The sequence below is a fragment of the Antrihabitans stalagmiti genome (assembly GCF_016482825.1).
GTDB classification, from domain to species: domain Bacteria; phylum Actinomycetota; class Actinomycetes; order Mycobacteriales; family Mycobacteriaceae; genus Antrihabitans; species Antrihabitans stalagmiti.
Genome location: NZ_JAEMNV010000007.1, coordinates 1 through 115343, shown reverse-complemented (window position 1 = coordinate 115343; position 115343 = coordinate 1). Strand labels below are relative to the sequence as shown.

At 62.7% G+C, this 115343-nt stretch carries 98 protein-coding genes and 2 pseudogenes (1 of these 100 running past the window's edge); 56 read left to right on the top strand and 44 right to left on the bottom strand.

Features of this window, described 5'->3' with window-relative positions; genetic code table 11:
* Positions 1-223, bottom strand: the 5' portion of a protein-coding gene (locus JGU71_RS20710; RefSeq protein WP_199706197.1) for a zinc-dependent alcohol dehydrogenase family protein. The gene continues 827 nt to the left of window position 1, outside the view; the window shows 223 of its 1050 coding nt (coding positions 1-223); the start codon lies at positions 221-223; its stop codon lies beyond the left edge, outside the window.
* Positions 224-245: 22 nt separating this feature from the next.
* On the bottom strand, positions 246-725 hold the full coding sequence (locus JGU71_RS20705) for a CBS domain-containing protein (protein WP_199706196.1): 480 nt from the start codon (positions 723-725) through the stop codon (positions 246-248).
* Between the two features lie 220 nt (positions 726-945).
* On the opposite strand from JGU71_RS20705, the gene JGU71_RS20700 reads away from it, so the two are divergent.
* On the top strand, positions 946-1860 hold the full coding sequence (locus JGU71_RS20700; protein WP_199706195.1) for a universal stress protein: 915 nt from the start codon (positions 946-948) through the stop codon (positions 1858-1860).
* A 155-nt stretch (positions 1861-2015) separates the two neighbouring features.
* Positions 2016-5543, top strand: a complete 3528-nt coding sequence (locus tag JGU71_RS20695) for a serine/threonine-protein kinase (RefSeq protein WP_199706194.1) — start codon at positions 2016-2018, stop codon at positions 5541-5543.
* A 63-nt stretch (positions 5544-5606) separates the two neighbouring features.
* Here the strand turns inward: JGU71_RS20695 and JGU71_RS20690 are convergent, their stop codons facing one another.
* Positions 5607-6206 (bottom strand): DUF2267 domain-containing protein, encoded by a 600-nt coding sequence (locus tag JGU71_RS20690; protein ID WP_199706193.1) that lies wholly within the window; start codon positions 6204-6206, stop codon positions 5607-5609.
* Between the two features lie 498 nt (positions 6207-6704).
* On the opposite strand from JGU71_RS20690, the gene JGU71_RS20685 reads away from it, so the two are divergent.
* Together JGU71_RS20685 and JGU71_RS20680 are read left to right on the top strand one after the other, a co-directional pair.
* Complete coding sequence (locus JGU71_RS20685) at positions 6705-7451, top strand: universal stress protein (protein ID WP_199706192.1); 747 nt, start codon at positions 6705-6707, stop codon at positions 7449-7451.
* Between the two features lie 20 nt (positions 7452-7471).
* The gene (locus JGU71_RS20680) at positions 7472-8908 is read left to right on the top strand and encodes a wax ester/triacylglycerol synthase domain-containing protein (RefSeq protein WP_199706191.1); all 1437 of its coding nucleotides are present in this window, start codon (positions 7472-7474) and stop codon (positions 8906-8908) included.
* 52 nt (positions 8909-8960) lie between these two features.
* On the opposite strand, the gene JGU71_RS20675 is transcribed toward JGU71_RS20680, so the two are convergent.
* Positions 8961-9602, bottom strand: coding sequence for a CBS domain-containing protein (locus JGU71_RS20675; protein WP_199706190.1), 642 nt, complete (start codon positions 9600-9602; stop codon positions 8961-8963).
* A 248-nt stretch (positions 9603-9850) separates the two neighbouring features.
* Between JGU71_RS20675 and JGU71_RS20670 the strand changes: the two genes are divergently transcribed.
* The 5 genes from JGU71_RS20670 to JGU71_RS20650 all read left to right on the top strand — a co-directional run bounded on the left by JGU71_RS20670 (position 9851) and on the right by JGU71_RS20650 (position 15672).
* The gene (locus tag JGU71_RS20670; RefSeq protein WP_199706189.1) at positions 9851-10696 is read left to right on the top strand and encodes a universal stress protein; all 846 of its coding nucleotides are present in this window, start codon (positions 9851-9853) and stop codon (positions 10694-10696) included.
* Positions 10697-10880: 184 nt separating this feature from the next.
* On the top strand, positions 10881-13172 hold the full coding sequence (gene ppsA, locus JGU71_RS20665) for a phosphoenolpyruvate synthase (protein WP_199706188.1): 2292 nt from the start codon (positions 10881-10883) through the stop codon (positions 13170-13172).
* A gap of 1 nt (position 13173) precedes the next feature.
* Entirely contained in the window at positions 13174-14052 is an 879-nt protein-coding gene (locus tag JGU71_RS20660; protein ID WP_199706187.1) for an alpha/beta fold hydrolase, read from the top strand.
* Positions 14052-15092: a potassium channel family protein gene (locus JGU71_RS20655; protein WP_199706186.1), complete on the top strand. Its 1041-nt coding sequence runs from the start codon at positions 14052-14054 to the stop codon at positions 15090-15092. The genes JGU71_RS20660 and JGU71_RS20655 overlap by 1 nt, the downstream gene beginning before the upstream one ends.
* 31 nt (positions 15093-15123) lie before the next feature.
* Positions 15124-15672, top strand: a complete 549-nt coding sequence (locus JGU71_RS20650; RefSeq protein WP_199706185.1) for a flavodoxin family protein — start codon at positions 15124-15126, stop codon at positions 15670-15672.
* A gap of 39 nt (positions 15673-15711) precedes the next feature.
* Here the strand turns inward: JGU71_RS20650 and JGU71_RS20645 are convergent, their stop codons facing one another.
* From JGU71_RS20645 to JGU71_RS20615, 8 genes are all read right to left on the bottom strand, one after another.
* Entirely contained in the window at positions 15712-15981 is a 270-nt protein-coding gene (locus JGU71_RS20645; RefSeq protein WP_199706184.1) for a metal-sensitive transcriptional regulator, read from the bottom strand.
* A gap of 85 nt (positions 15982-16066) precedes the next feature.
* Positions 16067-16840: a sulfite exporter TauE/SafE family protein gene (locus JGU71_RS20640; RefSeq protein ID WP_199706183.1), complete on the bottom strand. Its 774-nt coding sequence runs from the start codon at positions 16838-16840 to the stop codon at positions 16067-16069.
* A 34-nt stretch (positions 16841-16874) separates the two neighbouring features.
* On the bottom strand, positions 16875-17300 hold the full coding sequence (locus tag JGU71_RS20635) for a DUF302 domain-containing protein (protein ID WP_199706182.1): 426 nt from the start codon (positions 17298-17300) through the stop codon (positions 16875-16877).
* 36 nt (positions 17301-17336) lie between these two features.
* On the bottom strand, positions 17337-17597 hold the full coding sequence (locus JGU71_RS20630; protein ID WP_199706181.1) for a YgaP-like transmembrane domain: 261 nt from the start codon (positions 17595-17597) through the stop codon (positions 17337-17339).
* Between the two features lie 25 nt (positions 17598-17622).
* Positions 17623-19689, bottom strand: coding sequence for an MMPL family transporter (locus JGU71_RS20625; RefSeq protein ID WP_233529868.1), 2067 nt, complete (start codon positions 19687-19689; stop codon positions 17623-17625).
* A 168-nt stretch (positions 19690-19857) separates the two neighbouring features.
* Positions 19858-20025, bottom strand: coding sequence for a DUF8730 family Cys-rich protein (locus JGU71_RS30725; protein WP_504739556.1), 168 nt, complete (start codon positions 20023-20025; stop codon positions 19858-19860).
* A gap of 33 nt (positions 20026-20058) precedes the next feature.
* On the bottom strand, positions 20059-21471 hold the full coding sequence (locus JGU71_RS20620) for an MBL fold metallo-hydrolase (RefSeq protein WP_199706179.1): 1413 nt from the start codon (positions 21469-21471) through the stop codon (positions 20059-20061).
* Positions 21472-21585: 114 nt separating this feature from the next.
* Positions 21586-22788: an NAD(P)/FAD-dependent oxidoreductase gene (locus JGU71_RS20615; protein WP_199706178.1), complete on the bottom strand. Its 1203-nt coding sequence runs from the start codon at positions 22786-22788 to the stop codon at positions 21586-21588.
* Between the two features lie 204 nt (positions 22789-22992).
* Here JGU71_RS20615 and JGU71_RS20610 point away from each other — a divergent pair, with 204 nt between their 5' ends.
* Positions 22993-24684 (top strand): aminotransferase class V-fold PLP-dependent enzyme, encoded by a 1692-nt coding sequence (locus tag JGU71_RS20610; RefSeq protein WP_199706177.1) that lies wholly within the window; start codon positions 22993-22995, stop codon positions 24682-24684.
* Between the two features lie 31 nt (positions 24685-24715).
* Positions 24716-25096 (top strand): carboxymuconolactone decarboxylase family protein, encoded by a 381-nt coding sequence (locus tag JGU71_RS20605; protein ID WP_199706176.1) that lies wholly within the window; start codon positions 24716-24718, stop codon positions 25094-25096.
* Between the two features lie 94 nt (positions 25097-25190).
* Here the strand turns inward: JGU71_RS20605 and arsA are convergent, their stop codons facing one another.
* Positions 25191-26984, bottom strand: coding sequence for an arsenical pump-driving ATPase (gene arsA, locus JGU71_RS20600; RefSeq protein WP_199706175.1), 1794 nt, complete (start codon positions 26982-26984; stop codon positions 25191-25193).
* Between the two features lie 257 nt (positions 26985-27241).
* Here arsA and JGU71_RS20595 point away from each other — a divergent pair, with 257 nt between their 5' ends.
* The 3 genes from JGU71_RS20595 to JGU71_RS20585 all read left to right on the top strand — a co-directional run bounded on the left by JGU71_RS20595 (position 27242) and on the right by JGU71_RS20585 (position 31531).
* Positions 27242-28915 (top strand): cation:proton antiporter, encoded by a 1674-nt coding sequence (locus tag JGU71_RS20595; RefSeq protein ID WP_307829743.1) that lies wholly within the window; start codon positions 27242-27244, stop codon positions 28913-28915.
* A 662-nt stretch (positions 28916-29577) separates the two neighbouring features.
* Complete coding sequence (locus JGU71_RS20590; protein ID WP_199706174.1) at positions 29578-30090, top strand: GNAT family N-acetyltransferase; 513 nt, start codon at positions 29578-29580, stop codon at positions 30088-30090.
* Positions 30083-31531: a bifunctional aminoglycoside phosphotransferase/ATP-binding protein gene (locus JGU71_RS20585; RefSeq protein WP_233529844.1), complete on the top strand. Its 1449-nt coding sequence runs from the start codon at positions 30083-30085 to the stop codon at positions 31529-31531. Before JGU71_RS20590 ends, JGU71_RS20585 begins: the two co-directional genes overlap by 8 nt.
* Positions 31532-31560: 29 nt before the next feature.
* On the opposite strand, the gene JGU71_RS20580 is transcribed toward JGU71_RS20585, so the two are convergent.
* Together JGU71_RS20580 and JGU71_RS20575 are read right to left on the bottom strand one after the other, a co-directional pair.
* A complete protein-coding gene (locus JGU71_RS20580) occupies positions 31561-32196 on the bottom strand; it encodes a response regulator (RefSeq protein ID WP_199706172.1) in 636 nt (211 codons plus the stop codon).
* 43 nt (positions 32197-32239) lie between these two features.
* Positions 32240-34084, bottom strand: a complete 1845-nt coding sequence (locus JGU71_RS20575; RefSeq protein ID WP_199706171.1) for an AMP-dependent synthetase/ligase — start codon at positions 34082-34084, stop codon at positions 32240-32242.
* A 243-nt stretch (positions 34085-34327) separates the two neighbouring features.
* Here JGU71_RS20575 and JGU71_RS20570 point away from each other — a divergent pair, with 243 nt between their 5' ends.
* The 9 genes from JGU71_RS20570 (at position 34328) to JGU71_RS20530 (ending at position 44534) form a co-directional block, all read left to right on the top strand.
* A complete protein-coding gene (locus JGU71_RS20570; RefSeq protein WP_199706170.1) occupies positions 34328-34897 on the top strand; it encodes a flavodoxin domain-containing protein in 570 nt (189 codons plus the stop codon).
* An 86-nt stretch (positions 34898-34983) separates the two neighbouring features.
* Positions 34984-35985, top strand: a complete 1002-nt coding sequence (locus tag JGU71_RS20565) for a zinc-binding alcohol dehydrogenase family protein (RefSeq protein WP_199706499.1) — start codon at positions 34984-34986, stop codon at positions 35983-35985.
* 113 nt (positions 35986-36098) lie between these two features.
* Entirely contained in the window at positions 36099-37580 is a 1482-nt protein-coding gene (locus tag JGU71_RS20560; RefSeq protein WP_199706169.1) for a cytochrome ubiquinol oxidase subunit I, read from the top strand.
* A gap of 9 nt (positions 37581-37589) precedes the next feature.
* Positions 37590-38615 carry a cytochrome d ubiquinol oxidase subunit II gene (gene cydB / locus JGU71_RS20555; protein WP_199706168.1) on the top strand — a complete coding sequence of 342 codons (1026 nt, stop codon included), beginning with the start codon at positions 37590-37592 and terminating at the stop codon, positions 38613-38615.
* Entirely contained in the window at positions 38612-40285 is a 1674-nt protein-coding gene (gene cydD, locus JGU71_RS20550) for a thiol reductant ABC exporter subunit CydD (RefSeq protein WP_199706167.1), read from the top strand. The genes cydB and cydD overlap by 4 nt, the downstream gene beginning before the upstream one ends.
* On the top strand, positions 40278-41993 hold the full coding sequence (gene cydC, locus JGU71_RS20545; protein ID WP_199706166.1) for a thiol reductant ABC exporter subunit CydC: 1716 nt from the start codon (positions 40278-40280) through the stop codon (positions 41991-41993). Before cydD ends, cydC begins: the two co-directional genes overlap by 8 nt.
* A gap of 26 nt (positions 41994-42019) precedes the next feature.
* The gene (locus JGU71_RS20540; protein WP_199706165.1) at positions 42020-43123 is read left to right on the top strand and encodes a 3-oxoacyl-ACP synthase III family protein; all 1104 of its coding nucleotides are present in this window, start codon (positions 42020-42022) and stop codon (positions 43121-43123) included.
* The gene (locus JGU71_RS20535) at positions 43107-43985 is read left to right on the top strand and encodes a 3-oxoacyl-[acyl-carrier-protein] synthase III C-terminal domain-containing protein (protein WP_199706164.1); all 879 of its coding nucleotides are present in this window, start codon (positions 43107-43109) and stop codon (positions 43983-43985) included. The genes JGU71_RS20540 and JGU71_RS20535 overlap by 17 nt, the downstream gene beginning before the upstream one ends.
* A 33-nt stretch (positions 43986-44018) precedes the next feature.
* Positions 44019-44534 carry a P-loop nucleotide/nucleoside kinase family protein gene (locus tag JGU71_RS20530; RefSeq protein ID WP_199706163.1) on the top strand — a complete coding sequence of 172 codons (516 nt, stop codon included), beginning with the start codon at positions 44019-44021 and terminating at the stop codon, positions 44532-44534.
* On the opposite strand, the gene JGU71_RS20525 is transcribed toward JGU71_RS20530, so the two are convergent.
* From JGU71_RS20525 to JGU71_RS20515, 3 genes are all read right to left on the bottom strand, one after another.
* A complete protein-coding gene (locus JGU71_RS20525) occupies positions 44531-45934 on the bottom strand; it encodes a WS/DGAT/MGAT family O-acyltransferase (protein ID WP_199706162.1) in 1404 nt (467 codons plus the stop codon). The two genes, JGU71_RS20530 and JGU71_RS20525, sit on opposite strands and share 4 nt — an antisense overlap.
* Before the next feature lie 109 nt (positions 45935-46043).
* Positions 46044-46283, bottom strand: a complete 240-nt coding sequence (locus tag JGU71_RS20520) for a hypothetical protein (protein ID WP_199706161.1) — start codon at positions 46281-46283, stop codon at positions 46044-46046.
* 13 nt (positions 46284-46296) lie between these two features.
* Positions 46297-47421, bottom strand: coding sequence for an inorganic phosphate transporter (locus JGU71_RS20515; RefSeq protein ID WP_199706160.1), 1125 nt, complete (start codon positions 47419-47421; stop codon positions 46297-46299).
* Between the two features lie 306 nt (positions 47422-47727).
* Here JGU71_RS20515 and JGU71_RS20510 point away from each other — a divergent pair, with 306 nt between their 5' ends.
* A complete protein-coding gene (locus tag JGU71_RS20510) occupies positions 47728-48720 on the top strand; it encodes an Acg family FMN-binding oxidoreductase (RefSeq protein WP_199706159.1) in 993 nt (330 codons plus the stop codon).
* 93 nt (positions 48721-48813) lie between these two features.
* Positions 48814-49386, top strand: coding sequence for a hypothetical protein (locus tag JGU71_RS20505; protein WP_199706158.1), 573 nt, complete (start codon positions 48814-48816; stop codon positions 49384-49386).
* Positions 49387-49415: 29 nt separating this feature from the next.
* Here the strand turns inward: JGU71_RS20505 and JGU71_RS20500 are convergent, their stop codons facing one another.
* The 4 genes from JGU71_RS20500 to JGU71_RS20485 all read right to left on the bottom strand — a co-directional run bounded on the left by JGU71_RS20500 (position 49416) and on the right by JGU71_RS20485 (position 51903).
* On the bottom strand, positions 49416-49667 hold the full coding sequence (locus tag JGU71_RS20500; RefSeq protein WP_199706157.1) for a dsRBD fold-containing protein: 252 nt from the start codon (positions 49665-49667) through the stop codon (positions 49416-49418).
* A gap of 2 nt (positions 49668-49669) precedes the next feature.
* A complete protein-coding gene (locus JGU71_RS20495) occupies positions 49670-50401 on the bottom strand; it encodes a hypothetical protein (protein ID WP_307829742.1) in 732 nt (243 codons plus the stop codon).
* On the bottom strand, positions 50391-51359 hold the full coding sequence (locus JGU71_RS20490) for a 1-phosphofructokinase family hexose kinase (RefSeq protein ID WP_307829741.1): 969 nt from the start codon (positions 51357-51359) through the stop codon (positions 50391-50393). Before JGU71_RS20490 ends, JGU71_RS20495 begins: the two co-directional genes overlap by 11 nt.
* 157 nt (positions 51360-51516) lie before the next feature.
* Positions 51517-51903: a hypothetical protein gene (locus tag JGU71_RS20485; protein WP_199706155.1), complete on the bottom strand. Its 387-nt coding sequence runs from the start codon at positions 51901-51903 to the stop codon at positions 51517-51519.
* A gap of 265 nt (positions 51904-52168) precedes the next feature.
* On the opposite strand from JGU71_RS20485, the gene JGU71_RS20480 reads away from it, so the two are divergent.
* Entirely contained in the window at positions 52169-52750 is a 582-nt protein-coding gene (locus JGU71_RS20480; RefSeq protein WP_233529843.1) for a CBS domain-containing protein, read from the top strand.
* 20 nt (positions 52751-52770) lie between these two features.
* On the opposite strand, the gene JGU71_RS20475 is transcribed toward JGU71_RS20480, so the two are convergent.
* Positions 52771-54501: a GAF domain-containing sensor histidine kinase gene (locus JGU71_RS20475; RefSeq protein ID WP_199706153.1), complete on the bottom strand. Its 1731-nt coding sequence runs from the start codon at positions 54499-54501 to the stop codon at positions 52771-52773.
* Positions 54502-54657: 156 nt separating this feature from the next.
* Here JGU71_RS20475 and JGU71_RS20470 point away from each other — a divergent pair, with 156 nt between their 5' ends.
* Entirely contained in the window at positions 54658-55560 is a 903-nt protein-coding gene (locus tag JGU71_RS20470; protein ID WP_199706152.1) for a universal stress protein, read from the top strand.
* A gap of 4 nt (positions 55561-55564) precedes the next feature.
* On the top strand, positions 55565-56446 hold the full coding sequence (locus JGU71_RS20465) for a universal stress protein (protein ID WP_233529842.1): 882 nt from the start codon (positions 55565-55567) through the stop codon (positions 56444-56446).
* Positions 56447-56509: 63 nt separating this feature from the next.
* Here JGU71_RS20465 and JGU71_RS20460 read toward each other — a convergent pair whose 3' ends face one another.
* From JGU71_RS20460 to JGU71_RS20435, 6 genes are all read right to left on the bottom strand, one after another.
* Complete coding sequence (locus JGU71_RS20460) at positions 56510-59371, bottom strand: alkaline phosphatase D family protein (RefSeq protein WP_199706151.1); 2862 nt, start codon at positions 59369-59371, stop codon at positions 56510-56512.
* Complete coding sequence (locus JGU71_RS20455; protein ID WP_199706150.1) at positions 59368-61683, bottom strand: PEP/pyruvate-binding domain-containing protein; 2316 nt, start codon at positions 61681-61683, stop codon at positions 59368-59370. Before JGU71_RS20455 ends, JGU71_RS20460 begins: the two co-directional genes overlap by 4 nt.
* Entirely contained in the window at positions 61680-61985 is a 306-nt protein-coding gene (locus tag JGU71_RS20450; RefSeq protein WP_199706149.1) for a hypothetical protein, read from the bottom strand. Before JGU71_RS20450 ends, JGU71_RS20455 begins: the two co-directional genes overlap by 4 nt.
* A gap of 3 nt (positions 61986-61988) precedes the next feature.
* Positions 61989-63602 carry an ABC transporter permease gene (locus JGU71_RS20445; protein WP_199706148.1) on the bottom strand — a complete coding sequence of 538 codons (1614 nt, stop codon included), beginning with the start codon at positions 63600-63602 and terminating at the stop codon, positions 61989-61991.
* Positions 63599-64507, bottom strand: a complete 909-nt coding sequence (locus JGU71_RS20440; protein WP_199706147.1) for an ABC transporter ATP-binding protein — start codon at positions 64505-64507, stop codon at positions 63599-63601. The genes JGU71_RS20445 and JGU71_RS20440 overlap by 4 nt, the downstream gene beginning before the upstream one ends.
* 297 nt (positions 64508-64804) lie before the next feature.
* Entirely contained in the window at positions 64805-66565 is a 1761-nt protein-coding gene (locus tag JGU71_RS20435) for a GAF domain-containing sensor histidine kinase (protein ID WP_199706146.1), read from the bottom strand.
* A gap of 371 nt (positions 66566-66936) precedes the next feature.
* Here JGU71_RS20435 and JGU71_RS29970 point away from each other — a divergent pair.
* From JGU71_RS29970 to JGU71_RS20410, 5 genes and pseudogenes are all read left to right on the top strand, one after another.
* Positions 66937-67005, top strand: a pseudogene (locus JGU71_RS29970) (hypothetical protein); the annotation flags it as partial.
* A 367-nt stretch (positions 67006-67372) separates the two neighbouring features.
* Positions 67373-68923 (top strand): adenosylcobalamin-dependent ribonucleoside-diphosphate reductase, encoded by a 1551-nt coding sequence (locus tag JGU71_RS20425; protein WP_199706145.1) that lies wholly within the window; start codon positions 67373-67375, stop codon positions 68921-68923.
* Between the two features lie 99 nt (positions 68924-69022).
* Complete coding sequence (locus tag JGU71_RS20420) at positions 69023-69514, top strand: GyrI-like domain-containing protein (protein ID WP_199706144.1); 492 nt, start codon at positions 69023-69025, stop codon at positions 69512-69514.
* Positions 69515-69770: 256 nt separating this feature from the next.
* The gene (locus tag JGU71_RS20415) at positions 69771-70007 is read left to right on the top strand and encodes a PLD nuclease N-terminal domain-containing protein (RefSeq protein WP_199706143.1); all 237 of its coding nucleotides are present in this window, start codon (positions 69771-69773) and stop codon (positions 70005-70007) included.
* 43 nt (positions 70008-70050) lie between these two features.
* The gene (locus JGU71_RS20410) at positions 70051-70752 is read left to right on the top strand and encodes a VIT1/CCC1 transporter family protein (protein ID WP_199706142.1); all 702 of its coding nucleotides are present in this window, start codon (positions 70051-70053) and stop codon (positions 70750-70752) included.
* Positions 70753-70813: 61 nt separating this feature from the next.
* On the opposite strand, the gene JGU71_RS20405 is transcribed toward JGU71_RS20410, so the two are convergent.
* The 6 genes from JGU71_RS20405 to JGU71_RS20380 form a co-directional block, all read right to left on the bottom strand.
* Entirely contained in the window at positions 70814-71026 is a 213-nt protein-coding gene (locus tag JGU71_RS20405; protein ID WP_199706141.1) for a hypothetical protein, read from the bottom strand.
* A gap of 84 nt (positions 71027-71110) precedes the next feature.
* Positions 71111-72568 carry a DUF4389 domain-containing protein gene (locus tag JGU71_RS20400; protein WP_199706140.1) on the bottom strand — a complete coding sequence of 486 codons (1458 nt, stop codon included), beginning with the start codon at positions 72566-72568 and terminating at the stop codon, positions 71111-71113.
* The gene (locus tag JGU71_RS20395; protein ID WP_199706139.1) at positions 72565-72723 is read right to left on the bottom strand and encodes a hypothetical protein; all 159 of its coding nucleotides are present in this window, start codon (positions 72721-72723) and stop codon (positions 72565-72567) included. Before JGU71_RS20395 ends, JGU71_RS20400 begins: the two co-directional genes overlap by 4 nt.
* 24 nt (positions 72724-72747) lie before the next feature.
* Positions 72748-73590 (bottom strand): slipin family protein, encoded by an 843-nt coding sequence (locus tag JGU71_RS20390; RefSeq protein ID WP_199706138.1) that lies wholly within the window; start codon positions 73588-73590, stop codon positions 72748-72750.
* A 3-nt stretch (positions 73591-73593) separates the two neighbouring features.
* Entirely contained in the window at positions 73594-74370 is a 777-nt protein-coding gene (locus JGU71_RS20385) for a site-2 protease family protein (RefSeq protein WP_199706137.1), read from the bottom strand.
* 38 nt (positions 74371-74408) lie between these two features.
* The gene (locus JGU71_RS20380) at positions 74409-74612 is read right to left on the bottom strand and encodes a hypothetical protein (RefSeq protein ID WP_199706136.1); all 204 of its coding nucleotides are present in this window, start codon (positions 74610-74612) and stop codon (positions 74409-74411) included.
* 304 nt (positions 74613-74916) lie between these two features.
* Between JGU71_RS20380 and JGU71_RS20375 the strand changes: the two genes are divergently transcribed.
* On the top strand, positions 74917-75777 hold the full coding sequence (locus JGU71_RS20375) for a universal stress protein (protein WP_199706135.1): 861 nt from the start codon (positions 74917-74919) through the stop codon (positions 75775-75777).
* Positions 75778-75821: 44 nt separating this feature from the next.
* Here the strand turns inward: JGU71_RS20375 and JGU71_RS20370 are convergent, their stop codons facing one another.
* Positions 75822-77843, bottom strand: a complete 2022-nt coding sequence (locus JGU71_RS20370; protein WP_199706134.1) for an erythromycin esterase family protein — start codon at positions 77841-77843, stop codon at positions 75822-75824.
* A 276-nt stretch (positions 77844-78119) separates the two neighbouring features.
* On the opposite strand from JGU71_RS20370, the gene JGU71_RS20365 reads away from it, so the two are divergent.
* The 6 genes from JGU71_RS20365 (at position 78120) to JGU71_RS20340 (ending at position 87335) form a co-directional block, all read left to right on the top strand.
* Positions 78120-78674: a hypothetical protein gene (locus JGU71_RS20365; protein WP_199706133.1), complete on the top strand. Its 555-nt coding sequence runs from the start codon at positions 78120-78122 to the stop codon at positions 78672-78674.
* A 35-nt stretch (positions 78675-78709) separates the two neighbouring features.
* Entirely contained in the window at positions 78710-79585 is an 876-nt protein-coding gene (locus tag JGU71_RS20360; RefSeq protein WP_307829740.1) for a universal stress protein, read from the top strand.
* Complete coding sequence (locus tag JGU71_RS20355) at positions 79582-80538, top strand: CHAD domain-containing protein (protein ID WP_199706131.1); 957 nt, start codon at positions 79582-79584, stop codon at positions 80536-80538. The genes JGU71_RS20360 and JGU71_RS20355 overlap by 4 nt, the downstream gene beginning before the upstream one ends.
* A complete protein-coding gene (locus JGU71_RS20350; RefSeq protein WP_199706130.1) occupies positions 80535-81089 on the top strand; it encodes a flavodoxin domain-containing protein in 555 nt (184 codons plus the stop codon). The genes JGU71_RS20355 and JGU71_RS20350 overlap by 4 nt, the downstream gene beginning before the upstream one ends.
* A gap of 56 nt (positions 81090-81145) precedes the next feature.
* Positions 81146-82162 (top strand): type I glyceraldehyde-3-phosphate dehydrogenase, encoded by a 1017-nt coding sequence (gap, locus tag JGU71_RS20345; RefSeq protein ID WP_199706129.1) that lies wholly within the window; start codon positions 81146-81148, stop codon positions 82160-82162.
* Positions 82163-82406: 244 nt separating this feature from the next.
* On the top strand, positions 82407-87335 hold the full coding sequence (locus JGU71_RS20340; protein ID WP_199706128.1) for a diguanylate cyclase: 4929 nt from the start codon (positions 82407-82409) through the stop codon (positions 87333-87335).
* A 67-nt stretch (positions 87336-87402) separates the two neighbouring features.
* Here JGU71_RS20340 and JGU71_RS20335 read toward each other — a convergent pair whose 3' ends face one another.
* Complete coding sequence (locus JGU71_RS20335) at positions 87403-88401, bottom strand: NADP-dependent oxidoreductase (protein ID WP_199706127.1); 999 nt, start codon at positions 88399-88401, stop codon at positions 87403-87405.
* Between the two features lie 153 nt (positions 88402-88554).
* Here JGU71_RS20335 and JGU71_RS20330 point away from each other — a divergent pair, with 153 nt between their 5' ends.
* The 6 genes from JGU71_RS20330 to JGU71_RS20305 are packed head-to-tail and all read left to right on the top strand — an operon-like array spanning position 88555 to position 94189.
* Positions 88555-89469 carry an SDR family oxidoreductase gene (locus JGU71_RS20330; protein ID WP_199706126.1) on the top strand — a complete coding sequence of 305 codons (915 nt, stop codon included), beginning with the start codon at positions 88555-88557 and terminating at the stop codon, positions 89467-89469.
* 13 nt (positions 89470-89482) lie between these two features.
* Positions 89483-90460: an enoyl-CoA hydratase/isomerase family protein gene (locus tag JGU71_RS20325; RefSeq protein ID WP_199706125.1), complete on the top strand. Its 978-nt coding sequence runs from the start codon at positions 89483-89485 to the stop codon at positions 90458-90460.
* Positions 90460-91371: an alpha/beta hydrolase gene (locus JGU71_RS20320; RefSeq protein ID WP_233529839.1), complete on the top strand. Its 912-nt coding sequence runs from the start codon at positions 90460-90462 to the stop codon at positions 91369-91371. Before JGU71_RS20325 ends, JGU71_RS20320 begins: the two co-directional genes overlap by 1 nt.
* A 5-nt stretch (positions 91372-91376) precedes the next feature.
* On the top strand, positions 91377-92852 hold the full coding sequence (locus JGU71_RS20315; protein WP_199706124.1) for a class I adenylate-forming enzyme family protein: 1476 nt from the start codon (positions 91377-91379) through the stop codon (positions 92850-92852).
* Positions 92849-93562: a TetR/AcrR family transcriptional regulator gene (locus tag JGU71_RS20310; protein ID WP_233529838.1), complete on the top strand. Its 714-nt coding sequence runs from the start codon at positions 92849-92851 to the stop codon at positions 93560-93562. Before JGU71_RS20315 ends, JGU71_RS20310 begins: the two co-directional genes overlap by 4 nt.
* A gap of 45 nt (positions 93563-93607) precedes the next feature.
* Positions 93608-94189, top strand: a complete 582-nt coding sequence (locus JGU71_RS20305) for a TetR/AcrR family transcriptional regulator (RefSeq protein WP_199706123.1) — start codon at positions 93608-93610, stop codon at positions 94187-94189.
* 24 nt (positions 94190-94213) lie between these two features.
* On the opposite strand, the gene JGU71_RS20300 is transcribed toward JGU71_RS20305, so the two are convergent.
* Complete coding sequence (locus tag JGU71_RS20300; protein ID WP_199706122.1) at positions 94214-95074, bottom strand: alpha/beta fold hydrolase; 861 nt, start codon at positions 95072-95074, stop codon at positions 94214-94216.
* A gap of 146 nt (positions 95075-95220) precedes the next feature.
* Here JGU71_RS20300 and JGU71_RS20295 point away from each other — a divergent pair, with 146 nt between their 5' ends.
* Complete coding sequence (locus JGU71_RS20295) at positions 95221-96087, top strand: alpha/beta fold hydrolase (protein ID WP_199706121.1); 867 nt, start codon at positions 95221-95223, stop codon at positions 96085-96087.
* Positions 96088-96114: 27 nt separating this feature from the next.
* Positions 96115-96951 carry an SDR family oxidoreductase gene (locus JGU71_RS20290; protein WP_199706120.1) on the top strand — a complete coding sequence of 279 codons (837 nt, stop codon included), beginning with the start codon at positions 96115-96117 and terminating at the stop codon, positions 96949-96951.
* Positions 96952-96991: 40 nt separating this feature from the next.
* Here JGU71_RS20290 and JGU71_RS20285 read toward each other — a convergent pair whose 3' ends face one another.
* The 3 genes from JGU71_RS20285 to JGU71_RS30240 form a co-directional block, all read right to left on the bottom strand.
* Positions 96992-97984, bottom strand: coding sequence for an isopenicillin N synthase family dioxygenase (locus JGU71_RS20285; protein WP_199706119.1), 993 nt, complete (start codon positions 97982-97984; stop codon positions 96992-96994).
* Between the two features lie 193 nt (positions 97985-98177).
* Positions 98178-98984, bottom strand: a complete 807-nt coding sequence (locus JGU71_RS20280; RefSeq protein WP_233529836.1) for an alpha/beta fold hydrolase — start codon at positions 98982-98984, stop codon at positions 98178-98180.
* A gap of 4 nt (positions 98985-98988) precedes the next feature.
* On the bottom strand, positions 98989-99111 hold the full coding sequence (locus JGU71_RS30240) for a hypothetical protein (RefSeq protein ID WP_267908447.1): 123 nt from the start codon (positions 99109-99111) through the stop codon (positions 98989-98991).
* A gap of 303 nt (positions 99112-99414) precedes the next feature.
* On the opposite strand from JGU71_RS30240, the gene JGU71_RS20275 reads away from it, so the two are divergent.
* Together JGU71_RS20275 and JGU71_RS20270 are read left to right on the top strand one after the other, a co-directional pair.
* A complete protein-coding gene (locus tag JGU71_RS20275; RefSeq protein WP_199706118.1) occupies positions 99415-100344 on the top strand; it encodes an LLM class F420-dependent oxidoreductase in 930 nt (309 codons plus the stop codon).
* A gap of 47 nt (positions 100345-100391) precedes the next feature.
* Positions 100392-100559, top strand: a complete 168-nt coding sequence (locus JGU71_RS20270) for a hypothetical protein (protein ID WP_199706117.1) — start codon at positions 100392-100394, stop codon at positions 100557-100559.
* A 70-nt stretch (positions 100560-100629) separates the two neighbouring features.
* On the opposite strand, the gene JGU71_RS20265 is transcribed toward JGU71_RS20270, so the two are convergent.
* Positions 100630-100767 (bottom strand): hypothetical protein, encoded by a 138-nt coding sequence (locus JGU71_RS20265; protein WP_199706116.1) that lies wholly within the window; start codon positions 100765-100767, stop codon positions 100630-100632.
* 382 nt (positions 100768-101149) lie between these two features.
* Between JGU71_RS20265 and JGU71_RS20260 the strand changes: the two genes are divergently transcribed.
* From JGU71_RS20260 to JGU71_RS20240, 5 genes are all read left to right on the top strand, one after another.
* The gene (locus JGU71_RS20260) at positions 101150-102304 is read left to right on the top strand and encodes a tyrosine-type recombinase/integrase (RefSeq protein ID WP_199706489.1); all 1155 of its coding nucleotides are present in this window, start codon (positions 101150-101152) and stop codon (positions 102302-102304) included.
* Between the two features lie 385 nt (positions 102305-102689).
* The gene (locus JGU71_RS20255; protein ID WP_199706115.1) at positions 102690-103775 is read left to right on the top strand and encodes an MBL fold metallo-hydrolase; all 1086 of its coding nucleotides are present in this window, start codon (positions 102690-102692) and stop codon (positions 103773-103775) included.
* A gap of 1589 nt (positions 103776-105364) precedes the next feature.
* The gene (locus tag JGU71_RS20250) at positions 105365-107299 is read left to right on the top strand and encodes a CHAT domain-containing protein (protein ID WP_199706114.1); all 1935 of its coding nucleotides are present in this window, start codon (positions 105365-105367) and stop codon (positions 107297-107299) included.
* Between the two features lie 22 nt (positions 107300-107321).
* The gene (locus tag JGU71_RS20245) at positions 107322-108455 is read left to right on the top strand and encodes a T6SS phospholipase effector Tle1-like catalytic domain-containing protein (RefSeq protein WP_307829739.1); all 1134 of its coding nucleotides are present in this window, start codon (positions 107322-107324) and stop codon (positions 108453-108455) included.
* A 629-nt stretch (positions 108456-109084) separates the two neighbouring features.
* Positions 109085-109945, top strand: a complete 861-nt coding sequence (locus tag JGU71_RS20240; RefSeq protein WP_307829738.1) for a sulfite exporter TauE/SafE family protein — start codon at positions 109085-109087, stop codon at positions 109943-109945.
* A gap of 12 nt (positions 109946-109957) precedes the next feature.
* On the opposite strand, the pseudogene istB reads toward JGU71_RS20240, so the two are convergent.
* Positions 109958-110748 (bottom strand): annotated as a pseudogene (gene istB / locus JGU71_RS20235) (IS21-like element helper ATPase IstB).
* Positions 110745-112412 (bottom strand): IS21 family transposase, encoded by a 1668-nt coding sequence (gene istA, locus JGU71_RS20230; RefSeq protein ID WP_199706112.1) that lies wholly within the window; start codon positions 112410-112412, stop codon positions 110745-110747. Before istA ends, istB begins: the two are co-directional and overlap by 4 nt.
* A gap of 710 nt (positions 112413-113122) precedes the next feature.
* Between istA and JGU71_RS20225 the strand changes: the two genes are divergently transcribed.
* Positions 113123-115252 (top strand): NB-ARC domain-containing protein, encoded by a 2130-nt coding sequence (locus JGU71_RS20225; RefSeq protein ID WP_199706111.1) that lies wholly within the window; start codon positions 113123-113125, stop codon positions 115250-115252.
* The last annotated feature ends 91 nt before the right edge of the window (positions 115253-115343 follow it).

The following is a 115343-nucleotide window of genomic DNA, read 5'->3' as shown; positions in this document are numbered from 1 at the left end:
TCTGCACGGCATCGCCGACATCGGTGACCGTGCCGACAGCCTCGTGTCCGAGAATCCTCCCAGGGGTTACCTCCGGTACGTCGCCCTTGAGAATGTGCAGGTCCGTGCCGCAGATGGTGACCGCATCGACACGGACTATCGCGTCTGTTCCCTGCTGGATACGAGGGGCAGGCACCTCTTCCCATGCCTTTTGGCCGGGGCCGTGAAAGACCAATGCGTGCATAGTGTTTCCTCCAATTGTTCGACTACTTCGGGTTCGAGCGTGTGGTGGACCGCGCAACGATGGCGGAAAGGATGTCGCGCCAGGAGACGATGCCGATCGGCCGATGGTGTTCGACAACCGGAACGGCTCGCAGCTGGGCACGCACCATGGTTTCGGTGACTTCCGTCAGAGACGCATCCGGCGCAACCGATATCGGCGGAGCCGCAAAGTCGACCACGCGGCTGCCACGCTCCTCGAGGAGGGCCTTCTCGTCCGAAGGGCCGCGGTCGGCCCAGCTCTGGACGAGGTAGGCCCTGGCAACCGCGTCTTCGGTCACGAGTTTGATCAGGCGTCCGTGTTCGTCGACAGCGGGAACAGTCGTGAATCCGGTCCGGAGCATCGCCTCTGCCGCGTTCAGAACCGACACGTCTCGGCCGACGGTGAGGACCGGAGCGCTCATCAATGTCCGAGCGTCGATGGTGTCGTCCTCCGCAGTGGCGCCGAAGAAGTCGTCGATAGTCATGTCGGGCTCCTGCAGGATCGGTGTCACGACCCATACTCCGCACGCCACGAGGGTGTTGATAGCGGCCAATCGACCCGATACGGGAGCCGAAAGTCACACGGTTCGTCGTACCGGGGACCACGTACCCCGAATCGGGTGACGAACGACAGCGGTAGCCGCGCCCAACCGGCTCGTAGCGTCGATGTACGAATCGTGCCGCGAACCGAACTGAGGACGAACAATGAATTCGCACAAAGAAACTGGTGTGACCGGAAAGTCGCTGTCGACCGCGATCGTCGTGGGCACCGACGGATCTCCCTCGGCCTCGGAAGCGGTGCGGTGGGCCGCGAAGACCGCATCGAGCCGAAATCGTCGCCTGCTCATCGTCCACGGCCTCGGGTTCGGCGTAATGGCAGGCGGCCACGCAAGCCCTTATCTGACGGTTCCCGGCTTCGTCGAAGCTCTGGAGGCAGGGGGACGGGCCGCACTCCGCGAGGCGCGCGACATCGCCCGTGCCGCGACGCCCGAACTCGAGGTCGAGACTTCGTTGTCGGCGTTGAACCCCGCAGAACTGCTCATCGAGTTGTCGAGCGAGGCTCATATGGTCGTCGTCGGTGGATCGACGACGCGCTTCGGATCGATCGGCGTCGCGGTCGCGAGCCATGGGCACTGTCAGGTCGTCGTCGTCCGTGGCGAATGGGACCCGAGGATGCCGGATGCTCCGGTGGTCGTCGGTATCGATGGCAGTCCGGTCAGTGAGCTCGCGATCGGTGCAGCCTTCGAAGAAGCCTCGATGCGGGGCACGTCGTTGCTGGCAGTTCACGCGTGGAGCGACTTCGCTCTCGGCGCGATCGCGGGCCGCCCTGGTGTGATGACCACGGCGGCAGCGTTGGAGGAAGCAGAGAATGTATTGCTTGCCGAGCGGCTCGCGGGGTGGCAAGAGAAGTATCCCGACGTTGCCGTCACACGCAAGGTCTACCTCGACGGTCCTCGTGACCACCTGTCGAGGTTGTCGGCGCAGGCACAACTACTCGTCGTCGGTAGTCGCGGACGCGGCGGAGTTCGTGGGATGCTGCTTGGATCGACCAGCAATGCTCTTGTGCGACACGCACATTGTCCAGTCATGGTTGTTCGTCCACCCAACGGAAGGGGATAGCTTTGCGGCAGCCGCCGTGTTGTTCTTCGCGCCGAGATCGAGCCGGCCGACTCGGGCTGTGAACTGCCGCCATACGATCTCTGCAACTGCGCTTTCGGAACGCACGAGTCCGGTCCCTGGCGGAGTTATGCTGACTTTCTCCTGAGAGGTTTGGCATGAGCGCGCGGGGCAGGGATCCGAAACCGGGCTCGGTAGTAACCGGACCTGAGTCTGTCGCGACCCAGCGCGGCGTCGGACACGGTGGCGGCCCCGACATCTTTGCCGACATCTCCGCCGAACTCGATGCTGCGGATCTCGCGAACGCGGAGGAAATCGGCCGGGGTGGCTTCGGCATCGTCTATCGCTGCGTCCAGCGAGCCCTCGATCGAACGGTGGCAGTCAAGGTGCTCACCGCGGACCTCGACGATGCAAACCGAGAGCGTTTCCTGCGCGAAGAGCACGCGATGGGCCGACTCTCCGGCCATCCCAACATCGTCGACATCTTGTACGTCGACATCACCTCGACCGGGCGGCCCTACATCGTCATGCCCTACCACGCTCGCGGCTGCCTCGATTCGCTCGTTCGGGACGAGGGCCCGCTGCCGTGGACGGAGGCGGTGCGCATCGGCGTCAAGGTCTCGGGTGCGATGGAGTGGGCGCATCGGGCGGGGATACTTCATCGAGATGTGAAGCCCGCCAACATCTTGCTGAATGCATTCGACGAGCCACAGCTCACCGACTTCGGCATTGCGAGAGTCTCGGGCGGATTCGAGACATCGACCAACGTGATTGTCGGTTCGCCGGCTTTCACCGCTCCGGAGATCCTGCGCGGCCAGCTTCCTTCGGCGCAGTCGGACGTCTATGGCCTCGGTGCGACGCTGTTCTGTCTCCTCACCGGGCACGCCGCGTACGAGCGTCGTAGTGGAGAAAAGGTTGTGGCCCAGTTCCTCCGGATAGCGTCGGCGCCGATTCCCGATCTACGCGCACTCGACATCCCCCCGGATGTTGCGGGTGCTGTCGAGGCTGCCATGGCCACGGATCCAGACTACCGGCCGGTGTCGGCCGAAGAATTCGGCCGTTCGCTGCAAACGATCGAGGACCGGCACGGCCTGCTTCGTGACGAAATGAAGTTGCCTGCGACCGCCGGGCGCGTACCCACAACTGTGCCCCGCTCGTCGACCGTGGTTCGCAACCGCGCGATTATCGCCGCCGAACCGGACAGCGCCGAAGCTGATGTCGTTGCAGCGCGAGCCGATTCGCCCGCGCCGCAATGGCTCGAACGTCCGCGTCTTATCGATGCCCTACGCACAGCGGGCGGCAGTCGGATCACTTTCGTCCATGCCCCGGCAGGGTTCGGAAAATCGACGCTTCTTGCTCAGTGGCGGAGGGCGTTGCTCGATGCTGGGAGCCTCGTCGTCGAGCTGACGGTCGATCATCACGACAACGATGTCGTCTGGTTCTTCACGCGCGTCGTCGATGCCATCCGCCGGGTGCAGCCCGATCTCGGAGTCGGGTTGGTCGACCACCTCGAGGCGCGAGAAGGCGACGGTGCCACGTCGGCGTTCGGACAGTTGGTCGACGAGATTCACGCCACTGGAGTGCCTTTGGCTCTGCTTATCGACGACTGGAACAAGATCACCGACGAAGCGACACTCGGCGCCGTGGCCCAGGTACTGCAGCGTGGCTGCCGTCACGTGCGTCTGCTCTTTGCGAGTAGGACGGCGCTGCCGTTTGCGCGGTTGGCGCTCGGCAACGACCTGATCGAGATCGATTCCGAGGCACTGCGTTTCGACCTCAGGGAGGTCGCCGCGTTCTTTCGCGAGTTGCACGGTATCGAGCTCGCCGAGACGGATGTCGCGCAGTTGTGCGAAGCGACGTCGGGATGGCCTGCGGCCGTGAATCTCGTCGCGCTTGCGCTGGGTGGGGGAGGCGAGACAGCCGTCGCTGCGACACCACGATCGACGTCGCGGTCTGCAAGTCGGGCTGCCAAAGCGATTGCGCGGCTAGAGGGAGATCAACTCGCAGTAACCCGGTACCTCGGTGCGAACGTCCTGCACACGTTGCAGCACAGAATGATCGACTTGCTGATGGCGGCATGCATTGCAGAGCGGATCTGTGGTGACCTGGCTGCAGCGATGACGCTCGATCCGGACTCGGAGACCCTGCTCGCAGATGCGGAACGGCGCGGGCTCTTTCTGCACGGTGATCCGGACGATCCCGGTTGGTTTCGCTTCGATCCACTGATCGCGGAATTCTTACGTGAACGGCTCGGCAAGGACCACACGCGTGCCCGTCTACTGCGTGTTCGAGCATCGCGGTGGTTCGCTGCGAACGGCAGGGTTCGTGAGGCAGTTGACCTTTCGCTCGCCGCAGATGATGTGAATGCAGCGATCGACCTTGTCGAATCGCGAGCGATGGACATGGTCGACGATGCCCAGTTGGCAACGCTGCACGCGTTGGTCGCGAAATTGCCGCCTGCGCTTGTCGAGTCGAGCCCGGAGTTGCTTCTCGCGATCACGCGCGCGGATGTATCCCATCGCCGTCCGACGGCACGCCCGATGCTGGAGCGAATCGACAGCGCACTTGCGAGCGGATCCTCCGAAGAACCTGGCCACGAACTGCGACGTCTCGAGGCGGATGTGCTCCGAGCCCTCGATTCGACGACAGTCGACATCACCTCCGGAGTCGAGGATCTCGTTGCGGCGGCGCTTGCTCGTCCTGAGACCGTCCCCGCTTGGGTCGCATCGTCTGCCGCGAACGTCGCGTCTTTCGTAGCTTGGACGCGTTTCGACTTCGACCGGGTGCGCCGGATCCAGGATTGGGCATCCGACTTTCACGACCGGTCCCGCGATCCTCTCGGCCGCGTGTACGGAAACTGTTACGCAGGCATTGTTGCTCGTGAACAACTCGACATCTATTCGGCCGCAGCACAGTTCGGTCGAGCGCTCGAGTTCGCCGAGCACGTGAACGGTCGGCAGTCGCACGGCGCGCGAATCGCGTCGGCGCTGCTCGGCCAGCTCTACTACGACCAGGGCGACCTCGAGACTGCCGAACGCCTACTCGGTGACGCCTACGAATCAGGTGCCGAGATCGGAGGAGTCGACTTCTTGATTCCGATTTTCGTGACGGGAGCGCGAATCATGGCGTTACGGGGTGACCGAGGGGGCGCTGTCGTTCGCCTCGAGGAGGGTGCGGCTGCAGCCGCACGTCTCGCTGTACCCCGTCTCGCCGCGCATGTAGAGGCCGAGCGATCGCGTTGGGGATATGGTGCATCGGATCGGAGGGTCGATGTCGCAAGCGCAACTGTGGACGGCTTTGCAGCAGTTTTCGCCGACGTTGTCGAGGAGGCTGCCGTGCGAGCCGCGCTCGACAGCTCGAGGCACGACCTTCCGTCCGCCTTCATCGCTCGCGCACAAGCTCTGTCGGTGCGCGCCGACGAGCGTGGCTGCGCGTTGAGTCTCGTTCGGTGCCAGTTGCTACTCGCGTGTTGCCTGCATGCAGCGGACAGGGGTGCCGAGGGCAAAGAAGCAATGGTGCCGGCTGTGGCGCGTTGTTCCGATCTCGGCCTCGACAGGGTGGTCCTCGACGCAGGAACCCATGCTGTCGAACTACTTTTGGAGTTGCGTGCAGACCAGGAGAACGGACGCTGGCGGGCTGACTGGCCGACGATCCCGGACACCTTCTTCGCGGAGCTCGTTGGCTGATCAGCCGAGCGAGGCCACACCGACGGACAGCGGATGTCGGTCGAGAAGTCTTCGGGTGCGTGGTTATTGTTTGTCCGAGCGCTCCGGTTCGATCAGGTCCAGCCGATGGGTGAGCACGTCGAAAGCGTGGCCGAGCGCTTGGAGGCGGGTTTCGACCGCGCTCAATCGATCCGTGCTTGGGTGAGGCGGGGCGGCGTCCGCAACGGTCTCGATATCGTCGTCATCGAATTCGTCGACATGTTCTGTCCCCCAAATCGTTTCGACCAACGACGTCGGTAGAACTGCGAAGACCCGATCCAGTTGCCCGGGTGAGAACAGCGCATCCAAAGCATCGGTCACGAATCCGGCGACCACCTGAACTTCGCCGCGGGGGATGCCGGCTGTGCGCGCGAACTGTGCCACGAAGGCCTCGCGGCTGTGCCGAACCGGAACGTGGCTGGGAACCCACCCTTCGAAGAACATGCCGCGCAACAATTCTGGCATCTGGGCGCTGAGGTGTGCTGCGCCGACAATCGAAATACGGTCTCGTACCGTGTGGAACCACGCGCGCAGGCATCGGTAGGCAGCGGTTCGGTCGTCCGTTTCGAGTGCATCGGCGACGGCGTCGAGCCAACGGTTCGCCGTAGCGACAGAAGCGGCAAATGGTTCGTTCTGTTGTGCCACGGAATGCTCCGTCTGTTGTTCGATTTCCAGGTGTGTCCAGCCTCGTTTCCAGACGGGAGTCAGCCAAGGGCACAAGGTCCCAGCCGGACGGGTCGGTCGCCGAATTTTCGTATTCACTTCGGCCCTGGCCCTGATCGATGTGTTGGAAGAATAGTTGGGGCATGGTACTTCTCGTTGTCGGTGCGCTTCTTGTGGCGTCGGTAGCCGTCGTTATCGCGCTGAAGGCGATCCGCACGCGACGGCACGAAAGGCACGTCGCCTACGTGCAACAGCGACGAGACGCAATGCTTCGGCACCCGTCGATGCAAGCACGCAAGATGCAGTGTTCTTCGTTCGCCGCCGAGACCCCGCTGGGGCACGTTCGAGTACAGAGTCCGCGCGGACGTTCCGGATAGCGATGAACATCTTCGACGCGATTGGACGAAACCTGTCGCCGTTGCGGACAAAACCGATCGTTGTTGGGATCGACGGATCGCGGGCAGCACTTCGCAGTGTTGTATGGGCGCAGGGGAGGCTGCGGCGACGGGTTCGTCGCTGCATCTCGTCCACGTCGCCGAACACGCCGCTTCCGAGCGTAATCGTGCGGCGCTCGAGGCAGCCCGCCACGCCGTCCGCGAGCGCAATAGCTCGGTGCGGGTCGACACGGAAATCGTTCGCGGACGATCTAGTTCGATTTTGATCGAACTGTCGACGAGCGCTTCGATGATCGTCGTCGGCTCGGTCGGGATCGGGGCTGTCGCCGAGATGCTGCTTGGGTCGACAGCCACGACGGTTGCCTCCGGCTCGATCTGTCCGGTAGCGATTGTTCGCGGATCGATGCGGTCGGACGCCGACGACTGGGGCCCGGTTGTGGTGGCGATACCTCCTGCGGGTCGTGTCGACGGTGTACTTGCGGCCGCGTTCGACGAGGCCGCCTTGCGAGACGTCGACCTGTCGGTCGTCCGAACAGGAGCAGCGCGGCTGTTCGGATTGCCCAGTCCGACCACAATTACTGCGATCGACGAAGGAGCTGATTCGATGCTCGCAGCGCTACGACGGAAACATCCGAAGGTTCGTGCGCATTCGGTACTGGTCGAAGGCTTTGTTGTTGCCTACCTCCTCCAATCGAGCGACACAGCTCAACTTCTCGTCGTGGGCCGCACGCTCGGTGGCGGAGAAAGACCGGCGCACCTGGACCTGATCTCTCATGCGATGGTGCGTCAAGCGAAGTGCCCTGTGCTTGTCGTCCCGGACAATCGAACATGATGTCCGCGCGCGAATCACATATGACCCAGTCGGATTTCTTCTCCTGGAATATGGAGCAAGATCCGGTCCTGCGCTCCACGATCGTGGCCATCGTCGTACTGGACAAGACACCGGACTGGGATCGTTTCGTCACCATGATGGACAGAGCGACCCGGGTTGTTCCGAACTTCCGGCACAAGCTGGTGCCGGCCCGGTTCGGATGGGCGCCACCGCATTGGGTGGTGGATCCGGATTTCGATCTCTCCTGGCACCTGAGGCACCTCGCGCTGCCCGAGCCGGCCGACCTCGATGCCGTTCTGGAGGTGGCGCGCCGATGCGGGATGGAGGCATTCGACGGTGATCGTCCGTTGTGGCAGTTCACACTTCTGGACTGTCTCGCCTACGGCAAGGCTGCGCTGGTCCTCAAGGTGCACCATTCCCTCACCGACGGCATCGGCGGCATTCGGATCGCGGCCGAGATCGTCGATTTCGCCCGCGAGGGAACCGATCGCGGGCCGCTCCCGGATTCTCCACGGGCGACCTCGATGAATGCGCTCGCCGATACTGTGCAATGGGACTTGGAGACCGGTGCGGAATTGGCGCGAAAGGGCGTTACCGCGATCGTTCCCACCGTGCGCCGGGCGCTCCTCAACCCTTTCCGGACGGTGCAAGCTGCGGCGAGCACAGCAATTGCGGTAGTCCGTTTCGCGCGGCCGATCCCGAACACGTTCTCGCCCGTCATGACCCAACGCAGTCTCCAGCGTCGGTTCGCGGTGATCGACGTTCCGGTCGCGGAATTTCATCAGGCGTCGAGGCGTGCCGGCAGCTCGATCAACGATGCATTCCTTGCCGCTCTACTTCTTGGGTTGTCGAAGTATCACGATCTGCACCACGTCGAGGTCGACCAGTTGCGCGTGACAGTGCCGGTCAATTTGCGCACCGAAGCCGACAGGATCGGCGGCAATCGCATCACGCTCGTCAGGCTAGCGTTACCAGCAAACGTGTCGGACCCCGCCGAACTGATGCATCGAATCAGCAAGCTCATCGACACGCTGCGCCACGATCCTGCGGTTCCGCTGTCCAATGCCATTGCTGGTGCGGTGAACCTGCTTCCGACCAGTTACCTGGCGTCGGTGTTCAAGCACGTCGACTTCATCGCCTCCAACGTTCCGGGTTCACCGGTCCCGATGTATGTCGCCGGCGCAGAGATCGAGCGGTACTACGCCTTCGGGCCAACGCTCGGGACAGCTCTCAACGTGACCCTTATGTCCCACAACGGCACATGTTGCGTGGGAATCAACGCAGACACGGCGTCGGTGCCGGACCTCTCGGTCATGATCGAATGCCTGATGGCCGGATTCCATTCGGTCCTCGCCGTTGGCACCGAGGCGTCGTTCGCAAAGACAGATTTGACGCCATCGTGGGGATCGAGAGGCGTCGTGGGTCCGGGCCGCCCGGAAACAGCGAATCGCCGGTGAACAAGTTGCACACGGCCACCTTCGTTCGTTTCGAAGCCAACGAGATGGCCCGCTACGTCGCAGCGGTGAGCCTGTTCACAACGCCGACAACTCCTGGAACAGCAACGGTCACAGTCGTCAGGACGCTGATAAGCGCGACGCGCTCCACCTGCCCGGTCAGCGTGACAACGCCGTCCTTGACTGTTGCTGCGATGTCGGACGGTGCGCGCGAACCGCAGTGTGCGAGGACCTTCTCTTGCACGTCACGCAAGATCTCGGCATCGGTGCGCGCGAAGACGCCGACGATGTCCTTTCTGCTGATGATGCCGATCAACTTGTGATCGGCGTCGACCACTGGCAACCGTTTGATCCCACGCGTGGCAAGGAGGGCAGCTGCTCTTGCTACCGGAGCCGCTGGACCGATAGTGATCGGCGGTGCGCTCATGGCGTCGCGGGCGGTTTGCGCCGCCGCTTTCCTACGTAGTCGGGTGCGCTGCCAGAAAGTGCCCTCGATCGGATACGGCCCCCGCACTGCTTCCTTCGGCAGGAGATCGGACTCCGAGACGACGCCGACGACGTGCCCGCCACCGTCGACGACAGGAACTCCGCTGACTTCGCCGTTGCGCAAAGCGAACACCACGTCCTTGAACGACGTGTACTCGCGGACGTTCACGACCTCGGTGGTCATCAGGTCGGCGACTGTCTTGTACCTCATTCGCAACTCCTGTGGGACGTCCGCCGGTGCGTCATCAAAGTAGGCCGGCATCGACCGGGCGGGAGGAGTCACAGTGCCGCACGGCCCGGGTCTTTGGTCGACACTTTCGCGCTCACACCCCACTCAGGGCTTCGGTCACAGAGTTTTGTTACCTACGCATCTGCTTGGGTTTCGCGTGGTCTCGTAGCTTCGAAATACCCACTCCCGCAACAGGTTGAACACAGCCGCAGAACCCTCGGAGTCACACCATGGAGCCTTCTCAGTACCCAAAGCCTGTCGTCGTCGGCATCGACGGTTCGAGTGCTGCAATCTACGCCGCGCTGTGGGCAGCAAAGGAAGCTGTCTCGCACGACGCGCCGTTGCAACTTGCGTACGTGATGGCGGACGCGCCTGCGAGTGCCAGGCCGGGTGAGTTCGATTCCGAATTCGACTACGGCATGGATGTTCTCGAATCTGCGCGCGATGCAGTGAGCGCGGCGAACGACTCCGTGAAGATCGACACGAAGCTCCACCGCGGCAATCTGGCGAGAACTTTCATCGATCTCAGTGCGACTGCTGAGTTGGTGGCTGTCGGTTCGTCGGGCATCGGCCATGTCGCCGAGATCTTGCTCGGCTCCACCGCGGGGTCCCTCGCACGCGGGGCGCATTGTCCGGTGGCCATCGTTCGCGGCGAGAACAGCTGTACAGGTCCGCATTCCACCGGTCCGGTGGTGGTGCCCGTGGAATCGGGCCAGTTGGAGGATGCCGCGGTTCACGCTGCTTTTCGCGAGGCGGCATTGCGTTGTGCGGAACTCCTTGTCGTGCACCTGCATCAGCCGCGCCCGTGGGCTGTGCCTCCGAGCACGACGCAGGTCGGGAAACCCATGTGGACCGATCCGGCCGTCGAAAAGTGGCGTGCTGCGTACCCGGGTGTCGATGCGCGTGAGATTGCAGTGACCGGCTATTCGGGGAGCTATCTCGAGCAACTCAGTCGATCGTCGCGGTTGATAGTCGTGGCTCGCCGAGGTGGGTCCGACAAGCCGGCCCATCTCGGGTCCAGCGCACACGCGATGCTCTACCACGCGAAGTGCCCTGTGCTCGTGGTTCCGCGATGAGACGAATTGCGTCTACGACCCGGACTGAAGTTCTTGTTCCCGGTCACCTCGGTGGATCGAAAGTTGTTGTGCAGACCAAGGGTGCGCGAGAGAGCACGAAGTCCCCTCTCGCAGCGACCTGTTGCTCGTCGACGGCCTTCGATCGGCCCTGGCTGGGGACTCTTCGACGAGGCAGGTTGAGGTAATGGAAAACGTGCGAAATGTTGCGGATCTGCGACTGTCCGACGCTGTCGAAGCAGGCGGCAAGGGTGCCAACCTGGGCGAGATGGTCGGTGCCGGTCTTCCGGTGCCACCGGGCTTCGTAATCCTTCGTGGCGGCTATGGCGAATCGATGGCGCTGGGTGGCGTTGCCGACGAGTTGGCGGCGGGTCACCGCGACGCGATCGCAGCGGTCGGCAACGACGACCGGCTCGGTGAGCAATGCCGACGGTTGCGCGGCCTTGTGAACAAGGCTGGCGTGAGCAGCGGTGTTCGTGCTGCCGTTCTCGCGGAGTATGCGAGGTTGGGCACCGATGTCGTTGTGGCGGTGCGATCTTCCGCCACCGGCGAAGACGGAGCTGACGCGTCGTTCGCGGGCATGAATGCGACCTTCACCAATGTGAGCGGGCCCGAGGAGCTGATCGAGTCGGTACAGAAGTGCTGGGCGTCGCTGTTCAGTCCACGGGTGGTCACCTATCGCGCCAGTCGTGGATTCACAGGCGTTCCGGCCATGGCCGTGGTTGTCCAGGCAATGGTTTCGTCGGAACGTTCAGGGGTCGCATTCACCGCGGACCCGAGTACCCATGCCCGTGATGTCGTTGTCGTCGAGGCGGCCTTCGGCCAAGGCGAAGTTGTGGTTTCCGGCTCGGTCGAGCCGGATACCTACGTCGTTGCAAAGGATGGGCCTCGACTGCGCTCCGCGCGCGTCGGCCGCCAAGACTTTGAGATCGTCAGGGGGCCGGACGGCAATGATCTGCAGGTCCGTTTCGACGACGTGCAGGCACGGGCACGCGTGCTTACCGACACCGAAGCCGAAGCGATTGCGCAGTTGGCGATGACCGCAGAGAGGCACTACGGGTGTCCCCAAGACATCGAGTGGGCCATCGCGGGCGGCCGAACGTGGCTCGTCCAAGCGCGTCCTATCACCACGCTCGGTCCGATCGAGCCCGCGTCGAACGCCGTGGCTCATGGCGCGGTGTTGGTCAAAGGGCTGCCTGCTGCGCCGGGTATCGCAAGCGGACGGGTCCGAGTGCTGGCGAAACCAGCCGACGGTCACCTGCTTCGGGACGGGGAGGTCCTGGTGGCGTCGATGACCAATCCGGATTGGTTGCCGACCATCAGGCGCGCCGCCGCTTTGGTGACCGACAACGGTGGAATGACCTGTCACGCCTCGATCGTGGCGCGTGAACTAGGCGTCCCCTGCGTCGTGGGCGCCCGTACCGCCACTACCGAACTCACCGACGGCACCATGGTCACCGTAGACGGTGCCGAAGGCGAGGTGCGCGCAGGAATGCAACAGCCCCGGACAGCCGTTCTGTCCGAGCCTGAACCCGCCGGTATCGCAGCCGTCGAGACGACTGGTACTCGCATCTACGTCAATGTCGCGATGCCGGAAGCCGCGGAAGCAGCGGCCTCGAGCGCGGTCGATGGTGTCGGTCTACTTCGGGCTGAGTTCCTGCTAACGGAGGCGCTAGGCGGAAGGCATCCGAAAGACTTGATCGCGAAAGGCCAACAGGGGATGTTCGTCGACGCGATGGCGACCTCGGTGTCGCGGATCGCACGGGCATTCGGTTCCAGGCCGGTTATATACCGCGCAAAGGACTTTCGTAGCAACGAGTTTCGGGGACTTGTCGGCGGAGCCGACTTCGAGCCGATCGAAAACAACCCGATGATCGGATATCGGGGTTGCTACCGCTATGTCCGCGAACCAGAGCTGTTCGCTCTGGAACTCGAGGCTCTGGCCCGAGTGCGAGAGCAACATCCCAACGTCGCACTGATGATTCCGTTCGTGCGTACGCGCTGGGAACTCGAGGAATGCCTGAAGTTGGTGGATGCCAGTCCGCTGGGGCGCCAACGTGGTCTGCATCGATGGATCATGGCTGAAGTTCCCTCGGTTGTGCACTGGCTGCCGGAGTACATCGGCATGGGAATCGACGGTGTCTCGATCGGCAGCAACGACCTCACCCAACTCGTGCTGGGAGTCGACCGCGACTCGGAGATCTGTTCGGAACTCTTCGATGAATTCGACCCCGCCGTGCTGGACGCAATTTCGCAGATCGTCCACATCGCGCAGCGTGGAGGAATTACCTCTTCACTGTGTGGGCAGGCACCGTCGACACACCCGGAGTTCGCGGAATTCCTTGTGAGGCTCGGGATCACATCGATTTCGGTGAACCCGGATGCGGTGCCGGCTGCGCGCAGAGCGGTCGCTGCGGCCGAACGACGCGTGTTGTTGGAGGCGGCTCGTCGAGCTATGGGCCGAGTAGACGGAGCATAAAATGACAGAGGTTGACACCACCGTTCTGCCGCGATGGCGCGATGTCGTCGTCGGCGGTCACCGAACGAGATACCTCGTCGGTGGACACGGCCCGACGGTCGTATTTCTGCACGGCTGGGGTTTGGCACACTCGACCTACCGCCGCTCGCTGGATCATCTCGCTGCAAACGGGGTGCGCGTCTACGCGCCGGCGATGCCGGGGTTCGGCGGCACACGCGAACTCTCGGATGCCGAGTTCACCTTGGCAGGCTACGCGCGTTGGGTGTCGGATTTCATCCGTGCCGTGGGCATCGAGGAACCGGTGACGATGGTCGGTCATTCGTTCGGTGGTGGCGTAGCTCTTCGGACCGCGCACGACTTTCCTTCGCTGGTGGCGCGTTTGGTCCTCGTCAATTCGATCGGTGGCTCGGCATGGGCCACCGGCGGTGGCGTCGTCAAAGCGATGCGCCAGCGGCCGATCTGGGACTGGGGACTGCACCTACCGGCGGATGTGCTGCCGAATCGCCAGGTCTCACGGGTGCTGCCGGTGATCTTGCGTGACGCGGTGCCCAATCTGATTCGGAACCCACGTGCCGTCTGGCGTGCAGGCACGATCGTTCGAGGCGTGGATCTTACGAACGAACTCGAGGAGTTGAAGGCCCGCCGACTGCCGGTTGTGATCATCTGGAGTAAGCGGGACAACGTGATTCCGGCTGCCGCGACGCAATCTCTTCGGTCCGCTCTCGGTGATCCGCATTGCATAACCGTCGAGGGCAACCACACCTGGTTACTGTCGGATCCGCGTCAGTTCGGCGAAATCATCACCAACGTAGTCGGATTCGAGGCTCCGGACCTGTCCGGACCGACGTTCGGTAGCGGGCCGGTCGGCAAGGTCGGATAGTGAGTTCGATTCGCCGGGCGGCGCGCGCGATTGCTGCATTTCTGGTCGTGGTCGTGATCGGAACGGCAGGTTACGTCATCCTCGGCTTCGGATTGCTCGACGCGCTGTACCAGACCGTTACGACGATCACCACTGTCGGCTTCCGCGAAGTCCACCCACTCGACTCGTCCGGGCAGATCTTTACGATCGTTCTGATTCTGTGCGGGTTCGGAACGGCTTTGTACGCCTTCGGTTTGGTTCTCGAAACGTTGCTCGAAGGGCACCTGCAACAGCACCTGGAAAGGCGCAAAATGGAGCGCGAAATCGGCCGGACGAACGGACACGTGATCGTGTGCGGCTACGGCCGTTCAGGGCGTGCTGCAGCGGACTATGTTGCGTCCGAGGGCCGGCAACTCGTTGTCGTCGACCGTGACCCGGAGCGAGTGCGAATGGCGCCCTACCCCTCCGTGGTAGGCGATGTTACCGACGACGAAGTACTCCTCGCGGCCGGTATCGAACGGGCGCAAGCTCTGATCGCGGCTTTGGACGATGATGCGGACAATGTCTACGTGACGCTGTCGAGTAGGGCTCTGCGGTCGGATCTGGTGATCGTCGCACGCGCTCGCGCGGAGGCCGCGAAAGCGAAACTGCTTCGAGCTGGGGCCGATCGGGCCGTCAACCCGCAATTGAACGGTGGACGTCGAATGGGAGGTTTTGCGCTCTCGCCGCATGTTGCCGAGTTTCTCGACGTTGTGATGCACGACGAAACGCTCGACTACAGAATCGAACAGTTCGAGCTTGGGGAAACTGCACCAGCAGCACGAAAGACTCTGGCGCAGCTAGATATTCAATCCTCGGCGGGCGCCAAGCTGCTCGCGGTGCGATCGGTAGGCGGTCGATTCGTCACCGATCTGTCCGCGGATACCCTCCTCGAACCGCAAACCGTGCTGATCGTTCTGGGAAATGCCGTCCAGTTGGCTGCGGTCAGGCAACTCATGTCAGAGCCCGTCGAAGGCCGAGATGCGACGAAAGGCATTGGAGCAGAGGCACTTCGGCACTGATGGCGGAATGCCGGCGATGGCATGCTCGAGCGTGACGGAGGTAAAGAAGATGCGAGCACTTGTTGTATTCGAGTCCATGTTCGGAAATACGGAGCAGATCGCGCTGGCGGTGGCGGATGGCCTGCAGAGTGCCTACGACGTCGACGTTCTCAACGTCGACGAAGCGCCACCCGCCATCCCCTCCGACATCGATCTCCTTGTCGTTGGAGCGCCGACCCATGCGTTCGGATTGAGCCGACGACAGACTCGATCCGACGCCGCCACCCGAACACAGGGTGAGACGGTCACGAAGTACAAGAGCGTGCGGGACTGGCTGACGTCCACCTCGCGAAGCCAGAACAGGGTTTATGCGGCCGCGTTCGGCACACATGCCGACAAGGCCCGATTGCTCCCGGGGTCGGCAGCGCGTGGCGCTGCAAAGCTGTTGCGCCGGAAAAGGTTCGACACTCTCGTCAAGCCAGCCAATTTCTTCGTCGAGGATGTTCTCGGTCCGCTGCAGTCCGGCGAAGTCTCTCGCGCCAAGATCTGGGGTGCAGAGATTGCAGCGAAGCGCGTCGCGATGGACATGGATCGGTCTTAGGACTCCTGAAATCGGCGGGGGAGCCGGTGCGCATACGCGTCAGGCCAGGGCGAGAAACAGCTTCTCGAGTTCGGCCTCGGTCATGGGTTGCTTGTTGTCCGCTGTGTCGCCTGTCATGCACTCCCGAAGTCCGGTTGCGACGATCTTGAATCCAGCTCTGTCGAGAGCTTTCGATACGGCTGCGAGCTGGGTGACGACGTCTTTGCAGTCCCGACCGTTCTCGATCATGCCGATGACGCCAGCCAGTTGTCCGTGGGCGCGTCGTAGCCGGTTCAGTACCAATGCGATGCTGTCGTCGTCGCCGACCATGGTGTCTCCTCGAATAGTGATCACAGGTACCCGCGATGGTACCCCGGGGGGGCATTGTGCTATGTGTCTCATCGCAGCGTCGGCGCTAGCCGAGAAAGATCGTGTCTACGGCGACGAACGCGGCAACGGCGAAAACCAGGTAGGCGAACCAGCGCTGAAGAGTCGCGCCGTCGACGCGCGAGCTGTACCTGCCCGCGAGCAGGGAGCCTCCGATCGCAGCCCCTGCGAAGGCTACGGTCAACGACCAGTTGGAGCCGAGGCCGTCGAGCTGCGCGCCGAGCCCTGCCGCCGAGTTGGCGACGATTACCACCAACGACGTTCCGATCGCCACGCTAATTTCGATTCCGAGCAGTAGTACCAACGCCGGGACGATGAGGAAGCCGCCACCTACACCGAACAATCCGGTGAGAATTCCGACCCCGAATCCGGTAGGAATCGACCGCGGCGCGCAGCGGAGCCAGTTGATGCCGGAACCGTCGGTGCTGCAGGCGGTTCCAACATCGTCACCGCCGCGGAGCATGCGGATCCCCGCAGCGATCATCACAACGGCGAAACCGAGGAGGACGGCATTGTCGGGGACGTGTCTGCCGATCGTGGAGCCGAGGATCGTTCCCGCGATGCCTGTCACGGCGAAGATCCCGGCCATGCGCCATTCGACGGCGTGGGCTCGAATCTTCGGTAGCGCGCCGGTTGCCGACGCTATGCCGATCACCAGCAACGAGGTTGGAATCGCTTCCGACAGAGGCAAATTCAGCGCGTAGACGAGAGCGGGAACCGCGAGAATCGAGCCGCCGCCACCGAGGAGGCCGAGTAGTGCTCCGATGGCGATACCGACCGAGAAGGCGAGGGCGAGTGTCATGGTCGCCGCGCCGCCGTTCTCGGGTGCAAGACGGTCACATGTTCTCGGTTGTCCGGCCACCGAGAGTGTCGATCGCGGCGCGGAGTCTGGCGGTGGCGTCGTTTGCTACCGCGGCCAGCTCGGGTACACCGGTCACCTCGACCATGATCTGCGGGTTCATTGCTTCGACGATGACCGTTGTCGAGTCGGGCGTCGAGGTGTCCGCGCGCACGACGACGTTGCACGGCAGCAGCAATCCTATTTGCGGCATCACCCCGACGGCGCGATGCGCAAGTGTCGGATTGCAGGCGCCGAGGATGATGTAGCGCTCCATATCCTCGCCCAATTTCGCTTTCAAGGTGGCCTGCATATCGATCTCGGTGAGCACACCGAAACCCTGTTCCGACAGCGCTGCCTTCGTCTTGGCGACCGCTGTCTCGAAATCTGTGTCGTCGAGCTGTGTGCCCAATGCGATGTTCATCTGGCTTCCGTCCTGTTCGTGGGTCGGGGTGATCGGCTACTCGTTGGCGTCGAGAAGACGCAGGCTGCGTACTCCCAGCCGCCGCATCACAAGGCTCGCTGGGCACCACCCTACGGCCGCGTACAGCGCGAGATTCGCTGCAGCAAATGCGCTGAGCAGGCGCCAATACGGCGAGAGAATCTCGCCGAGCAGGAGACCGATGCCGACCACTAGCGCCGCGAGAGCTGGGACGAGTCGCTCGACCGGCCAGCCGCTGAAGCCGGTTGTCAGGGGAGCGCGGTTTGTCCTCGATGTCATGAAATCGCCTTTCTGGGTAGGTACGTCAGTGCCTGAACGAGATCGACGGAAGCGCCTTGGTGAGCCACGCGGGCGACCACCAAGCTCCGTGTCCGGTCAGTCGAAGCAACACGGGTAACAGGACGAGTCGGATCAGCACCGCGTCGAGTAGGACGGCGACGCCGAGGATGATGCCCATTTCCTTCGGAGGCAGGGGATCGGCGAGCGCGAACGTGAAGAACACGGCGACCATGACTGCGGCGGCAAGAAGGATGATCCGACCCGAATGCGCCATACCGTCGACCTGTGCAGTCTTGGGGTCGTCGGAATGCTCGTAGTGTTCTTTCGCGGTCGCGAGCAGAAACACTGTGTAGTCCATCGCGATCGCGAAGATCATCGCGAAGAAGAACACCGGTCCCCAACCGTCGAGGAACCCCTGTGGGGTGAAGCCCAGTAAAGACGCGCCGTGCCCGTCTTGGAAGATCAGTTTGGCGACGCCGAACGCGGCTGCTGTCGACAGCAGGCTGACGACGGTGCCGAGTAGTGCGATCAAGGGTGCTTGGAGGGCGATTAGCAGTAGCAAGAAGCCGAGTATCAAGATGATGCCGATGACGATCGGCAAATAGTCGTTCAATGCTTGCTGAAGATCGAGGTTCTCGGCAGGCGCACCACCGACCAATGCGTTGTCCGGCAGTTGTGATCGCAGGTCGGCGAGAATGGTGCCCATCGATTCGTCGGACGGGTCGACACCCGGAATCGCCTGCAGCAGAGAATATCCGGAGCTGTCACCGGCAGCTTGGGGTGGAGTGACCATTGCGATGCCGTCGACTCGGCCAGCTGCCTCGGCGGTCGTTGCCGCGTCCTCGGTCGCGACGATGATTTGCAATGCGCCTGGTGCGCCTTCGCCGAACTGTGCCTGCACCAATTCGTATCCTTGGCGTACAGGGGCGTTCTCGGGAACGACCGTGATCGAGGGCATGGCAACCTTGAGCCCGAACACGGGCAGCGCGAGTGCGATGAGGATGCCCGCGGAGACGACCGCGAACGGCCATGGGTGCTTGTGGAGCAGTTCACCCCATGCCGCAAACCGTGGCGAGCGGTGCACTTGACGTTTGGCGTGCGGAAGCGATCCGGTGTTGACTTTCGAGCCGAGCTTGCCGAGGACCGCCGGCAACAACGTCATCGTTGCGAGTAGAACGAAGAAGACCGCGAGCATGATGCCGACGGCCATGGTCCGCACAGCTGGTGCGGGCACCAAAAGGACCGCGGACAGGCTGACCAGAACTGTCAGACCGGACAAGATCACCGCTTTGCCTGCCGTATTCATGGTTTCGACGACGGCCGCTCGAGGATCTGCGCGCCGTAGCGCGTCACGGAAGCGGGAGACGATGAAGAGGGCGTAGTCGATGCCGAGTGCGAGCGCGAACATCATGGCGAAGTTCATTGCCCACACCGAGATAGGCGTCACCCCGTTGAGTAGGACGAGGCCGCCCGCTGACGCGACGAGTCCGGCGACGGTGAGCAGCAGTGGCAGTCCTGCGGCGACCAGAGACCCGAACGCGAGGACCATGATAGCCAATGTCACTGGCCACGAAAATAATTCGGCCTTGATCATGGCGTCGTGATTGGCCTTGTTGAAGTCGGACCACAAAGCCGAAGAGCCGGTGGGATAGACCTGCACGCCATCTTTCGACAGCGCGGTCAACTCGCTTTTCAGATCGTCGACCGCTTTGACCATGTCGTCGGTACTCGCGTTGGCTCCGGCGATGACGATGCCGGTGTGGCCGTCGGGGCTTATTGTCATTCCTGGCTGCGGCGGCACGACTGCACCGAATCGCGCGTCGTCGGCAAAGACTGCTGCCACGTCTGTAAATGTTTGCGCCATCTTGGGGTCCGCGACCGTGGCGTCGTCGGAATGGACCACGACTTGAACAGCCGCGGAGGAGTTTCCGCCGAAGTGTTGCTGTGCCAGCTCGCGAACCTGAACCGACTCCGAGCCGTTGGCCTGCCATCCGGCACCTGCCAACGAGGAAAACACCGACGGAGCCGCTGCGCCTAGAACGATCAGCAGGATCAGCCAGATGCCGAACACCCACCGATGCCGGTCGACCATGGCAGACCCCAATCGGCCGAGTGCGCCTGCCGTCGACGAGGTGGACGCTGGTGAACTCGGGGGCTTGCTGCGCGGTGCCGAGACGTTGTCATGCGATCGCATGGTCGCTCCTTGGGTGGGTTGGTTCCGGGAATCGTTCTGCGCCGCCGTTGTCGAAACGGCTGGTCGTCAGCGGCCGAAGAGCGATCGAATGCTGCGTCGGGGCTGCGGGTCGGGAGCGGGTCTGCAGACACATCGATCGGTAACTGCGACCGATCGCATGACGCTGTCCACATGCTGGCCGCATCCACCCCAGGATGTTCGGCCGCAGTCGGAGCAATTGACGGGGTAACACATAGGAACCTCCATGAGGTCGAAGTTGGTTCTCGATCAGTGTGTCATATACCCATGGGGGTATATGACCGACGGCTGGTTTCGACAGCTTCGCTCCGCCCACTCGTTGTAGCCGCCGACGAGGTCGCTCACCTGGTTCATGCCGTGTGCCCGAAGCAACGACACCGCGACACTCGATCGCCATCCACCGGCGCAATGCAGCACAATTGGTCGGTCGGTCGGCAGTTCGACGAGCCGCGAACGAAGTTGCGCCAACGGAATCGGCACAGCTCCCGGAATGGTTCCGGCGTCGCGTTCGGCGGGGTTGCGAATGTCGACGAGGGTCACAGCGTCCGCGGCTTGCAACTCGTCCAACTCGGCGGCCGTGGTTTGCGCCGCGGGCTGTACCAGACCTGCGAGTTCGGGCGGAAACCCCTGGTCGACGTCGATGAAGCCAACTGTCCGATCGGAGCCGATCCGCGCAAGGCGCATCGCGGCATCCTGAGCTTCGCCGGGATAGGTGATCAGGACGATGCGGTCACCAACATCGGCGACCATGCCACCGGTCTCCGCGAAGCGCCCGTCGAAGCCGACGTTGATCGAACCGCGCAGATGTCCGACCGCAAAGTCGTCGGGTGTGCGGGCGTCGAGAACTGTTGTGCCGGAGTCCAGTTCGATGAGAAGCTCGGCGGCGGTCAATTCGGGAATGCGCCGCTGCTGATCGAGTAACGCATGCGTCGTCTTGTTCATCGCGGCGTCGACGGCGAAGTAGTCCGGAACGGCCGGCTGGCCGTCGGTGATGAGAGCGACGAAAGCTTGTTCGGTCATCGGTTGTACCGACGGGTTGGTGCGGCGCTGTTCGCCGATCGTCGACGTCAATTCCGCAGATAGGTTCTTTCCACACGACGACCCAGCGCCGTGCGCCGGCATCACCGTGACGGAATCGGGCAGGTTCAGTAACGTCCGGTGGATCGTGCGATACATCGCTCGGGCCAGGTCGGTGTTGCTGCCGTCGCCGAGGTTCACCAGGTCTGGGCGCCCGACGTCGCCGATGAACAGGGAGTCTCCGGTGAGTACTGCGGTCGGGGGTAGATCGGGACCTTCGCGGACCAGAAGGCTGATCGACTCCCAGGTGTGACCCGGCGTCGACAACACCTCGAGATCGACCTCGCCCAGACTGATGTGTTCGCCGTGTTCGAGTCGGCGGATGGGAAAGTCGGTGTTCGCCGCCGCGCCGAATCCGATCCACGCGCCGGTTGCGTCCACGAGTTCGAGGTGGCCGGAGACGAAATCTGCGTGGAAATGAGTGTTGACCACACCCTCGATGGTCAACCCAAGCCGTTCGGCGTCGTCGAGATACTCGGTCACGTCGCGGCGAGGGTCGACAACGACAGCGCGTCCGCTGGCCTCATCGCCGATGAGGTACGACGCATGTGACAGGCATTCGATGTAGTACTGCTCGAGAATCAACGCGGCTCCTTGGCGTACGTCGCGATCCGGCGGGTCGCTCTTCGATCCATATAATTACCCCCAGGGGTATATTATTCCTCGACTTGATCCCGCCGCCGCCAGCGGGTTGCCGAGTCAGGGCAACCTGACGTAGCCATGTCGGCTCTTCCAGAGGAAGTACTTTTCGAATGCGAGCTTCATGGCATGGATTTCAGGGCCGGGAATAAGAACGCCTGCCTTGCGCGGCGGAAGGATGTGATCGGCCAGAATCATCACTCCGCTGTTGCCCGCGTCCAGCATGCAGACCGCCAACATCTCCGCGAATTCCTTGTGTGCCCGTTGCGGTTCGCCTTTGATGGTCGACGCGATATTGCGCGCCGCGATCTTTGCCATCGCATCGGTGGGAAACCCGGTTTTCGGAACTCCGATCGGAACAGCGGTATGCCACGGCATCGGTACCTGAGCGGCGATGCCGACCGCGTAGATCTCGGGGAAGGACTTCGACTGATACGTGTCGTGAACTGGCACGTAGCCCTTGTCGTCGCTGAGACCGGGTGTTTCCTTGACGACGTCCTGCCCGACGAAAGGTGGGATTGCCATGCCGAATCGGAACGGAATTGCGGTACCTCCCGCGAGTTCGAAACGAGCACTTGTGATCTCGTCGATTGACTGGCCCGTCAGCGCGGTGACACCGCTCTTCGCCAAGTGCTTCTCGAGCATTGCCTCGCCACCCTTGAGACCGCCGATGCCGAAATGGCCGAGGAACGGCTCGGAGGTGACGAAGGTGAGCGGCACCGAAATCTTTGCCTTGGCGAGTTGGTGATGAACATTGAACAGAAATTCGTAGGCGGCTCCGAAACAGCTGGCACCCTGGGTCGCGGCCACGACGACCGGGCCGGGGTCGGCCAAGAATTCCTGCCATGCCACCGCCGTCGACTCGGCGTCGGCGAGTGTGGTGATCGTGTGGGCGTGCCCATCCGGGCCGAGCCCTGGGACCGCGGCGAAGTTGTTGCGGTACCCGGTCGAAATCACGAGATAGTCGTAGTCGAAGGTGCCGGCGGTGGTGGTGACGCGGTGTGCGGCTGGGTCGATCGCGATGGCGGTCGCGTGCACGAAGTCGATGCCATGTTCGGCGAAGGTCTCGGCGAGCGGAAAGGTGATGTCGGCGGCGTCACGTTTGCCGAACGGCAGCCAGATCAGCGATGGGTTGAATACGAAACGATCCGATGTCGATACCACGCGAACCGAAACATCGTCGTTCAGTTCATGTTTCAGCTCCAAGGCAGCGGTGAGTCCGCCGAAGTTTCCGCCGAGAACCAGTACTTCCGTTTTCGCCATTACCGTGCCTCCGGTGTCGATCGACAGTGCAATCGGATGATCCTCGTCCACACTTGTCGCGAAGAGCGCTGCCTGACAGGGCCTTTGGTCCGCACGACGATCGACCAAATCCACGTACACGCCGAGTGGGGGAGGTGAGACGATGGCTCGAGGGCTTCGGCAAAGGACTGCGGAACGGCAACTCGATCGATCGGACCGAACTACATGACGAATCACCCACCGCGAGAAGTCGCCCCCGAATCCGTCGACGATTTGGTGGCGCGGATACGGCGCGGATCCATCGGAGAGGGCGAGGTCCTGTACGGCCCGTACGGTTGTCGGCGGATTGTGTACGCCGATTTCACCGCGTCGGCCCGCTCGTTGGACTTCATCGAAGACTTCATTCGCACGCGGGTGTTGCCGACGTACGCCAACACGCACACCGAGAGTTCCGGTACCGGACTGCAGACGTCCCTGCTGCGCGAAGACGCACGCGCCATTATTCGCAATTCGGTTGGCGGTGGCGACGACGATCTGGTGATCTTCTGCGGGTGCGGGGTCACGGGCGCGATCAACAAACTCGTGAACATTCTCGAACTGCGTCAGCCGATGGCCGAACCGATCCCGCCCGAGAATCGACCGGTGGTGTTCGTTGGACCCTATGAGCACCATTCGAACGAGTTGCCGTGGCGGGAGTCCATCGCCGACGTTGTGGTTATAGGAGAGGATGCGGACGGGCACGTGGATCTGGCGGATTTGGCCAGATCCCTCGACCGGTATGCGGCCAGGCCGTTGCGGATCGGGTCTTTCTCTGCTGCCTCGAACGTGACCGGCTTACTGACCGATGTGGATGCGATCGCTGCTCTGTTGCACGCGCACAACGCGTTGTCTTTCTGGGATTACGCGGCCGCTGGGCCGTACACGCCGGTGCGCGTGTCCGAAAGCGGGCCCGGCCGGGGTGACCACAAGGACGCGATATTTCTGTCGCCGCACAAATTCATCGGAGGCCCGCAGACTCCGGGTGTGCTGGTGGTCCGGCGTGAACTCGTTCGTAACGCGATACCGACGGTCCCCGGCGGCGGCACAGTCGCTTTCGTGGGACCGAACAGCCACCGGTACCTCGACGATCCTGTCGCTCGGGAAGAGGGCGGGACTCCGGCGATCGTCGAATCTATCCGAGCCGGGCTGGTCTTTGCGCTGAAGGACGCCGTCGGTACCGACCGAATCCAGGCCAACGAGGAGCGACTCTGGCAACACGCTCTTCGTCGCTGGTCGGACAATCCTGGCATCGAGATCCTCGGCAACCACGATGCGCCCCGTCTGTCGATCGTGTCGTTTCGCATCCGTGTCGCCGACAAGTATCTGCACCACAACTATGTCGTCGCTCTACTCAACGACCTCTTCGGGATCCAGGCGCGGGGTGGCTGCTCGTGCGCCGGCCCGTACGGACACCGGCTGCTCGCGATCGATTCCACGCACTCCGACGCGTTCAGGCACGAAATCGAAGTCGGCTGCGACGGCATCAAACCGGGGTGGGCGCGGGTGAACTTCAACTACTTCATTTCCGATACGGTCCGCGACTACATCATCGATGCTGTCGATCTCATTGCGCGACAGGGTCACCGTCTCTTGGAGGACTACAGATTCGAACCCCACACCGGGCTGTGGCGGCACCGTGCCGGCACCTCTCGACGGTTGCTTCGGCTGATCGATCTCCAATGGGGCGCAGAGCCGTTGGTGGACACATCCCCGCACCTCACCTTGGGGGAGGACGTACTCGGCACCCACCTCTGCGATGCGGCCGCGATCATGGCATGTCGCGAGGATCTCATTAAGTCCGGAAAGACCGGGCTGACAGAGGATTTCGAAGCACTGCGCTGGTTTCACCTGCCACCCCGGTGCGTCGCCACCACTTGACAACCACAGCTCGTCGCGAAGGGAACAAGAAATGACATACGGAAAAGCGGTCCGCGAAGAGCTACGCACACCCGCCCGCGAACTGCGACGGGCGATCCCCGACGTCTATCGTGGCTACGCGGAACTGCACGGCGCCACTTTGCGCGCAGGTGCATTGGACGTGAAGACGAAGGAACTGATCGCTTTTGCAATAGCTGTCGGCAAACAATGCGACGGCTGCATTGCCGCTCACGCGCAGGGCGCGGTCAATGCGGGAGCAACGCTGCAGGAGGCAGCCGAAGCCATCGGAGTGGCGATCCTGATGAACGGTGGTCCCGGCACGGTCTACGGCCCACGTGCCTATGCCGCGTTCGGTGAGTTTCATACTGCAGCAGGTGGATCGACTCCGACGGTGACGCACGACAGTCGCTAGAGAGACGAAGCGAGCGCAACTCGACGTTGCCTAGCTGCGATGCGGAGCCGTACGTCCACTCGATCGGCGAAAGCAGCGAGCCAAGCTTCGGAACCTAGCGCGCCCCTGCGGTGCGCTTTGCCGGGCGGGCGAGAGCAGTGAGGGCGGGGATGCCGACAGGCTCTTCGGGCAACATCGGAATGACCGCATAGCGCCGAGAGTGGGTGGTGACATCACGGATATGTTCGAGTTCGGTCGCGGCGCGACGTCGAAGCAAAGGCGCGGTCGGGTTGGCGGCAGCGAGGGAATTGTCGACGACCCAAGCCCAGGTCTGGATACCGGCGCGTTCGAGGTCGGCTTGTAGCTCGGCTGCTTCGAGAACCGGGGTGGTTTCGGCGAGTGTGACCAGCAGGACCTTGGTTTGCGTCGGGTCCTGAAGCCGCATCAGCGGGGTGATGAACCGAACACCAGGCACCATCTGACGGGTGATGTCGCGGTGGTAGGAACCTGTGGCATCGAGCAGCAGCAGCGTATGTCCCGTGGGAGCGGTGTCCACAACGACGTATTTGTGCCGCGATTGAGCGATGACGTGTGAAAAGGCTTGAAAGACAGCGATCTCGTCGGTGCAGGGTGAGCGAAGATCTTCCGCGAGCGCTGCGCGGCCGGCTTCGTCGAGCGTTGCGCCTTTCACTGTCATGACACGGTCGCGGTAGGCCCGGCTCGCTCGAGCCGGGTCGATCCGTGAGACCTGAAGGTGATCGACGGTGCCGTCGAGTGTTTCGGTGAGGTTCGCGGCGGGATCCGTAGTCGTCAGGTGCACGTCGTGGCCACGCTCTGCCAATGCCACCGCGACTGCTGCCGCGACGGTGGTCTTTCCCACCCCACCCTTACCCATACACATGATCAGGCAATGACCGTCTCGGACGATGTCGTCGATCAACGCTGCGAGCGGGGCGTCGGCGATGGCTGGCACGGTCGGTACAGCGGACGCCATTCCGCCGGAGGGTGGTGCCGTTTCGAACAGCGTGGTTAGGGCTTCGACGCCGATGAGGTTGGTGGCCTTGAGTTCGATCAGGTCCAGCGGCAGGGACCTAAGCGCACTCGGCAGGTGATCGAGTGCCGCTCGTTCGCGGCGGTGCACTGCTGCAGCCAAGGTGTCGACGGTTCCGGTGCTGACTGGCAACACACCGTTGACGACGACGTACTGAGTCGTCATTCCGATACTCGCGAGTTCGGCACGGGTGCGATCTATCTCGCTGAGCGCCGAGCGCGCTGGGCGTGCAACGAGAACCAGTCGGGTGCGGTTCGGATCGGCCAGAGCACGCACCGCCGCGGAATAGAGGTCCTTGTGTTTGTCCAGCCCGGACAACGGGCCGAGGCAGGAAGCGTCACCGCCTGCGGTGAGGAATTCGCTCCAGCTTCCGGGCAGCTGCAACAACCGGATGGTATGACCGGTTGGAGCGGTGTCGAACAGCACGTGGTCGAACGTGGCAGTAGCGGTGTCGTCGGCCAGCAGCGTGGTGAACTCGTTGAACGATGCGATCTCGGTCGTGCACGAGCCGGACAGCTGTTCGGTCATCGAGGAGATCTCATTTGCTTCCAACACATCTCGCAACGGTCCGAGAATGCGTTCGCGGTAACTTTCCACCGCTTGTTCGGGATCGATTTCCAGAGCGAACAGACCATCGATGTGAGGTATAGCGGTGCGGTTGTTGCCGATGCTCAATCCGAACACCTGCCCGATGTTCGATGCTGGATCGGTCGAAACCAGCAGGACACGTCGACCAACGCGCGCCAGGGCGACAGCTGCCGCGCAGGCAATGGATGTCTTGCCAACCCCGCCCTTGCCGGTGAAGAACAGAAACCGTGGCGGGTCCTTAAGAAATTTCGGGAGGGGCTTCGTTGTCATTGCATCAACGGGCGGAATCACGTTGTTCATTACAACGCTGGACGGTGAGAATCTCCAGGGCAGAAGGTCCCCCATCGGTAGGTCGATTGCGACTGCTCGAGCTTGGCGCATAGATGTACCTTCAGTGCAGAAGGCAACACTTCGCGGCGTCGGCGATGCCGATGGGAAACCACCGCGATATCGCGACCGAGTGTGAGAGCGCAGCCTGGTTTTAATGAGCCCGCGGCTCACCTGCGACGGAGTGGACTGAGGTCAATGTGCACGACTTCGCGTTGATCGCGGGGATCCTGGCTATCGCGGCCGCGGCCGGTCTATTGGCCACCAAGCTTCGTCAGCCGATGATCGTCGCGTTCATCGGCGTCGGCGTCTTGGTCGGGCCCACCGGTACCGGATGGGTGATCGCCGACAGCACGATCGATTTGCTCGCTCGCATGGGCATCGCGATATTGCTCTTCCTGGTCGGCTTGCGGCTCGACATGCACTTGATCCGCGCCACTGGGCCTGTGGCACTTGTCGCAGGTCTCGGGCAGGTCCTGTTCACCGCGACGACTGGGTACGCCCTCGCTGTCGGCTTCGACATGCACGTCACCGATGCCCTGTATGTTGCTCTGGCGCTGACCTTTTCGTCCACCATCATCATCGTCAAACTGCTCTCCGACACCAGGGAACTCGAACAGACACACGGGCGGATCGCGGTCGGGCTCCTGATCGTCCAGGACATCGTCGTGGTGATAGTGATGATCGCAATCAACGCGTTCGGTCAGCGCACCGACGCCACTGTGACGGTGAGCATCGTGCTCGTAATTGCCAAGGGCCTTGGGCTACTAACCGGTATCGCAGTCATGATGAAGTTCGTACTGCCGTGGCTGCTGCATCAGGTAGCGCGCTCGCAGGAGCTTCTTGTGCTGTTCGGCGTCGCCTATGCGGTCTCGGTTTCCGCTGTGACCGAGACCCTCGGATTCAGTTCGGAGGTGGGGGCATTCCTTGCGGGGGTGTCGCTTGCAACCACCCCGTACCGTGATGCTCTCGGGGCGCGTCTCGTCAGCCTGCGTGACTTTCTGCTGCTGTTCTTCTTCCTCGATCTGGGGGCCGGTCTGAAGTTTGCGGATGTGGCCGGTCACATTCCCGAGGCGGTGGTCTTCTCGGTGTTCGTGCTTGTCGGCAAGCCGCTGATAGTAATGGTGATCATGGCTGCGATGCGGTATCCGGTCCGCATCGGCTTCGCGACAGGTCTGCCACTCGCTCAAATTTCCGAGTTCTCCCTCATTCTGGCGGCGTTGGGGCTGAGTCTCGGGCACATCACCGACGCCACGGTCAGCCTGATCACGGTGATCGGCTTGGTCACGATCGGCGGCTCGACCTACCTGATCCTGCACTCCCACCAGATCTATCACCGTTTCGAGCGTTGGCTGCGGGTGTTGGAATGGACGGGAGGTCTGCGCGTCGAGCCGGCCGACACCCATCGCGACGTGTACGCCATTTTGTACGGTCTCGGGCGGTTCGGTGCACACGTCGCCGATCAATTCAGTGCGGCGGGCCACCAGGTTCTGGCGGTGGACTTCGATCCGCATCGGCTAGCGACGAACGATCGCGAGGGGGTCGAGACTGTGTTCGGCAGCGCCGAGGACTTGCACTTTCTGGAGTCACTTCCACTGAAGCGCGCCGAGTTCGTCGTCAGTACGATTCCGCTCATAGACGTGAACCTGAGTCTGCTGCACGGTCTTCGTCATCATGGATACGACGGCCATGTCGTTGTGACCGCACACAATCCGCACGATGCAGCGCAACTTCGAGCCGCCGGGGCAGAGTTCATTTTGGAGCCGTTCTCGATTGCGGCGGAGGCGGCGTTGGACATGTTCACGCGATTGCCACGTGACGGCAAGCGCGTCGGCGAGGACGACGATCAGCAGCCGAATTCGTCGCCAAGATGAGGCGTCGAGTGCGTTCTGCCGCAATGCTTCAGATGGTGTGCTGGTCTTCGGATCGATGGAGAGGAACGGCCGCCCGCAGTCGCGGGTGTGTGCAGGCCAGTGCCCAGGCGCCGGGTGCCCACTTTTTCCCGTCACCTCTCCGGTGAACGGAGCAGACGAGTGTGCGCTCCGTCATCCAGTCACATCGGGAACTATCGTCCGCATCGTCGTCGACCGGCGTAGCGACCAGATAAATATCGCCGAACGGCGAATCCGCGGCAGGCAGCCGGGTGCAGAGTCGTTCGGCCGCAAGGGTCGGATCTGTGCCCGTTGTCGGCCGGATCGACAGGCCGTCGAGGTGTGTCGGGCCGCTTACCACGGCTCGCACTCGCCACTTCGAAATCACTTGACCACCCTCGAATCTCCGCACTGCTTTGTGTTCGTTCAACAATTGCCGACGACCGGCGCGACGGGCAGAGGCGAAAGACCTCGGCTGCACTGACTTGCGACGCTGCAGTCCTGCGCGACATTGGATGCGACGACGTGAGCTGGAGCCGAAGGGCACTCCGGGTCGGACCTTCGGCCCACGCCCGATGACGCTTCGGACTCTGCAACCCGGGGCCCGCATGCGGCAGAGTTCGAGAGGACACCGATGTCTCGTCGGTAGGCGAGAAGGAGGCGTGATGACGACAACCGAGGCTCGACTCCTCGACGGGACCCGCGTCGAGATGCGCGAACTGGGACCGGGGGACAGCACTGCGATACTCGACCTCTACGCATCGTTGGATCAGTACGACAGCTACTTGCGATTCTTCGCACCGCCGCCGAAGAAGTTGGGCCCGGTTGCGACGTCCGTCGCCAGGTCTGACGACGAACACTTCGGCATCGGCGCGTATGTGGACAACCGGTTGGTCGGCGTAGCGAATTTCGTTGTCCGAGAGGACCTCACGACTGCCGATATCGCCATCGTGGTCGAGCACAAAGAGCAGATGCTCGGTGTCGGCACGTCGTTGCTCCGCAGATTGCAGCAGGAAGCGTCCCGCCGCCACATCAGTCGCTTCGTGGCTGATGTCCTGGTTGAGAACGCAAGGATGCTGCGGGTGATTCAAGACCTCGGTTGGCGCTGCAAACGCACACGAGCTTACGGCGTCGTGCACCTCGAGATCGACATCGATGGTGGTTTCGAGAATGAGTGAACTGTATGCCGAGCTGCACGAAACCCACACCGGAATCGTTCTATTGGTCGGCGACCGTGCGCTCAAAGCCAAGAAACCCTGTCGCATGCCATTTCTCGACTTCAGTTCGGTCGAACTGCGAGAGCAGGCGTGCGCACGTGAGCTCGACTTGAATCGACGCTTGGCTGCCGATGTCTATCTCGGTCTCGGACATCTATCCGATCCTTTGGGTGGTCCGAGCGAACCGATAGTCGTCATGCGTCGGATGTCGGAGAAGACCAGGCTTTCGACCATGATTGCGTGCGGTGAAGACGTCGAACCTGCGCTCACGGATCTCAGTGCCAGGATCGCTGCATTCCATGCGACGGCGGTCAGGAGTTCCGAGATAGACAGGCAGGGAACGGTGCCTTTCGTCCAAAGGCGTTGGGAGGCCAACCTTCTGGAGATCGCGGCTCTGGCCGATGTACCCGCACGCCATTTGCTGCCGACGATCGAGCGTCTGGCAACGGCCTATCTTGCGGGACGTGAGAGTTTGTTCGCCGCCCGGATCGCCGAGTCTCGGGTCGTCGACGGTCACGGCGATCTGATCTGCGAGGACGTCTTCTGCCTCCCGGACGGACCCCGAGCACTCGATTGTCTAGATTTCGACGACGCGCTGCGGTTCGTCGACGGTATCGACGACGTCTGCTTTCTGGCAATGGATCTGGAGTTTCGAGGGCGTCCAGACCTGGCCACGGCATTTCTGAGCGCCTATCTCGCCGCAGCAGGCGACGCGGTTCCACCGTCGCTGATCGGGCACTACGTTGCCTATCGCGCTTTGGTGCGCGCGAAGGTCGAGTGTATTCGTGGTGCGCAAGGAGATATTCGGTCGATCGAGGCCGCCGAAGCGCACCTCGAGCTCGCAGTCGCACACCTGAAGCGATCCTGTGTCCGCCTGTGCCTCGTGGGTGGGCTACCGGGTACCGGAAAGTCGACGGTGAGCACTGCGCTCGCACAGCGTGTGGGCGCAACGGTCATCTCCAGCGACAAAGTGCGGAAAGAGCTCGTGGCAGCTGGCGTCATCGACGGCGAGCCTGGAACGTTCGAGCAGGGTCTGTATTCGCCGGAAGCCGTTGCCCTGGTGTACAAGTCGATCTTGGCACGCGCACGCGAAAAACTGGAGAATGGCGTATCGGTCATTATCGACGCGTCGTGGACGGATCCGGAGCGCGTCGCCGAGGCTGCGGCACTTGCACTGGCGACCGATGCCGTTCACATCGTCATGCACTGCACGGCGCCTGTTCGGATCGCAGCAGCACGGATATCCCAGCGCCGGGGTGGAGATTCCGACGCAACGGTTGCGGTGGCCAGCGCGATGGCCGAACGGGCGAGCACGGACCTGCACGGTCTGCTCACAGTCGATACCTCAGGCTCGGTCGAGGCGTCCGTCGACACCGCAGCGGGAGGGTGGAACTCCATCTGAACGGGATGCGATCCGATGCGAACCCGCCTTCAGCCCTCACCGTCGAGCTTGGAGGCGAAGACTGCCGCTTGCGTACGACGCTCCATGCCCAACTTGGCCAGCAGTCGTGAAACATAGTTCTTCACAGTCTTCTCGGCCAAGAACATGCGCGCCGCGATCTGGCGGTTGGTCAGTCCTTCGCCGAGCAGCGAGAGCAGCGTTCGCTCCTGATCGGTCAGCCCGGCGAGTGGACCCGGCTCGTCTGTCTTGGCACGCAACTTGGCCATCAGCGTTGCTGCGGCCCGATTGTCCAGCAACGACTTTCCGGCACCGACATCTTTCACCGCCTTCGCGAGTTCCATCCCGCGGATGTCCTTCACGACGTAGCCGCTGGCGCCGGCGAGTATTGCGTCGAGCATCGCCTGCTCGTCGGTGAAGGAGGTGAGCATGAGGCACCGCAGATCCGGGAGCTGCGACAACAATTCGCGGCACAGTTCTACCCCGTTGCCGTCAGGTAACTGCAGATCGAGAACAGCGACATCTGGGCGAAGCGCCGGGATTCGGGCGAGGGCCTGCGACACGGTACCGGCCTCGCCGATCACCGTGAGCTCCGGATCGTCTTCCAGAAGGTTCGCAAGGCCACGACGGACAACTTCATGGTCGTCGACCAGAAAGACCTTGATCATGAGAGTTCCTTTGTTTTTCGGCTCACGCGCACATTCGAGACTACTACTGCGATGTCGAAAAGTTACGCTTCGCGGACACGTCGGATCGGTTGGCATCTGCACCGTAGAGTGCTTCGATTTCAGCCGCGAAGTTCTTTTGGACCACGTTGCGCTTCACCTTCAGCGTGGGGGTGAGTTCACCGGACTCCTCGGTGAAGTCGACTGCGAGAACGCGAAACGTCTTTATTGCCTCCGCGTTCGAGACTCGACTGTTCGCGAGCTGCACTGCGCTCTCGATTTCGGTTGCGAGATCGGTGTCGTCGGTCAGTTCGGCCAAGGACAACGATTCCGGCTTGCCCTTCTCGGCCTTCCAGTGTGGAAATACTTCCGAGTCGATAGTGATCAGAGCACCGACGAACGGGCGCTTGTCGCCAACTACTATTGCCTGGCTGATCAATCGGTGGGCTCGAAGCGAATCTTCCAAACCGGCCGGCGCGACATTCTTGCCTGCTGCGGTGACAATGATGTCCTTCTTACGCCCGGTGACCGTGACATATCCGTCGTCGTCGACTTCGCCGAGATCGCCGGTGCGGAACCAGCCGCCGTCGAACGATTCCGCCGTCGCCGCGTCGTTGTGCCAGTAGCCGCGGAAGACGACGCCGCCGCGGACGAGCAGCTCGCCGTCGTCTGCGACGCGAACCCCGTTGCCCGGCAGCGGCTTACCTACCGTGCCGATCTTCGGTGAACCAGGCACGTTCAAAGTGACTGCGGCTGTCGTTTCGGTCAGACCGTAACCTTCGTATACCGGAATGCCTATTCCGGTATAGAAATGTCCGAGTCGAGCTCCCAGTGGGGCGCCACCGGATATCGCAGCTTGGCAATTGCCACCCAGCGCGGCCCTCAGTTTGGTGTAGACGAGTCGGTCGAACAACCGATGTTTCATCCGGAGCCCGGTGTGCACGCGGCCGTCGGCTTCGCTCCATGCGACGGCAACGTCCGTTGCGGTATCGAAGATCCGGCCTTTGATCGGGCTTGCGTCGTGAGCCTTCTGCCGCGCACCGTTGTACACCTTCTCGAATACCCTGGGCACAGAAAGAATGAAGTCCGGCTCGAACTCTTGGAACAACGTCACGAGATTCTTCGTATCGCTCGTATGACCGATCGCTACCTTCGAGGTAAAAGCCGCAAGACTGACCGCACGTGCGAAGACATGTGCCATAGGAAGAAACAGCAACGAACTTCTACCTGGCTGCATGAGGCCGGCGAAGGTGGTCTCGAGGACCGCGGCGGTTTCGGAGAGCAAATTGGCGTGCGTCAACGCACAGCCTTTGGGCCTACCTGTCGTTCCGGATGTGTAGATCAAAGTCGCTGTGGTCTCAGCACGTAACGTGGCGACACGTTCGCGGATCCGATCGCCGTCCACCTCGCGGCCCAGTGCGGTGAGTTCGGATACCGCGCCGTCGTCGATCTGGAACACCCGGTCGACTCTCGCGGGGCTAGGCACTATGGATTCGAAGATCGCACGGTGTCGAGGTGTCTCGAGGATCAGAATTCGCGCTTCGGAATCCTCCATGATCCATGCGACTTGCTCGGCTGCCGAGGTTTCGTAGATAGGCACCGTGACGCCGCCGGCCGCCCAGATCGAGTAGTCGATCAGCGGCCATTCGTATCTCGTGCTCGACATGAGGGCCACCCGGTCACCTGGCTCGAGACCAGTCGCGATAAGCCCTTTCGCGATTTCTTCGACCTGGGTGGCGAATTCACCCGCGGTCACGTCGATCCAACGTTGCTCGGTGCGTCGTTTGTACACGACGGCTTCGGGATCGTTCGCTCCGTGATCGAAGACGACATCGACCGCCGTTGCGTCGGGGGAAATGGAGAACTTTGCAGGACTGTTGAATTCGCGCATTTGCCATACCTTTTCGGCGATCGTTGCCGGACTTGCCACCGACTAGTCGAAGACTAGAAGGCGGCCCGGGGATCGACCGGAGGAATTGGTCCTCGGTACGAGCGCGAACGTCCCGAACTGCGGCTGGCAAAAGTTGTCGCACGGGGCGACATCCGCCTCTGCTCGGCGACACAGGACACGCGGTGAGATGTGCTTCGAGCGTCCTCGACAGCCGCGGACCTCAACCGTACGAAGGATTCCGTAATGGACATTCCGACCCGAGTTCTCGTCGTTTACGCCACCGAGAACGGTTCGACCGGCGACGTAGCGCACTACATCGCCGACAAGTTACGCACTGGTGGGTTCGATGTCGATGTATTCCGAGCGAGTACGGCGCCCGATCCTGGCAGCTACGAAGCACTCGTTCTCGGAAGTGCCGTTCGTGACGGCGCCTGGCTGCCGGCGGCGCGGAACTATGTCCGCGGCAACAAGGAGGCCATACGGCACATAGACGTGTGGATGTTCAGCGTCGGAACGACCGCGGGTCTGAGGGGACCGCTAGGGCGTCGAGCAAAAGCAGTTGTTCCTCGCGACATCGCCACGTTGTGCGCAGCGGTACTGCCGCACGACTACAGATCGTTCGGCGGACTCGTCGAACGCAGTGCGATGACATTCAAGGAGCGGATCGCGCACCTCGCGGCAGGAGGACGTTACGGGGATCTCAGGGACTGGCTCGCGATCGGTGGCTGGGCCACCGAGATCGCGAATACGGTCCCTCGCTGGCAGCCTTTCGACGTCGTACGACAGCGGCGGTCCGCTGCGGAAGTCGAATGACTTTGGTCCCCACGGGCAGCAACCCATCAGCTCTGTGGCCGGAGGGTGACGCGAGCAAGTGTTGATCCATGGCAAGCGAACCCATGATGACGGCATGGCAAGTCCAGCGTCCTGGCCCGATGCCCACCGGACCTCTCGTTCGAGTGCGTATTCGGCGACCTTCGCCAGCACCGGGCGAGCTGCTGGTTCGGGTGATCGCGTGCGGTGTCTGCAGGACCGACCTCCATGTGAGCGAGGGCGACTTGCCGGTCCACCGCGCCTGCGTCGTGCCAGGCCACGAAGTTGTCGGCGAAGTCTCGCAGGTGGGCGATGATGTGGACACGAGCTTTTCGGTCGGCGATCGCGTGGGAATCGCGTGGTTGCGAGAAACGTGCGGCCACTGTCACTATTGTCGGCGCGACGCCGAAAACCTCTGTCCGAGTTCGCGATACACAGGGTGGGACGCCGACGGTGGGTTCGCCGAGTACACGACCGTGCCGGCAAGTTTTGCCTATCGATTGCCGCGCGGGTATTCCGACCAAGAACTGGCACCGTTGCTCTGCGCGGGCATCATCGGCTATCGATCGTTGGTGCGCTGCGAGTTGCCGCCGCAGGGCCGCCTCGGTATCTACGGGTTCGGGGGAAGCGCACACATCACTGCTCAGCTGGCACTCGCGCTCGGGGCCGAAGTCCATGTGATGACTCGCGATGAAAAGGCGCGCGCTCTCGCGCTCGAACTCGGTGCGGCATCGGTGCAGGGTGCCGCGGACCGCCCGCCGGTGAAACTGAATTCGGCGATTCTGTTCGCCCCGGTCGGCGATCTCGTGCTGCCCGCGCTCGAATCCCTCGATCGCGGCGGGACACTCGCCATAGCGGGAATACACCTGAGTGACGTCCCTGTACTCGACTATCAGCGGCACCTGTTCTACGAGAAGCAAATACGGTCGGTCACCTCGAATACTCGTGAGGACACCGCCCACTTCTTCGAGTTCGTCAACCATCATCACGTTCGCGTCACGACGACGGCCTATCCACTCGCGCATGCGGATCACGCACTGTCCGACTTGGCACGCGATCGAATCGTCGGTGCGGCCGTACTGGTGCCGTGACGCTGTCGACGCGACTCTAGGGCCACTCGGCCCACGAATATGGGGACCTCGACCCTCCCGACGGCCGCGCACCCGTCGATAGGTTTCGCCGTAACCTACGCATTGGAGTGGCAATGGACGCTTTGGATCTCGCGAGGTGGCAGTTCGGTATCACCACCGTCTACCACTTCATTTTCGTCCCTCTGACGATCGGGCTTGCGCCACTGATCGCGATCATGCAGACAGTCTGGGTGATCACCGGCAACGAGCAGTGGTACCGACTGACGAAGTTCTTCGGAAAGCTGTTCCTCATCAACTTCGCGATCGGAGTCGCCACCGGGATCGTGCAGGAGTTCCAGTTCGGGATGAACTGGAGCGAGTACTCGCGGTTCGTCGGCGACGTCTTCGGTGCGCCACTCGCCTTGGAAGGGCTAGTGGCGTTCTTTCTCGAATCGACGTTCCTCGGACTGTGGATCTTCGGTTGGGACAGGCTGCCGAAACTTGTTCACCTGGCCACCATCTGGCTCGTCGCCATCGGCGTCAACGCATCGGCTTTTTTCATCATTGCTGCGAATTCCTTCATGCAACATCCGGTCGGCGCGCGGTACAACCCTGAGCGGGGCCGCGCCGAATTGACCTCGATCTGGGAGCTGTTGACCAACAACACCGCCCTGGCAGCATTTCCACACGTCGTCGCCGGTGCGTTCCTGACCGCTGCCACCTTCGTCGCAGGTGTGGCCGGCTGGTGGATGGTCCGCAACAGTCGCAAGGTCTCGCTGACAACGCCGGATCCGGATGTGGTTGCCGATGCCAGAAAGATGTGGCGTCCGGCCGCGCGTCTCGCGCTGGGAGTGGTGGTTCTCGCCGGTATTGCCCTCGTGATCACGGGGGACAAGCAGGGAAAACTGATGTTCGATCAGCAACCGATGAAGATGGCTTCAGCGGAATCGTTGTGCGACAGCGGCACTGATCCCAAATTCTCGATCCTGACGATCGGCACACACAACAACTGCGACAGCGTCACACATCTGATCGAAGTTCCGGGTGTGTTGTCCTGGCTTGCCGACGGCGAATTCTCCGGTGTGGACTTGAAGGGCGTCAATGACCTTCAGCAAGAATACAGTTCGAAATTCGGGGAGGGCGATTACCGTCCGAACCTGTTCGTGACCTACTGGTCGTTCCGTTTGATGATAGGCCTCGCAATCGGGTCGGCGGCCATGGCCATCGCAGGACTCTGGTTGACGCGAGGCGGCCGCGTGCCGCATCAACGTTGGTTTGCTTGGCTGAGCTTGCTCGCGATTCCTACCCCGTTTCTCGCCAACAGCGCTGGCTGGATCTTCACCGAGATGGGGCGGCAGCCATGGGTTGTTGCACCCAATCCGACGGGCGTCGACCAGATTCGATTGACAGTGGGAGACGCGGTATCGGGTCACTCGTCGTGGACCGTGCTCCTGTCTCTCGTGCTCTTCACGCTGATCTATGCGGTGCTTGCAGTCGTCTGGTTCAACTTGATCAAGCGCTACATAGCCGCCGGCCCCAGCGCCCGCGACGCGCACTCGAAGACCAGCCAGGGCTCCGACAGCGATGCCCCCGAACAACTTTCGTTCGCTTACTAGGAGATGGTGATGGAACTTGCGCAGGTGTGGTTCGTCCTGGTCGGAGTCTTGTTCACGGGCTACTTCGTCCTGGAGGGTTTCGACTTCGGCGTCGGAATGCTCTTTCCTGTCCTCGGCCGAACCGACGAGCGACGTCGTGTTCTGTTGAACACGATCGGCCCCGTCTGGGACGGCAACGAAGTCTGGCTGCTCACGGCGGGTGGCGCACTCTTTGCGGCTTTCCCCGACTGGTACGCAACCATGTTCTCCGGCTTCTACTTGCCGTTGTTGCTCATCCTGATCGCGCTCATCGTCCGAGTCGTTGCGATCGAATGGCGCGGGAAGATCGACGACGTACGGTGGCGGGCACGCTGTGATGCGGCCATCATGGTCGGATCGTGGCTGCCGGCGGTGTTGTGGGGCGTTGCCTTCGCCAATCTGGTTCGCGGGGTTGCCATCGACGCCGACCGCAAGGTGACGTCGAATCTGTTCGACATGCTGAACCCGTACGCGCTGCTCGGCGGCGTGACGACAGCCCTGGTCTTCGTACTCCACGGCGCTGTGTTCGTCGCACTCAAGTCTGCAGACGAAGTCCGCGAAGACGCTGTACTTCTTGCACAACGGCTCGCAGTTCCAGCAGTCCTGGTAGCCGGTGTATTCGTCCTCTGGACGCAAGTGTCCTACGGCAAGGGATGGACCTGGCTGACAGTCGCCACGGCTGCCGCTGCGCTGGTCGGAGTTGCCGCCCTCACCAGGGCAGGTCGAGAGGGCTGGGCATTCCTGCTCACCACCGTCGCGATTGTGTCGACCGTCGTGCTGTTGTTCGGCTCGCTCTATCCGAACTTGATGCCGTCCACCACTGACGCCGCGTACAACCTGACCATCTCCAACTCGTCGTCGAGCGACTACACGCTGAAGGTGATGACGTGGGCCGCAGCGTTTATGACTCCGGTCGTCGTCATGTACCAGGCGTGGACCTACTGGGTGTTCCGCAGCCGAATCTCCGTCGACCACATTCCGCCGTCGATAGGGCTGAAGTCGGATCGGTCGCAATGAGGCTCGCAACCGAACCCCGTAACAGTCGCGGCCCGATCGATCCGCGGCTGTGGAAGTACTCCCGATCGGCGCGTAGTTATCTTGTTCTGACAGTTATCCTTTCGCTGGTCGCGACAATAGCGACCGTTGTATCGGCTCTGTGCGTCGGCGGCGTGTTGGCGGGCGTCATCACCGAACCGGATCGCCGAAATCTCGCGGCGTGGACATTCGAACTAGCCGTTCTCTGCATGGCTCTCGGAGCGCGTGTGCTCGCCGTGTGGGCTCAAGGCCGCTTCGGTCACCGTGCCGCTTCTCGTGTCGTCGCTGAACTCGAAAGCGAAGTGCTGGAGGCCGGCGCGAATCTGCAGACGCGAGAACTCGATTCGCGTCGAGCGAACTTGACGTTTCTGGTGTCGCAGGGACTCGACGATCTGCGGCAGTACTTGGCGGGCTATCTTCCGGCACTGGTGCTTGCGACGGTCGTACCTCCGATCGTTCTTGTCGTCATCGCATGGCACGACCTGGTTTCCGCAGTCATCATCGTCGTAACCCTGCCTCTCATACCGATCTTCATGGTGCTGATCGGACTGCTGACGAAACACCGATCGGAAGCCACGTTGGAGACGATGAGTGCGTTGTCGGCGCAGCTGCTCGATCTCCTCGCGGGGTTACCGACACTTCGAGCGCTGGGTCGCGAGCGCGGTCCAGCGCGGCGGGTTCGGGAGCTCGGCGACGCGCACCGTAAGTCCGCCATGGCTGCGCTGCGTGTTGCCTTCCTGTCTGCGTTCGTTCTGGAACTGCTTGCAACACTGTGCGTTGCGCTCGTCGCGGTCAGTATTGGGCTGCGTCTGGTTTTCGGGGAAATGACCCTTATGGCGGGATTGGTCGCGCTGATTCTGGCACCGGAGGTCTATCAACCGTTACGTGCGGTCGGTGCAAAGTTTCACGCGGCTGCGAACGGCAAAGCTGCGGCCGACCAAGCCTTCGAGGTTCTCGAAACGACCACCGAGGAGGCTGTCGGCCGAGGCTTGACGCCCGTCGGCGGAACGATCGAACTCGAGCATGTATCGATTCGTACTCGCAGTGGCTTCGCCCCGCACAATTTGTCGGCGTGTCTCGAACCTGGGCGCGTCACCGTGTTGGTGGGCATGAACGGTGCCGGCAAATCCACTGCGCTGCAGGCGATTATCGGACTGAACGCTCCGGACGAGGGACGCGTGATCGTCGGCGGACGCGACGTCGCAGGGGTAGATCTGCAGGAGTGGTGGTCGCAAGTCGGCTGGCTGCCGCAGCGTCCGGTTCTCGTCCCCGGCACGCTGCGTGAAAACCTCGAACTGACGGGAAGCATTGCCATCGGTGCCGACCGGCTTGCTGCTGCATGCGCGGCAACGGGTTTCGACGCAGTACTCGACGAATTGCCCCATCGCTGGGCAACCCTGGTCGGGGAAGGTGGTGTCGGCCTGTCTCTCGGACAGCGGCAGCGACTCGCATTGACCAGGGTCCTTGCGGGCAACAAGCAGGTGCTTCTACTGGACGAACCCACGGCTCATCTCGACGACGCGTCCGAAGCGAGGGTGCTCCAGGCGCTGGTCGACCGCGCTCGAAGTGGTGTGACGGTCGTTGTCGTTGGACACCGTCCCGCGGTGCTTGCCACCGCTGACGTCCTGGTGGAGGTGCGTACCGATGCGTAACGACCCGCTCGTGCGTGCAGTCCTGCTGCTCGACGTTCCATTGCGTCGATTTGCCGTGGCCATTGCTGCCGGTGTGGTTGCCCTCGGTAGCGGCCTCGCGCTCGCTGCGTTGGCTGCGTGGCTGATTGCCCGCGCCTGGCAGATGCCGCCTGTTCTCGACCTGTCGATTGCTGTCGTCTCCGTACGCGCACTCGGCATCTCCCGCGGAATCTTCCGCTACCTCGAACGCTTGGCGTCCCACGATGCTGCGCTGCGTGGAACAACCAACGCGCGTACAGCCATCTACCGCAGGCTCGCGGAGGGCAACCCAGCGACTGTGACGGGGTTGCGCAAGGGTGACCTCCTCGTGCGGACGGGAGTCGATGTCGACGCCGTAGGTGCCGTAGTTGTGCGAGCTATCGTCCCGATGGCGGTAGCTGCGGTATTGGCCACTGCTGCAGTGGTACTCAGTGCTTGCATTTCACTACCCGCCGCTACCGTGTTGGCCGGATCAGCTGTCTTCGCGGGCGTCGTCGCGCCATGGGTAGGTGCTAGGTCCGCAAGGCAAGCCGAACAGGCTGCCGCGTTCTCCCGTGCTGCGGCCGTCGAACGCGGGGTCGTCGCTCTCGACCATGCTGCCGAATTGCGGGTCGCGGGAAAGCTCGACGGGTTGCTCGACGACACCCGACGTAAGCGGATGAGATCGGTCGCTCTCTTCGACCGCGCCGCTTTCGGGTCAGCCTTGGCGGCTGCCGCGCAACCTCTCGCGATATCGGTCAGTTTGGTTGCGGCACTGGCTTTCGGCATTCTTGCCTACGCAAGTGCCGCCGACATGTCACCTATGGCGTTGGCGGTGCTCGTGCTACTGCCGCTCGCAGCGTTCGAGGCCCTCGGGCCGATGCCCGAGACGGCGCAGGAACTCACAAGGGCGCGAATCGCCGCAACCAGGTTGATGGCGATGCTGGATGCTGCCGAAACGGCGTGTGACGATGCGGGCACGGTTGCGGTCCCTCCGTCGGTCGCCGTTCGGGCCGAGGGTCTTGTGTGCGGTCGAAACGGCGGAAGGCAGACCCGTGCAATCGATCTAGATTTCTTCCCTGGATCGCGTACGGCAATAGTCGGTGCCAGCGGTGCGGGCAAGACGACTCTGTTGATGACTCTTGCAGGGATCCTTCCTGCGATGGCTGGATCCGTCATGATCGACGAGCTTCCGATCGAAAATTTCGACAGCGAGCAGTTGCGTACAGACATCGGGTTCTTCGCCGAAGACGCGCACTTGTTCGACACCTCGCTGTTGGAGAACCTGAGGGTATCGAACGGCAATCTCACGGAGCCGGCGGCGATGAGCATCCTCGACGCTGTGGGGTTGAGCGGATGGGTGAGCGCGTTGCCGGAGGGATTGCACACTCGGTTGACCGGTGGAGCCAAGGCCGTGTCGGGGGGCCAGCGGCGGCGAATTCTGCTCGCGCGGGCACTGGCATCACCTGCCCGAGTCTTGTTGCTCGACGAGCCTACAGAGCACCTCGACAACGAGGACGGCGCCGATCTGCTGCGGAGCCTGCTCGATCGGCGTTGCGGATTGGTCGCTGCAGATCGGACGGTCGTCGTCGTCACCCATCAGCTTCCGTCCGACACCCACGCCGACCGGGTGCACACTGTCGAGGCTGCGCCGGCTGGAAGACCCAGCCGTACGGGACCTTCTCCTCTCGTCGCCGATCGCCCCCGGTGACAGGCTTGGAAGAAGGAGGTCTCGCAATGCAAAAACGTTGGCTTGTAATGGAAGACGAGTCGCAGAAGGTTCGTTCGCCGTACCGAACTCGAATCGCCGGTGCCGGCAGACAGCTTCCGTCGACCCACATGTCGACCACCGAGGTGATGGCCACGACGAAACATCGGACACACATCGATTTGGAACGCCTTACGGGCATTCATGAGCGGAGAGTGTCAGCAGGAGAACATGATTCGTTGACTCTCGCTACTGCTGCTGCGCAGGACAGCCTCCGGCACGCAGGTCGGCGTGGAGAAGAAATCGAAGTAGTGATCAACTGCAGCATCACCAAGTTTCGCGACGGCCTCACCCAGTGGCTCGAACCAACCATGAGTAGTGCGATCGCGAAACGCATCGGTGCAACCGGCGCGCTGACCTTCGATATCTCGAACGCGTGCGCAGGAATGCTTACCGGCGTCGCGATTCTGAACAACTGGATTCGACAGGGCTTGATCACGCGCGGCATGGTCGTCAGCGGCGAGTACATCTCGCCGGTCAGCGCGAACGCCGCCCGACACGTGCACAACGTTATGAGCAAGGAGCTCGCGTCGCTGACAGTGGGTGACGCCGGCGCCGCGTTGGTCCTCGAACGCGCACAGCCTGGCTCGGGAAGTATTTCGGTCTCAGGCTTCACGACCATCGCCGATCACAGCAGACTCTGCCTCGCGTATCCGAAGGGACACGAACCTGCGGCGCGTATGTTCACGAATTCCCGTGCCATACACAAGGTTGCGATCTCCGACACCCCGGTGCTGTTCCAGGAGGTCCTCGACACAGCCGGTTTGTCACTCCACGACATCGATCACGTGATCACACACCAAACGTCTGCTCGTGCGATTCGGAAGGGTATGGCAGAACTTGTCGAGAAGTTCGGTGATGCACCTCGACACGATGCGGTCATCACCGTCGACAAATACGGCAATACAGCGTCGACGACACACACGGTTGCGTTGGTCGACGAATTCGAGGCACAACGAATAGAGCCCGGCGAAACCGTTGCGCTCGTAGCGCTGGCGTCCGGTTTGGAGATCGGCGTCGTTCTCTTCACACCGGACAAGGAGTTACTGGAAAGCTATGGGAACAGTCATTGACAACATCAGCGTTTCGCACGGCGGTTGGCGGACCAAGCACAGCGCTTTGCATCTTGCGGTGGAGGCCGCGAAGGAGTGCCTGTCGTCCGCGAGCTGCGACCCGAACGATCTGGACCTCGTAGTCAACGCGGGCCTCTATCGCGATCGCAATCTCGGCGAACCTGCACTGGCAGCACTGATTCAGGAAGACATCGGCGCGAATCCCGAGGATCCACACGCCGGGGGACACGGCACCTTTTCCTTCGATGTCGCCAACGGATCGTGCGGTGCGCTGACTGCTGCCCAGGTGATAGACGGATTTCTCCGAACCGGCACGGTCACCAGGGGACTTGTGGTGACGAGCGACGCCGACCCCGGGCACGGAATGAGCAAAGATTTTCCCTTCTCTCCGACCGGTGCCGCGCTGCTGTGCAGCTGGCGGGACTCCAACTACGGCTTCGGCGACTTCCATTGGGTCACGATCGATGACGAGAAAGCCTTCCGCGCCACCGTCGGGCTGGAGCATCGACAGAATGTGCTGCGCTTCGAAATTTCCGAAGACTGTGCTGACGGCTACGGTGCCGCTGCGGCTCGAGCTGCCGAAAAGTGCTTGGCAGCTGAGGAATTGGATATCGACGGACTCGACTTGATTGTCGCTGCTCCAGGCGATCGAAAGTTCTGCATCGTTTTGGCGAGCGAGCTCGGCATCTCGCCGCAGCGAATCACGGCAGCTACGGATGCCAATGCGCACACGTCTGCGATTCTCCTGGCCATGAAAGACGCTGTCTCGCAACTACGTCCGGGTGGGACTGCACTCCTACTCGCCGCCGGCGCAGGGATCGAAGCAGCTGCCGTTGTCTATCGCATGCCCCCTGCGACGTAACAGAAGGCGGCAACAGAAGGCAGCGGCGACAGGATGGCCGGGTTGATCGTGGTCGCGGGCTTGCCTGCGACCGGGAAGACGTCGATAGCTCGGCCGGTGGCGAGGTCCCTCGGCGCGGCGTTTGTGCGGATCGACACCATAGAGAACGCGCTCGAACGATCGGGTGAAGCGTCGACGGTGGAAACGGCCGGCTACATGATCGGATACGCGGTGGCGCGCGATCAGATCGACAACGGATTGCTCTGCGTCGCCGAGTGCGTGAACCCACTCAGGATTACGCGGGATGCGTGGCGCGATGTTGCGTTCGAACGGGGCGCCTGGCTTCTCGACGTCGAGGTGGTCTGCTCGGATTCCAGTCGACACCGCGAGCGGGTCGAGCGTCGCGCCGCAGATATTGCGGGTCTGGTCCTGCCGACGTGGCAACAGGTGACCGCTCGCGTCTACGAGCCATGGGACCGCGAGCGGCTCGTGATCGACACTGCGGTGACGGATATCGAATCCGCTGTCGAGATAGTGCGACTACGCGCAGTCGCACTCGCGAACTGTTAACGCCGGGAGTGTGCTTCCGCGACGAGAAGTTCCATATGGCGCTCGATTTCGTGAGCCAGAAAGTCGAGATCCGGCGCCGAGTCGAAATCTCCGGTGATTCCGAACGAAACCCGGTCGGCGTAGCTCAAGATCGCGATTCCGATTCGCAGGCGCCACGCTATCGGGACGTAGGGAAAGATCTCGACGACCCGACTTCCGAGCACGGTCCTACTGTGCTTGGGGCCGGGAACGTTCGTGGCCACGATGTCGATTCCGTGTTGCGGCAGTCTGCTCGCCAGCCGTACGGCCCATGCGGTGGGTGCGAAGGGCCAGTGCTCGGCCAACGAGGTCGCGAGATGACCCGCCTCGGCCTCGCCGCCCGACTTGTGGGCTGCCATTCGACCGTGGACGGCGGCGAGCTGGTCGACCGGATCAGCGATTGCCACGGGCAGGACAGGCAACATCAGGGAGACACGGTTGTCGAGCACATCGGCGCTGCCCGAGTTCCGAACCGACACCGGAACGAGTGTCCGAACCGAATCTTCTTTCGGCTCCTCTCCGCGGCGGAGCAACATTGTGCGCAATGCCCCGGTGATGGCAGCGAGGGCCACATCGTTCACCTTCACATCGAACACGGTGCACACGTCGCGAATGTCGAGCATCGACGCTCGCGCCACTGCGTATCGCCGTTGTTTGCCGACCGGCCCGAGCAGCGACGTCGACGCGGTCGGAACGAGCACACCGCCTGCGATGCCGGCAAACCCTTTGGCTGCGCCGAAGGTTCCGAGCGCGATCTGAAGGGGGGTCAGTAGACCCTTGACGAGATAGCGGAATTGAGCGGCGGGGGAGGACGGTAGCGCAACGAGCGCGTCGCGAACGCGGCGCGCAATGCCCGTAGAGTTGTCCGCTGGTTCGCGCCGACTGACGAGCCTCACCACACCGTTGTGGGTGTCCGGGTCGCAGAGGGCCTCGAACAGTCGCGCACCGGCGATGCCGTCGGCCATGCAGTGATGAACCTTGGCCAGAATCGCCCACCGACCGTTCTCCAGACCCTCTACGACCCAGCACTCCCACAGGGGTCGGGACCTGTCCAGCCGCTGCGCCATCACACGGCCGACCAGGTGACCGAGGGCGTCGTCGTCGCCCGGTGCAGGTAGGGCGGTGCGACGCAGGTGACGATTGACATCGAAGTCGTCGTCATCGATCCATACCGGCGCACTCAGATCGAATGCGGTGGTGTGAATTCGCTCGCGCGCGTGTGGAATTGCGATCAATCGGGCCGCGACCGCTTCGAGGAAATCAGCCTCGCTCGGCGGCGGACCTTCGATTATCGCCACGGCCGCGATCGCAAGACTGACGTTGGGGTCGGAGTCTTCCAACTCGAGAAAGCCGGCATCGAGAGGGGACAAACGTTGTGTCATGAGTACCCGATTCTTCTGCAGGACGGAGCGTGCATACCCAAGGCTCGTCCGCCGTTGCTGTGGGCGGGAGAGAAAGAGGTCCCGTTGGTTTCGCCGAATGTCAACGGTGTCAGTGCAATCTCGGAATCAGCAGGTAGACGCCGAGCAAGACAGCTGCTGCACATATCGCCAGAGCGGTGCCGGCGAGGACGCGGCCGCCCGTCCGCTGCCCAGGGGTGGAGTGCGGGTCGGTGCCGCGGTCGTAGCCGAGGACACCGACGGTGAATACGGTGATGAGGGTGAGACCGATGGCCATGCTCAGGGCGGCCGCCCAGGCCAGTGAACTCCAGTTGACAGAGATTTGCGACATGATGGTGGCCTTCTCAGATTGCGTTGGCGGGGACGCGGCGATCGACATTGTTGACATTCGCTGAATTGACGACTTCGCGGCGCGAAATTGTGTAGATGACGATCAAAGCCGCAACCAACGAGATGCCGACGACTGCGACTCCGTTGTTGCCGGAGTCGGCAAGGCGACCGCTCAGTCCGCCGAGAAGTGCAGCGGCCGGCACTGTGAGCGCCCACGCGATGGCCATCCGACGAGCGACGGTCCAACGAACCTGGGCGAGCCGCCGTCCGAGCCCGGCACCCACAATACTTCCGGTACACACCTGCGTCGTCGAAAGTGGAACGCCCATATGGGCTGAGGTGAGTAGGACGACGGTCGAGCTGGTCTCTGCTGCAAACCCTTGTGTGGGTTCGATATCGGTGAGCCGGTGCCCCATCGTCCGGATGATCCGCCAGCCGCCGAGGTAGGTGCCCGTCGCGATCACGACGGCGCACGCTGTGATTACCCACAGCGGTGGACCCGAGCCTGCGCTGAGGTGTCCGGACGTGATTAGGACCAAGGTGATCACACCCATCGTCTTCTGGCCGTCGCTGGTGCCGTGCGCCAGCGAAACCAGTGACGCAGAAAGGGTTTGGCCGAATCGGTAGCCCGTGGCAACCGACGTCTCGGACGCTCGACGGGTCAGTCTGTACGCGAGGTAGGTGCCGGTCAGCGCGACGGTCGCAGCAAGGACGGGTGCCGTCAATGCGGGAATCAGGATCTTGGAAACGACAACGCCGAAGTGCACAGCGTCCGCGCCGGCAGCGAACCAGACCGCGCCGATGAGTCCGCCGAGCAGCGCATGTGACGAGGAGGAGGGCAGCCCGACCAGCCAGGTGAGCATGTTCCACACGATCGCCGCAACCAGTCCGCCGAAGATAACGGCGGGTGTGATTTTCGTGTCGTCGACGAGCCCGCCGGAGATCGTCTTCGCAACGGCCGTGGAAAGGAATGCCCCGCACAGATTGAGGACCGCCGAGATGGCCACCGCAACTTTGGGTGCGAGCGCTCCCGTCGCGATCGAGGTTGCCATCGCGTTGGCGGTGTCGTGGAAGCCGTTGGTGAAGTCGAACACCAACGCCGTGATCACCACAGCGAGAACGATGAAAGTCACATCCATCGGAATTCCTTTCGGAGCGCATCCAGTTCGAGGTGATCTCCACCAGGATGTCGATACGCTCAGGTTGCCGGTCGGCGGGCGGCGCGCGCGAGTGCCGAACGGCCCTGCGGTCAAGGCTTTCGGCCAGTTCGGCCGCCGTTGGCTGCCGTCGCTCACGGCGGCCGTTGGACCCTGTTACGCATGACTTTCAGCAGCCGCGCTCACGTCCGTTGCGGCGTTAGGTTCGTGGAATCGGAATCGAGGATTCAGTGGTGCGGTGCGGTGCGGTCGGCCAGGTCGCGACGCAACTTTATTCAGGAGCAGAAGATGACAGATGGCGTCGTAGATGTTGCAACGATCGAGGCGTTGATCGAGACGGCGTGTCGAGCTCCGTCGCTTCACAACAGTCAACCGTGGAAGTGGGTTATCGACGGAAAAAAGGTACACCTTTACGCCGACGACGAGCGACTGCTTCCGATCACGGACAACTCGGGTAGGCAGTTGTCGATCAGCTGCGGAGCGGCGCTGGATCATCTTCGTGTCGCCGCAGCGGGCACCGACCTCGACTCCCATATCACTCGCTTTCCCGACCCGGGGGCACCGGATCTTCTCGCAACGGTCGAATTCCAGCCTGCGGCAAAGACATCCGAGGAAGACCGCACACGCGCAAAAGCGATATTGCACCGCCGGACGGACCGCCTGGTATTCCTGCCGCCACGGGACTGGCAGAAAGTCTCTGCAGTACTGCACGACATCGCAATCGGCTACGACGCGCGCGTCGAAGAGATTCCTCCGCGTCGACGCGCAGAACTTGCACACGTGTCACATCGTGCCGCGGCGCTGCACCGGTACGACTCGACCTACAAAGCCGAATTGCAGTGGTGGACAGGTCGTTCCACACTCCCGGACGGAATCCCCGTGACGGCTGTTCCATCGCGCGCCGAAGCATCGCGAGTGCCGTTCGGCAGGGCGTTTCCTGTTGCCGAGAAGCAGCCGATGCATCGAGTCGAAGTTGGGGTCGACAGGTCGCAGATCCTTGTGCTTACCACGCCCAGCGACTCGCGGGAGGACTGGCTGCGATGTGGCGAGGCGTTGTCGACGATTCTGCTCGAATGCACTGCGCGGGGCCTGGCCACATGTCCTCTCACCCACATGACCGAACTCCCGGACAGTCGAAGTCTCATACGCGAAATGCTCACCGGCTCAGGGGTTCCGCAGGTGATCGTGCGTGTAGGTTCAGCGTCGGCGTGGACGGCAGATCCGCTGACCCCACGACGTCCCCTTGCCGATGTGCTCACTGTTCGTCCGACTGCCGGATAGGGCCGAAAGTCCGTTGTGGATTTCTGGTGATGCCTCTGCGGCAGATGCCTTTCGATTCTCCCCGAACCGGAACACGGTGAATACGATTGAAATATGAATTATGGCTACACCGCATTCTTCGCGGCAGGAGTTTGTGCGGTAATTATTGGCGGTTCGGATAACCGAATGGAATTCTCCGCCAATGGACATGCGATGATACCCGCAGTCGATTCGAGACATATTTCAGAGCGCCTGCCAGCGGGACCTGACGATTCTTCGGCACCGGGATTGGTTGCTCCGTCCAGATATGCCGACGCAGAAAGGGAATCGTTTTACTTCGTTTCTCCGGGCGGGAACTACGAATGTGCGATCAGACTTACGCGTCCGGGTCTGGCCGGATGCCACGGGCCGTTTCCGCCCGATACGCCGGCCGTGCGAAGCGCGGTACAGGAAGATCTTGTTCGTCCCAACTCGATCGAGGTCACTGCCGACGGGGTCGGAACATTCTCGAGTTCGGGCGACCCTCGGTTTCATCGCTTTAGCGGGGTCGCAGAGGTCCTTCCGTACGATCTGCATCTCGTGGTCGACGGATTCGAGTGCAGTATTGCGCCGACCGAAACCGTGAGTTGTCGCACCACCGCTCAGCACGGATTCGCCATCAGCGAGGATTCATATCGTCTGTGGTGACGACGCCGAACGCACGGATTCGGTTCCTGTCACAGCCAGGAGTTCGGTAGTGCGGAACTGGTATCCGCCGATGCAAAGAGCTGCTCGGCCAGATCGGAAAGAGCACGCGCCGTCGCCAGCTCGACTGCCGATCCGTCACCGTTTCCCACGCCCGGCGTATGGCCGGCAATGCCGGTGCCGACTCGTCTCGTAGTTGCACCCATCTGCAGTCGAGCGACGGCTCTCGTGTCGGCTCCACGCTCGTCTACGACGATGGTGACTTCGAAGAATTGTGCCTGCATTGCTATCTCCTGTGCAGTGTCGAGAGGGGCAGGATCAGGCGTAGACCCAATCCGGTGAGTGTCGAGGTCGTTGCGGCCATGAACAGGCCGCCGAGTAGGCCGATGCCGATCGCGAGTGGTGCCGACTGGCCTTCGTGCCACAGTGGCGTTGCGACGCCCATGAAAACTGCGAGTCCTGCGAGCCAGGCCAGAGCTGTGATCCAGATCCAGTGGCCGGCATTGGCGGCCACGTTGCGCAGGACCGAGTACTGCGCTGTTCCTATCGACAGCAGTACTGCAACGGCCAGCAGGGACACAACGGCCACTGTTGCAACGGGTGGCCAACGAGTAATTGGGGACGCCCACGTCGACGGGGCCATACCGAGCGTGTAAGCGAACGCGGCCGCCGCGGCCGTGGAAAGCACCCAACGCGTGCGAGATAGGTCAGGCAATGCGCGTCGCAGCACGGTCGCCTGAGCCAATCCCAGAACCGCGCCTTCTGCCGCGCCGGCCACTACCAACGCAGGCAGTGCCACCGCGGCGGGTGCAGCCGCAGTCGCAATTCCGACGACGGCCGGTATCGAGAAGCCGACGGACTCACCGAATGTGACTATGGGAATCCACTCGCGAACGATGGAGTGGTCTGGCTTCGATGGAGCTGTCTCGGGGCCGTTCAGCGAAAGCAGTAGAGCTTGGTTCGCGGCAGGACTCCGGTGCCCGTCACGGGTCTCGTCCGCTCGTGAACTATATTGCACGACAGTGTTTTTCATGCGTATTGGTGGTGTTCGCGTCGGTTTGTTCAGCGAAGAGACGATCGACGTCTGCCCGCCGGCACAAGCCGGTTCCGGGTACGGTCAGAGCAGCTGCAGCTGCCGCGACGCCGAAGCGAACGGAGTCGTGCAGAGTCATCCCGCGGCTCGCGCCGACGACGATTGCGCCGACCATCGCGTCTCCCGCACCGACCGCGCTGCGCACAGGCATATCGATCGACGCAAACCATTCGTCATAGTCGGCGGTGATCGCCAGAGCGCCTCCCGCGCCGAGCGACAGCACAATTACTTCGCATTTGCCGGACCTGATCCAAGATCGTGCGGCAGACACCTGTTCTGTGCGGGTTGTCAGTTCGCCCCCGATGCTCTCGCGGAGCTCGCGAATGCTCGGCTTGAGCAAGTAGATGCCAGTACGCGCGCGCTGAAGTGCCGGGCCAGATGTGTCCAGGACGAAGCGCGCGCCCGCAGCAGCTGCAACGTCGCCTACCCGCTGATAGAAGTCGGTCGGTACGCCGGGCGGGAGGCTGCCACTTGCGACGACGAAACGAGCGCCCGATGCGGCATCGGCAACGGCCGCGAGGCACTCGTCCTGTTCCCGGAGGGTGAGTTCAGGCCCGGGCAGTACGAAGCGGTACTGCTCGTCGGTCCGCTGATCGGTGACGGCGAAACTTTCCCGAACCGACCCGCCGATCCGGACGGACCGGCTCGGAACGTGTTCGGCAGCAAGCAGATCTTCGAGTACTCGACCGGAAGGACCCCCGGACGGAAACACAGCGGCGACGCTGCCACCGAGTACGTGTGCCACCCGGGCTACGTTGATCCCACCTCCGCCAGGGTCGTATTGCGGTTTCGCACATCGCAATTTGCTCGTCGGAACGACACTCGGCGCAGTTGTCGAGATGTCGAGAGCGGGATTCATTGTGAGAGTGACGATCTCCGGCACTGGTAGCCCGCTTTCCTGCGTGGACGTTCGCGTCCTCTGCTTTGATTCATCGATTTTCGATGGGCGGAACCGGGAGATACAGAGTCGAACGACCTTCCCGGAACGACACACGTCCCCAGCAATTCGAAGGAGGTTCCGATCGCCGACGGCGTCGCGGCTACCGAGGCGATCGGTCGCGGACGAACACGGCAAGAATCAGGCCGGTCGCGAGTATGGCTACACCCGCGATCGTCGATGCAGCGCGGACCCAGCCCGGGCAGCCAAGCAACGGAAGCTCCGTTCTGACCCACACGAGCAGCAGCGCTCCGGTCAGCAGCGCCGCCAGTGCGGTGTGTCGATTCTCCGTGGAAGCCATACGCGCTGTGACTGTCAGCGGCGCGGCAAGAACAACCACGATATCGATTGCGGCAGGCAACGAGGGTACGTCGACATCGATGACCTGCGCCGCTACGGCGCCAGCAGCGACCCACGCGGAAAGACCCGTTGCCGCAGCTGAATTGGCGAGCAACACGTGCCAGATCGAGCGCGCCGGGTGCATTCTCATCGGGATCATGGTCGACACTGTGCTGCTCAGCGCGACCCGACCGGTAGTGCCGAAGGTAACGAGTGGATCAGAAGGCGGGTGGCGATCGATCGTGTGCAGAATCCTCCGCGATGCCGTCCATCCGATGACCTAAGACCCGGCACCAGAGGGCCATCGCCGTTAGCCGAGTGTCGGGGCCGTGGAGAAGGATTCTTGCAAGGCGTGCATCGGAAAAGTCGATGGACCGCCATTTCGCACGGTTTAGATGTCAGAAAGGCAGAGTTCGATGCAGGTACGGGATCTCATGATTCGATCGGTCATCAGCGTCCGACCGGAAACATCTCTGCGAGAGGCCATTTCGATTCTCGTAGACAATAGGTTTGCTGCGCTGCCGGTTGTCGACGGAGACGGACTGGTCGTCGGGGTCTTGTCCGAGTCGAACGCACTGGCCGTGGGTCCTGACCAGCAGGACGCGTCGGTCGGATCGACGATGTCGACGCCTGCCGAAGTGATCAGTCCAGGTTCGGACGTCAGCACGGCCGCGGTGAGAATGCTCAACGGGCGCCTGCGGTCGCTGCCCGTCGTCGAGCAGGGCCTCCTGATCGGCATCGTTGCCCGCCGAGATTTGCTTCGCGTACTCATCAACGACGACGTCACGATCGCGGCGAAAATTCGATCGCTGCTCGACGACTACGCGGGAAGTCGGAGACAGTGGACGATCGCCTCGAACGAGGGGAAGATCGAAATCTGCGGTGGGTTTTCCAGCAAGGACGAACAGCGAATAGTCGCAGCTCTTGCCCGTACCGTGCCCGGCGTGCGCCATGTCGACGTACTGCCGACGGCCGTGGCGCCTGCAGTCGGCATTTGACGATCGGCGGTCCCGCCGATTCAGGGGAGTGGCGCCCACCACGTCAATACGGTGCCGCCGCCCTCGGCCGGTCCGATGGAAAGGCCCCCGCCGACTTCCTTTGCACGGGATTCGATGTTGGAAAGTCCACTGGGAGTGATGTTCTCGGGAACGCCGATGCCGTTGTCGATTATCTCGATCGTGAGGTTGTCTTCGACCGAAAGGCTGACTCTGATGGACTTTGCGTGGCCGTGTCGAACTGCGTTGCTGACAGCTTCGCGCACGACAGCTTCTGCGTGATCGGCGAGGACCGGCTCGACGACCGACAACGGCCCATTGATTCGTACGGTCGTTCTGACATCCGCGCTGCTTGTGAGCTGATCGATCGCTTCGTCCACGCGCTGACGTAGTCGGGTTTTGCCAGGCGCACCGCCATGGAGATCGAAGATGGTCGTCCGGATGTCCTGAACCACGCCTTGCAGGTCGTCGATCACCTCGGTGATGCGCCGCTGCACATCGGGCACGCGCGTGCGTGGGATCGTCCCCTGTAACGCCAGACCTGCGGCAAAAAGTCGCTGGATCACGTGGTCGTGTAGGTCTCGCGCAATGCGGTCGCGATCGGTCAACACGTCGAGTTCGCGAACTTGCCGCTGAGCTTCTGCCAATTGCAGAGCCAACGCGGCCTGGTCGGCAAAAGCCGTCATCATCTCCATTTGATCATCGGTGAAGGGAGGGGCACCAGCCCGGCGAAGGATGATCAGGACACCGGTCACCGAATCCGCCGCACGCAGGGGAAGTATCAACGCAGGACCATCAGTGGGCAGTTCGTCGGCAATCTGGCTGGTGGTAAGCGCGTCGAACCTCAGTGGGGTGCGTGTGGTGAAAGCTTGCCCGGATGCTGTGCCTGCTAGGTCGTATCGCTCACCGACTCGCAATCGTCCACCGTTGCCGACTGATTCGACCACGAGCAGTTCGCGGACGTCCGACGGTGGAGCCTCGGGGTCCTCCGGAACGGAAACCAAGATGTGGTCGGCTGCTGCGAGGTCGAGCATCTTGTCTGCGATGAGGCGGTATACGAGTCCGGACTTGGCACCGGCGAGCAACTCGGTGCTGATATCGCGAGTGGCCGCGATCCAAGCTTGTCGAGTCTTGGTCTCCTCGAAGAGCCGTGCATTTTCGATTGCGATGCCAGCCGCCGCCGCGAGTGCTTGCACCAGGACCTCGTCGTCTTCGGTGAACGGTTGCCCGTTCGCCTTCTCGGTCAGGTATAGATTGCCGAAGACTTCGTCGCGGATCCGGACTGGAACTCCGAGAAAGGTATTCATCGGTGGATGATTCGGTGGAAAGCCGACAGAGGACGAATGGTGTGCGAGTACGTCCAGACGCAGCGGTTTCGGCTGATCGATCAGGAGGCCAAGTACCCCTAGGCCCTCGGGGAGGGGTCCGATTCGCTCTCTGGTCGCTTCGTCGATGCCCTCGTAGATGAACTCGACGAGCTGGTGGTCGTGACCTCGCACTCCGAGCGCGCCGTATTGTGCATCGACGAGTTGGATCGCCGTATGCACGATCGTCCGAAGAGTTTCGTCCAACTCCAGACCGGACGTGACTACGAGCATGGCCTCTACCAGCCCGTCCATTCGATCTCGGGCATCGATTATCTGCGCGATTCGGTCTTGAACCTCGGACAGCAACTCGCGAAGTCGAAGTTGCGACAACGTTTCACGCAACGGGATCGAACCTTCACTCTGCGTGGCGTTGGGGTTGCTGGGCACGCGGCCATTGTCGCACTTCGCAAGCGATCACATCGATCGTTGCGGTCTTTACGAGACGGTGGAGTCGAGCCCATCGTGAGGCAAAGGACCACCGCCGAAAATTCGGTGACCATTGGCCGGCGTCCGGCGACCGAGTCAGGTCCTAACGTCGAACGTATGGACAAACAACCCGTCGTCGTCGGTGTGGATGGATCCGATGCGGCCCACGACGCTCTGCGGTGGGCGGCGCAGGAGGCCGCGCTTTACGCGAGCCCGCTTGTCGTTGTGAATGCCCGACCAGTGCTCGTCAGCCACGGACCGGGAATGGCGTTGATCAGCTACGGCCGTGCACTGTCACTGGCTTCCGAGGAGTTCGACGCCGAGCGCGCGGGGCGGTCGATACTCGATGCCTCGGAGCGGGCAGTCCGAGCGATGTCGGACGAAATCGGACCGATTGCGGTCAGCACAGAATTCGTTGCGGGCCCCACGATCCCGGCCCTGCTCGATATGTCGAAGAACGCACGCCTGCTCGTTGTGGGGAGTCGTGGTCTCGGCGCCTTCAGGCGGGGACTGCTCGGTTCGGTCAGTACTGCCGTTGCGCATCACGCTCACTGTCCGGTTGCAGTTGTCCGCCTCGGCAAGATTTTCGCCGGTACGGCGAACGCCGCTCCGGTAGTGGTCGGCGTGGATGGAACCGACAACAGTTGCTCCGCCATCGACATTGCGTTCGAGGAAGCGTCGCACCGCCGGGTCGAGCTTGTTGCTGTCTACGTCTGGCGTGCCAACAGCGACCTCATCACGTCTGTGATCGATCGGCCGGCAACACTCGCCGACCAACAAGCGGTGCTGTCCGACAGCCTCGGAAGGTGTCGCGATCGCTACCCGCAGGTGCGGGTGCGCACCGTTGTCGTGGAAGGCGATTCGGCGCGCAACTTGCAGGTGCAGGCTGAGCATGCGCAGCTGATCGTGGTTGGCAGTCATGGCCGAGGCGGTTTCCCCGGAATGACTCTCGGCTCGACCAGCGAGGCGCTCCTGCACAGCGTCGAATGTCCCATAATCATTGCAAGGAAACAGGATTGAGCCGATGGATAAAATGTTCAAGTTACCCGTCGTTGTCGGCTTCGACGCGTCGCGCTCGTCGAAAGAGGCACTTCGATGGGCGGCAGGCGATGCGGAGCGTCGTCGCGTTCCGCTGTCGATAGTTCATGCCGTATTCACGCCGCTCGATTACGGCCCGGGTTTGAGTTACACCGAATCGGACATGGGGCGTTTGGAAGCCGAAGGCGCAGAACTTCTTTCGGCGGCCAAGCAGATGGTGCTCGAGACGTCGCCGGACTTGGAAGTGACAACAGAACTAGTTCGTGAGCCGAGGACACCCGCCCTGATCAACAGATCCAAGGACGCACGTCTCATTGTGATCGGAAGTCGCGAACTCGGAGCAGTCGGCCGCGGTCTGCTCGGATCGGTCGGCTCTTCGCTCGCGCGCCACGCGCACTGCCCGGTTGCGATAGTGCATTTCCGTGCAAGCGATCCGTGGCACTTGTCACGTCCGAGAAAGGCCGTCGTGGTTGGTGTCGATGGCTCAGACAACAGCATCCCCGCGATCGAGATCGCATTCGAAGAGGCGTCGATGCGGGCCGCGAAGGTCATTGCGGTGCACTCCTGGACCGATGACAGCAAGTTCTTGCACGTCGGTGACTGGGACGCGGTCGCGACCAAGGAAGAGGCCCTGCTCTCGGCGAGTCTCGCGGGCTCCGCAGGCCGGTATCCGGATGTGACAGTGGAGAAGATCGTTGTCAAGAACGACCCTGTGCGACACCTCCTGGACTTCTCCGACGATGTCGAGCTGCTCGTTGTCGGCAGCCATGGGCGCGGTGGTTTCGCCGGAATGACTCTGGGGTCGGTGAGTCAGAAGCTACTGCACTCGGCCAAATGCCCGCTGATCATTGCCGCTGGTCCCGCCTGACCTACCGATCTGCGAGAGGCCCGTTCGGCGAGTCACGTTGGCATGACGCACCCGGCGACAAGGTCAGCCGGTCGGCACATCGAATTCGTAGCGGGTGAGTACGGTTCCATCCCAGCGCTTTCCCGACATCGAGACAGTGACGCGTGAGCCGTCATCGTGGATGTCGAGGACTCCGTACTGGCCTCCTCCGGGGTATGTGCCTTCGCTGTACGGTCCGCCCTTGACGCTGCCTGGCCGGTCGAGTGCGGCAGCCTGCAGGATCGGAAAGCCTGCGCCGCCGGTTGTCGAGTAGTCGCTGTTGGTGCCGTCGTCGATTGCAACCATGTGGGCGTCACCGCCGACCGATATCAGATTGTGCACGCCGGCGGCGGCGATGGCATCGGCGATTCGGCGGCGCTCGTCGGGGTGGCCCGCCCAGCCGTCGGCACCAGGACTCGACTCGCCGATCCACGGATCGGGGTTGGCCCAAACGACCAGCGCATGCGTCTTGCTCGAGGATGTGACTTCGTCGATGAGCCACCGTAGTTGCGCGTCGCCGAGCATTGTGGAGTCGGTGGCCTCGGACCGATTGTCGGTCATGACGAATCGAACTCGACCGATCGTGAACGCCTGGTTGACTGTCCCGCCCGGCGAGCCGAACGCGTAGTGCGGTACGGCGGAGTCGAAAGCCACACGGGACGCGTCGCGGCCAGGCGAGGACGCATCGGCGTCGTTCGCACCGTAGTCGTGGTCGTCCCACACGTACGCAATCGGTGCGGCGCGATACAACGCAGCCTGGGCAGGCATCGTCAGGAACTTGCCGTACGCATCGAGGTACGGACCCGGCGTGGTGGCCTCGATGTTGCCGTAGTGCAGGTCACCGAGTGCGAGATGAATCATGGGTCGTTCGGCGGAGATCGCGTCGTACACAGACCCGTTGGAACCGACCCGAGCGCAGGCACCTGCAGTAACGCGGTAGGACATCGGTCCGTCGACTGGAGTTTCGAAACTGCCTGCGCCCCTTGATGTGTCGGCAACGCCATCGACCACGACGGTGAATCGATAACGCGTGCCGGGTCGCAATCCGTCGGCCCGCATGCGAGCGATACGGTGATCGTCGGCGAAAACTGCGCGGGTAGTCGTCGAGAACCGCCCGTCGTTCGATTCGACCAGCAGACTCGCCGTCTCTCCCGACTCGGCCAAGCGCGCCGACACCGAAATCGACGCACTGCTGAGGGCGCCGGACCACACCCACTCGACGCGGTCGACGGCCAAGCCCGGCGTCGTGCTCGAGGGATGCGTCGGTCCGAAGTAGATGTCGTACACCTTCGTCGCTCCCGCCCACGTGGTGCCGAGCAGCAGTGCGGTGACCACGGCAAGGACTACGAGCTCGATCGCGCTGCGGCGATGTTGCCAGCTGAGCCACAACAAAATCGACGGCACCATCGCCGCCGCCGTCAAAGCCACCGCATAGATCGGCTGGTATTCGACCGCGGCAAAGATCCCGAGGCACGTCGCTGCAAAGGCGATGAGCACAGCGCCGATTGCTTCCCACTTCCAAGCCAGCAGCGCACCGAGCGACACCACGCCGGCAAGGGCAAGTTGCGCGGGTCGCTCGACGCCTGGGCCGAATACGTAATTCTCGGTGCTGGTTGGGACCCCGACTGTGAAAGTCAGCACTGCCAGCGTGACCGCAACCGCCGCCGCGGACAGGTGGGCGAGCACGCGGACTGCGCTCGCCGTGGAGATCCCCATCCGGATCATTCCGCGACTCTTGCGCCGCAAAGGCAAGTCCTGCGACCGAGGGCAACTACGGCAGCCGATGTGCGCACGCGGTACGTCGACCACCCAGCGTGCACCGAATACCAGAGCTGAACCGATCAGTGCCCCGCCGATGACGTCGGTCGGCCAGTGTGCGCCGCGCGCGACCCGATCGACCATGGTCGCAGCGGTTGCGACACCGAGTACGAAGCTCAGCGGCGCGGCGATTCGTGGCCATCCGATCAGTGTGGCGATCGCACGCGGAACGAGCCCGGCAACGATGACGGCGAGCACGACGCTTTCGCTCGGATACGAGTCGAGCATTCCTGCCATCGGGCCGTCGAGGGGCCTCGGCCGTTCGATGATGTCGCGCAGCACAACCGTGGCGAGAAAGCCGAGCGCGACCGCCGCCGCGAACGTGAGAGCCAGCACGCGGCAGCGCACTGCCACCGCACCAACCACGACAACCGCCACCACGACGATCCCGGTGCGCGAAACGAGGTCGGTGATCGAAGTAGCCGGCCACCCCAACCCGTGAAACCACGCGGCGACACCGCGATCGAACCCGTCGACAACGTGTGGCGAGGCCGCGACGATCAATGCGAGAAGTCCGGCGCCCGCCGCGGCAGCCAGGAACCCGGCGGCGAGCTTCCACGATGGACCCTCCGGCATCGTGTCGCCGTCGACCGGGCGCGACGTGAGCAGCGAGTTGGTGAGCATCCTGCGGAAAGACTTCGGCGGAACCGGATATCGCACGAAGACGACTGCAGCAACCGAGCCGTAGGCGATTGCTCCGAAGGATGCGGCGAGTGCAAGTGCCAACAACCAGGCGATGTCGGCTACGTAGTACCCGGGCCGAAAGTAGTTTGCGATAGAACCGATCGCGACGTAGGCCGCGCCACAGCCAAGTGCGACGGCGAGCAACAGGTAGACCGGTCGTGGGCGCAGCCCCTGCCTGCCGGGTGGCTCGGCGCCCGTGCTGCCGAGCGTGAGTCGCGCAACCTCGTGGCCCGCAATCGCGGAGCGCTTCGCGCGCGACGCGGCTCCCGTCGCCCTGACGAGTTCGCGCAGTTCGCTCGCGAGCCAGAACAACAGACCGACACTCATGATCGCGGGTACGAAAATGTTCAGGCGGTCGACCCCGAGCAGTCGAGCGACTCCGCGGTCGCGGGTGCGGGAGCTCATAGCTCGCCAACTTCGTCGACAATTGTGACTACGCCGGCGTCGGCATCGATGCGGACGAGTTTCCCATCCAGCGCTCGGACTGCTCCAGGCACGTCGAAAATTGCGGGGACGCCGAATTCGCGGGCCAGGATCGCGGCGTGCGACAGCGGACCGCCCTGCTCGACGATCATTGCGCCGCAACGCATCAGCAGCGGCGCCCACGAGGGGTCAGTAGTCCGTGCAACCAGCACTTCGTCTGCACCGATCGTTTGATCGGGACCGTCGACCCGACGTGCGATGCCTCGGAACGTGCCGCCTCCACCTGCCAAACCGACGAGCCGTTCGCCCGGCGGAGCCGAGGCGGTCGTCGGCCGCGGGACTCCGCGAAATTCCTGCGGTAGGGGCCCCGCTTCCTCGTGCTGTCGACACCACCGGCTTCGTCGTGCGAGCTGCGCTGCCGTGACTGCAGGCCGTCCGAGCCGCCCACCGAGCTCGCCACATAGCGCAGCGCGGAATTCGAGCAGGCTGAGCTGTTCGATATCGGCGGCGCGATCCAACCGGCCGAGTTCCGCGAGCCGAGCGCCCGTTGAGGTGTGAATACGACGAAGTTCGCCGCCAAGGATCAGTATCGCGCGTTTGGTTCGCTCTCGTCGCTCGAGTTGTCGTGCTGCTTCAGCGCTGAGTCGGTCGATCTGTCGGTTCCGAAGCCAGCTGCCGACGCCGGAACTCGGCCAGCGCGGACTGGCAGTCACGATCGCCATAGCGTTGTCGAAGATGGTGTCGCGGTCCGCCGTAGCGACAGGGTTAGCGGGCTCTAGGCCGAGTTCGATCCAGGTAGGACCTGAAAATATCGCAGCGCTCGCGCTGCTCGGCGCGACGATCGGTGCAGCCGGGGTCGTCAGATCGGCGGCCAGCCGGTACGCATCGGCATCAGTCACGAATCGTGCGAGCACTGCGCGAAGGCCGTTGTGGATAGCACCCGCGTCGGCAGCGACGGTGATCTCAGCGGCCATAGCACGGGTAGTCAGATCGATCAGCGAAAAGTGATAGCGCTGTAGCTCGTCGAGTGTCCACGATGCCAGATCCGCACGGCCGGAATCGATTTCGTCGGCCGCGCGGACAGCAACCTCGGCGTCGAAGCTTGCTCGCCGCCGAGCAGCGCTCGCCAGCCACCTATGTCGAGTGGCAGCGAATCCGCGCTGCCCGTCAGGTAGCGCGGCGGCGAGCATGTCGGCATCGAGGGCAGCTCGTCCGCGGACGCGACGAACGAGTCGGCGTGGTTGCACCATGCGGTCGTCCGGTAGCGCGCCGAGCCGGTCGAGCATGGTTCGCAGGGCCTCCTCGACGACGAAGGAGCAGATATCCCATCTCAGCGGTGGCAGTACGCCAGGCAGCATTTCAGCGATCCCCGTCGTGGTGAGCTGCGTGTCCAACTCCTGTTGCGGGTCGTCGAACGGGTCGTGCTCGTCCGCCGCCACCGTGATCGGCCGGGCCTGGACTATCCACAATCGGCTGCCGTCCCATGCCCATTCGACGTCTTGCGGGCGGCCGGCGTGGAGCTCGATCTCGGCTGCCGCAGCCAGTAATGGGGCGACTTCCTCGTCGGAGCCCTCAGGCGGTGCCGTTCCTTCGTGGACGCGCACGACGCGGGGCGTGCGCTTGCCTGACACCAGCGTTTCCGCAAGGCCGTCGACAGTTTCGATTCGGGCGGTGCCAGGGGGCGCGGTCGGATCCTGGGTGAAAACTACTCCGGCGCGCACTGCAGGAATCATCGGCATGATCAGCGCTGCCATCGCGACGCCGGTGTCGCCGATGCCGAGAGCTTTTCGATAGGCGCGCGGTGCGGGATGGAACAGTGAGGCAAACACCGACAGGACTGCGTCGGTCAACGCATCGATATCGGCAGGGTCCACATCGAGGACGGAATGGTATTGGCCAGCGAAGGATGAGGTGCCCATATCCTCCACCGTCGCGGACGACCGTACGGCTACATGTCTGCCGCCGCTTACCCTCAGCGCTGCTTCGCGGACCTGTTCGGCGACATCGGCCGGGAGCCCGGCCCGCGTGAAGGCGGCATCCACAGCTGCGGCCGCTACGTTTGCGTCCCGACCGATTTGCTCGAAGAGCGCTGTGAGGCTGGAACTTTCGCACACAGCCCGGTATGCCGTCGTGGTAACCACGGCAGTCGGTGGGACGGGGATGGACCAGGCGATGAGCCGATCTATAGCAGCGGCTTTGCCACCGACCACGTCGCCTCGAAGCTGGCTGCCGTTCAGCACTGTGACAGCGGGCGCCGCCAACGGCGGCGAGAGGTGCAGGTCCGCGACGGTCATTGCGAGCTCGGGGTGGGGTCGATGTCGCCGGTGAGCGCGGCACGGTAGGCCGCGACCGCGCGGTCTGCGATCCGACCGACCGACTCGTCGCCCGCATCAGCCCGTTCGGTGAGAAAGCGGAACAGGTCGATGCGAAGTGTCAACGGTCGGCGCCGACGAACCGGCACCGCGAGCAGTGCGCCGAGTACGCCGACCGCTGCGAACAGTGTGACCAAGTCCCACGCTTGTCCTGTCGCAGCATCGATGATGCCGATGACGGCGACGAGGACCACCAATGCTGGTACGACTAATGCACGAGTCATCGCTCAATACCCCACATCGCGATTTCGGAATCCTGCGAATCCAAGAACAAGGACGGCAACGGTCAGCGCCAGGATGGCGAAGGTTGCACCTGCAGTGATGTTTTCGAGTGGCGCCTGGGCCGTATGGGTGAACGGTGACGCGCTTCGGACCCAGTCCGGCAATTTGAAGGAGTCGGCGAACATCACGACGACGACGCAGTAGCCGAACGCCGCCCACGCCAGCGCGGCGGCCAGCTTCGGCAGGTAACCGACACCGAGCACGGCGACGGCGACGACGAACCACATCGCGGGCAGATACACGAGTGCGACCCCGGCGAGACGAACTGCTTGGCCGGGATCGGAGATGGTCAGACCGTATGCGAGCCCTTCGCCGAAGCCGCCGGCGAGCGCAACGAAGGCGCTGCCGACAAACGCGACCGCGATGTGGCTTGCGAACCAGTTCGTGCGACCGGTCGGCGTGGCGAAGACGGGTTCGGCACGGCCGGAGCTTTCCTCGCCGCGTACGCGCAGCGCGCTGGATATGCCGTACGCCGCTGCGAGCAGCACCGCCATCGTGATGGTGAGCGCGAGATAGGCGTTGACCGCATCGCCGGCACCGCCGGGCAGATATGCAGCGATCTCGGGGTTGTCGGCGATGAAGTCTTCGATGCTGTTACCGAACGAACCGTAGGCGGCGCCGAGGGTGAACACTCCGACGATCCACATGAGGAGCGCGCCTCGCTGCAGCCGCCAGGCCAAACCGAGTGGCGAACCCAGCGCCCAGGAGGCTCTCGCTCGTCCCGATCGGCTACCGAATACGCCGGCTCCGTAGTCTCGGCGGTCCAGGATGGCGACTGCTCCGACGACGAGTGCTGCACCTGCGATCGTGGGTAACACCAGGGGCCACCATCGGTCGCCGGCAAAAGGGAACGTGCGCTGGCCCCAACCGATCGGTGACAGCCATGACAAGGTGCCGTCGCCGACATCGCCGATTGCCCGGAGCGCGTATGCGATACCGATCGTCGAAGCAACTGCGCCGTAGACACTTCGGGGGTTTTCGAAGACCTGAGCCGCTACTGCAGTGAGGCCCGCGAACACGATTCCGACACCCGCGAGCGACGCCGCGAGAAGTATCGAACCACCTGTTGGAAGGCCGGTGACGACGGCTGCGCCGAACACGGCGATGGCGACTGCGACATCGGCGAACCCTGCCAGCGCTACCGCCGCCAGAAGCGGAGCCCGACGCCCGACGCGAGCCGATCGCACAAGTTCGGCGCGGCCGTTGTCCTCGTCGGTGCGGGTGCACCGCCCGACGAGGAACATGTTCATCAGTGCGACGACAACCGCCAGGTAGGCGAAGATCTCGAAGACGACTTCACCGCCGATCGTCGTGAGCAGTTCGGCTGGACCGGCCATTGCGACCATCGCGGCGTTGCCGCCCATGGTCTCTCGAAGTTGCGCGAGTTTGGCGGGGGAGTCGTAGAAGGACTGGCTGCCCCAGGACTGGTAGCCGAGTAGCACCGCGGTCCCGGTCAGCCACCAGGGCAGACCCCGCCGTTCGCGGCGGAGCGCGAATCGAAACAACGCGCTGGTCCCTGCCGCGTCAGCGGTGCGCCCGGCGAACAGGGTGGTCGTCATGCCGTCACTCCCGCCGTTGCAGCCGGAGCAGCCTCGTAGTGCCGTAGGAAGATGTCTTCGAGAGTCGGTGGTGTGCTGATCAGGCTGCGCACGCCGAGGGGGGTGACAAGCCGCAGCACTGTGTCGAGTTGCGCCGTATCGACGTCGAAGCGAGTTCGGTCGCCGTCGACGACGACGTCGTAGACACCAGCCAGCAGGTCGACACCGACAAGCGGTTTCGATGTTTCGACGGTGATCGAGGTTCGTGTCAGGTGGCGCAACTCGGTAAGGGTTCCGCTTTCGACTGTGTGGCCGAGTCGAATGATGCTGACTCGGTCGCACAGTGCCTCCACCTCGGCGAGGATGTGGCTCGACAGCAACACTGTTCGCCCACGGCGCTTCTCCTCTTCGATACAGTGCTGGAATTCGACTTCCATCAAGGGATCTAGGCCGACAGTCGGTTCGTCGAGTAGTAGTAGCTCGGCGTCCGACGCTAGTGCTGCGATGAGCGCGACCTTCTGCCGATTGCCTTTCGAATAGTTGCGTGCTTTCTTCCGCGGGTCCAGATCGAACCTGTCGATGAGCTCGGCGCGCCTGTGTTCGTTGATACCGCCGCGCAGCCGGCCCATCAGATCGATGATCTCGCCTCCTGTTATGCCGGGCCACAAATTGACCTCGCCGGGCACGTAGGCGAGCCGACCGTGCAGTGCGACAGCGTCTCGCCACGGATCTCCGCCCAGCATCCGAACAGTGCCCGAATCCGGCCGGAGCAAGCCGAGGAGCACTCTGATCGTTGTGGTCTTTCCCGATCCGTTCGGCCCGAGGAAGCCGTGCACCTCACCCTCTTCGACAGTCAGGTCGAGGCCGTCGAGGGCCTTGAAGTGGCCGAACGATTTGGTCAGGCCGGAGATCGTAATCGCAGCCATCTGGGTGCGTCCTCCCTGATCTTGACAATGGGTTTCTGAGTCCTCATCAGATTCATCCACCGCGCCCTCGCATTGCAGGGCCGAACGTCCTCGGGTCATGTGGCTTATGTGAGGGGGCTGGGCGCACCGCCGGCCTGGTTTCCACCGGCTTCGGCGACAGCCAGCGCGACCGCCGCGATACCGGCTACCTCCACCGTGCAGATCCATGTGCCGACGGAACCGTTCGTTGCCGCGCGCCCTGCCGCCTGGTCAGGCGCCGTAAATGCCGGCTTCCGGTTCGGGGCGACGCGCTGTTTCTCAGGAGATCGGCGCAGACCACACGATCCTGGTACCGCCGTCGGCCACCGAGTGAATGGCGTGTGTTCCACCGACGTCGAGTGCGCGTGCCGCGAGACTGTGACGTCCGCTGGCAATGATGTCGTCGGGCAGCTCGACTCCGTCATCGACGATCTCGATCGTCAGATCGTTCGCGACGCTTATCGCGATCGATATTTCCTTGGCATGGCCGTACTGGACTCCATGACCGACACTTTCACGGACGACCGCTTCGACGTGGTCGGCCAGGTGCGGGTCGATGACGGACAGCGGCCCGGACATTCGCACCGTGGTACGCACGCGGGAGTTCGCGGTCGTCTGTGCGATCACTTCGTTCAGTCGTTGCCGTAGGCGAGTGTGACCAGAGTTGTCCGGATGCAGATCGAAGATCGTGCTCCGGATCTCCTGCACTACAGACTGCAGATCGTCCATCGTATCGATGAGGCGTTGCTGGACTTCGGTCGATCGTGTGCGGGAGACGGTGCTCTGCAACGACATTCCGACTGCAAACAGACGTTGGATGACGTGGTCGTGAAGGTCGCGGGCGATTCTGTCGCGGTCGCCCAGCACGTCCCGCTCACGCATGCGTTGTTGTGCGGTGGCCAGTTGCAGTGCAAGTGCGGCCTGATCGGCGAACGTCGACATCATCTCCAGCTGATCATCACTGAACAAGGGCGCGCCGACCGGCCGGATCTTGATCAGGATCCCGAGCACGGTGTCGGCAGTCCGAAGCGGCAGCATCAAGACCGGTCCGGAATGTGCCGGTAGTCCCGATGTGTCATCGGCGTCGAGGGCATCGAATCTCATCGGTACTCGTTCGGTGAACACGCGGCCCAGTGCAGTCCCGGCCAACTGCAGCGTTGCGCCGACGAGTCCGTCGAGTCTGGAACCGGCCGAGTCGATGACCACCAATTCTGTTGTCTTCGAACGGCTCTCAGCGGAGTCGCGCTGCACGGCGAGCAGTGAATGACCGGCCGCGGGAGTCAAACTCATAGCCTTGTCCGCGATTAGGCTGAAGGCTCCGTCGATGTCCTTGCCTGCGAGGAGTTCGGTGCTGATATCACGAGTGGCTTCGATCCACGCTTGGCGCAACCGGCCGGACTCGAATAGTCGCGCGTTCGAGATGGCGATGCCCGCGGCGGCAGCAAGCGCTTGGACCAGGACCTGGTCGTCGTCGGTGAAAGGCTGGCCGTTGGACTTCTCCGTCAGATAGAGATTGCCGAAGACGTCGGCGCCGATGCGAATCGGCACGCCGAGAAAAGTGTTCATCGGCGGATGATCTGTCGGGAAACCCACCGACGTCGGATGCAGGGCCAACCTGTCGAGTCGGATCGGCTTCGGCTGGTCGATCAAGAGACCGAGTACGCCGCGCCCCTGCGGTAATGGACCGATCTTGGTGCGGGTGTCCTCGTCGATGCCTTCGTGAATGAATTGCACGAGTTGGCGGTCGTCACCGCGAACGCCAAGGGCGCCGTAGCGAGCGTCGACGAGGTCTATTGCTGTGCGCACGATCCTGCGGAGCGTCTCGCCCAAGTCCAGCCCGGAGGTAATGGTGAGCATGGCCTCTACGAGCCCGTCCGTTTTGTCGCGGGCGTCTGCAATCTGTGAGATCCGGTCCTGCACTTCGCCGAGCAGTTCACGCAACCGCAACTGTGACAACGTTTCTCGCACGTCGGGTGGTGACCATGAGCTACGAGCCTCTGCGGCCGACCGGGACTCGGTGGTGTCGAAGTGTCCGCTCATCGCTGTGTCGATGTACGTATCGCACGAACCGGAAAGCGCGTGTTCATGATATCCCGTCAACGTTTTGTTGGTGTCGGCCGACGGGGGAACGGGCGGTGAGAGAAGGCCTCCGGGGGCTCGGGTGGCGTGCTACTGATGCTACCCACCAGGGGTCGAAAAGCAATGGCTCCGTGATCCCGAGGCGTCGAAGGCGTGGGCTCGGTCGCTTGCTCCTCTGATTCGGCGCAACCCGATGCAAATGATCATGTTGCGCAACAGTTCTCGGGCAGTGTCGGCAATCGGTACCTGCACATACGTCCCATATCTCGCTCGCGCCATACCGCAGCGCGGGCTGACCGTCCTGCGGGTGTGGGACTGCGGCGCTGCTGGCGGTGACCGCGGTGGCCGTCGAACTCAGCAGCCCCGGTCCGGTGTTCTACCGAGCTGAACGGATCGGCCGCGCCGGTCGTCCTTTCACGATGCTCAAATTCCGCAGCATGATCGTGGACGCCGGCCGCGCGCTCGAGAATCTTCGAGGCTGGCAACAACGCGTCGGGACCGCTGTTCAAGTTGATGCGCGATCCAACGGTCACAAAGCTTCATCAACGTCCTGCTCGGTCAGAGGCAGCGCGCCTGGACCAGTCCTATGTCGAGAACTGGTCGACGACAAAGGATCTCGCAATTATCGCCAGAACGTTCGCCGCGGTCACATCGCACCGAGGGGCATATCGACTGTCACGGCGTCGGGTTCACGAGTGACTTTCGTCCCTGAACTTCTGCGATTTTGGGCCCGTCCCGCGCGCGCGGCGGAGAGCGAGAATCATCAGAATGACCGAGCAGGTTGCAGGTGCCGAGCTGATCGACGAAGCGGAGTTGTTTCGCAAACATTTTCCCCGCCGCGACGAGTGCGGTCGATCCGCGCACACAATGGGGGAACTGTGCGAACGCGTCGGAACGTTCGTTGCAGCTGCCGAAGACCAGTACGGAGCCGGTAAGTCCGAGGAATGGGCAGCGCGCTTCACGCGGACGATCAGTGCTTGCGAGTTCCTGCCGAACCTGTCGACCTTGGTGAGCGCGTACGACCGAACGGACACTCTCGCAGACTGTTTCGTCCTCCCCGTCGACGATTCACTCCGGTCGGTAATCGAGACGCTCGGTCGTACGGCGGTACTTCAGCAACACGGTGCTGGCGTCGGCATCAACTTCTCGCACGTGCGCCCGCGGGGCGACCTCGTCGAAAAGAGCGGCGGCACGGCGGGCGGTCCGTTGTCGATACTGCAACTGTTCGACTCCGCGCAGCAGGTATTCGAGCAGGGGCGTCGCCGGCCCGCACCATTGAGGTGTCTGGTCGATGTGACCCATCCTGACATTTTCGATATCGTCGGTTCCGCTGCCATGCAACCGGCAAAATTTCAGCACATCGAGCTATCGGTAGGGGTTACCGACGAATTCGTGCGTGCGACGCTGGACGACGACTCGCACATGCTTGTCCATCCGCGGACCGGTCGCACGGTACGAGCGGTACGCGCACGTGAGCTGCACGATGCGATCTGTGCAGCCGTACAACCGAAAGCTGGGCTCGTGGTTACGTTCATCGACGCGATCGACAGGGCAAATCCCTTGGGGGAGCGGGTCGAGGCGACGAGTCCGTGCGGCGATGTACCTCTATTGGCCTACGAATCCTGTGCACTCGGGTCTGTGAATCTTGCGCGGTTCGTCGTCGGCGGCACCATCGACTGGGGTCGTCTCGATGACGTGGTCCGCATGGCCGTTCGCTTTCTCGACGACACTATCGACGTCAGCGGCTACCCGTTTCCGGAGCTGGAGTGGGCTGCCAAGGCGACGAGGAAGATCGGTGTCGGAGTGCTGGGACTCGCGGATGCTCTCGCATGTTTGGACACCCCGTACGACAGTCGGCGCGGCGTCCATCTCGCGGCTCGGATCGCTGAACATATCCAGCGTTCGGCGCACTCGGAATCGATCGCGTTGGCCGAATCGCGGGGGCGCTATCCAGAGGCGCCGCACAGCCTTACCGGGCGTGCACGGATCCGGCGAAATGCACAGGTGACGTCCATCGGCCCGACCGACACCACATCGATGCTCGCGGGAACGACCCCCGGAATCGAGCCGATGCGCGACGTTCAACCCGAGTGGCACCTCCGCATGCAAGCGACCTTCCAACGTCACGTAGACGGCGCCGTGTCGAAGACGATCGAACTGCCCGCGGACGCTGATATCGCAGAGATCGGCTCGATGATCGTCGCGGCCTGGCGTTCGAAAGCGAAGAGCCTGCGGCTAGCACCCGTCGACGTGGAGCGTAAGTCGATGCAATGGTCGTGCGACCTCGAACGACGCTTGTCGAAGCTGAGCACGACGTAAGACGGGCACCGGTCCTCGAGCCGGATCGGTCACCTCGGTCACATCTTTTGCAGACGAAGGTCTCTGCGACCGTAGAGCGAAATCAGCGAGTGTGGAGTAATGCACACCACCGAAATCACGAGCCGTACCGTCGAAGCCCAGTTCACCGCAGTCATGCGGACGACGATTCCGGTTGCTGGAATCGGCCAATGGATAGGAGCGGCCTACGACGCTACCTCCCGGGCTGCGATCGACAGCGGGGCCACGATCGTCGGCCCGCCGTTCGCTCGTTATCACCGTCGCAGCGACAACGAGTTCGACATCGAAGCCGGCTTTCCCGTCGATCGGCCGATCACGGACAAGGGCGACGTCGGTCCGTCCGTACTTCCCGGCGGTCAAGTCGTCGCAGCGATCCACATCGGCTCCTACGACGAGATGGAGCCGACCTACGATGCGCTCTACGGCTGGGTGCGAGGCCATGACGCCGAACCCGCCGGGGACCCGTGGGAGGTCTATTTCACCGACCCGTTCGCAGAGCAGGACCCGGCGATGTGGCGCACTGAAGTTGTACTGCCGTATCAGCCAGCGGTGAAAGGTGAGCGAGTCCAATGACCGTCGAACAACACAGGGCCGAACCGAGAACGCGCCGTCGCCCGGGAGCTCGTCTTGTCGGAGATGAGCTGGAATCACTTGTAGTGCTACTTAATTCGAAGTTCCCAGAATTCTCGGACTCCGATATCCGGGATCTCGTCTTCGAGACTTATGAGCGGCTGGCGTCCGGTGCACGCGTCCAAGGTCACTTGATCCCATTGACGCTGAATCGCTCGCGAGCTGTGTTGGAGGCTGAGCGCACAGCCGGAGGTATTCGGTGACGCACAAACGCTGGGCTGACCTTTCGCCCGCTGCGCAGTCCGGAATATCGATTCTCGCCATCTCGCAGCTGGCGCTGGCAATCGCTGCGTGGGTCGACCTCGCGCGGAGACCAGCTGAGGAGGTACGCGGTCGAAAGCCTCTGTGGGCCGCGGCGATCGTCGTCAACTTCGTCGGGCCGATCGCCTATTTTCGTTGGGGTCGAACAGGTTCGAGCGAGGTCAGTGGTGGGTGAGGGCACCCGAGCGCCGACAAACAAGGCGAGGCTGATTGCGTTCATGCATCCAGCAGAGCCACACGCGGCACCAACGTCGGCACGATTGAACTGGTTGAGAGCCGGCGTGCTAGGCGCCAACGACGGAATCGTCTCGACGGCAGGACTTGTCATCGGCGTTGCTGCGGCGGATGTCGGTCGAGGACCCATTCTGACCGCCGGAGTTGCGGGCCTCGTCGCGGGTGCAGTCTCGATGGCGGTGGGCGAGTACGTCTCGGTAAGTACTCAGCGGGATACCGAGCGGGCTCTGTTAGCTAGGGAACGATGCGAACTCACCGACGATCCCGAGCAAGAATTCGAAGAGCTCGTATCGCTCTACGAAGCGAAGGGATTGCATCGCGACACTGCGACGACTGTCGCTTCCGAGCTCACAGCACACGATGCTTTCGCTGCCCACGTGGACGCGGAGTTGAAGATCGATCCAGAAGCACTCACCAACCCATGGCATGCCGCGATCTCGTCGGCGGTGTCGTTCACTATCGGAGCAATGCTGCCTCTGCTGGCGATCCTGCTTCCGCCCGCCGGGCTGCGAATCCCAGTGACCTTCGTAGCAGTCGTTGCAGCGCTGGCATTGACGGGCGGTGTCAGCGCAGGTCTCGGCGGATCGAAACGGTGGCCAGCCACGCGTCGAATCGTCGCCGGGGGCGCGATCGCGATGGTCGTCACCTACGGAATCGGTCAGTTGGTCGGCATGGGGATGGTGTAGCGCCATGCAGACGTTGCACGTCGAGATCGAGGAGGTTGGCGCCCGGCACTGGTGGGCGGCTCTACTGGCGACCCTGTTCGCGCAGTACGGCAATGCATACCTGCGATTCGTCGGCGTCGTTGGAAATGAACCCCGGTACGTCGGCCCGACCTTCCCGGTACCCCGCGGGTGGGGGAGCATTCCGCCGCAGGAATCGTGGGTACCGGGAATGACGGACGCTTTGGCCGAGGTTCGGCAGAAGATCGTGGCTGACGGCTGGCGTGAGGTCGGTCATGGCAGCCAGCCGTGGAACTTGACCTTCGAGCTCCAGCCAACCGGCGGCTCAACCTCGCCGACAGTTCCTATCGCTCAGCATCTTTCACGCTGTCCAAATCTGCCTGGCGCCGAGGTGCTCGTGGGGTTCGCGCGGTCCTTGATCGAATCGAAACGGCGGATATTCGTCGCGCATCAGTGCCACGTAGGCGACGACGCGGTAGACCCATCGGTTGATCCCCATGACGAAGTCGAAGAGCGGACGCTGATAGCGACCGGTGAACAAGAGCAGCACCGCCGCGACAAGCACCAGAACGCCCAGGAGCGAGCCGAATATCCAGGGCTCGCTGGACACACCTTCCTCGTTGCTGTCGATTCCGAACGGCCACCCGAACCAGCCACCTGCGAGAACCGACAGAATCATAAAGTGAGGTATGGCGAGAAGCCACCACTTCACCAGAACGAGCCCGCGAGAAAGCCGCTCCGGATACTCGACGTCGAAATCGGCGGGATAGTCGGTGCGCTGCAACGTGAACGGCGGATATCGGTCGGTGCCGAGTGCAGAGTAGGCGTAGAACTGAACGCGCCACAACCAGCGGAGAACTCCCACATTGAAGTCGAACAGTCCCCGCGGGTACCGGCCGGTGAAGAAGATCGCGAAGCCCGCAATGATCGTGGTGACGACCATTGCGATTCCCAGGAAAATCAGCATGAAGTAGTGCGGAATTGCCAACAGCCACTTCACCAACCACAACCATCGGGATATCGGTTCGTCGAGATCGCCTCGAAGATGCGCGGGATAGGGGGCGCTCGCCGTGGATGGAACGGGTGTGGCGGAAGCGTCGACGCTCGACGGCGGCACGATCGGCCAATGCGGCTGCGGTGGGCCGTGTCGACCCAGTCCGATTGCGCCGATCACAACGAGGGGAATCCCGACGATCAGGAAGAACACCCCACCGAGCAGTAGTCCGAGTGCGAGCGCGCCGAGAAACTCGAGGCGAGCGCCGGCCTCGATGTCCACATCGACGCCTGGAGTGCCGTCTGCATTCATAACGACAGCGGTCCAGGAACCACGTTGAAGGTCCCATTCGACCTGCTGGGTGCCGGTTCCGAGCGAGGCGACGGACCAGAAATCCGCTGAATCAGGAGGAGCCGGTTTTCGTCCGCCGGGGATCTGCCGGTAGGTCGGCTCGAACGGGCCGAATTCGACCTTGGTCACCTCGGTTCGGGCAACGCCGTCGAGAAAGCGCTCCACATCTGCGCGCGGTCCGATGCCGACGAAGATGCGGCCGTTGGGGTCGTCGGCGGTGACACGCAGCACGATACTTCCGAGGTCTTCGGTGCTGAACCCGTTGGGCAGGTCGGCGTCCTGGAAGAGATCGATGCGCTCGGATACCAACGCGCTCCCGATCGATTCGTAACGTTGTGTTGGAGAGGTCAGATAGCCGTCGTCGTTCTGGCCGAGGTATGCCAAGCCGAGAACGGCAGCAGCTGCTGACAAGCCGAACCCGAGCAGAGCGCAGAGACATCCGACGACGAGTGCGACTACCTTGCCGGTTTTCACGGCGTGGGTTCGATCTCGATGTGGCCGCAGGCTTCGCCTGCATGCTCGGGCGCGTTGCCGAGGCGCATGTGCACGTACTCCGACGCGTCGGCGGAAAGCTCGGGCCCTGCGGTTACCCGAACAGAAGCACCGGGGTGGATTGTTCTCTCACTCATATCCATCGCTCCTCGATAGCGGATCTAGGGTCGCTGCCATGCAAGGTCTGTACCGTTGCGCTCTACCGCTTGTGCGACCGACGGCAGCACTGCGGACGCGGCAGTCTCGCGTTGAAAGAACGAGGAGATATCGCCGATCGCGCTCATGAGCGGGGCAGGGAACACAACGGTGGTGTTCTTGTCGACGCCTAGTTCGACAAGGGTTTGCAGGTTTCGTAGCTGCAGGGCGAGCGGATGAGCCATCATCGTGTCCGATGCGTCGCCGAGTGCTGCGGCCGCCATCGATTCACCCTCGGCGGCAATGATTTTCGCGCGTTTTTCCCGTTCTGCTTCGGCTTGCCTTGCCATTGCGCGCTTCATACTGTCGGGCAATTGGATGTCCTTCAGCTCGACCAGGGTGACCTCGACGCCCCATTCGAGAGTCGTTGTGTCGAGGATCTGTCGGATGTCGGAGTTGATCACATCGGTCTCGGCGAGTGCATCGTCGAGGCTGTGTTGTCCGACTACTTTGCGCAGCGTCGTCTGTGCGATCTGATCGATTGCTGCATATACGTTCTCGATCGCCACAACCGACTTCTCGGCGTCGACTACGCGGAAGTAGGCAACGGCCGAGATGTCTACGCTGACGTTGTCCCGAGTGATGATTCCCTGTGACTGGATCGGCATCGTGATGATCCGCATCGAGACCTTCTGCAGGCGGTCGATGATCGGGATGATGAGTCGCAGGCCCGGTTCTCGGACCGCGATGACGCGGCCGAGGCGAAAAAGAACTCCCTTTTCGTACTGCGTGACCACGCGGATCGACAAGGCCAGTCCGATCATTACGACCGCTGCCACCGCCAGCGCTACGACTGCGATTGTGTTCATCGTTCACTCCTTCGAGCGGTGTTGAGAATCGACACGGTGCGTAAAGCGCAGCGCCTCGCCGGTCGACGTCGCAGTTGGAAGTTCTCGGTTCGCCGAACCGACGATGAACCAACCGAGAAGGGTCAACCACAACCCACCCGCGCTGCCGAGGGTCAACGCCTCAGCCATCCCGAGCAGGATCATCGCCGCGCCGATGTTGCGTCCGCTGCGAGCAGCAGTCGCCGCAGCATGGAGTCTGTCGCCGGATCTGCGCCACAGCCAGGCGCGGAGGATGCGACCGCCGTCCAGCGGTGCGCCCGGCAGTGCGTTGAAGAGTGCGAGGACGACGTTGGTCGTGCCGAGCCATGCGACCGTGACGGTGACAATCTCGGGGGCGAACGGCTCGATCGCGAAAGCTGTTGTGAGCGAGCTGATACCGATGGCGAGACTGGTGAGCGGGCCGGCTACCGCGATGGCAAGATCTAACCGGGGGTCGGCGGGTTCATCGCGTAGTTCGGACATTCCGCCGAGCATCCACAGTGTGACTCGGTCGACGCGCACCCCCATCCGCACAGCTACGATCGAATGCGCCAATTCGTGAGCCAGCAGCGAAAGCACGAAAGCGCTCGCCGCAAAGATGCCGGCCGACCAGGTCTGCGATGTCGTTGCTTGCGGCAGCCGATTCGGGAGAGTGCTTTCTGCCAACAGCCACGTGAGTAGGGCAAGCGTGACACCGAGTGACCAGTGCACAAAGGTCCGAACTCCGGCAATCCGACCGAGCAGCAACGTGTTTCGCCGCATTGCGCGCCTCCTCGTGCTAGGCAGCCTTCATCGCGCGATCACTCGAGGCCGGCGGCGACGAGGCCTACTGCGCCGAACATAGCCAGCGCGACGATGGTTGCCAGGCCGAGCGAGTTCACGCTTGCAGCGACCATCGAAAATCCGACCAGCCCTGTCACAACCGCAATGGCGGGAATTGCCGGATCGCGGTCGAGTTCGGTGTCCGAATCGCTCGTACTCGTTTTTCTCAGCAGCGAGGCCACGGCTTCTCCTGTCTCGAGACGAGTCGACGAAGAGGACTCGATCTGTTCCTTCCGAAAGGCTGCGCTATCGGGCACGTTGCCCGTAGGGGCCGATGTCCCTGAAATCGCAGGCCCTTCGGCACGCGAGCGCCGGGACTCGGTCAACGACGAACTCGGAAAGACTTCGGACCTTGCCACGCAGTGGTCGCAGGTCATCTATGAACGGTCTTGGGACACTACCGATCCGCCGTAGCGACCCGAATGCTGAGACAAACGGCGGAGGTTCGACAAGTCCGTCACCAGCAACGGGCGTGAGGTAACGGATATGAGCACAGTGGTCGACAGCGGGTCCATCGTCGTGGGTGTCGACGGTTCCGATTCGTCGCTGCAGGCCGCACACTGGGCGGCGGCAACAGCGAAACGATTGGGTGCTCCGTTGGTCGTTCTGCACGCCGTCTACGAGCCTGTCTACAGCTACGGTGACGGAGCGATACTCGCCCTCGCGGAGATCGAAGAACATTTGCGACGCACCGGAAACAACATCGTGCGGGAAGCCGTGATCGAACTTCGTCGGACGCATCCCGCTGTAAAGATCGAGGCCGAACTAGTCCACGGTCGACCGGACCTGAACCTGCTGGAGCTGAGTAAGCGGGCGCGACTGATCGTGGTCGGATCGAACGGAAGTTCGTCCCGTTCGGTCATTTCGGGATCGACGGCCCTGCACGTTGCGAACCACGCCAGCTGCCCGGTCGTGATCTGGCGGTCGATCGCGAACCAGCCGGTTCCGTTCGGCTTGCCCGTGGTGGTCGGTGTGGACGGTAGCGAGCTGAGCGCGCACGCTGTCGCGGCGGCGTTCGAGTTCGCGTCGTTGTTCGGCGTCACGCTGATCGCGGGTCACAGTTGGACACGAAGTGCCCACGGCGACGAGACGGATCGCTTCGAAGGTCAGGTGCTCGCGGAATCGCTCGCCGGCTGCAGGGAGAAATATCCGGACGTACAGGTCGAACTGGTCGCAAAGGAATCGAACGCCGCGGCTCTACTGCTCGGGCTCGCTCACAATGCCCAACTTGTCGTCGTCGGCAGTCACGGCCGTGGCCGTCTTGCTGCGATGTTGCTTGGGTCGACGACTCAGAATCTGGTCCACCACCTCGCGTGCCCGATTCTGATCTGTCGAAGCACCGCGTAGCTGGGATTGCCCGGACCGGGACCGGGATTCGGGCGCCGAACTGCTCACAGGCCGGTCGGGTAGGTCTCCGGCGTCTCGCCCTCGATCCACCGGCTCGTGGGGTCCAGCGGCTCGACCGCTCTGGTCCTGTCGATGTGAATGACAGCGTCGAACTGGCCTGCGGGTCGGACGTGGTAGTAGTGACTCTGCCTCTCGGTCTGTGGCGAGTAGATGACGCCGATTGCGCGTGCGAGCCGGACAGTCCGCAATGTGTCTGCTGCCGCGCCGTCGACGTCGCACCGAACAAGAAACTCCTTGTTGTCGGTCTCGTGGAAGAGTTCTTCGACGCTACCCGCTAGTGCGGGAAGAACGACTTTGCGCTGTGCCACTCCGCCCCATTCCCCGGCGGCGGTGACCGTTCCACCGAAAGTGCTGAACCCGATCAGGCGGCACGCCTGGCCGTATCGTTGCCGCACGAGTTGACCAAGGTTGACTTGCCCTTCGGTTGCGACTTCGGTTGCTCGTGCATCTCCAACGTGGGAGTTCTGCGCCCACACGACAATTCGTGCCGCCGACCTCCTGTGCAGTTCGAGATGCGCGACAAGCGCGTCGAGCGTCTGCGCCATGTGCTGATCGCGCAGATTCCATGACGAGACTCGACCGGCGAACATGGTGCGGTAGTACTCTTCGGCATTGCGTACGGCCCACGCGTTACGTTCGGCGTAGAAAGCCTCGTCGAACTGGTCAGGGTCGCCGTTCCGTGCGTAGGTCAGTGCGCTACTTCGCATGTCGACAAGCTGTTCGACCGCTTGCCGCTCGCATGATTCGCCCGCACCGAAGGCCGCGGCAAATCCGTAGGACTGCCCGTCGTCGGCCGCGAGGTGTTCGAAGCAGGCGTACCGCTTCCGTGCGCGCTCTGCCGCGAGCGGGTCGACCGTTTCGAGGTAGGCGACGACTTCGTGCATCGAACGGTGCAGGGAGTAGAGATCCAAGCCGTAGAAACCGGCCTTCGTGTCGCTGCGCTGATTGCGGTCGGCGAGCCAATCGACGAAATCACGAACGACGGTGTTGCGCCACATCCACGCTGGGAATCGTTCGAAACCGCTCAACGCGTCAGCTGCGTTCGCATCGTCACCGAGGCCGCGGACATACCGATCGACGCGATGGGCGTCCGGCCAATCCGCTTCTGCCGCAACTGCGCAGAATCCCTTCTCTTCGATCAGCCATTTGGTCATTTCGGCACGTGCGGAGTAGAACTCGTGTGTTCCGTGTGAACTCTCCCCGATCAGCACGATTCGTGCGTCGCCGATCAGGTCGTCCAGCTCGGCACGTGGTGGGACGCCGCCTGGGGCATCGATCGCGACCATCGCCACGGCCGAGGCGGGGACGAGGCGCGTCGAGCGGCCTGTGACGTGTGTAGGGGTGTGCAGAAATTCGCGCGCTTCTTCGTCGCTCACCTGCCGGAAATTCCAGAACGATGCACTTACTGCTGTAAACGGTGATGGCATTGTGGCGCAGACCATCTCGTCGACCAGATCGCCGACCTGACGGCAGGTCGATTGTGGCGCGGCGGGTACGGCGACGACAAGGCGGGCCGGCTCGGCATCGCGCAATACTTCGACCGCGGCCAACATGCTTGCGCCCGTCGCCAAGCCGTCATCGACCAGAATGACGGTCTTACCGGTGACATCGATAGGTGGTAGGTCACCACGGTAGGCGGCTTCTCGCCGAAGGAGTTCGCGCCCTTCCCGCACCGCGACTTCCCGGAGCTGGCCGGGAGTTACGCGCAGACCACGGATCAAATCGTCGTTCAGTACAAGGCGACCGCCGCTGGCGATCGCGCCGAGAGCGACTTCCTCACGCCCGGGCACACCCAATTTGCGTACGACCAAGGTGTCCAGGGGTGCATCGAGTGCGGCCGCAACTTCCCATGCGACGGGGATTCCGCCGCGCGCAAGTCCAAGCACCACTACTCCAGGTCGGTCGCGGTAGGCAGCGAGCAGCCCACCGAGTACCTGTCCGGCTTCGCGCCGGTCGCGAAAGATCCTGTGCGGACCGGTCTGCGGGAGTTCCTTCTCGACGGTCATTTCCGATCCCCTTACCGCGCACAGCTTTCGAGAGACGTCACGTGCGACCGACATCGCGACCGAACTCGATCGAACGTCCACGCAGGAGTCTGCCGCGGCGAAGCAGAGGGCGATGCGGTCTGTAGTCGACACTCCCAGTGCCGAAAGTCCCCTGGCCATTCCAGCGCGGCTCGAGGACTCGGGCCACGGCTCGGTGTGACTTTCGGCTCTGTGGTCGGTCTGCGTACTTGTCTAGCGTTCACTGAGCAGTCAGGCGGATATGGAAGGAAAACGAGAGTGACACAGCAGGTTTCGAGTTGGAACGCTGTGAAGTCGGTTGCAATGTCCGTCTTCCGGTTCATGGTCCTTTTCTGTGGCGGACGAATTCAGCAGCCGCAACGGCATGTCGGCGGTCGATTGACTTTTGCAAACGGAACCACCGCTCGGGTGTTTCGAGAGACGGTCGTTCGGGACGCGCCGACGGCCGATTCGGCCGTGTTGGTTGTCGAGTTTCGTCTTCGCTGGGTGCACGGATTCTTGCATCGGGTGTTTCGCTGGGAAAGCTTGCTCAACACTCCGTTGTTCGTCGGCTTTCCCGGTTTCGTGTCGAAGCTGTGGCTTTCGCACGATGAGCGAGAGGTGTATCGGGGGATCTATCAGTGGAGCGGGGCAGCCCGCGCCGAAGCATATGCCGAGGCGCTTTCGCTCATTCTGCGGCCGGTGTGCGTGCGCGGAAGTGTTTCGTATCACGTGATTCCGGGCGAGGTTCGAGAAGAGTTCGTTGCCGGCCGTGAAGAGCTGGCGCGAAAGCGCAGCCTTCGGTTCGGGGCTCAGTCATGGGCCGTGGCATGAGTCGCGGTCGTCCAAAAACTTCGAAAGGAGTCGACGTGAAGATCGATCGACCAGTTGTCGTCGGAATCGACGGCTCGGATGTAGCGAACACCGCGTTGCGGTGGGCCGCGCGCTATGCGGCCGAACACGAGGTTCAGCTCATAATCGTCAACGCACTCGGGGACCCTGTAGTTTTCGGTTCTCGGATTGGCAGTGTGACGACCGATATCGAGCCGATCCGGGCAGCATCCCGAAAGCTACTGGCGCAGGCGAAGATCGAAGTGGCGACTATTGCGAATGCGGGCGGAATCGAGGTGGCCACACAGCTGACCGCAAGTTCACCCGCGTCGACTTTGATCGATATGTCGAAGGATGCCTCGATGGTCGTGGTCGGCAGTCGTGGCCTCGGTGCCTTCCGCCGCGGCCTGTTGGGGTCGGTAAGCACAGCGCTCGCTCATCACGCGCAGTGCCCGGTGGCGGTGCTCCACGAAGCTTCGCCCGACTCGCGTGGAAGTGACGGTCCCATTGTTGTCGGAGTTGACGGAACTCCGAACAGTGTGCCGGCGATCGAGATCGCATTCGACGAAGCGGACCGTCGTGACGCCGAGCTCATCGCCGTGCACGGTTGGGTCGATACGAGTGATTTCGACTTTCCGGTCGAGGACTGGTCGGGTGCAATGCGAGCCGAGGAAGAGAAATTGGACGACGACCTCGCGGTGTGGCGGAAGCAGTATCCGAACGTGCGGTTGACGAGCATGGTTGTGCGCGATCGCCCGATCCGGAATTTGTTCGAACAGTCCGAAAATGCGCAGCTGCTTGTCCTCGGCAGCCATGGTCGCGGCGGTTTCGCCGGCATGATGCTCGGATCGACCAGTCAAGCTTTGCTGCATAGTGTCGAATGCCCGGTCATCATCGCCCGGGGTCCGTCATGAATAAATCTGTGACCAGCCCGCCGAGTCCGACGCGTCGGTCGGATGCAGCGACGTTATCTCCGCTCGACGCGTTTCTGCTGGTTCAGGTCGAGGCGATCCTCGAGGCAAAACGCTCTTATCGCCGCGGTGAACCGGACGCAATCCATCGCATTCGGGTAGCGGTGCGCCGCGCGATCAGTGTACTGACCGAATTCGGTGCTGTGGTCGGCAGTCCTACTGACGTCAGCGAGTTGAGCAGCGAATTGCTCTGGCTGAGCAAACAATTGGGTGGTGCCCGCGATCGCGAGGTGCAGCAGAAGCGGTTGTGCGAACTGTTTGCCGAGCTCGACCCCGAGTTGATAGTTGGGCCGGTCCGTCGACGCCTGCAGCTACATTTCGACGGCCTCGAAATGGCCGAATCCAACCGAGTGGAACTAACTCTCGATTCGGTGCAGTTCAAGGCGACGCTCGATGCGCTCCGAGAGTTCGCATCGTCAGGACGAGAATGGAACGAGACCGATCACAACGCCGTCATAGTCGTCGTCGCGCATGCAGAACGTCGTGTGACGAAGCGGCTACGTGACGTCCAATCCGAATCATCCGGAAGCGTCCGCGACGCCGCAGTGCACCGAATGCGTAAGGCTGTCAGACGTCTGCGCTACATCGTGGAAGCGTTCGAGCCCGTGTCGGGGCAGGACGTAGGACGCGCGATCTCGACTTTGACCACCCTGCAGCTTTCGTTGGGGGAGCATCAGGATTCGGTCACCGGACGTGAACAGTTGCGTGCGCTGCGGCGTGATGCGGAACTGTGTAGAGAAGACACCTTCACCCTCGGCATCCTGTACCAACGCGAGATCGACAACGGAGATCGTGCGATCGGAAACCTCGTGAGGGAGTGGCACCGAGCCGAACGAGCGTGCAGAGCCTTTCGAGAGCACAGTCGAAACCTGAGTGTCGAGGCCGTCGAGCGATGAGTAGTTCGCTCTCGATACTTGTTGCGTTCGCCTCTGCGCGAGGGTCGACTGGCGAAATCGCGGGCTTCATCGCGAACCGCCTGCGCCTGAAGGGTTTCGATGTCGACCTCTGCTCCGTCGACCAGGCGCCAAATCCTCGGCACTACGACGTAGTAGTCGTAGGAAGCGCAATACACGACAGAGCGTGGTTGCCGGACGCGGAGCGCTTCCTGCGCAGACACCGTGTCGTGCTGCAGGGACGAGACGTATGGCTCTTCAGTGTCGGCCTGTCACCCGCCCTGCACGGTCCGGTCGGTAGGCGGTTGAAGCGTGCGGTCCCGAAAAATATTGCTTCGCTACTCGAGCTGATCTCCGTGCGCGAGTATGCGGTGTTCGCCGGCGTTTTCAGTCGAGCAGACACAACGCGAGTCAGCCGGATCGTCTACCGACTCATCGGAGGTGGCGGATTCGGTGACCTTCGAGACTGGCAAGCCATCGCTCGCTGGACTGACGGCATCGGCGCGGCTGTGAGCCGCCGTGGTCTCACGGACGCAACGCACGAAGCACCGTAGCCACTTCGAGAAGCGCAGCGCGCAGGAAGCCGAAACCACCGAGTAAGGAGAGATCGATGGCAGTTCGAATAGGGGTGAACGGCTTCGGCCGGGTCGGTCGCAATTTCTTCCGAGCGCTGGATGCGCAGCGAGCGGAAGGAAACGCAGATCTGGAAATCGTTGCTGTGAACGATCTTACGGACAACAAAACGCTGGCGCACCTACTCAGGTACGACTCCGTTCTCGGCAGGCTGCCTCATGGAGTCAGGGTCGACGGCATGGATATCGTATTGGGAGACAGTCGAATTCGATCATGGACGAGCGCCGACGGTCCGGCGGCGATCCCATGGGCCGATCTGGGCGTAGATATCGTGGTCGAGTCAACTGGCCGATACACCGCCGCGGAACAGGCGCGGGCGCACCTACACGGCGGCGCGAAAAAGGTTGTGGTGTCTGCGACTTCGAAGGGCGCAGATCTCACCGTCGTGATGGGTGTGAATCACCGCGACTACGACGGAACTCAGAACGTCGTATCCAACGCGTCGTGCACCACCAATTGCTTGGCTCCGATGGCGAAAGTCATGGACGAAAACTTCGGTATCGAACGCGGTCTCATGACGACGATCCACGCCTACACCCCGGATCAGAACCTGCAGGACGGTCCGCACCGCGACCTTCGCCGAGCTCGCGCCGCAGCCATAAACGTCGTCCCGACGTCCACGGGGGCTGCACGCGCAATCAGTGTGGTGCTACCGCAGCTGGAAGGCAGACTCGATGGCTACGCACTGCGCGTTCCCGTACCGACTGGGTCCGCCACCGACCTCACCGTTGTCGTCCGTGAACCTGTGACAGTGGAGGCGGTCAACGCAGCCTTCGCGGCTGCGGCGACAGGGGAGCTCGCAGGCTTCCTTTCCTACACGGACGACCCGATCGTTTCCTCCGACATCGTTACCGACCCTTCGTCGTGCATCTTCGACGCTGGACTCACGAAGGTCACCGGCAACCTGGTCAAGGTAGTCGGTTGGTACGACAACGAGTGGGGCTACGCGAACCGCCTTGTCGACCTGACGAGATTGGTGGGATCGACACTCTGACGGTAGAAGCGAGACCAATCGACCTTTACCGACCAAGTCTCAGGATCGCGCTACGACGACAGCGGCTGCGCTTCGACGCTTGACAGCGCGGTTGACTTCGCGAGTTCTCAGCGCCGTTACATCAACCCTCCTACAGTCTAGGAAGTCACGAGTCGAAGCCGACGTTATGCTTCGTCTGGGCAGCTCGGCGCCGATTCACCGTGGGTCCGGGCGCCGACCTCGTTCGCCGGGAAAGGTGGCTGCGGTGGCCGCTCAGCGAGGACCGGTCGACCCGTTGGTCGACGACGGTCGAGTTCGGGTCTGGCGCAGTCAGCATCTCGAACTCGGTGTCCTCATCCACAAAGAGGCGATCGGCACGGGGGCGCTGGCGCGGATCGCGCACGAGGCATCGGTTCTGCGCCGACTCGACGGAGTGCCGGGGGTGCCGCGGTTGGTGTCGTCGCTCGACGTGTCCGGGCTGGTGGTCGCCGGGATCAGCGGGCGCCCGTTGTCTGAAGTTCTGGCTGAGCGGCGGCTGCGGGCGCTCGAGGTTGTCGTGCTCGGGCAGCGCCTGGCTACGACCCTGGACGCGGTGCACGAGGCGGGTATCGCGCACCATGGTCTGCACCCCGGCAACGTACTGCTGACCGAGGACGGCGGAGTCGAGTTGGTCGACTTCGACCTCGCGACGTTGATGGCCGACGTTCGTCCCGGTTTCACTCACCACCGCGAAATCCTGGGTCCGCTGCCGTACCTGTCACCGGAGCAGACAGGGCGGACCGGATCGGTCGTCGACCGTCGGGCGGACCTTTACGCGGTCGGCGCCGTTCTCTACGAGGCCGCGTGCGGTCGGCGGCCGTTCGTGCAGGATGACGCGTTCGAATTGGTGCGGGAGATCCTCACCCGCACGCCGATGCCGATTATCGAGCTCGACCCGACACTGCCACCGGCGTTGGACGCTGTGCTCGCCCGGCTTTTGGAGAAGGAACCGGAGCGCCGCTACCAGTCCGCCGCGGGCCTCGCCCACGACCTCGCCAGGATTGCCGCCGACGCCGCAACGACCTTCGCGCTTGGGGAGCGGGACTTCCCAGACCGCTTGTCCCCGCCTTCGCAGCTGGTCGGCCGGACCACCGAGATCGCGATCCTGGCCGCAGCGTTGGACGCCGTTGCCGACCCAACCGACCGGAGCGGCGGTGCCGCGCTCGCTGGCGGTGTCCTGCTGGTCCGCGGCCCTCCTGGCGTCGGCAAGTCGACACTCGTAAACACGCTGCGCCCGTTGGTGACTCAGCGCGGTGGATGGTTCGTGTCCGGCAAGGCCGACCAGGTCGTCCATGACTCCACGGCAGGCCTGCGCGGGGCCTTACGCGGACTCGCGCGGCTGTTGCTTGCCGAGCCGTCGGCGGCGCTGGAGTTCCAATCCCGCGAGCTCCGTCGACGGCTGCGGTCGAATGCCACTGTCCTTGTCGCGATGGCCCCCGAGTTTGCCCAGGTATTCGGGGAACCGACGGTCGCCGGAGATCTGGACGACCGCGAACTCGAGGACCGCACCCGGCAGGCGGTAATCGACTTGCTGCGGGTTGTCGCCTCTCCTCGCCGCCCCGTTGTGCTCGTGCTCGACGACTTGCAATGGGCCCCACCGGGTGCGCTCGACATGCTCGACGCGATCGCGCATGCCCCGCTCGTGGATGGCCTGCTGTTGGTGGCCACCTACCGGGACACCGAACCCGATTCGCGGCTCGCCCGTATTGTGGCCGGCTGGGAGCAGCTGGGAGTCGGACCGAGAACGGTGCGGCTTGCCCCGCTCGAGGTCGATGACCTTGCGACCCTGCTCGAGCACATGTTGCGGCTCCCTGCCGCGCCGGCTGCGGTGCTCGCCGTCATCGTCCGGGAACGGACCGGGGGCAACCCCTTCGACACGATCGAGCTCCTGAACTCTCTGCGCGAACACGGTGCATTGGTGCTAGGGGAGGACGGCTGGACTTGGGATGCCGACGTTGTCCGGGATCACGTCGGGCACAGCGACGTCGTTGCCCTGCTTACCGATCGGATCGATAAGCTCGGCCCGGACGCGGTCGACGTGCTCGGCGCTATGTCTTGCTTGGGCGCCGAGGTGTCGGGAACCGACCTCGCAATCGCGTGCGGCTTGCCGATCGGGCAGCTCGTCATCCACCTGACCAAGCCGCTGGCGTCGGGCCTCGTGACCCCCGTCCGGAACGGCCGACCCACGCTGGACCCGGTCGGCCAGTTGCGTTTCCGGCACGGTCGCGTCCAGCAAGCCGCGTTCGAGCGGTTCGGCTCCGATGAGCGGCGGTCGTTCCAGGTGCAGATGGGCTGGCGGCTCGCCACGGCCGGGCGGGACCTGCTGGCCGCCCGACTGCTACTCGCCGCCGACGTCCGGCCGCGGGATCGGGCCGAAGGTCAGCTCGTTGTCCGGCTCTTCCGCGCGGCCGCCGACGACGAGCGGCGCCGGACCGAGTTCACCGCCACCGAGCAATTCCTCGCCGCCGCCGCCCGAATATTGCGGGACGAGCCAACTGCGGCGCGCGAGCACTTCGCGGTGGAATCCGAGCGCCACCAGGCGTTGTACCAAATGGGGCGACTCGACGAGGCCGACAGCGTCTACGAGTCGCTGCGCGGGGCCACCCGCGACGCAATGGAGCTTGCTCAGGTCACCGCGACGCAGGTGGCCTCTTTGACCAACCGCCAGTTGTCCGCCGACGCGGTGGACCTCGGGCTACGCGTTCTTGCCCGCCTTGGGATGACGTTCCCGGAGCACGATGCGGCGGCGGAAGTCGCCCGCGGGCTGACAGAAGTCGTGGCGTGGACCAAGCAACTCGATGCGAAACTCGACGCAGCCCGCCCGGCAGTGACCGACCCGACCATTGCCGCTGTCGTCGCGGTGATGGATCGGCTCAGCCCGGCGGCGTTCTTCGCTGCACCTCTTGTGTCCGGGTGGCTGGTCACCCAGGCGAAGCGACTGTGGGAGATGCACGGTCCGAGCAGCGATCTGATGGCGGTGCTGGGGCACGGCTCGACGGCGTTCATCGCCGTTTTGGACGAGTACCGCGCCGGTCAACGCCTACTCACCCACGTCATCGCCGTCGGTGAGACCTACGGCTGGGAACGGGCGGTCGCCAACACCCAGTTCCTCTACGCGGTGACGAGCGCGCACTGGTTCGAGCCGCTCGAAGAGTGCGTCGCCACAGCGAAGCATGCTCGGGACGGGCTCCTGCACGTCGGCGACCTGCCGCAGGCGGGCTGGGCGTCCTTCCCCCTGGTCGTCGACACCTTCGAGACCGCGCCACACCTCGACCAGGTACTAGCCGAGCTCGCCACCGCGCTCGCCCTGGCCGACCGCACCGCCAACGTGCCGGTGCAGCGCTGTTTTTCGATCCTCCGCCAGTTCTGCCATGAAATCCGAGGCAGCTCGGACGCCGCGACGAGCCGGCCCAAGTCGGACGCCGACGGGCCGACTGTCGAGGCGCTTGCCGAAGTCGTTCCCATTATCGGCGCCTACCTGTGGCTTTTCCGGAGCATCGCAGCGGCTCTGACGGGAAAGTGGAAGATCCTCCAGGCCAACAGTCGCGCCGCTCACCAGAAAACACAACACCTCCCGGGAATCGTGATCACGCAGATGGTCAGCGTGCCGTTCGGACTCGACCTCAGCCTGCAGCTACGTCACCGGCAACCGGGCGAACCCGAGCATGCAGCACTGCTCGCCGAACTCGACGAGGTGCTGGCCTGGCTTCGGCGCAGGGCGCAGGATCAGCCGGAAAATTCGATCCACCTCGTGAGTTATCTCGAAGCCGAGCGTGCATGGGCGCTTGGTGACCACGACGGTGCACTTGCGCGGTTCGACTCCGCGTTGTCCCAGTTGGAGCGGGTGTCGCGACCGTGGCATCGTGCGCTGATCGCGCGCCGCGCCGGCGAGATGCACCGTGAGCGGGGCCTGGAACACAGCGGCCGGATGCTTCTCGCCGAGGCGCGGCAAGCGCTGGTCGACTGGGGTGCGGATGCGGTGGTAATCGATCTTGACCGTACCTACCCGTTCTTGCGCGATCGGTTTGTCGTGCGACCGGGGATCGCCGCCGGGTCCTTCTCGGCGCGCACGCTTCTTACTGCTGACACCATGGACACGACGGCGATTCTGCGAGTCGCGCAGGCTCTCGCGTCCCAGACCACGATGCCGGAACTGCATGGTGCGATCGTCGAACAGCTACGAGCCATCACCGGTGCGACAGCAGTGCAGGTCGTGCTGTTCGACGAGAGTACAGGCTGGCGGATCTACCGGGCAGCCACGGACACTGCCAGCGACACGGGCCTCGACGAGTCCGGCGCGGCAATGCTGGTACCGGTCAGTGCCGTCCGTTACGTGTTGCGCACGGGCGAGGCCCTCGCCGTGGACGACGCGACCGCGGACGACCGGTTCGCCAGAGATCCCTATCTCGAGGGCGAAGAACGGCTTGCGCTGCTCGTCGTGCCAGTGCTGCGCGGCGGGGCGCCCCGGGCGGTGCTCGTCCTCGAGAATCGCCTCACCAGCGGCGCGTTCACCACCGATCGGCTCGGGTTCGTCGACATGCTGACCGGCCAGCTTGCAGTCGCCTTGGACAATGCACAGCTTTACACCTCACTCGAGAGGCGCATCGCCGAGCGGACCGTGGCGCTGCGTTCGGCGAACGATCAGTTGGAGTTGCTCAGCACGACCGACGCCCTCACCGGGGTTGCAAATCGCCGCCGCTTCGACATGGCCCTTGCCGCCGAGTGGACACGATCGCTCGGAACCGCCGAGCCCATCACGCTGATCATGGCCGATGTCGACCATTTCAAGCAGTACAACGACGACTATGGCCATCTCGCGGGCGACGCGTGCCTGGTCGAGATCAGCCGACTGCTCACCGACAGCGCGCGCGACACCGACCTGCTCTGCCGGTACGGCGGCGAGGAGTTCGCAGCGATTCTGCCCCGAGCCGATCTCGAGGCAGCCGTGGCCGTGGCCGAGCGGATGCGGCGTGCAGTAGCGGGCGCGCGGTTGCCGCACACCCTGAGCGGCGGAATGGTGACGGTCAGCGTCGGCGTTGCATCGACCATCGCATCGACGAAGAGTCAACGCAGCGAACTTCTCGCCAACGCGGACGCCGCGCTGTACGAGGCGAAACACGCGGGCCGCAATTGTGTCCGTACGCGAGTCTCGTAGCCCGTCTCGATAGCGGGCACGCACGAATCCGCTGGCTCGCATGACCCGTCGATCAGGTCCTACTGGACTAATCCGTTGTGATGACGACTTTGCCTTTGGCTTTGCCCTGCTCGACGTAGGCGAGTGCTTCGAGCGTCTGGTCGAAGGGGAAGGTCCGGTCCAGCACGGGCCTGAGCGCACCGGCGTCGTAGAGACTCGCGAGTTCGCGCAGTTGCGCCCCGCTGGCGTGCATGAAGAAGAATTCGTAGTGCACACCTTGGTTTTTCGCGGCACCACGTATCTTGCGGCTGAGGAAATCGAGGGGCAGACCCATGAAAAACGGAAGCCCGAGTTGCTTGGCAAACGCTGAATCGGGTGGGCCCGCAACACCTATGGCGAGTCCGCCAGGTTTGAGGACGGTGAGAGACTTCTCGAGATTCTTGCCGCCGAGGGAGTCGAGAACGAAGTCGTAGTCGGACAGGAACTGCGAGAAGTCCTGCTTGGTGTAGTCGACTACTTCGTCGGCGCCGAGGTCGCGAAGCCGATCGGTGTCGCGTCCGTTCGCGGTCGTGGCGACGTGTGCGCCGAGATGCTTGGCCAGTTGGATGACGGTGGACCCGAGACCTCCTGCGCCTGCATGGACGAGGACCTTCTGGCCGGGCTTCACGTGTGCACGATCGACCAGAACCTGGTGCGCTGCGAGCGCGACGAGGGGGACTGCTGCGGCTTCGTGCAGGGTCAGTGATGTCGGCTTGAGTGCCACGTCCTCTCGGTCGACGGCGATGTACTCGGCGAAGGTGCCGATGCGCAAATCGCGAGGGCGAGAATAGATTTCGTCGTCGACCTTCAGATCTCGGACGGCCGATCCGACCTGCGTGATCACGCCGGCGACGTCGTGTCCGAGTACGAACGGCGTCTTGTACTTCAGCAGTTGTTTGAACTCACCGTTGCGGACCATCGTGTCCAGAGGGTTGATGCTCGCGGCACTCACCTTGACCAAGACATCGTTGGAGCCCACCACGGGTAGGGGTAGGTCCGCAGCGCGGAGGCCGTCCTTGCCGTATTTGTCGACTACGTATGCCTTCATATCTGTCTTCTTCCTCGTTGCGCTCGGCTGCCGTCAGCGGCTGTAACTTCGTTATACACGCCGCGAATCGTCGGAGTCAACGAAAAGTAACTTCGTTATATTTGTACGACGAAACTATTGCCGCAGTCGCTATAACCAAGTTACATTCTCTGCATGAAGCACAAAATTGCTGGTCAGAGGATCGTGGTAACGGGGGCGGCGCGGGGCATCGGAGAGCAAGTCGCCCGTCTTGCCGTCGCCCGAGGTGCTCGTGTAGCGCTGATCGGGTTGGAAACCGAACGACTGCGTGCACTAGCTGTCGACCTCGGCTCGTCCGCTTCGTGGTGCGAGGCTGACGTACGCGACGGTGCGGCGTTACGTGCCGCGATCGACGCGAGCGCCGCGGAACTTGGCGGCATCGACATCGTCGTAGCCAATGCGGGCGTCGTTGCTTACGGGACGGTGCGCCAGGCGGACGAGGACGTATTCGTCAAGGTGCTGGACGTCAATCTCAACGGAACATTCCGAACCCTGAAATACGCCACGCCACATCTGGAGCGGAGTAGAGGCCACGTCGTCGTGGTCGCGTCGGCGCTGTCGTTCCTGGCTCTGCCGTCGATGGCCTCGTATGGGGCGAGCAAAGCGGGCGTCGAGATGCTCGCCGTTGCTTACCGACAAGAAGTTGCGCACTTGGGCATCACAGTCGGGCTGGTGCACCCGTCGTGGATCGACACCGACCCGGTCAGAGGAGCCGAAAAAGATCTGCCGTCGTTCGTGGGCTTGCGGAAGGAACTGCCGTATCCAGGCAACGTCACGACCAGTGTGGACAAAGTTGCCGGTGCGATCGTCGACTCGCTCGGGCGCCGTAGCGCCCGCGTCTACGTGCCACGAGCGGTCGGTGTCGCGCACTGGTCCAAAGCAGCGCTGAGCTCGCCCGTGGCGTGGCTGTGGGCCAAACGCTTTGCAGCCAAATGGGTTCCGAGCCTCGAAAGGGAGGTCGACGCCCTCGGGCGCACCGAGCAACTCGTGCCGCCACCCCAGCAACCCGCCATCGACCGCACTCACCTCTTTGCTGTAAACGACAAGTAGGGACGCAACAGAAATGACCAAGGAAGTCAGAGGAAATCTCCTCATCGAGGACCGCGGCGCGATACTCCTCGCACGAATCGACGGCGGCCCACTCGGCCTGTTCGGCAACGACATCGCCGAGCAACTCGACGCACTCGTCGACCGAGCCGACGTAGACCCCAACGTCCGCGCGGTCGTATTCACCGGGACACATCCGACTCGGTTCGTCAGCCACGCCGAGGTCCGCTGGCTGCAGGAGGGCGGCGCCCAAGTACCCCCGGTCGGGGTGAAGGGAGCGTCCGCACTTGCCAGCACCGCCAAAGGGGTCAATCGGTTGGGCGGGCTGCAGTCGATCCTCGGAAAGACACCGCTGTGGCCGGCTGTCCAGCTCGAACGTCTCCACCGGACCTTCTTGCGGATGAACCGCAGCGGCGTGATCTTCGTTGCCGCGCTCAATGGCTCCGCCCTGGGGCTCGGTGCCGAATTCTGCTGGGCCAACGACCTGCGTGTGATGGCCGACGGCGACTACTTCATCGGCCAACCCGAAATTCTCCTGGGAATCATGCCTGGCGGTGGCGGTACACAGCGGCTCACGCGGCTGATCGGCACACACAAGTCACTGGTGGCAATTCTCGACGGCAAACCGTTCACTCCCGCAGAGGCTTTGGCGAACGGAGCGGTCGACGACGTCGTGCCGCAGGACGAAGTCCTCGGCAGGGCAATCGAACTGGCGAAGCACTTCGGGTCCCGTCCGAAGCAATCGATCGCCGCGATCAAGCGCGCCGTCTACTTCGGCGGATCCGCGACGCTGGAGGAGGGTCTGCACATCGAAGCAGCCGAGTTCCTGACCACGGCGCTGTCCAAGGTCGGGCAGGAGCTTATGCGTGACTACATGGCAACCACCGAGGCCATCGGCGAACTTCCCCTCTACAGTCCTGGCGTTTACGAAGAGGCACTCGACGCCGGCACCGTCCCCGGACTCCGCAACAGCACAGTGCAGGTGAAACTCTGATGTCTGCCTCACTCGCTTACATCCGTAAAGACGTCACCTTCCGATCGGGTGACGACAGGTGCGCAGCCTGGCTCTACCTCCCGACCGGCGTCGCCTCGCCGCCGATCGTCATCCTCGGTCACGGACTCGGCGCCACCCGAGAAATGCGCCTGGACGCATTCGCCGAAGAATTCGCCAAGGCAGGCATCGCCGCTCTTGCCTTCACTTACAGACACTTCGGCGACAGCACCGGACAACCTCGTCAGCTGCTGTCGATCAAGAAACAGCTTGCCGACTGGGACGCGGCCATCGCGCACGTCATGAGCCGTGACGATGTCGACGGACAACGAATTGCAGTGTGGGGTAGCTCGTTCGGTGGTGGACATGCCATCACAGTCGCCTCTCGTCATCCCGAACTGCTGGCAGCGGTGTCGCAGTGTCCGTTCACCGACGGCCTGGCCTCTGCGATGGCACTGGGTCCGATAGCTGCTGCGAAGAGTATGCCGGTCCTGACCCGAGACCTGGTCGCGATGGTTCGAGGTAGTGAGCCGTCGATGATTCCACTCGCTGCCGGACCGAACTCGCTGGCTCTGATGAACGCTCCGGACGCACTTCCCGGATATCAGGCTCTGGTCCCGCCGGGCCTGGATTTTCGCAACGAGGTTGCCGCCCGGGTCATTCCGACGATCATGGCGTACCGGCCCGGTCGCTCTGCCAAGAAGGTCACGATGCCGATTTTGTTCTGCGTCAGCAACTCCGACTCCGTCACGCCACCCGAGGACACGATTCGTTACGCCCGCTCAGCGCCGTTGGGGGAGATCAAGACTTACGGCGCCGGCCATTTCGACTTCTATCTCGGCGAACCGTTCGACGCACTCGTCGCCGACCAGATCGAGTTCCTGAGCCGCCACCTACGACCGGAAAGCGTTTAGCTGTCATGCAGTTCAGCACCCTGGCGGACCTGCGAGCCGCGCGCGATCCAGACGGCTTGGCCGTCGCCGACAGTGATCAGTTGCTTACCAACGCCGCCATGCTCAGCCGTGTCCAAGCCGCGGCCGGTCAATTGCGAACCCTCGGCATCGGGCGCAACGACGTCGTTGCGCTGAAGCTGAGCAACCGGGTCGAATTCGTCGTCCTACTTCTTGCGGCCTGGCGAATCGGAGCTACCGTCACGCCGGTCAATCCGGCTCTCACCGCTGCCGAGGTGGCGCGGCAGCTCACCGACTCGAAAACTCGGCTACTGGTGGTCGAAGATGATGCGGCACAATCGGATACGGTGACAACGCTCGAGATCGGCGACCTCGCACGGGAAGTTCACGACGCAGGCGAGGCACCGCACTCCGACACGTCGACGATCGCACTGCTGATCTACACCAGTGGAACCACGGGTGTGCCGAAGGGCGTCATGCTCGACCATGCGAATCTCGACGCGATGACGGCGATGGGTGCCGCAGCGCTCGAACTGGATGCGACGGACCGATCCCTGTTGATCCTGCCGCTTTTTCACGTCAACGGAATTGTTGTCAGTGTGCTGACTCCGCTACTCGTCGGAGCGAGCGTGGTCGTTGCCGATCGATTCAACCCCAGAACGTTCTTCGACATCGTCGAAGCTAAAAAGCCCACCTTCTTCAGCGGTGTTCCGACGATCTACAGCATGCTGGCCGCTCTTCCCGCTGAGGTTCGGCCGGACACGTCGTCGATTCGCTTCGCGGTCTGCGGAGCCGCACCTGCGCCGGCCGACCTGCTCACGCGCTTCGAGGACCGGTTCGGGTTTCCGCTCGTCGAGGCCTACGGACTTTCGGAGGGAACCTGCGGGTCGACGATCAACCCAGTTTCCGGCGTGCGCAAGCCAGGCACGGTCGGGTGTCCGCTGCCAGGACAGGAAATCCGGATCGTCGACTCGAAGGGAAACGCTGTCCCACAGGGAGAAACCGGAGAGGTGGTGGTACGAGGGCCCAACGTCATGCGTGGCTACCTCGGACGTCCCGACGACACTGCCGCAGTGCTGGTCGACGGCTGGTTGCACACCGGCGACGTCGGGCAGTTGGATTCCGACGGCTACCTACGCATCGTTGGACGCTGCAAGGAGATGATCATTCGCGGCGGAGAGAATATCTATCCCAAGGAGATCGAGGACGTAATCGCAAGTGATACAGCGGTTTTGGAGGCGGCCGTCATTGGCATACCCGACGAAAGATGGGGCGAGGTCGTCATCGCATTCGTCCAGCCGCGGCCCGGTTCGAGCATAGATTCGGAGCAGCTCCGCGAGCGCTGCACTGTCGAGCTGAGCCGGTACAAACGCCCACGGTCGATCCACGTTCTCGCGGCTCTACCGAAGAACGCGGTGGGGAAGATCGACAAGAATGCGCTCCGCGCGCGGGCGCTGCTACAGGGCAGGGAGGTGCGAGAATGACGAGCATGTCCGAAGATTCGCCAACCGAGAGTGTGCCGGAGCGCCTCGTCAACGCGACGATCGCGCTGCTTGCCGAGCAGGGTCCGGCTGCCATCAAAGCGCGGACAGTAGCAGCGGCAACTGGGTTGTCGACGATGGTGGTCTACAGCCATTTCGGTGGTGTCCCCGAACTGGTCCGTGCTGTGGTCGATCAGGGTTTCAAAGAGTTGGACCGCGCGTTTTCGGAGATACCGGCAAGTTCGGACCCGATCGCGGACCTCTTCGCCATGGCCTTGTCGTGCCGTCGGCTCGCGCGACAGAATCCCCATCTCTACGACTTGATGTTCGGACTGTCCACTCGCGCGACGTACCGACCGGTGGGGGAGTCCGACGTTCGTTTGAGCGGGCGCTCGCCGGCGTTCCGGGACGCATACGCCCACACGCTGGAAGCCTGTGTGCGACTGGTGAACTCGGGCTGGATCGCGGAGCAGGCCCCCGAGGTGATCGCAGCGCAGCTGTGGAGTTACGTGCACGGCTACATCACCCTCGAATTGTCCGAGCACTTCGTCGACTTCGACGATCCGGTCGCACAGGTGATGATGCCGATGGGCGTGAATCTTGTTGTCGGCCTTGGTGGCGACCGCGATCGCGCCGTCGCATCACACGAATCGGTGCTTGTTCCCGATCTTTCCGTTCGAGCTGACGATCATAATAGTATGAACGTAAGCTGATGCCGTAGAATGCTCGGTACGTAGTAGGGGGAGGAAAGGCGAGCAGTGCCGAGATACGACAAGAATCACAAGACCGAGACACGTCGCCGGATCATCGAGACGGCAAGTCGCCGACTGAAGCTCGACGGGATAGACGGCTCCGGCGTCTCGACGTTGATGGCTGACGCCGGGCTCACGAACGGTGCCTTCTACGCCCATTTCGAGTCGAAGAACGATCTTGTGGCGACCGTGCTGGACGACCAGTTGCGAAGTCAGGCCGCGACGATCGCGGACCTCCCGGCGGGCAGAGCGGCTATCGTCGAGTTCATCGGCGGGTATCTGTCGCCGGAGCATCGCGACGACCCGGGTGCCGGCTGTCCATCGGGCGCGCTGCTCGACGAAATCGTTCGCTTGGACGGACGCGGTCGAGACGCATACACCGCAGGGGTCGAGTCCATCATCGACGCCGTCGCTCGGCATCTGTCCCCTGACGAACCTGCGGCAGCTCGGCGGCGGGCCACGGGGTTGTTCACGTTGCTTGTCGGCACTCTGCAACTGGCACGTGCCGTTTCCGATCCAGTCCTGTCAGAGAGTGTGCTGGCGGCGGGAATCAGCAGCGCGCTCGAACTGCTCGAGCTCGACAGCTAGATCCCGCCGGAGCAGATGTGGCACTCAAGGCGCAGAAAGGAATTCGACGAGCGTAGGCACGAAGGTCTCGTGCTCCTGAAAGACCCCACCGTGGCCGGCGTCCGGATAGACGACGATGCGGCTGTTCGGGAAGCGTCGGTCCATGTCGTAGGTGTTGCTGGTCGGGACCATGCGGTCGTGGTCGCCGTTGGCGAGTAACACCGGGATTGTGATGCGCGAGAGGTCTTGCGGTGCCCGTGCGCCCCACCCGTGAATGGCTTTGAGTTGGCGCCGCAGCACCGAGATCGTGATCTCTTCGTCTCGGTCCGTGGTGCGTTCGGCCAGACGCTGAAGGAATGCGGCTGCCTGCTTCCGACCGTGTGCCGTCCGCGTGAAGAACAGGAATTCCTTCGGGTCCGTTCGTCCGATGATCGAGCGGAAGGTGTCCAGGTAGGTGATCGCGGTGACTTTGTCGATGCCCTCGCCGCCAGCGGGTCCGGTGCCGGCGAGTGCTAGTCGACGCACCAAACCAGGGTCGGTTTCGGCGATGATCTGCGCGATCATGCCGCCCATGGAGAAGCCGAAGAGGTCGACCATGTCGTGGCCGAGCGCGCGAATGAACTTCACCGCGTCGGCCGCCATCTCCTCGATCGTCGTAGGAGTCTTTCCGGTGGCGGCGCCGACTCCGCGGTTGTCGAAGGTGATGACGTGGCGGGTTGCGGCAACTCCGTCGACTATTCGGGGGTCCCAGTTGTCGAGCACGGCAGCCAGGTGGGTCAGGAATACGACGGGGGTGTCACCGCGCGGGCCGAGTTCGCGGTAGGGAAATTCGATACCTCCCGCGGTGAGCGTTTGGGTAGCGACGCTGCTCCACGTGGTTGCGACATTGTCTTTTCGGCGGGCCATGGTCTGACTCCTCGCAGTGAGTTTTCGGTTCGGTTTCGGTTGTTCTGCATGGACTTCTCGATGAGATTATGACCATAATATAAAGGCAACCGTAGCGGTCTACCCACCCCACGCGGGTCGAGCCGCACAGTCGAAAGCGAGTAACGATGACAACGATCGACACACCCAAGAACGCCGCATCGACGACGTCGAAAGACGCCCCGAACCGCACCATCACCACCGGTGGCGGCACCTTCGCCTATCGTGAGCTTGGGCCACGCGGCGGCGTGCCGCTCGTCTTGCTGCACCACCTCACCGCCACGATGGACGACTGGGATCCCCGCGTTCTCGACGGAATCGCGGCCCGGCGCCACGTCATCGTTTTCGACAATCGTGGGGTAGGCGCATCGAGCGGGTCGGTACCGCGCACCATCGACGAGATGGCGGCCGACGCTGTCGAATTCATTCGCGCGCTCGGCTACGACCAGGTCGATCTGCTCGGCTTCTCCCTCGGCGGTGGTGTCGCCCAAGTGGTTACCCTCGCGCATCCCGAGCTGGTCCGGAAGGCGATTTTCGCCGGTACGGGAACCGCGGGTGCGGGGGACTTGGACGAAGTCACCAAGGTCGCCGTGCTCGCCTATGTCAAAGCTGCTCTGACTCTGCGCAACCCCAAGCACTTCCTCTTCTTCCCTCGCACCGCGGAGGGCAAGCGTGCCGCGACCGACTACATGGCGCGACTCGAAGAACGCACCGAGGGCCGCGACAAACGAATCTCGCTCACGGCAATCCGTAACCAGCTCACTGCAATCCGGGCCGCGGCGGTGCAAACTCCCTACGATTTGGGCAGCATCCAGCAGCCGGTTCTGGTGGCCAACGGCGACAACGACGTCATGGTCGACAGTGCGCACTCCGTCGACATGGCCCGCCGGCTGCCTAACGCAGAACTGGTGATCTACCCCAACTCCGGGCACGGCGGCATCTTCCAATACCACGAGCAGTTCGTTCCCAAGGTTCTCGAATTCCTCGCGCGCTGACTGCGAAATCAGAAGAGAGAGCAGCGCATGCCTTCAGTACTGGTCACCGGCGCAGGCCGAGGAATCGGGTCGGCCATCACCGAGCACTTGAGTAGACGGGGGTGGGACGTCTATGGCACCGCCCGATCCGACACCGCGCTACGCAGCCTCGAACGTATCCCCAACGTCCACCCGATCACGCTCGACATCACCGACAGGGACTCCATCGCAACGCTTTCCGACCGGCTCCCTGCAGAGTTGAACGGTGTCGTCAACAACGCAGGAATCATCGTCAACGGCCCGGTGGAGTCGCTGTCCGTCGATGCGCTGTCACAACAGTTCGACGTCAACGTGATTGCGCAGATCGCCGTCACACAGGCGGTGCTGCCGAAGATTCGCGCCGCCCGCGGGCGGGTGGTGTTCATGTCGTCGGTATCGGGCTTGATCACGACACCTGGCACCGGCGCCTACAGCGCATCGAAATACGCCATCGAATCCTTGGCCGACGCATTGCGAATGGAGTTGCGCCCGTGGCACATTCCTGTCTCGCTCATCGAACCCGGCCCAATCCGCACGGACATGTGGGCCGACGCGCTCGACGAACACGACGCGATGGTCGCGCGTATGACCGACGAGCACCGCGACCTGTACGCGGCCCACCTCATCGGAAGTCGAAAATTGTTGGGACGTATGCAGAAGTTGGCAAGCGACCCGAAGAAGGTGGTGAACGTGGTCGACCACGCGCTGACCTCGCGGCGCCCGAAGCGACGGTACCTGTGCGACAACGTCAGTCGCCTACAGAAGTCGCTCGTTGCGGTCACACCCACCGCCGTCAACGACGCACTGTTGGCGGCAGCCACCACAGCCAAGAGTCCTGAGCGTTGATCGCCGTAGTTCGCTGCCGACAAGGTCGCCGAGCGAGTGCCTAGTAGGCGGTGGGTGAACCGCCCGGTTTGATTCCGTGGTGTAGTTCAGCGACGTCGGGATGTGCTCGAGTCCGGGACTTCCACGCGTTCTCGCCGTAGGTGTCGAAGATCGGATTGTCCGGGTCAGCCTCCACCCCACGTGAATGCTTCGCGAGAGTCGGCGGGAGTTCGATGATCGGTATGACTGCATCGAGCGCAGGGTTCAAGAAGTACGGTATCGACACCCGGTCGGTACCTGGCCGCGGTGCGAGGACTCGGTGCTTGGTCGCGCGTAGATAGCCGTTGGTCGCGACCTCGAGCAGTTCCCCGATATTGACGATGAACGCGTTCTCCAGCGGAGGTACATCGACCCATTCGCCAGGTGTGAGTTCGGTTTGAAGACCTTCGGAGTCCGGCGCAACCAGCAGCAGTGTGAGCACTCCGGAATCCTTGTGCGCCCCAACGCCTTGCGGGTTGTCGACATTGCCCGGGTAGCGGACGACCTTCATCAAGGTCGCTGGCAGCTCGGCGAACGCGCCGTCGAAGTGATCCTCCGGCGCGCCGAGCGAGACGGCCCAATGCCGCAGCAGTCGGAGTCCGACCTCGGCCAGGGACTCGTCCCACGCCTCGAAGACTCGGCGGAACTCCGGCAGCGCCGCGGGCCACAGATTGGGGCCCTGCAGGTGCCAGTAACCCTCGGCGTCGGTGCGAGCGGTCCGCTCGGGGCCGATGTCGATCTGCTCGCGCCAATCGACCTTTCCGTTGGTCAGTTCGCCGCCGAGACGGGAGTAGCCGCGAAACTGCGGGCTCTTCAATTGGCTGATCTCGTCCTTCGCGGCATCGGGCAATGCGAAGAATTCTTCGGCGATCTCGAGCACCTCGCGGATGCGATCAGCTGCGACGTCGTGGCCGACCAGGTAGAAGAATCCCGCCTCGTGGGCTGCTTCGCGAAGGGCGATGCGAAACGATGTCGGATCGGACTCTGCGGCCTTCAAATCGACAATAGGGAGCACCACGCCACACTGGCACGACGATCGATCCATCGCCAGAGTTTTATCGGGTGTGATTGTGGTGGCCACGACCCGACGAACATGGCTTCCGAATTCACCAAACCCGGAGCCGCGACTACCCGCGTCGCAGTCGAGGCTGAGGTCAGCTCGTCGATCGACGGACGACACCGCCGCGGTCGACGATCTCGAAGCTCGATCAAGTAGTAGTAGTCACCGAGGTGGGATCGAGGATAAGTCGTGCGGTCTGTTCGGGCTGATCCCAGTGCGGGAAGTGCCCGCAGTCATCGAACCAGTGCAGGCTGGCGTCGGGGAACAGTTCCTGCGCCACGACGGATTGGCTCGGCAGGGTGACGCGATCGTTGCGACCCCACCCGATGACCACTCGCGCCCGCAGTGAACCTGCCGGTGCGCCTTGCTGTTTGGGCCCGTGAACCAGTGCTCGCAGTGCCTCGTCGAGGCGGGTGGCGCGTTTGAAGCTACGGAGTTCACGCAGCACCAAACCGGGGTCGAGGCGCCATGGGTGGGCTGAGAACTGAAGCAGTAGTGCGGTCCGCCCGACCCTGTTGGCCGTCAGCGTAGGCAGAACGGGTTGAATGCGCCGTACCAAGGCGATCGACGCACCGACCGTGGTGCCGAAGATCTTGACCTGGTTATCGGACCAGAACCCGCCGGGATCCAGCGCGACGACCGCACCGCCGTGGCCTCGGCGGGCCATCTCGAGGACCATTCGGGCACCCATCGAACTTCCCACGACGTCCACGTCACCCAATTCGTGCTCGACGATGAACTCCTGCACGGCGTCGGTGAGGGATGCGATGGTCACTTCGCCGTGACGCGGTGGGCTGTCGCCGAAGCCGGGCAAATCCAGCGCGATGACCTCGCGGCCTGCCCCCACCAGGGCCGGCACGATCGGGTCCCAGTTGCCGAGGTCCGAGCCCAGACCGTGGACGAGGAGAATCGGTCTGCCCTCGCCGGTGCGAACGTAGTGCATCGAGTCGCTCATTGCCTCAGCCCTTTGCCGGGTTCGGGAGGACCTTGGTCCAGCCCTGGTCGATCGCATCGGTCGGCGCCTCGTCGATCGAGAGATCCGTCGGGCCGTGGCGGACGACTGCTCGCAAGACTGACTCCATTCGTGGACTTCACGTTCGAGGTACCCCGCGCGGCCGGGCCGAAACCTACCCGCCGGTGCGCATTTCGGGTGCCCCGTTAATGAGCGCACCTGACCTTGGTCGATCGCCCATCGCCTGCAGGTGCCAGTAACCCCCGAGCCGGACCTGGCTACCAACGTGCCCCGAGTTCGCTGTGCCGCTCGCGGCACGTGTGCTGCGGACCGTCGTGGGCGGCGAGATGGTGTTCAGCGCGTGACCGACGCGGAAAGGGCTGTCCGCGACTGCCGCAGCGGACTGTAAGCCTCCGCCTCTAGGCTGACGGGCATGGACTTCCGCGTATTCGTCGAACCCCAACAAGGCGCCACATACGCCGACCAACTCGCCGTTGCCAGAGCCGCGGAGGCGCTCGGCTATTCGGCGTTCTTCCGGTCCGATCACTTCGTGGCGATGAGCGGCGACGGGCTGCCAGGACCGACCGACTCCTGGGTGACCCTCGGTGGCATCGCCCGCGAGACGTCGACGATCCGGCTCGGCACCATGGTCACGTCGGCCACCTTCCGCTACCCGGGCCCGTTGGCGATCGCGGTTGCCCAGGTCGACGAAATGAGTGACGGCCGTGTGGATTTGGGACTTGGCGCCGGCTGGTTCGAGAGCGAGCACAAGGCATACGCGATACCGTTTCCTCCGCTGGGTGAACGCTTCGACCGGCTGTCTGAGCAGCTCGACATCATCACGGGCCTGTGGAGAACGCCCGTCGGGGAGACCTTCGACTACTCCGGCACTCAGTACTCCATCGTGGATTCGCCCGCGCTGCCCAAGCCAGTCCAGACCCCGCACCCGCCGATCATCATCGGTGGCGGCGGCGCCAAGCGCACCCCGGCGCTAGCTGCGAAGTTCGCCACCGAGTTCAACATGCCGTTCGCTTCGCTCGACGACCTGAAGACGCAGTACGGCCGGGTGGCGGCCGCATTGGCCAGCTCCGGCCGCGCACCGGATTCGCTCACCTACTCGGCGGCATTCGTGGTGTGCGCAGGACGTGACGAGTCCGAGATCGCGCGCCGCGCGGCCGCCATCGGGCGCGAGGTGGACGAACTGCGCAGCAACTCGCCGCTGGTCGGGACGCCCGACGAGATCGTCGACCGGTTGACCCCGTTCGCCGAAGCCGGCGTCCAGCGGGTGTACCTGCAGGTGCTCGACATGTCGGATCTGGACCACCTGGAGCTGTTCGCCGAGGTAGTCGGCAGGTTCCGCTGATCGGTCCGGAAGCGGTGGCCGCGGCTACTGTTCAGTCCCCGTGACCGATGACCGCGACGACAACCCTCACGGGTCCGCCGTGGCACGAACGGACGTCCACCGTGGTCGGCGCCAGCATCGCAGGACTCATCGTCCTCGGCATCCTGTTCCTTCTGGTTTCCAACATGCAGGGGCGACCATGGGGGCACGCTGCGACGACCGTGGTGGCGCGTTGAAGATCGGCAGCGAGGGGCCGCCGCCTCGAAGTGGTTTGGGTTGCAGTACAACGGGACACCGCAAACATCATCAGGTCAATGGCTGACCCTTCGCGATGTTCAGCTCGTAGGCGATGCCGTGCACCTGCACGATTCTGCCTCTCCGCTTCTGTCCGGAACCCTCGAGTGTGTACGACCGTATCCGGCGTCGCTCGTCGAACCCGTCCACGCACAGCAATCGTCGAAAAGTACATGTAAAGCCTTTCTGCGCTAGAGGCGCCGAAGCGATCGCTGTGAGCGCAGCAGTCGAAAGCGGGCATCCTTGGAGAGGCATCGTGGTTCGTCTCGTCTATGTCCTTGGCCTGCGTGGGCAGTGACCTCGAAACCACTCCAACAAGAAAGGCCCCCTCGAAAGGGGGCCTGACCTGGTCTACCTGTGGTGCGCGATACTGGGATTGAACCAGTTTCGCAGAAATCGCTCGTCTCTCATCTGACCTGCGATTTCGAGCGATCTATCTGGGGCTTTAGACCACAAGTGTGGTGTCCCTTGCGAACACGATCGGTCGCTTTTGAGTTATGCTTACCCCACGAATACCCCATGCGGGCGGGATATAAAGGGGAGGGTACGGGTGGCCGAAACGCGCCGCGCCTCATTCGGCGAAGTTGAGAAGCTACCGAGTGGGCGGTACCGCGCTCGCTACAACGGCCCGGACGGGCGCCGCTATCGTGCGCCGACGACGTTCACGACAAAGCAGGATGCGCGCGCCTGGCTGTCGATGCAGCAAGCCGACATTGTTCGGAAGGCGTGGGCGCCACCCGGCGTCGAGAAACCGGCGGCCATCACATTCGGCGAGTTCGCCGACGACTGGATGGCGTACCGAGATCTTGCCGATCGGACCCGTGGCGAATATCGCAAGCTGCTCGACCACCAGATTCTGCCCGCGCTTGGTTTGCTACCGATCGCATCGATTACCTACGACGATATTCGTAAGTGGCACAGGAAACTTGACGCGCAAACACCGACGCTGCGCGCTCATGCGTATGGGTTAGCCGCAACTATTTTCCGCAGCGCGGAGAACGACGGCAAGATCGCAACGAGCCCATGCAAGATCCGCGGCGCCGGCACCGCCAAGCGGGTTCGCAAGATTCGGCCGGCGACTCTTGACGAACTCGCGTCATTGACTGCCGCGATGCCGGATCAGTTCAAGGCGTTGGTTATGCTGGCCTCCTGGTGCGCGCTCCGTTTCGGCGAGTTGACCGAGTTGCGCCGTCAGGATGTCGATACCACTCGCGCAGTGATACGCGTGCGGCGTGGCGTAGTCCGGGCCGAAGGCGAGTTCCGCGTTAAGACGCCGAAGACGGATGCAGGCGTTCGCGACGTCTCAATTCCGCCACACTTAGTCCCAGTAATTGACGGTCATTTGCGGGATCACGTTGGGTCGGCGTCAGATTCATTGGTGTTCCCAGCCAAGCACGGTGGCCACTTGGCGCCGTCGACGTTGTACCGGCATTGGTACAGAGCTTGTGAAGAGTCTGGGCGATGGAGACCAGGTAAGGCTGCCGAGGCCGGCACGCCCGACATGACGTTCCACGATCTGCGGCACACCGGCGCTGTCCTTGCCGCTGCGACTGGCGCAACGCTCGCGGAGCTCATGGCGCGGCTGGGGCACTCGACACCGCAAGCTGCGATGCGCTATCAACACGCCGCCGAAGGGCGTGACGCCCAGATCGCGGAGCTGCTGTCGAAGTTGGCAGCAGACTCCTAGGTAGCGTTGCGGAGGTGACGGTTCCGGCCATGGCAAGTCCGTTCCTCTACGCCTTGATCGGTCTGCGCAGGCCACAATCCGGTCAGACCGGCCTGTCAGGCAGGGGTCCCCGAATGGATCACCCACCGTCACGGACATGGCATGTGGCTGAAGGCGTTCTCGGCAGTTTGTGTGCGGTCGTTGGTCCACCCCGCACCTGTGGTGGTTACGTTCGTCCGCAAGCAATGTCGGGAACACCCTGTTCCGATACTGGCCAGGCGGACAACAAACCGAGACGACACGCTAGAACGGATTCGTCTTGATCTCGGTTGCGCGAATTGCAATTGCGCTGTCGAATCTTTGCGCTCACAATGACTATTAACGGGAGTCTAGGCGGGAGTACACCATGACACCTGCCATTCGACTTGAGGTCCTGCCAGCGCGCCAAGGCGACTGTCTGCTCGTCGAGTGTCCGTCTCACGACGGTGGCCGGACGTGGCGCATGCTCGTCGATGGCGGTCCGGTGGATACGTGGCCAAGGTTGGAAGCGCGATTAAACCGATTTCCAACGGACGACAATAGGATAGATGTCGCGGTGGTGACTCACATCGACGCGGACCATATCGGCGGATTTTTGCCATTCGCCAATAGCAAGTTCGCGCATGAGCAGGTCGGAGACTATTGGTTTAACGGGCGCGTTCATCTGCCAGGGAGCGGAGTCACGCGTAGCGTCGCGCAGGGCGAATCTCTGACAGCGGATCTGCGCGGCGACACCAACAACGTTGTGCTCCCGTGGAACCGCGCATTCTGCGGACTGCCCATCGATACCGGCGAAGAGGCTGGTTTTGTCGAGGTTCAAACGGCGAACGGACCGCGCATCACCGTCCTTTCGCCGACAACGAAGCGCCTGGCAATCCTCGGAGCCAAATGGCGGGAGGCCGTCGATGCAGCTACTCGCGGCCCGACGAGGGCCGCCGAGCCAGATGTCTTGCAGCCTCTTAGTGATCTTGAGGCGATCGCGTCGTCAAAGTCTGTCGGCGATTCGTCTGCTCCGAACGGCAGCAGCATTGCTCTGCTAATCGAGCACAGAGGCGCTAGCGTTGTCCTCGCAGGCGACGGATTCGGCACAGTCATCGGCGCTGCGCTACTCGGTGTCGCCCAGTCACGAGGCCTCGACGAGCTGGCGGTTGACGCCTTTAAGCTCCCACACCACGGCAGCAAAGGAAATGTCATCGCGCCGATGCTCGCCGTCGCGCCGGCGCGGCACTATCTCGTCTCAACAAATGGCGACATCTTTCACCACCCCGACGACGTGGCGATCGCTCGTACAGTCGTCAGCGCGCGCCAGGGAGCGACGTTATGGTTCAACTATCGCACCCCTCGCACAGCACGTTGGACCGATCCCAAACTGACAGCGCAGTTCGGCTATGCGGCACGGTATCCAGACGAACCGGCCAAAGGCATTATCCTCGAACTCCCAGCCCGGCAATGACGACTCCCCTCGACTCATGGATCAGCGTGGTCCTACAGCCTGCGTCGGGTTCGTCGTTCTTCAGCACGCTCGTCGAGGGAGCTATTTATGACGCGTGCCTGGCCGCTCTCACGGCAGGGGAACCCCGCCGCTGCCTTAAATTGCTCAGTGACATCGAGAGTGGCGAAGTCTCCGGTCGTTGCGCGAGGATTATTCAGTCGCTGACAGTTTGGGCACAGTTACTTGACCGCAACTGGTACCCCGGCGGTGTCGGCGCGGAGGGTGAATTGCTTCTCGACGCATTTGTTGTGCCGTCGACCGGTGAGTCTCCGACGGAGCTTCTTGAAGGCGTCGTGGCCTGGGGACCGCCCGGCCTACTGACGCTGCGGAGCATGTTGGAGACATCCGTACGTGGAGGCGCGACGCTGGGCGTCGAGCAGGCACTTAATAAGGGCATGCAGAATCTGGAGAATCTCACCGCCACGGCATCCCGGCTCCGCCAGCCAGCGCTCGCAGTTTGGGCAAGGATCGCTGGCGCCGATCTCGCTCATCATGCGGGCATGCCGAACGCGCCGAACCTACTCGCAGTTGCTCGTCATCATTGCGAAGGCGATGCCGGTCAGCTGGCCCTGACTTACCTCGTCGAAGGCGACTGGTGGTGCACACCTGGCGCGGCGCCTGAATCGCTCGGAGTCGCACTCGCGCCACAGCAGGGTCCGAGCCCGTTCCCGGTGGATGACGGTCACGCCGTTGCGTGTTACGACCAGGCAGCGTCCACGCTCGGTGCGATTGACGCGCCCTGGTTGCGCGGCGCGCTCGCAATCCGCACTGCTTCGCTGGCAAGGACCAGGGGCGATCGTGATGCTGTCCGAACCGCACTCGCAGACGCGCACGTGGAATATGTGACGGCTGACGACGCTGCGATGCAACGGATGACCGCGATTCACGAATTGGTCGCCGACATAGATGATGGTCGTCTGGAACAGCACGCGCTCGATCTGGGCGGAGGATGGCATCGCCCCGAACACGGCCCGATCGCCGACTTGATCGGTTGGTCTACCTCAGTTGGCAGCGCCTCATGGTGTGTCGGACTCGGCCGATTACTCGAACGCTGCGCCGACGTATGGAACACAAACGGGACGGCGAGTCGGGCACGCATTGGCCATCTCACCGCGCTACAGCTTGTCCGCGTCAACCGGTCCGTCCCGTCGCAGAGTTTGGTCACAGCTGTTGCCCGCGCCGACATGCGGCTTAACCTCACGACCAGTGCCCTTATCAGGCTTGAACGCGAGTTCGGCCGTAGTCTCGCTACTCCGGACTCCGAACTTTTCGCGTTCCCCCAGAAGCTTGAGGCGGCCGCAGTAATGATCGCAGCGCTCCGGGACCACACCCTCGGCCCGCATGCTGCCCACGCTGCCACACGTCTCGATCTGATCAGGGACCAGCTCGTGGCTGAAATTACGGCGAGGCAATCTGTGTTGCCACCGGTCGCTGACCCGCATCTCGCGACTGAGTCCGAAATAGTAGGCACATTCGCGGCGCTTGCTGGGGACGGGTCGATTGAATCTCAAGCTGCCGCCGCCGAAATCATGATTACGATGATTCAGCGCATGTACCTCAATAGCGCCCGGGAAATGGTCGTCATGATCGATGTCATCGCTCAAATTGCAAGGGGCGAACACGCACAGCGAACAGGTCGCGCCGACGAGGCCCGGGCGTGGTTCGCACGTGCCATCGACGCCTCTCTACGACCTGGGGCAGTGCCGCATCTGTTGCCACTCGCGTTGGTGTCGGCGCAACGGCTCGACGAGGCTCGCGAGGCACTGGATGCAGCCCACGATTCTGGCAAGATTTCGGACCAAGCCGCCGCAACGCTCTACGTCCGTGCGAAGGCATTCGAGCGCGCGCACGCCGCGCTGGACCGGGCCACTGCCTGGACCGAATGGCGCGACCCACTAATGAGGGCCGGGATCGACCTGGAGCGCGGGAACGTGAACGACGCAAAGGCCGCGGTGAGCGCAGCAATCGCGATGTTCGAGGCCGAGGCGAGACTGCTGTTGAGGGATCCGGACCGCCTCGATGCCTGCGATCAGCCCGATGTCGCGAAGCTCTACGCGACTCTAGCAATGGTGCAGCTAGCGAAGGGTGACGTGGACGGATCATTCAATTCTGCCGAGCGCGCCCGGTCGTTCTCGTTCGACACACTGATCCAGGTCAATCCTGTGATTAGTCAGTGGTGGCAGAGAGCCGCGGCCCAATATTCGGCGATTTCCAACACGATCGTTGACCAGCTGCCCACCGCTGCACCGGACCGCACCGCCGGCCTTTTCGCGAAGTTGGATGCGGCCGATGCCGATCTCGCTGCAGCGGAGCGAGCTGTTGACGCAGCGAGCCCTGGCCTCCTACTGAGGCGCTCTGCCCCCGGGCACCTGCGAGGGGCCGCCGATATCCAGGACATGCTTGCGGAAGGCACGCTGCTCCTGGAATATCTCGCGGTCGGCGACGACCTACTGATGTGGGCAGTGACCAGGGATGTGCTGAGGCCGATTGTTCGAGAGCTCAGATCGAATGAGCTCGCAGTGCTCGTTCGCGACTTCCAGATCACGTGCACAGCTGGGCGGGCATCGAACACGGCGTTGTCGTTGTTGCTTGTCAATCCGGTCGAGGATCTTTTGCGAACCCATAACCGGTTAGTTATAGTGCCGTTCGGAGCGCTCACCGCAGTGCCATTCCACGCGCTTCGGCTCGACGGCCTGCCGTTGATGCTGACCCATGTTGTGTCGTACTTGCCACGCGCTGAGGCGTACCGACCCGATGTGGGGGTGTCGACAGCGCGCCCGCTGATCGTCGGCGATCCCGAATTCGACGCGACCTTACGCCCAGATCTGAACCGCTTACCCGGGGCGCAGGTCGAGGCTGCCGCCATCGGCGCTCTGCTGGAAGCTAGCGACATACTCCTCGGCGCAGAGGCAACCAAAGCGGCCGTGACCGCTCGCCTCGAAGCGTGCAACATACTTCATCTCTCGACCCACGGACATCTCGACGAGTTGTCTCCGTTCGCGTCGTCACTGGTACTTGCCGGCCAGGGCGATCTGAGCGTCGCAGACATTGCGGGCCTAAGATTCGGCACCGACCTTGCTGTTCTGTCCGGCTGCGATACCGGGCGCGGGGAGGCCACGCTCGGTGGTGACGTCATCGGATTGACCCGATCGCTGCTGCGCTCGGGGGTCTCACAAGCTGTGGTGTCGCTCTGGCCGGTGGACGACGAGGTCGCGCCGATAGTGATGTACCGCTTCTATCAGGAGCTCGCAGTCGGGACACCGCCGGCCTCGGCGCTAGCAACTGCGCAGCGCGCAATATTCACGCTCACGCCCGACGACATGCACGTCGCGTACCACAAGCTTGGTGGCACTCCGGCGTCCGAGGGCACCAAAAGGCGCCGCGGCCTCAATCTGCCGCCTGAGCTCCGCGACGACGAAGTGATCCCACAGCCTTTGTCTGGCGACGCTGAGCGCTACTGGGCGCCATTCATGGTTGTGGGATGAACCGATGGCGCATGATGAGCGTGTGAACGAGGAGAACCCGGGTTCGACACAACGCAATCTTGTCGTCTGTCTCGACGGTACGAGCAACGAACCCGAGGCCGGCTCGACGAACGTCGGCCGGATCTATGAACTCGCGAGCAAGACCGCTGATCAACTTGTCTACTACGATCCGGGTGTGGGGACGATGGGAGCACGCAGCGCGTTTACCCGACTCGGCAAAGCGACTAGCCGAGCGTACGGCTTCATCGCTGGGTACGGAATCAAGGAAAACATCGAAGAGGCCTACATCTTCTTGATGGAGAACTACCGCTGTGGCGACAGCATCTACATCTTCGGATTCTCGCGCGGCGCCTACACGGCTCGGGCTCTGAGCGGGATGCTGCGCACGGTAGGACTCTTGCGGTCGGGTTCGCAGAATCTAGTGCCGTATGCCGTGAAGTTATACGCTAAGAGCGGAGACCGACCCCAAGGCGCCGACCACCTCGTCGCGCGTGAAGCCAACGCTGCCGCCGAGCGCAAGGGGTACTGGAAACTGCGGCGTGATTTTGAGCGTCGATTCGGCAATCCGGATTTTCCAAGTGTGTTTGTTAGAGGCATCAATCAGGTCGAGTTCATGGGTATCTGGGACACCGTCCGCTCGGCCGGATCTATGAACGTGCGCGGCAAGTTTGAGCAGTACCAATGGCCGTCGACACGAACTCTAGACAACGTTGCGATCGTTCGGCACGCGATGGCACTCGACGAGCGCCGCCGACCATTCCCGGTCTATCGACTTAACCCCGAGGTAGTAGCAGCCTCGAACGGGCTTCACCAGGAGGTCTGGTTCGCGGGCATTCACAGTGACGTGGGTGGCCAATACGAGGACGACCACAGGCTCTCCGACGTGGCCTTCCACTGGATGGCGGTCGAGGCGGAGACGGCAGGTCTGCGTATTAGCACGAACCGGTATCGCCCGCTGCTCGATATCGGGCACGGCAATCTCCTGCCCCACGATCGGGCTCTCGGCGTCTTGCATCGCAACGGCCGAATATGGGTCGCTGCTGGCGGTTGGAAGCGACGCACCGTCTTGCCTGGCGACCAGATTCATTCGAGTGTCTACCAGCGAATCGAAGCCACCAAGAACACACTGACGCCGTATAAACCGAATCTTCTCTGACCCTTCTGATGCACCCGGGTTCCGGAGCGGAACTGGTGTGTCCGCCGGTTCGCCCGGCGTTTTGGGGCCGGCTCAGGCAGGGTGGGGGCCAGTTGAGGCCACACGGCACGCACGCGCCCGAGCATCGCCAGTTCAGCAGCACGACGGCATCGCGTGCAGATAGTGCAGAACCGCATTCCCCGTATTCCTTGGGACCAAGTGGTCGCAGGTTCAATCCTGTCAGCCCGACAAAGTTTGTGCAGTTCAGAGCTACTTACAAGTAGCGCCATCCCGCCGCGTGCAGAATTCGTGCAGAATGCGTCGATCTATGTGATCCGGCCCACGTCACGCGGCTCGGAGTCGAATTCGAGACGAGCCTCTCCGCAGGGCTGTGGGCGTCACCAAGCTCGCACCGCAGTGATATTGCCTTCTCCCGTGAAAGTGCGGTGGGTCAGAACACTGTCCGTGCACTCGTCCACCAGGTGCATTGAGAACGCCTCGCACAAGTCATACCGCTGTTTGGGTCTGTCAAGTTTGCGTGGCCCCGGTCCGTCAGATTTGGTTGGCCCCACCACGGTGGTGATGTTTGCGATGTCGAGCGGTAGTAGCGGTTAGCGGAACTGGTGGTTTGTCGCCGTAAGGTGGCCCGCGTGAACAGCGATTCTCCGAATAGCCCCACTGGCGTCGCGGGGGTGCCCACCTCGGGCGAAGTGGGTCCGATCCGCGGATTGAGTCGGTCGCTGCCGGTGGCGTTCTTTTCTGGCTCGGTCATCGGTGTGCTCGGCGGGATGATCGGTCTCGGGGGTGCGGAGTTTCGACTGCCGCTATTGATCGGGTTGTTCGGTTTCGTTGCGTTGCAGGCCGTGATCCTCAACAAGGCGATGAGCCTGATCGTGGTCATCACTGCGTTGCCTGCCCGCCTTGCCGCGGTCCCGTACGCCGAACTTGCTCCGCACTGGTCGATCGTGGTGAACCTGCTCGGTGGCAGTCTGCTCGGTGCGTGGGCCGGGGCCACCTGGGCGACCAAGATGCGCTCGGCAACGTTGTACAAAACGCTGGCGCTGCTGCTGGTACTCATCGCAATCGCGTTGTCGGTCAGCCACTTCGGCCACCTCGGTTCGCTGGAACTCGGGCCGGTGACTCGCGCCGTCGCGGGGTTGATTGCTGGTTTCGGGATCGGGGTCGTCGCGGCACTGATGGGGGTGGCCGGTGGCGAATTGCTCATCCCGACGATCGTGTTGCTGTACGCGGTGGACATCAAGATCGCGGGAAGCTTGTCGCTGGCGGTGTCGCTACCGACGATGCTGGTGGCGTTCGCCCGCTACAGCCAAGATCAGAGCTTCGGGGTGCTCCGTGCGAACGGGCGTTTCGTGGTCGCGATGTCGGCCGGGTCGATCGTGGGCACCGTGGTGGGTGGGTTGCTGCTCGGCGCTGTCGCGAGCGCGGTCCTGATTCCGTTGCTGGTGTTGCTTTTGCTGCTCTCCGCGGTCAAGGTGTGGCGGCACAACTGATCGGATCGTGGTTTACCGCGACCCGATTGCCTGGTGGGCTTTCGTATGCGCGAGTCGATAGCTGTCCGTGCCGGTCTCGATGATGTTGCCGCCGAACGTGAGTCGATCCACGATGGCGGCGCAGAGTCGGGCATCGGTGAAGGTCTTCGTCCAGCCCGAGAAACTGTCGTTGGACGCGATCGCGACCGAATTCTTTTCCTCCCGCTCGGTCAACACTTGGAACAGCAACTCGGCCCCGCGTTTGTCTCCATGTACCCAAGTTCGTCGATGCACAACAGATCCACCCGCCCGTAGCGGGCGATGGTCTTGGCGAGGATCTTCTCGTCGGCCGCTTCGACGAGTTCGTTGACGAGTTTGGTGGCAAGTGTGTATTTGACCCGGAAACCGTTCTCCGCGGCCGCGGTTCCGAGCCCGATGAGTAGATGGCTTTTGCCGGTGCCGGAGTCACCGATCAGGCACAGGGGTTGCCCGGCGCGGATCCAGCCGCAGTCGGCCAGGGTGTGGATCGTGGCCGGGTTGATGTTCGGGTTCGCGTCGAAATCGAAGTCGGCCAGCCACTTGTCGCGGGGAAACCCGGCGGCTTTGACGCGTCGGACGGATCGGCGGCGAGCTCGGTCGTCGCATTCGCCCAGCAGTAGTTCGGCGAGGAATCCTTGGTAGGTGAGTTGTTCCTTTTCTGCGACGACGGCCATGTCGGTGACCAGGCCGCGGACGGTCGGCAACCGGAGTTGCCGGCACGCGGTGTCGATCGCCGCGGCGGCGGCTTGCTCGGTCAGCCCTCGGCGACGTCGTGGTTGGCTCATGACACATTCCCTTTCACGCTGTCGGATGCATCGGATCCGGTGTTGCGGCGGCTGAGCAGCTCGTCGTACTGGGCGACCGACGGGAGTGCTCGAGTGTCCGGGGGCAACCCCGCGATCACCGCAGTCGGATCGGCCAGTCGCCGCTGGGTAATACTGACAACGGTGTGCTTGAGCGCCCCACCGTGATCGACGGGATGTGCGGTTTGGCTGGCCCCAGGGTGTTGTTTGCGGGCTTCGACAGCGACGACGTCGGCCGAGGTGGCCCCGCTGCTCAGGGCTGCGGTCAGTCCGGCAATGACATCGGCGGCGGCCATGTGTCGGTGCAGTAGCAACACGTCTATGAGTTCTCGGGTGCCGGCGGCGTCACCGTGGGTTTTGCGAGCTGCGGCCCAGAACGCGTCGTGTGCTGGGGTGAACGCGCCGCCAGCGCGAGCTTGGACCAGCGCGGTTGCCCCCGGCAGTGCTCCGGGTTTGTACTTCAGCACTTCCAGATAGTGATCCAAGTCCAGAATTTGGGCGCCTTTGCCGTTGGATCGCTCATGGCTGGCGATCACGTTGCGGCCGTGCAGGACGATCACTTCCCCGGCCCGCAGATGCACCCGCACTCGCCGTCCGATGAACTTGGCGGGGACCGAGTACTGGCAGTTGCGGACCATGACCCGCGCGTGTCGATCCACCCGGGGGTTCAACAACAGACCTGGCTCGAACATCTCTGTCGGCAACGGTCGCAGCACGAGTCGTTCGATGCCGAACATGTCCCCGACAGTCGCGAGCCGACCACTGATGCGGCGATGGTCATCGGCCCGGTCTGCCTTGGCGAGTCGAATGTTCAACTCCGCCAACGATTTCACCTTCGGCACTGGCACGAGATGGTTGCGGCGGAAGCGTCCGCCCTCACCCTCGACGCCACCCTTTTCATGGGCACCCTCGATGCCCGGTATGCAGTAGAACGGATCGAAGCCGTAGTGCGAGCGAAACAGCACCCAGCGTTCGTTCTCCGTTCTGCGTCGATCGGTGCCGAAGAGCACCTGGGTGACCGCGGACTTCAAATTGTCGTATTTGATATGCATGGTCGGGACACCACCCAGCTCGGCGAACGCGGCGATATGACCCTCCAGGAACGCTTCCTGAGACTGGGTCGGGTACACCCGGTGGACGGCGCGGCCGCTGAAGCACAACCGCATCGTGAATAGGTAACACTTCGTCCGACCATTCGGCAGGTCGACCCAGAGTTCGGCGAAGTCGACCTCGGCTTCGGCACCGGGTTGATGGGTTTGGGCGATGAACACTTCCGTCAGTGGTCGGCCGATCTCGGCCCAGATCTCTTGTCGCCGCTCGTTGACATAACTGCGCACGGTCGAATACGACAGGTCGGTCGCGTCATGTTCGGCGACGAGGCGGGCCAGGATCCGCACGGTCGTGTGACGCTGTTTCTTGGGGGCGGTCAGATCCGACCGCAACATGGCGTCGATTGCCTCGACGAACGGGTCGATCTTCTTCGATTGCCAACGGCGCCTGACGGATTCCGGTGGTGTCGCCGACGCCAGCGCCTGCCGAACCGTTCGTCGGTGCACCTGGTGCCGTTTGGCCAATGCCCGCACCGACAGACCCTCCACCCGGGAATCCCGTCGGATCTGCTCGAACAGCATGATCTTGGACCTCACATCTCCTCCTGAAAGTCGTCGATGTGACGAACCTTCAGGTGGGGCCACTCAAACCTGACAGAAGCTGCCCGGCGAGTCGCAGATGGGGCCACTCAAACTTGCGAATCCTGCATCAAGTGGGGCCAACCAAACCTGTCATACCCAGCTGTTCGCCGCTTCCTGACGACTCGGAGCCTGCACTCCGCGTTCAGATCGACCACTGCGCGCAACTCCTCAGCGGAAATCTGCACCACGCTCTGGGGCGCTGTGAGAGCGTCTCTACCCTTGGAACGAAACTGATAGAGCCATTGCCGGTTCGGGCCGATGATCGGATTGCCCGTCTTGTCACTGATCTTGGCGCAGATCCGCTCTCGTGCTCATATCTCTGGTCCTATCCTGCCGGCATCGACTGGTCCGTTCTGCTCGCGGACGCAAGCGATGCGCTTACCACTTCAATCCCTACTGGTGCGTCCGAAAGGCCTATTCCCACCGGCGGTTTGGCCGTGCCTTGGTTCAAGGGACCGCCGGTAGGCGGAACCACCCGCCGACCAGATGACACCAGGTGTCGCACCAGGGGTGTATTTCGGTTCGTCACGAGATCTGGGAACGGACATTGCTCGTATGGGGGTTTCGTGGTACTCGGGGCAGAGTTGCCGTAGACTCCCGCTGCCAAACTAGATCGGTCGGCCATCAGAATTCGATGCGAACTCAGCTAGGAGTAGTAGACAACAATGGCTTACGGGGGCGGTGTTGTTTCAGCATTCGGATATCACTATCAGTACCTGGCGACAATCGAATACTTTCTCGAATACATGCGGGCAAATCTAAGCGAGTTGTCGGGAATCAGGTTCTTCGTAGAAACAAGCTCGGTGTCGACAAGTGACAAGGACAAGGTTGACTTTTCGACTACCATTGCCGACCTCCTCGTGGAAGCTGTCCAGGTAAAGGCGTCAATCGACCCGACGGCCAAGATCTATCTACCGCCCACAACCACTGTTTTCGACGATATGACTTCAGAGGTCGGTGCAGTACCTCAACGATTCCTTACCAACAGGGCAATGGCATCGACGGTGGAAGACGAGTGTAAACTCATCGAAAAGTCGGGCGAAGTAAGTACTTACGCGTTTGTTCCGCGAGTCAACGCCACGATAACGATAGACAAGAGATCGCTCAACGAAATACGGGATTCAATCCTTGGCATGATCGTACAATTTCGGGGCGATCGCCACTTGGGGCTCGGTCAGTCATCTGCTCGGTATATATTAGCGTCGATGCTTGACCTCGTATTTAGAGCTGGATCTGGGCTCGAAAAGCAGGAGATTTCGGCCTTAGAGCTGATTGCCGTAATGCATGTCAGCGATCACGAACTTGCGCATGTTGGTGGCGAGTTTGATTGGGGAAATGCGGCGACGTCCGTGCCGTATAGGCCGTCACCGTTTCCGCGCGAGGACGAGTTGGACTACCTCTCGGGGTTGCTCGGAAAGTGCAACGAAGGCCGCACCCCTCAGCTCGCTATTCTCGCGGGGACTACCGGGATGGGAAAGTCGGTCCTCGCGTCTGACTTTTGTCATTCGAGCAGGAATTTCTACGAAACGGTGTACTGGATCGACTGCGCGAACCAGCGCAAGATAGACGCCACAGTAACTGACATACTGCGCGATATGAATCAAACCGATTCGTACGCTAGTCGAGACGAGTTATATTCCACGTTCAATCGAACGCTATCGGCGTCAGCTGGGCCATGGATCCTTGTCTTTGACGGAGTTGACACGCCCTCGACAATAAAGTCTTTGATGCCAACTACGGGAACCGGCGTAGTCGTTGTGACCACGCCGAATAGTACACGTTGGACTGCGCTTGGAGAGGTTCGGCGAATTGGCCCGTTCGCAAGCGAACAGGCTATTAATTGCTTTGCACATTACGCCGGAATTTCTGCCGGCGACGCAAAAGGAATCAGGCATACAATAGCTGATATCGTCGAGAAACTCGGCAGAATGCCAATGGCGGTCGCCATGGCAGGGTTATACTTTAGAAACAGCGGTGACAGTTTCGAATCGTTGGCGTCCGACTACTTCAAGTCGTTGGCAGCCCTTGAGGACGAAATCTCTGCTCCACCGGAACTCGACCGCACGATCGCAGCATCGGTTGCGCTCGCGATCAGGAAGCTAAACGCGGATCTCGGCATTGTTAGTCCGAGATGGAGTAGGCCAGCACGCCACTTTATGAACATGGCGTCGTTCATGAATCACGCGGACATTCCGCTAAATATGCTGGTGCCCACTGCTATGCGAGAACTTGTTCAGCTTGACCTGGCGAAAGTGCCAGAACCGGCAATCGCTGACAGCGAAATAGTAAACGGAATTGTCACTGCGTTGCGAACACAAACGCTCGTCGAACGGAACGTAGTCAGCGGTGAAAGAACAGCCCGCAATTGGATAGTCGATACCGTGACCGTTCCGCGAGTCGTCAACGACATTGTTCGTCTGCGATACCTACGTGATGCTCCGCCATGGGCGATCGTGGGAATCGGATGCGAATTGATGTTTGATCTCTACGGATGGGCGGCCTATGCGCGGACCCGCGGCGACAAACTGCCAATGGAGATCGCTTGTCAACATGGCGAATCCGTGATTGCCAATCTTGCTGGACAAGTCGCCGACTGGTCTGATGTACCCGAGGATGCGCGCGTGTTCTATCTGCTCGCGCGTGCAATGCTGCGGTCGGAGATCTCTGCACGTTTCGCTCGAAAGGATAGCTTCGATTTTTCGACCGATCAACTGGATGCGAGCCTAGACGAGCTTGAAGAGTTGCGCACTATCGATCTACCTCTGTCGTCTGCCATGAGCATGGGACCGCTGTGAGCTGATTTCTGCCAGGTGCATGGGACCACCTGGATTGCCAGTTATGGGACCACCCGGCGCGTCGTGTCGGGTGGTCTTCTGGTTGCCCGTT

Excerpts from the sequence above, each read along its gene's own strand:
- JGU71_RS20705 (WP_199706196.1), bottom strand. The coding sequence starts at position 725 with ATGACTATCGACGACTTCTTCGGCGCCACTGCGGAGGACGACACCATC.
- JGU71_RS20700 (WP_199706195.1), top strand. The coding sequence starts at position 946 with ATGAATTCGCACAAAGAAACTGGTGTGACCGGAAAGTCGCTGTCGACC.
- JGU71_RS20695 (WP_199706194.1), top strand. The coding sequence starts at position 2,016 with ATGAGCGCGCGGGGCAGGGATCCGAAACCGGGCTCGGTAGTAACCGGA.
- JGU71_RS20685 (WP_199706192.1), top strand. The coding sequence starts at position 6,705 with ATGGGCGCAGGGGAGGCTGCGGCGACGGGTTCGTCGCTGCATCTCGTC.
- JGU71_RS20680 (WP_199706191.1), top strand. The coding sequence starts at position 7,472 with ATGACCCAGTCGGATTTCTTCTCCTGGAATATGGAGCAAGATCCGGTC.
- JGU71_RS20675 (WP_199706190.1), bottom strand. The coding sequence starts at position 9,602 with ATGAGGTACAAGACAGTCGCCGACCTGATGACCACCGAGGTCGTGAAC.
- JGU71_RS20670 (WP_199706189.1), top strand. The coding sequence starts at position 9,851 with ATGGAGCCTTCTCAGTACCCAAAGCCTGTCGTCGTCGGCATCGACGGT.
- ppsA (WP_199706188.1), top strand. The coding sequence starts at position 10,881 with ATGGAAAACGTGCGAAATGTTGCGGATCTGCGACTGTCCGACGCTGTC.
- JGU71_RS20660 (WP_199706187.1), top strand. The coding sequence starts at position 13,174 with ATGACAGAGGTTGACACCACCGTTCTGCCGCGATGGCGCGATGTCGTC.
- JGU71_RS20645 (WP_199706184.1), bottom strand. The coding sequence starts at position 15,981 with ATGGTCGGCGACGACGACAGCATCGCATTGGTACTGAACCGGCTACGA.
- JGU71_RS20640 (WP_199706183.1), bottom strand. The coding sequence starts at position 16,840 with ATGACACTCGCCCTCGCCTTCTCGGTCGGTATCGCCATCGGAGCACTA.
- JGU71_RS20635 (WP_199706182.1), bottom strand. The coding sequence starts at position 17,300 with ATGAACATCGCATTGGGCACACAGCTCGACGACACAGATTTCGAGACA.
- JGU71_RS20630 (WP_199706181.1), bottom strand. The coding sequence starts at position 17,597 with ATGACATCGAGGACAAACCGCGCTCCCCTGACAACCGGCTTCAGCGGC.
- JGU71_RS20625 (WP_233529868.1), bottom strand. The coding sequence starts at position 19,689 with ATGGTCGACCGGCATCGGTGGGTGTTCGGCATCTGGCTGATCCTGCTG.
- JGU71_RS30725 (WP_504739556.1), bottom strand. The coding sequence starts at position 20,025 with ATGTGTTACCCCGTCAATTGCTCCGACTGCGGCCGAACATCCTGGGGT.
- JGU71_RS20615 (WP_199706178.1), bottom strand. The coding sequence starts at position 22,788 with ATGGCGAAAACGGAAGTACTGGTTCTCGGCGGAAACTTCGGCGGACTC.
- JGU71_RS20610 (WP_199706177.1), top strand. The coding sequence starts at position 22,993 with ATGACGAATCACCCACCGCGAGAAGTCGCCCCCGAATCCGTCGACGAT.
- JGU71_RS20605 (WP_199706176.1), top strand. The coding sequence starts at position 24,716 with ATGACATACGGAAAAGCGGTCCGCGAAGAGCTACGCACACCCGCCCGC.
- arsA (WP_199706175.1), bottom strand. The coding sequence starts at position 26,984 with ATGACAACGAAGCCCCTCCCGAAATTTCTTAAGGACCCGCCACGGTTT.
- JGU71_RS20590 (WP_199706174.1), top strand. The coding sequence starts at position 29,578 with ATGACGACAACCGAGGCTCGACTCCTCGACGGGACCCGCGTCGAGATG.
- JGU71_RS20585 (WP_233529844.1), top strand. The coding sequence starts at position 30,083 with ATGAGTGAACTGTATGCCGAGCTGCACGAAACCCACACCGGAATCGTT.
- JGU71_RS20580 (WP_199706172.1), bottom strand. The coding sequence starts at position 32,196 with ATGATCAAGGTCTTTCTGGTCGACGACCATGAAGTTGTCCGTCGTGGC.
- JGU71_RS20575 (WP_199706171.1), bottom strand. The coding sequence starts at position 34,084 with ATGCGCGAATTCAACAGTCCTGCAAAGTTCTCCATTTCCCCCGACGCA.
- JGU71_RS20570 (WP_199706170.1), top strand. The coding sequence starts at position 34,328 with ATGGACATTCCGACCCGAGTTCTCGTCGTTTACGCCACCGAGAACGGT.
- JGU71_RS20565 (WP_199706499.1), top strand. The coding sequence starts at position 34,984 with ATGACGGCATGGCAAGTCCAGCGTCCTGGCCCGATGCCCACCGGACCT.
- JGU71_RS20560 (WP_199706169.1), top strand. The coding sequence starts at position 36,099 with ATGGACGCTTTGGATCTCGCGAGGTGGCAGTTCGGTATCACCACCGTC.
- cydB (WP_199706168.1), top strand. The coding sequence starts at position 37,590 with ATGGAACTTGCGCAGGTGTGGTTCGTCCTGGTCGGAGTCTTGTTCACG.
- cydD (WP_199706167.1), top strand. The coding sequence starts at position 38,612 with ATGAGGCTCGCAACCGAACCCCGTAACAGTCGCGGCCCGATCGATCCG.
- cydC (WP_199706166.1), top strand. The coding sequence starts at position 40,278 with ATGCGTAACGACCCGCTCGTGCGTGCAGTCCTGCTGCTCGACGTTCCA.
- JGU71_RS20540 (WP_199706165.1), top strand. The coding sequence starts at position 42,020 with ATGCAAAAACGTTGGCTTGTAATGGAAGACGAGTCGCAGAAGGTTCGT.
- JGU71_RS20535 (WP_199706164.1), top strand. The coding sequence starts at position 43,107 with ATGGGAACAGTCATTGACAACATCAGCGTTTCGCACGGCGGTTGGCGG.
- JGU71_RS20530 (WP_199706163.1), top strand. The coding sequence starts at position 44,019 with ATGGCCGGGTTGATCGTGGTCGCGGGCTTGCCTGCGACCGGGAAGACG.
- JGU71_RS20525 (WP_199706162.1), bottom strand. The coding sequence starts at position 45,934 with ATGACACAACGTTTGTCCCCTCTCGATGCCGGCTTTCTCGAGTTGGAA.
- JGU71_RS20520 (WP_199706161.1), bottom strand. The coding sequence starts at position 46,283 with ATGTCGCAAATCTCTGTCAACTGGAGTTCACTGGCCTGGGCGGCCGCC.
- JGU71_RS20515 (WP_199706160.1), bottom strand. The coding sequence starts at position 47,421 with ATGGATGTGACTTTCATCGTTCTCGCTGTGGTGATCACGGCGTTGGTG.
- JGU71_RS20510 (WP_199706159.1), top strand. The coding sequence starts at position 47,728 with ATGACAGATGGCGTCGTAGATGTTGCAACGATCGAGGCGTTGATCGAG.
- JGU71_RS20505 (WP_199706158.1), top strand. The coding sequence starts at position 48,814 with ATGAATTATGGCTACACCGCATTCTTCGCGGCAGGAGTTTGTGCGGTA.
- JGU71_RS20500 (WP_199706157.1), bottom strand. The coding sequence starts at position 49,667 with ATGCAGGCACAATTCTTCGAAGTCACCATCGTCGTAGACGAGCGTGGA.
- JGU71_RS20485 (WP_199706155.1), bottom strand. The coding sequence starts at position 51,903 with ATGAGAATGCACCCGGCGCGCTCGATCTGGCACGTGTTGCTCGCCAAT.
- JGU71_RS20480 (WP_233529843.1), top strand. The coding sequence starts at position 52,169 with ATGCAGGTACGGGATCTCATGATTCGATCGGTCATCAGCGTCCGACCG.
- JGU71_RS20470 (WP_199706152.1), top strand. The coding sequence starts at position 54,658 with ATGGACAAACAACCCGTCGTCGTCGGTGTGGATGGATCCGATGCGGCC.
- JGU71_RS20465 (WP_233529842.1), top strand. The coding sequence starts at position 55,565 with ATGGATAAAATGTTCAAGTTACCCGTCGTTGTCGGCTTCGACGCGTCG.
- JGU71_RS20460 (WP_199706151.1), bottom strand. The coding sequence starts at position 59,371 with ATGAGCTCCCGCACCCGCGACCGCGGAGTCGCTCGACTGCTCGGGGTC.
- JGU71_RS20455 (WP_199706150.1), bottom strand. The coding sequence starts at position 61,683 with ATGACCGTCGCGGACCTGCACCTCTCGCCGCCGTTGGCGGCGCCCGCT.
- JGU71_RS20450 (WP_199706149.1), bottom strand. The coding sequence starts at position 61,985 with ATGACTCGTGCATTAGTCGTACCAGCATTGGTGGTCCTCGTCGCCGTC.
- JGU71_RS20445 (WP_199706148.1), bottom strand. The coding sequence starts at position 63,602 with ATGACGACCACCCTGTTCGCCGGGCGCACCGCTGACGCGGCAGGGACC.
- JGU71_RS20440 (WP_199706147.1), bottom strand. The coding sequence starts at position 64,507 with ATGGCTGCGATTACGATCTCCGGCCTGACCAAATCGTTCGGCCACTTC.
- JGU71_RS20435 (WP_199706146.1), bottom strand. The coding sequence starts at position 66,565 with ATGAGCGGACACTTCGACACCACCGAGTCCCGGTCGGCCGCAGAGGCT.
- JGU71_RS20425 (WP_199706145.1), top strand. The coding sequence starts at position 67,373 with ATGACCGAGCAGGTTGCAGGTGCCGAGCTGATCGACGAAGCGGAGTTG.
- JGU71_RS20420 (WP_199706144.1), top strand. The coding sequence starts at position 69,023 with ATGCACACCACCGAAATCACGAGCCGTACCGTCGAAGCCCAGTTCACC.
- JGU71_RS20410 (WP_199706142.1), top strand. The coding sequence starts at position 70,051 with ATGCATCCAGCAGAGCCACACGCGGCACCAACGTCGGCACGATTGAAC.
- JGU71_RS20405 (WP_199706141.1), bottom strand. The coding sequence starts at position 71,026 with ATGACCGACCTCACGCCAGCCGTCAGCCACGATCTTCTGCCGAACCTC.
- JGU71_RS20395 (WP_199706139.1), bottom strand. The coding sequence starts at position 72,723 with ATGAGTGAGAGAACAATCCACCCCGGTGCTTCTGTTCGGGTAACCGCA.
- JGU71_RS20390 (WP_199706138.1), bottom strand. The coding sequence starts at position 73,590 with ATGAACACAATCGCAGTCGTAGCGCTGGCGGTGGCAGCGGTCGTAATG.
- JGU71_RS20385 (WP_199706137.1), bottom strand. The coding sequence starts at position 74,370 with ATGCGGCGAAACACGTTGCTGCTCGGTCGGATTGCCGGAGTTCGGACC.
- JGU71_RS20375 (WP_199706135.1), top strand. The coding sequence starts at position 74,917 with ATGAGCACAGTGGTCGACAGCGGGTCCATCGTCGTGGGTGTCGACGGT.
- JGU71_RS20370 (WP_199706134.1), bottom strand. The coding sequence starts at position 77,843 with ATGACCGTCGAGAAGGAACTCCCGCAGACCGGTCCGCACAGGATCTTT.
- JGU71_RS20355 (WP_199706131.1), top strand. The coding sequence starts at position 79,582 with ATGAATAAATCTGTGACCAGCCCGCCGAGTCCGACGCGTCGGTCGGAT.
- JGU71_RS20350 (WP_199706130.1), top strand. The coding sequence starts at position 80,535 with ATGAGTAGTTCGCTCTCGATACTTGTTGCGTTCGCCTCTGCGCGAGGG.
- gap (WP_199706129.1), top strand. The coding sequence starts at position 81,146 with ATGGCAGTTCGAATAGGGGTGAACGGCTTCGGCCGGGTCGGTCGCAAT.
- JGU71_RS20335 (WP_199706127.1), bottom strand. The coding sequence starts at position 88,401 with ATGAAGGCATACGTAGTCGACAAATACGGCAAGGACGGCCTCCGCGCT.
- JGU71_RS20330 (WP_199706126.1), top strand. The coding sequence starts at position 88,555 with ATGAAGCACAAAATTGCTGGTCAGAGGATCGTGGTAACGGGGGCGGCG.
- JGU71_RS20325 (WP_199706125.1), top strand. The coding sequence starts at position 89,483 with ATGACCAAGGAAGTCAGAGGAAATCTCCTCATCGAGGACCGCGGCGCG.
- JGU71_RS20320 (WP_233529839.1), top strand. The coding sequence starts at position 90,460 with ATGTCTGCCTCACTCGCTTACATCCGTAAAGACGTCACCTTCCGATCG.
- JGU71_RS20315 (WP_199706124.1), top strand. The coding sequence starts at position 91,377 with ATGCAGTTCAGCACCCTGGCGGACCTGCGAGCCGCGCGCGATCCAGAC.
- JGU71_RS20310 (WP_233529838.1), top strand. The coding sequence starts at position 92,849 with ATGACGAGCATGTCCGAAGATTCGCCAACCGAGAGTGTGCCGGAGCGC.
- JGU71_RS20300 (WP_199706122.1), bottom strand. The coding sequence starts at position 95,074 with ATGGCCCGCCGAAAAGACAATGTCGCAACCACGTGGAGCAGCGTCGCT.
- JGU71_RS20295 (WP_199706121.1), top strand. The coding sequence starts at position 95,221 with ATGACAACGATCGACACACCCAAGAACGCCGCATCGACGACGTCGAAA.
- JGU71_RS20290 (WP_199706120.1), top strand. The coding sequence starts at position 96,115 with ATGCCTTCAGTACTGGTCACCGGCGCAGGCCGAGGAATCGGGTCGGCC.
- JGU71_RS20280 (WP_233529836.1), bottom strand. The coding sequence starts at position 98,984 with ATGAGCGACTCGATGCACTACGTTCGCACCGGCGAGGGCAGACCGATT.
- JGU71_RS30240 (WP_267908447.1), bottom strand. The coding sequence starts at position 99,111 with ATGGAGTCAGTCTTGCGAGCAGTCGTCCGCCACGGCCCGACGGATCTC.
- JGU71_RS20275 (WP_199706118.1), top strand. The coding sequence starts at position 99,415 with ATGGACTTCCGCGTATTCGTCGAACCCCAACAAGGCGCCACATACGCC.
- JGU71_RS20270 (WP_199706117.1), top strand. The coding sequence starts at position 100,392 with ATGACCGCGACGACAACCCTCACGGGTCCGCCGTGGCACGAACGGACG.
- JGU71_RS20255 (WP_199706115.1), top strand. The coding sequence starts at position 102,690 with ATGACACCTGCCATTCGACTTGAGGTCCTGCCAGCGCGCCAAGGCGAC.
- JGU71_RS20250 (WP_199706114.1), top strand. The coding sequence starts at position 105,365 with ATGTACCTCAATAGCGCCCGGGAAATGGTCGTCATGATCGATGTCATC.
- JGU71_RS20225 (WP_199706111.1), top strand. The coding sequence starts at position 113,123 with ATGGCTTACGGGGGCGGTGTTGTTTCAGCATTCGGATATCACTATCAG.